Annotated in this window: 107 protein-coding genes and 1 other RNA gene (2 of these 108 cut by a window edge); 47 read left to right on the plus strand and 61 right to left on the minus strand. The window is 63.3% G+C overall.

Annotated features, from left to right (window positions below; translation table 11 throughout):
* Positions 1 to 130 carry the 3' end of a heme-degrading protein HmuQ gene (gene hmuQ, locus K5X80_RS06760; RefSeq protein ID WP_222560081.1) on the plus strand. 200 nt of this gene lie to the left of the window's left edge, so the window shows 130 of its 330 coding nt (coding positions 201–330); its start codon lies beyond the left edge, outside the window; it ends in the stop codon at positions 128 to 130.
* A gap of 10 nt (positions 131 to 140) precedes the next feature.
* On the opposite strand, the gene K5X80_RS06765 is transcribed toward hmuQ, so the two are convergent.
* Genes K5X80_RS06765 through K5X80_RS06780 form a run of 4 tightly spaced genes read right to left on the minus strand, consistent with a single transcriptional unit; the run spans position 141 to position 2768 of the window.
* Entirely contained in the window at positions 141 to 677 is a 537-nt protein-coding gene (locus tag K5X80_RS06765) for an NUDIX hydrolase (protein WP_222560082.1), read from the minus strand.
* Entirely contained in the window at positions 674 to 1363 is a 690-nt protein-coding gene (locus tag K5X80_RS06770) for a TPM domain-containing protein (protein ID WP_222560083.1), read from the minus strand. Before K5X80_RS06770 ends, K5X80_RS06765 begins: the two co-directional genes overlap by 4 nt.
* Positions 1364 to 1365: 2 nt before the next feature.
* Complete coding sequence (locus K5X80_RS06775) at positions 1366 to 2154, minus strand: TPM domain-containing protein (protein ID WP_222560084.1); 789 nt, start codon at positions 2152 to 2154, stop codon at positions 1366 to 1368.
* Positions 2155 to 2168: 14 nt separating this feature from the next.
* Positions 2169 to 2768, minus strand: a complete 600-nt coding sequence (locus K5X80_RS06780; protein WP_222560085.1) for a LemA family protein — start codon at positions 2766 to 2768, stop codon at positions 2169 to 2171.
* Between the two features lie 194 nt (positions 2769 to 2962).
* On the opposite strand from K5X80_RS06780, the gene mscL reads away from it, so the two are divergent.
* Together mscL and ssrA are read left to right on the plus strand one after the other, a co-directional pair.
* Positions 2963 to 3379 (plus strand): large conductance mechanosensitive channel protein MscL, encoded by a 417-nt coding sequence (gene mscL, locus K5X80_RS06785; protein ID WP_222560086.1) that lies wholly within the window; start codon positions 2963 to 2965, stop codon positions 3377 to 3379.
* Between the two features lie 44 nt (positions 3380 to 3423).
* Positions 3424 to 3769: a transfer-messenger RNA gene (gene ssrA / locus K5X80_RS06790) on the plus strand.
* Between the two features lie 61 nt (positions 3770 to 3830).
* On the opposite strand, the gene K5X80_RS06795 is transcribed toward ssrA, so the two are convergent.
* Positions 3831 to 4109 carry a hypothetical protein gene (locus K5X80_RS06795; RefSeq protein ID WP_283249241.1) on the minus strand — a complete coding sequence of 93 codons (279 nt, stop codon included), beginning with the start codon at positions 4107 to 4109 and terminating at the stop codon, positions 3831 to 3833.
* Between the two features lie 257 nt (positions 4110 to 4366).
* Between K5X80_RS06795 and K5X80_RS06800 the strand changes: the two genes are divergently transcribed.
* Positions 4367 to 5770, plus strand: coding sequence for an amidohydrolase (locus K5X80_RS06800; protein ID WP_261390665.1), 1404 nt, complete (start codon positions 4367 to 4369; stop codon positions 5768 to 5770).
* A 15-nt stretch (positions 5771 to 5785) separates the two neighbouring features.
* Here K5X80_RS06800 and rsmA read toward each other — a convergent pair whose 3' ends face one another.
* The 4 genes from rsmA to K5X80_RS06820 all read right to left on the minus strand — a co-directional run bounded on the left by rsmA (position 5786) and on the right by K5X80_RS06820 (position 11493).
* Positions 5786 to 6622 carry a 16S rRNA (adenine(1518)-N(6)/adenine(1519)-N(6))-dimethyltransferase RsmA gene (rsmA, locus tag K5X80_RS06805; protein WP_222560088.1) on the minus strand — a complete coding sequence of 279 codons (837 nt, stop codon included), beginning with the start codon at positions 6620 to 6622 and terminating at the stop codon, positions 5786 to 5788.
* A 46-nt stretch (positions 6623 to 6668) separates the two neighbouring features.
* Complete coding sequence (gene pdxA, locus K5X80_RS06810) at positions 6669 to 7679, minus strand: 4-hydroxythreonine-4-phosphate dehydrogenase PdxA (RefSeq protein ID WP_222560089.1); 1011 nt, start codon at positions 7677 to 7679, stop codon at positions 6669 to 6671.
* A gap of 7 nt (positions 7680 to 7686) precedes the next feature.
* Positions 7687 to 9066 (minus strand): peptidylprolyl isomerase, encoded by a 1380-nt coding sequence (locus K5X80_RS06815; RefSeq protein ID WP_222560090.1) that lies wholly within the window; start codon positions 9064 to 9066, stop codon positions 7687 to 7689.
* Between the two features lie 180 nt (positions 9067 to 9246).
* A complete protein-coding gene (locus tag K5X80_RS06820) occupies positions 9247 to 11493 on the minus strand; it encodes an LPS-assembly protein LptD (RefSeq protein ID WP_222560091.1) in 2247 nt (748 codons plus the stop codon).
* A 98-nt stretch (positions 11494 to 11591) separates the two neighbouring features.
* Between K5X80_RS06820 and K5X80_RS06825 the strand changes: the two genes are divergently transcribed.
* The 3 genes from K5X80_RS06825 to ndk all read left to right on the plus strand — a co-directional run bounded on the left by K5X80_RS06825 (position 11592) and on the right by ndk (position 14152).
* Positions 11592 to 13052 carry a leucyl aminopeptidase gene (locus K5X80_RS06825; RefSeq protein ID WP_222560092.1) on the plus strand — a complete coding sequence of 487 codons (1461 nt, stop codon included), beginning with the start codon at positions 11592 to 11594 and terminating at the stop codon, positions 13050 to 13052.
* A gap of 26 nt (positions 13053 to 13078) precedes the next feature.
* On the plus strand, positions 13079 to 13516 hold the full coding sequence (locus tag K5X80_RS06830; RefSeq protein WP_222560093.1) for a DNA polymerase III subunit chi: 438 nt from the start codon (positions 13079 to 13081) through the stop codon (positions 13514 to 13516).
* A gap of 213 nt (positions 13517 to 13729) precedes the next feature.
* Positions 13730 to 14152, plus strand: a complete 423-nt coding sequence (ndk, locus tag K5X80_RS06835) for a nucleoside-diphosphate kinase (RefSeq protein ID WP_222560094.1) — start codon at positions 13730 to 13732, stop codon at positions 14150 to 14152.
* Positions 14153 to 14236: 84 nt separating this feature from the next.
* Here ndk and cls read toward each other — a convergent pair whose 3' ends face one another.
* The 4 genes from cls to purM all read right to left on the minus strand — a co-directional run bounded on the left by cls (position 14237) and on the right by purM (position 19277).
* A complete protein-coding gene (gene cls, locus K5X80_RS06840) occupies positions 14237 to 15694 on the minus strand; it encodes a cardiolipin synthase (protein WP_222560095.1) in 1458 nt (485 codons plus the stop codon).
* Positions 15695 to 15777: 83 nt separating this feature from the next.
* A complete protein-coding gene (locus K5X80_RS06845) occupies positions 15778 to 16833 on the minus strand; it encodes a hypothetical protein (RefSeq protein WP_222560096.1) in 1056 nt (351 codons plus the stop codon).
* A 332-nt stretch (positions 16834 to 17165) separates the two neighbouring features.
* Positions 17166 to 18116, minus strand: a complete 951-nt coding sequence (purN, locus tag K5X80_RS06850; protein ID WP_222560097.1) for a phosphoribosylglycinamide formyltransferase — start codon at positions 18114 to 18116, stop codon at positions 17166 to 17168.
* A gap of 66 nt (positions 18117 to 18182) precedes the next feature.
* On the minus strand, positions 18183 to 19277 hold the full coding sequence (gene purM, locus K5X80_RS06855; protein WP_222560098.1) for a phosphoribosylformylglycinamidine cyclo-ligase: 1095 nt from the start codon (positions 19275 to 19277) through the stop codon (positions 18183 to 18185).
* 69 nt (positions 19278 to 19346) lie between these two features.
* Between purM and K5X80_RS06860 the strand changes: the two genes are divergently transcribed.
* From K5X80_RS06860 to K5X80_RS06880, 5 genes are all read left to right on the plus strand, one after another.
* Entirely contained in the window at positions 19347 to 20624 is a 1278-nt protein-coding gene (locus K5X80_RS06860; RefSeq protein ID WP_222560099.1) for a hypothetical protein, read from the plus strand.
* Between the two features lie 56 nt (positions 20625 to 20680).
* Positions 20681 to 21283 carry a P-loop NTPase family protein gene (locus K5X80_RS06865; RefSeq protein ID WP_222560100.1) on the plus strand — a complete coding sequence of 201 codons (603 nt, stop codon included), beginning with the start codon at positions 20681 to 20683 and terminating at the stop codon, positions 21281 to 21283.
* 69 nt (positions 21284 to 21352) lie between these two features.
* A complete protein-coding gene (epsC, locus tag K5X80_RS06870) occupies positions 21353 to 22063 on the plus strand; it encodes a serine O-acetyltransferase EpsC (RefSeq protein ID WP_222560101.1) in 711 nt (236 codons plus the stop codon).
* On the plus strand, positions 22060 to 22416 hold the full coding sequence (locus K5X80_RS06875; protein WP_222560102.1) for a DUF2794 domain-containing protein: 357 nt from the start codon (positions 22060 to 22062) through the stop codon (positions 22414 to 22416). Before epsC ends, K5X80_RS06875 begins: the two co-directional genes overlap by 4 nt.
* A gap of 163 nt (positions 22417 to 22579) precedes the next feature.
* Positions 22580 to 23629: a substrate-binding domain-containing protein gene (locus tag K5X80_RS06880; protein ID WP_222560103.1), complete on the plus strand. Its 1050-nt coding sequence runs from the start codon at positions 22580 to 22582 to the stop codon at positions 23627 to 23629.
* Between the two features lie 371 nt (positions 23630 to 24000).
* Here K5X80_RS06880 and K5X80_RS06885 read toward each other — a convergent pair whose 3' ends face one another.
* The 3 genes from K5X80_RS06885 to K5X80_RS06895 form a co-directional block, all read right to left on the minus strand.
* On the minus strand, positions 24001 to 25290 hold the full coding sequence (locus K5X80_RS06885; RefSeq protein ID WP_222560104.1) for a porin family protein: 1290 nt from the start codon (positions 25288 to 25290) through the stop codon (positions 24001 to 24003).
* A 271-nt stretch (positions 25291 to 25561) separates the two neighbouring features.
* Complete coding sequence (gene sugE / locus K5X80_RS06890; protein ID WP_222560105.1) at positions 25562 to 25882, minus strand: quaternary ammonium compound efflux SMR transporter SugE; 321 nt, start codon at positions 25880 to 25882, stop codon at positions 25562 to 25564.
* Between the two features lie 83 nt (positions 25883 to 25965).
* Positions 25966 to 26682 (minus strand): HAD-IA family hydrolase, encoded by a 717-nt coding sequence (locus K5X80_RS06895; protein ID WP_222560106.1) that lies wholly within the window; start codon positions 26680 to 26682, stop codon positions 25966 to 25968.
* A gap of 79 nt (positions 26683 to 26761) precedes the next feature.
* Between K5X80_RS06895 and glmU the strand changes: the two genes are divergently transcribed.
* The 5 genes from glmU to K5X80_RS06920 all read left to right on the plus strand — a co-directional run bounded on the left by glmU (position 26762) and on the right by K5X80_RS06920 (position 33187).
* A complete protein-coding gene (gene glmU / locus K5X80_RS06900) occupies positions 26762 to 28123 on the plus strand; it encodes a bifunctional UDP-N-acetylglucosamine diphosphorylase/glucosamine-1-phosphate N-acetyltransferase GlmU (protein ID WP_222560107.1) in 1362 nt (453 codons plus the stop codon).
* Positions 28124 to 28269: 146 nt separating this feature from the next.
* A complete protein-coding gene (locus K5X80_RS06905; RefSeq protein WP_222560108.1) occupies positions 28270 to 28515 on the plus strand; it encodes a ribbon-helix-helix domain-containing protein in 246 nt (81 codons plus the stop codon).
* A gap of 13 nt (positions 28516 to 28528) precedes the next feature.
* Entirely contained in the window at positions 28529 to 28894 is a 366-nt protein-coding gene (locus K5X80_RS06910) for a type II toxin-antitoxin system VapC family toxin (RefSeq protein ID WP_222560109.1), read from the plus strand.
* A gap of 12 nt (positions 28895 to 28906) precedes the next feature.
* Entirely contained in the window at positions 28907 to 30730 is a 1824-nt protein-coding gene (glmS, locus tag K5X80_RS06915) for a glutamine--fructose-6-phosphate transaminase (isomerizing) (RefSeq protein WP_222560110.1), read from the plus strand.
* 87 nt (positions 30731 to 30817) lie between these two features.
* Positions 30818 to 33187, plus strand: a complete 2370-nt coding sequence (locus K5X80_RS06920) for a putative bifunctional diguanylate cyclase/phosphodiesterase (RefSeq protein WP_222560111.1) — start codon at positions 30818 to 30820, stop codon at positions 33185 to 33187.
* A 299-nt stretch (positions 33188 to 33486) separates the two neighbouring features.
* Here K5X80_RS06920 and purQ read toward each other — a convergent pair whose 3' ends face one another.
* The 3 genes from purQ to purC form a co-directional block, all read right to left on the minus strand.
* Positions 33487 to 34110, minus strand: a complete 624-nt coding sequence (purQ, locus tag K5X80_RS06925) for a phosphoribosylformylglycinamidine synthase subunit PurQ (RefSeq protein WP_222560398.1) — start codon at positions 34108 to 34110, stop codon at positions 33487 to 33489.
* Between the two features lie 53 nt (positions 34111 to 34163).
* On the minus strand, positions 34164 to 34400 hold the full coding sequence (gene purS / locus K5X80_RS06930) for a phosphoribosylformylglycinamidine synthase subunit PurS (protein WP_222560112.1): 237 nt from the start codon (positions 34398 to 34400) through the stop codon (positions 34164 to 34166).
* An 88-nt stretch (positions 34401 to 34488) separates the two neighbouring features.
* The gene (gene purC, locus K5X80_RS06935; protein WP_222560113.1) at positions 34489 to 35271 is read right to left on the minus strand and encodes a phosphoribosylaminoimidazolesuccinocarboxamide synthase; all 783 of its coding nucleotides are present in this window, start codon (positions 35269 to 35271) and stop codon (positions 34489 to 34491) included.
* 245 nt (positions 35272 to 35516) lie between these two features.
* Between purC and K5X80_RS06940 the strand changes: the two genes are divergently transcribed.
* The 3 genes from K5X80_RS06940 to K5X80_RS06950 are packed head-to-tail and all read left to right on the plus strand — an operon-like array spanning position 35517 to position 38523.
* Entirely contained in the window at positions 35517 to 36644 is a 1128-nt protein-coding gene (locus tag K5X80_RS06940) for an 8-amino-7-oxononanoate synthase (protein ID WP_222560114.1), read from the plus strand.
* A complete protein-coding gene (gene bioD / locus K5X80_RS06945) occupies positions 36641 to 37261 on the plus strand; it encodes a dethiobiotin synthase (protein ID WP_222560115.1) in 621 nt (206 codons plus the stop codon). Before K5X80_RS06940 ends, bioD begins: the two co-directional genes overlap by 4 nt.
* Positions 37258 to 38523, plus strand: a complete 1266-nt coding sequence (locus K5X80_RS06950; RefSeq protein WP_222560116.1) for an adenosylmethionine--8-amino-7-oxononanoate transaminase — start codon at positions 37258 to 37260, stop codon at positions 38521 to 38523. Before bioD ends, K5X80_RS06950 begins: the two co-directional genes overlap by 4 nt.
* Here the strand turns inward: K5X80_RS06950 and K5X80_RS06955 are convergent.
* The 7 genes from K5X80_RS06955 to K5X80_RS06985 form a co-directional block, all read right to left on the minus strand.
* A complete protein-coding gene (locus K5X80_RS06955; RefSeq protein WP_222560117.1) occupies positions 38513 to 39982 on the minus strand; it encodes a Ppx/GppA phosphatase family protein in 1470 nt (489 codons plus the stop codon). The genes K5X80_RS06950 and K5X80_RS06955 overlap by 11 nt on opposite strands.
* A gap of 46 nt (positions 39983 to 40028) precedes the next feature.
* Complete coding sequence (locus K5X80_RS06960; protein WP_222560118.1) at positions 40029 to 42221, minus strand: RNA degradosome polyphosphate kinase; 2193 nt, start codon at positions 42219 to 42221, stop codon at positions 40029 to 40031.
* Positions 42222 to 42311: 90 nt separating this feature from the next.
* Positions 42312 to 43058 carry a glutamine amidotransferase gene (locus K5X80_RS06965; RefSeq protein ID WP_222560119.1) on the minus strand — a complete coding sequence of 249 codons (747 nt, stop codon included), beginning with the start codon at positions 43056 to 43058 and terminating at the stop codon, positions 42312 to 42314.
* A 116-nt stretch (positions 43059 to 43174) separates the two neighbouring features.
* Positions 43175 to 44098 (minus strand): cysteine synthase A, encoded by a 924-nt coding sequence (gene cysK, locus K5X80_RS06970; RefSeq protein ID WP_222560120.1) that lies wholly within the window; start codon positions 44096 to 44098, stop codon positions 43175 to 43177.
* Positions 44095 to 44751, minus strand: a complete 657-nt coding sequence (locus tag K5X80_RS06975) for an RBBP9/YdeN family alpha/beta hydrolase (RefSeq protein WP_222560121.1) — start codon at positions 44749 to 44751, stop codon at positions 44095 to 44097. The genes cysK and K5X80_RS06975 overlap by 4 nt, the downstream gene beginning before the upstream one ends.
* 255 nt (positions 44752 to 45006) lie before the next feature.
* Entirely contained in the window at positions 45007 to 45810 is an 804-nt protein-coding gene (locus K5X80_RS06980; protein ID WP_222560122.1) for a lipid II flippase Amj family protein, read from the minus strand.
* Positions 45811 to 45890: 80 nt separating this feature from the next.
* Complete coding sequence (locus K5X80_RS06985; RefSeq protein ID WP_261390692.1) at positions 45891 to 47552, minus strand: ArnT family glycosyltransferase; 1662 nt, start codon at positions 47550 to 47552, stop codon at positions 45891 to 45893.
* A gap of 25 nt (positions 47553 to 47577) precedes the next feature.
* On the opposite strand from K5X80_RS06985, the gene rfbF reads away from it, so the two are divergent.
* Positions 47578 to 48354: a glucose-1-phosphate cytidylyltransferase gene (rfbF, locus tag K5X80_RS06990; RefSeq protein ID WP_502778649.1), complete on the plus strand. Its 777-nt coding sequence runs from the start codon at positions 47578 to 47580 to the stop codon at positions 48352 to 48354.
* Positions 48345 to 49430 carry a CDP-glucose 4,6-dehydratase gene (gene rfbG, locus K5X80_RS06995; protein ID WP_222560124.1) on the plus strand — a complete coding sequence of 362 codons (1086 nt, stop codon included), beginning with the start codon at positions 48345 to 48347 and terminating at the stop codon, positions 49428 to 49430. Before rfbF ends, rfbG begins: the two co-directional genes overlap by 10 nt.
* Here rfbG and K5X80_RS07000 read toward each other — a convergent pair.
* The 9 genes from K5X80_RS07000 to K5X80_RS07040 are packed head-to-tail and all read right to left on the minus strand — an operon-like array spanning position 49414 to position 59573.
* Positions 49414 to 49818, minus strand: a complete 405-nt coding sequence (locus tag K5X80_RS07000) for a GtrA family protein (protein WP_222560125.1) — start codon at positions 49816 to 49818, stop codon at positions 49414 to 49416. The genes rfbG and K5X80_RS07000 overlap by 17 nt on opposite strands.
* Entirely contained in the window at positions 49815 to 51638 is a 1824-nt protein-coding gene (locus tag K5X80_RS07005; RefSeq protein WP_222560126.1) for a thiamine pyrophosphate-binding protein, read from the minus strand. Before K5X80_RS07005 ends, K5X80_RS07000 begins: the two co-directional genes overlap by 4 nt.
* Positions 51639 to 51643: 5 nt before the next feature.
* Positions 51644 to 52660, minus strand: coding sequence for an NAD-dependent epimerase/dehydratase family protein (locus K5X80_RS07010; RefSeq protein WP_222560127.1), 1017 nt, complete (start codon positions 52658 to 52660; stop codon positions 51644 to 51646).
* A complete protein-coding gene (locus K5X80_RS07015; RefSeq protein WP_222560128.1) occupies positions 52657 to 53958 on the minus strand; it encodes a hypothetical protein in 1302 nt (433 codons plus the stop codon). Before K5X80_RS07015 ends, K5X80_RS07010 begins: the two co-directional genes overlap by 4 nt.
* Complete coding sequence (locus tag K5X80_RS07020) at positions 53955 to 54923, minus strand: glycosyltransferase family 2 protein (RefSeq protein ID WP_222560129.1); 969 nt, start codon at positions 54921 to 54923, stop codon at positions 53955 to 53957. Before K5X80_RS07020 ends, K5X80_RS07015 begins: the two co-directional genes overlap by 4 nt.
* Complete coding sequence (locus tag K5X80_RS07025; protein ID WP_222560130.1) at positions 54920 to 56050, minus strand: hypothetical protein; 1131 nt, start codon at positions 56048 to 56050, stop codon at positions 54920 to 54922. Before K5X80_RS07025 ends, K5X80_RS07020 begins: the two co-directional genes overlap by 4 nt.
* Complete coding sequence (locus K5X80_RS07030; protein ID WP_222560131.1) at positions 56047 to 57933, minus strand: SLBB domain-containing protein; 1887 nt, start codon at positions 57931 to 57933, stop codon at positions 56047 to 56049. The genes K5X80_RS07025 and K5X80_RS07030 overlap by 4 nt, the downstream gene beginning before the upstream one ends.
* Positions 57930 to 58727 (minus strand): inositol monophosphatase family protein, encoded by a 798-nt coding sequence (locus tag K5X80_RS07035; RefSeq protein ID WP_222560132.1) that lies wholly within the window; start codon positions 58725 to 58727, stop codon positions 57930 to 57932. Before K5X80_RS07035 ends, K5X80_RS07030 begins: the two co-directional genes overlap by 4 nt.
* Before the next feature lie 33 nt (positions 58728 to 58760).
* Positions 58761 to 59573 carry an aldolase/citrate lyase family protein gene (locus tag K5X80_RS07040; RefSeq protein WP_261390668.1) on the minus strand — a complete coding sequence of 271 codons (813 nt, stop codon included), beginning with the start codon at positions 59571 to 59573 and terminating at the stop codon, positions 58761 to 58763.
* A gap of 260 nt (positions 59574 to 59833) precedes the next feature.
* Between K5X80_RS07040 and K5X80_RS07045 the strand changes: the two genes are divergently transcribed.
* The 5 genes from K5X80_RS07045 to K5X80_RS07065 all read left to right on the plus strand — a co-directional run bounded on the left by K5X80_RS07045 (position 59834) and on the right by K5X80_RS07065 (position 65187).
* Positions 59834 to 60427: a M23 family metallopeptidase gene (locus K5X80_RS07045; protein WP_222560133.1), complete on the plus strand. Its 594-nt coding sequence runs from the start codon at positions 59834 to 59836 to the stop codon at positions 60425 to 60427.
* 110 nt (positions 60428 to 60537) lie between these two features.
* Positions 60538 to 61053, plus strand: a complete 516-nt coding sequence (locus K5X80_RS07050) for an RNA polymerase sigma factor (RefSeq protein WP_283249286.1) — start codon at positions 60538 to 60540, stop codon at positions 61051 to 61053.
* 27 nt (positions 61054 to 61080) lie between these two features.
* Positions 61081 to 62079, plus strand: a complete 999-nt coding sequence (locus K5X80_RS07055) for a FecR family protein (RefSeq protein WP_222560135.1) — start codon at positions 61081 to 61083, stop codon at positions 62077 to 62079.
* Positions 62063 to 64552, plus strand: coding sequence for a TonB-dependent receptor (locus K5X80_RS07060; protein ID WP_222560136.1), 2490 nt, complete (start codon positions 62063 to 62065; stop codon positions 64550 to 64552). The genes K5X80_RS07055 and K5X80_RS07060 overlap by 17 nt, the downstream gene beginning before the upstream one ends.
* A gap of 86 nt (positions 64553 to 64638) precedes the next feature.
* On the plus strand, positions 64639 to 65187 hold the full coding sequence (locus K5X80_RS07065) for an NADPH-dependent FMN reductase (protein WP_222560137.1): 549 nt from the start codon (positions 64639 to 64641) through the stop codon (positions 65185 to 65187).
* Positions 65188 to 65209: 22 nt separating this feature from the next.
* On the opposite strand, the gene K5X80_RS07070 is transcribed toward K5X80_RS07065, so the two are convergent.
* The 5 genes from K5X80_RS07070 to K5X80_RS07090 form a co-directional block, all read right to left on the minus strand.
* Positions 65210 to 65893, minus strand: coding sequence for a TetR/AcrR family transcriptional regulator (locus K5X80_RS07070; RefSeq protein WP_222560138.1), 684 nt, complete (start codon positions 65891 to 65893; stop codon positions 65210 to 65212).
* Between the two features lie 180 nt (positions 65894 to 66073).
* Positions 66074 to 66589, minus strand: a complete 516-nt coding sequence (locus K5X80_RS07075; RefSeq protein WP_222560139.1) for a hypothetical protein — start codon at positions 66587 to 66589, stop codon at positions 66074 to 66076.
* Between the two features lie 85 nt (positions 66590 to 66674).
* Positions 66675 to 68015, minus strand: a complete 1341-nt coding sequence (locus K5X80_RS07080; RefSeq protein WP_222560140.1) for a sensor histidine kinase — start codon at positions 68013 to 68015, stop codon at positions 66675 to 66677.
* On the minus strand, positions 68012 to 68668 hold the full coding sequence (locus K5X80_RS07085; RefSeq protein ID WP_222560141.1) for a response regulator transcription factor: 657 nt from the start codon (positions 68666 to 68668) through the stop codon (positions 68012 to 68014). Before K5X80_RS07085 ends, K5X80_RS07080 begins: the two co-directional genes overlap by 4 nt.
* A 3-nt stretch (positions 68669 to 68671) precedes the next feature.
* Entirely contained in the window at positions 68672 to 69154 is a 483-nt protein-coding gene (locus K5X80_RS07090) for a PepSY domain-containing protein (RefSeq protein ID WP_261390693.1), read from the minus strand.
* Positions 69155 to 69188: 34 nt separating this feature from the next.
* On the opposite strand from K5X80_RS07090, the gene K5X80_RS07095 reads away from it, so the two are divergent.
* Positions 69189 to 69554, plus strand: coding sequence for a hypothetical protein (locus K5X80_RS07095; RefSeq protein WP_222560143.1), 366 nt, complete (start codon positions 69189 to 69191; stop codon positions 69552 to 69554).
* A gap of 39 nt (positions 69555 to 69593) precedes the next feature.
* On the opposite strand, the gene K5X80_RS07100 is transcribed toward K5X80_RS07095, so the two are convergent.
* Positions 69594 to 69830 (minus strand): putative hemolysin, encoded by a 237-nt coding sequence (locus K5X80_RS07100; RefSeq protein WP_222560144.1) that lies wholly within the window; start codon positions 69828 to 69830, stop codon positions 69594 to 69596.
* Between the two features lie 88 nt (positions 69831 to 69918).
* Complete coding sequence (locus tag K5X80_RS07105) at positions 69919 to 70770, minus strand: LysR family transcriptional regulator (RefSeq protein ID WP_222560145.1); 852 nt, start codon at positions 70768 to 70770, stop codon at positions 69919 to 69921.
* A 174-nt stretch (positions 70771 to 70944) separates the two neighbouring features.
* Between K5X80_RS07105 and K5X80_RS07110 the strand changes: the two genes are divergently transcribed.
* Genes K5X80_RS07110 through K5X80_RS07120 form a run of 3 tightly spaced genes read left to right on the plus strand, consistent with a single transcriptional unit; the run spans position 70945 to position 73328 of the window.
* The gene (locus K5X80_RS07110) at positions 70945 to 71610 is read left to right on the plus strand and encodes an ankyrin repeat domain-containing protein (RefSeq protein ID WP_222560146.1); all 666 of its coding nucleotides are present in this window, start codon (positions 70945 to 70947) and stop codon (positions 71608 to 71610) included.
* A 16-nt stretch (positions 71611 to 71626) separates the two neighbouring features.
* Complete coding sequence (locus K5X80_RS07115) at positions 71627 to 72100, plus strand: nucleoside deaminase (protein ID WP_222560147.1); 474 nt, start codon at positions 71627 to 71629, stop codon at positions 72098 to 72100.
* Positions 72101 to 72104: 4 nt separating this feature from the next.
* Positions 72105 to 73328 (plus strand): cyanate transporter, encoded by a 1224-nt coding sequence (locus K5X80_RS07120; RefSeq protein ID WP_222560148.1) that lies wholly within the window; start codon positions 72105 to 72107, stop codon positions 73326 to 73328.
* On the opposite strand, the gene K5X80_RS07125 is transcribed toward K5X80_RS07120, so the two are convergent.
* The 7 genes from K5X80_RS07125 to K5X80_RS07155 all read right to left on the minus strand — a co-directional run bounded on the left by K5X80_RS07125 (position 73325) and on the right by K5X80_RS07155 (position 81120).
* Positions 73325 to 75625 carry a TonB-dependent receptor gene (locus tag K5X80_RS07125; protein ID WP_222560149.1) on the minus strand — a complete coding sequence of 767 codons (2301 nt, stop codon included), beginning with the start codon at positions 75623 to 75625 and terminating at the stop codon, positions 73325 to 73327. The two genes, K5X80_RS07120 and K5X80_RS07125, sit on opposite strands and share 4 nt — an antisense overlap.
* Before the next feature lie 15 nt (positions 75626 to 75640).
* Complete coding sequence (locus K5X80_RS07130) at positions 75641 to 76108, minus strand: nuclear transport factor 2 family protein (protein ID WP_222560150.1); 468 nt, start codon at positions 76106 to 76108, stop codon at positions 75641 to 75643.
* Complete coding sequence (locus K5X80_RS07135) at positions 76105 to 76548, minus strand: nuclear transport factor 2 family protein (RefSeq protein ID WP_222560151.1); 444 nt, start codon at positions 76546 to 76548, stop codon at positions 76105 to 76107. The genes K5X80_RS07130 and K5X80_RS07135 overlap by 4 nt, the downstream gene beginning before the upstream one ends.
* Positions 76549 to 76574: 26 nt before the next feature.
* Positions 76575 to 77558 carry an aldo/keto reductase gene (locus K5X80_RS07140; protein ID WP_222560152.1) on the minus strand — a complete coding sequence of 328 codons (984 nt, stop codon included), beginning with the start codon at positions 77556 to 77558 and terminating at the stop codon, positions 76575 to 76577.
* Positions 77559 to 77722: 164 nt separating this feature from the next.
* Complete coding sequence (locus K5X80_RS07145; protein WP_222560153.1) at positions 77723 to 78784, minus strand: AraC family transcriptional regulator; 1062 nt, start codon at positions 78782 to 78784, stop codon at positions 77723 to 77725.
* Positions 78785 to 78793: 9 nt separating this feature from the next.
* Positions 78794 to 80410: a carboxylesterase/lipase family protein gene (locus tag K5X80_RS07150; protein ID WP_222560154.1), complete on the minus strand. Its 1617-nt coding sequence runs from the start codon at positions 80408 to 80410 to the stop codon at positions 78794 to 78796.
* A gap of 38 nt (positions 80411 to 80448) precedes the next feature.
* Entirely contained in the window at positions 80449 to 81120 is a 672-nt protein-coding gene (locus K5X80_RS07155) for a TetR/AcrR family transcriptional regulator (protein ID WP_222560155.1), read from the minus strand.
* A 143-nt stretch (positions 81121 to 81263) separates the two neighbouring features.
* Here K5X80_RS07155 and K5X80_RS07160 point away from each other — a divergent pair, with 143 nt between their 5' ends.
* Both K5X80_RS07160 and K5X80_RS07165 read left to right on the plus strand, forming a co-directional pair.
* On the plus strand, positions 81264 to 82271 hold the full coding sequence (locus tag K5X80_RS07160; protein WP_222560156.1) for a phytanoyl-CoA dioxygenase family protein: 1008 nt from the start codon (positions 81264 to 81266) through the stop codon (positions 82269 to 82271).
* A gap of 342 nt (positions 82272 to 82613) precedes the next feature.
* Entirely contained in the window at positions 82614 to 84326 is a 1713-nt protein-coding gene (locus tag K5X80_RS07165; protein ID WP_222560157.1) for a class I adenylate-forming enzyme family protein, read from the plus strand.
* A 368-nt stretch (positions 84327 to 84694) separates the two neighbouring features.
* Here the strand turns inward: K5X80_RS07165 and K5X80_RS07170 are convergent, their stop codons facing one another.
* From K5X80_RS07170 to K5X80_RS07180, 3 genes are all read right to left on the minus strand, one after another.
* Entirely contained in the window at positions 84695 to 85468 is a 774-nt protein-coding gene (locus K5X80_RS07170; protein ID WP_222560158.1) for an SDR family NAD(P)-dependent oxidoreductase, read from the minus strand.
* A gap of 437 nt (positions 85469 to 85905) precedes the next feature.
* Entirely contained in the window at positions 85906 to 86547 is a 642-nt protein-coding gene (locus tag K5X80_RS07175) for a hydrolase (RefSeq protein WP_222560159.1), read from the minus strand.
* A gap of 141 nt (positions 86548 to 86688) precedes the next feature.
* Complete coding sequence (locus K5X80_RS07180; protein WP_222560160.1) at positions 86689 to 87558, minus strand: pirin family protein; 870 nt, start codon at positions 87556 to 87558, stop codon at positions 86689 to 86691.
* Positions 87559 to 87674: 116 nt separating this feature from the next.
* Here K5X80_RS07180 and K5X80_RS07185 point away from each other — a divergent pair, with 116 nt between their 5' ends.
* Positions 87675 to 88592: a LysR substrate-binding domain-containing protein gene (locus K5X80_RS07185; RefSeq protein ID WP_222560161.1), complete on the plus strand. Its 918-nt coding sequence runs from the start codon at positions 87675 to 87677 to the stop codon at positions 88590 to 88592.
* 981 nt (positions 88593 to 89573) lie between these two features.
* On the opposite strand, the gene K5X80_RS07190 is transcribed toward K5X80_RS07185, so the two are convergent.
* Positions 89574 to 90347 (minus strand): SDR family oxidoreductase, encoded by a 774-nt coding sequence (locus K5X80_RS07190; protein ID WP_222560162.1) that lies wholly within the window; start codon positions 90345 to 90347, stop codon positions 89574 to 89576.
* Positions 90348 to 90486: 139 nt separating this feature from the next.
* Between K5X80_RS07190 and K5X80_RS07195 the strand changes: the two genes are divergently transcribed.
* A complete protein-coding gene (locus K5X80_RS07195) occupies positions 90487 to 91386 on the plus strand; it encodes a LysR family transcriptional regulator (protein ID WP_222560163.1) in 900 nt (299 codons plus the stop codon).
* Between the two features lie 193 nt (positions 91387 to 91579).
* Here K5X80_RS07195 and K5X80_RS07200 read toward each other — a convergent pair whose 3' ends face one another.
* The gene (locus K5X80_RS07200) at positions 91580 to 92455 is read right to left on the minus strand and encodes a LysR family transcriptional regulator (protein WP_222560164.1); all 876 of its coding nucleotides are present in this window, start codon (positions 92453 to 92455) and stop codon (positions 91580 to 91582) included.
* Positions 92456 to 92588: 133 nt separating this feature from the next.
* Here K5X80_RS07200 and K5X80_RS07205 point away from each other — a divergent pair, with 133 nt between their 5' ends.
* Together K5X80_RS07205 and K5X80_RS07210 are read left to right on the plus strand one after the other, a co-directional pair.
* Entirely contained in the window at positions 92589 to 93671 is a 1083-nt protein-coding gene (locus K5X80_RS07205) for an aromatic ring-hydroxylating dioxygenase subunit alpha (protein WP_222560165.1), read from the plus strand.
* Positions 93668 to 94393: a glutathione S-transferase family protein gene (locus K5X80_RS07210; protein ID WP_222560166.1), complete on the plus strand. Its 726-nt coding sequence runs from the start codon at positions 93668 to 93670 to the stop codon at positions 94391 to 94393. The genes K5X80_RS07205 and K5X80_RS07210 overlap by 4 nt, the downstream gene beginning before the upstream one ends.
* Before the next feature lie 541 nt (positions 94394 to 94934).
* Here K5X80_RS07210 and K5X80_RS07215 read toward each other — a convergent pair.
* Entirely contained in the window at positions 94935 to 95606 is a 672-nt protein-coding gene (locus K5X80_RS07215; RefSeq protein ID WP_222560167.1) for a methyltransferase domain-containing protein, read from the minus strand.
* 35 nt (positions 95607 to 95641) lie between these two features.
* Complete coding sequence (locus tag K5X80_RS07220; protein ID WP_222560168.1) at positions 95642 to 96055, minus strand: cupredoxin domain-containing protein; 414 nt, start codon at positions 96053 to 96055, stop codon at positions 95642 to 95644.
* A gap of 39 nt (positions 96056 to 96094) precedes the next feature.
* On the opposite strand from K5X80_RS07220, the gene K5X80_RS07225 reads away from it, so the two are divergent.
* Genes K5X80_RS07225 through K5X80_RS07245 form a run of 5 tightly spaced genes read left to right on the plus strand, consistent with a single transcriptional unit; the run spans position 96095 to position 100273 of the window.
* A complete protein-coding gene (locus tag K5X80_RS07225; RefSeq protein WP_222560169.1) occupies positions 96095 to 96661 on the plus strand; it encodes a DUF2147 domain-containing protein in 567 nt (188 codons plus the stop codon).
* Entirely contained in the window at positions 96651 to 96881 is a 231-nt protein-coding gene (locus K5X80_RS07230) for an acyl carrier protein (RefSeq protein ID WP_222560170.1), read from the plus strand. The genes K5X80_RS07225 and K5X80_RS07230 overlap by 11 nt, the downstream gene beginning before the upstream one ends.
* Complete coding sequence (locus tag K5X80_RS07235; protein WP_222560171.1) at positions 96878 to 98086, plus strand: beta-ketoacyl-[acyl-carrier-protein] synthase family protein; 1209 nt, start codon at positions 96878 to 96880, stop codon at positions 98084 to 98086. Before K5X80_RS07230 ends, K5X80_RS07235 begins: the two co-directional genes overlap by 4 nt.
* Positions 98083 to 99171 (plus strand): type III polyketide synthase, encoded by a 1089-nt coding sequence (locus K5X80_RS07240; protein ID WP_222560172.1) that lies wholly within the window; start codon positions 98083 to 98085, stop codon positions 99169 to 99171. Before K5X80_RS07235 ends, K5X80_RS07240 begins: the two co-directional genes overlap by 4 nt.
* 1 nt (position 99172) lies before the next feature.
* Positions 99173 to 100273, plus strand: coding sequence for an NAD(P)/FAD-dependent oxidoreductase (locus K5X80_RS07245; protein ID WP_222560173.1), 1101 nt, complete (start codon positions 99173 to 99175; stop codon positions 100271 to 100273).
* A gap of 151 nt (positions 100274 to 100424) precedes the next feature.
* Here the strand turns inward: K5X80_RS07245 and K5X80_RS07250 are convergent, their stop codons facing one another.
* Genes K5X80_RS07250 through K5X80_RS07260 form a run of 3 tightly spaced genes read right to left on the minus strand, consistent with a single transcriptional unit; the run spans position 100425 to position 104742 of the window.
* Positions 100425 to 101723: a hypothetical protein gene (locus K5X80_RS07250; RefSeq protein ID WP_222560174.1), complete on the minus strand. Its 1299-nt coding sequence runs from the start codon at positions 101721 to 101723 to the stop codon at positions 100425 to 100427.
* 23 nt (positions 101724 to 101746) lie between these two features.
* Complete coding sequence (locus K5X80_RS07255) at positions 101747 to 102523, minus strand: SDR family NAD(P)-dependent oxidoreductase (protein ID WP_222560175.1); 777 nt, start codon at positions 102521 to 102523, stop codon at positions 101747 to 101749.
* A 47-nt stretch (positions 102524 to 102570) separates the two neighbouring features.
* Complete coding sequence (locus K5X80_RS07260; RefSeq protein ID WP_222560176.1) at positions 102571 to 104742, minus strand: TonB-dependent receptor; 2172 nt, start codon at positions 104740 to 104742, stop codon at positions 102571 to 102573.
* 145 nt (positions 104743 to 104887) lie between these two features.
* On the opposite strand from K5X80_RS07260, the gene K5X80_RS07265 reads away from it, so the two are divergent.
* Complete coding sequence (locus K5X80_RS07265; RefSeq protein WP_222560177.1) at positions 104888 to 105949, plus strand: helix-turn-helix transcriptional regulator; 1062 nt, start codon at positions 104888 to 104890, stop codon at positions 105947 to 105949.
* Positions 105950 to 106300: 351 nt separating this feature from the next.
* Here the strand turns inward: K5X80_RS07265 and K5X80_RS07270 are convergent, their stop codons facing one another.
* Positions 106301 to 108403, minus strand: a complete 2103-nt coding sequence (locus K5X80_RS07270; RefSeq protein ID WP_222560178.1) for a TonB-dependent siderophore receptor — start codon at positions 108401 to 108403, stop codon at positions 106301 to 106303.
* 180 nt (positions 108404 to 108583) lie between these two features.
* On the opposite strand from K5X80_RS07270, the gene K5X80_RS07275 reads away from it, so the two are divergent.
* Positions 108584 to 108838, plus strand: coding sequence for a hypothetical protein (locus tag K5X80_RS07275; protein WP_222560179.1), 255 nt, complete (start codon positions 108584 to 108586; stop codon positions 108836 to 108838).
* The gene (locus K5X80_RS07280; protein WP_222560180.1) at positions 108835 to 110427 is read left to right on the plus strand and encodes a PepSY-associated TM helix domain-containing protein; all 1593 of its coding nucleotides are present in this window, start codon (positions 108835 to 108837) and stop codon (positions 110425 to 110427) included. Before K5X80_RS07275 ends, K5X80_RS07280 begins: the two co-directional genes overlap by 4 nt.
* 537 nt (positions 110428 to 110964) lie before the next feature.
* Here the strand turns inward: K5X80_RS07280 and K5X80_RS07285 are convergent.
* Positions 110965 to 111885, minus strand: coding sequence for a helix-turn-helix domain-containing protein (locus K5X80_RS07285; RefSeq protein ID WP_222560181.1), 921 nt, complete (start codon positions 111883 to 111885; stop codon positions 110965 to 110967).
* A gap of 282 nt (positions 111886 to 112167) precedes the next feature.
* Between K5X80_RS07285 and K5X80_RS07290 the strand changes: the two genes are divergently transcribed.
* Both K5X80_RS07290 and K5X80_RS07295 read left to right on the plus strand, forming a co-directional pair.
* Complete coding sequence (locus tag K5X80_RS07290) at positions 112168 to 112932, plus strand: SDR family NAD(P)-dependent oxidoreductase (RefSeq protein WP_222560182.1); 765 nt, start codon at positions 112168 to 112170, stop codon at positions 112930 to 112932.
* Positions 112933 to 112977: 45 nt separating this feature from the next.
* On the plus strand, positions 112978 to 113552 hold the 5' portion of the coding sequence (locus K5X80_RS07295) for an LLM class flavin-dependent oxidoreductase (protein WP_222560183.1). The gene runs 607 nt beyond the window's last position; only the first 575 of its 1182 coding nucleotides appear in the window; it begins with the start codon at positions 112978 to 112980; the stop codon falls past the right edge of the window.

Consider the following 113552-nt stretch of genomic DNA (forward strand, 5'->3'; position numbering starts at 1 on the left):
GACGCAGTCCGAGGCGTTTCGCAAGGCGCATCGCAACGCCGGCGACAACAAGCCGCTCTATCTCGGCCATCCGCGCTTCGAAGGGTTCGAAGTGGTGCACACGGTTGGCGGCGCGCCTGACGAGGGGTGAGAAACCGCTGCTAATCTAACAGATGCGGCCCCAGCAGCAGGAGCAGGCGCACATCGATGGCCTTGCCCGCCTGCCGCTGCGTGGCGAGGAAAGCGGGCAGGGCATCCAGCGCGACCCGGTGGGTGACGATGTTTTCGCCTTCCACGCCGCCGCCTGGCCCGACTTTCACCAGCCCCCGCGCACGGACCAGTTGGAAGCTTTCGCTGACCATGCCGGGGGAGGAGTAGAACTCGCCGCAATCTTCCAGCATGGCGGCGCGGTAGCCGGTTTCTTCCTCCAATTCGCGCCCGGCGGCGGCCAGGGCATCTTCGCCCGGCGCGCTGTCATCATCGCCGACCAGCCCGGCGGGCAGTTCGATGCAGGGGCGGCCCAGCGGCACGCGATACTGTTCGACGAGGATGACGTGGCCATGCTCCACCGCGAGGATTACTGCCGCGCGGATACCGCGCGAGCGGGAGACGAATTCCCACCGGCCCTTGGTTTTGGCGGTGATGAAGCGGCCTTGCCAGACCACGCGTTCGGGGGTGTCGGCATCGGAGTCGGTCATAATTCGATCAGCCGGTCCGGCAGTTCGTTCGCATCGTCAGCCGCGCGGGGCAGATGCACGGCCAGCACCGCACCCACCTGTTCGACAGCGGCGCACATCCCCTCGGCCACGCGGCCTTCGCGCAGATGCGCCAGCATCGCCGCCATGGCATGGCCCCAGACTTCGGGATCGACGCGGCTGGCAATGGCTTCATCGGCAACGATTTCGGCCCGATGTTCGCGCATGGAAAGATAGATGAGAATGCCGGTGCGCCCCTGCGTGCGACGTTCCGCGCCGATCCGGAATGCGGTGACGGCACGGGCATGGACGCGCGCGGCCTTGATCCACCGGGGGACAAGCAGGAATTTCAACGGCGTCCACAGCAGCAGCAGCCATGTGCCCGCGAATTTGAGTGCGGCGACGAAAGCGGCGATGGCGAAAGCGTGGGCCAGAGTCCATTCGGCATTCCAGTGGCCGCTGATCCAGGCCAGCTTCGCGAGGTAGAAGTCGGGCCAGAGCGAAATCACGATCAGCGCGGTAACCGCGACAATCGCCGCCCAGGCCAGCGCGACATCGTTGTAGCTGTCCGACCGTTCGGCCAGAATGGTGACGATTTCACCGGCGCTTTCGGCTTCCGCGGCCGCGACCGCATCGCTCACCCGTTGGCGGTCTGTGGCATCGAGCCAGTTGGGGGGTGGGCCTGCCATATTCACCAACTCCCGCTTGCGCCGCCGCCGCCGAAGCTGCCGCCGCCGCCTGAAAATCCGCCCCCACCGAAGCCGCCACCGCCAAAACCGCCGCTGCGGCCACCGCCGAACCCGCCGCCGGGGAACAGGATCACCGGCGCCCCGCCACGATAGGCGCGGCCGCCGCGCACCCCGCGTATGGCGGGAAGGATGAAGAACAGGAAGATAATGGCGATCCAGATCAGCATGCCGACCGGAAAGCCGCCCTCTTCCGCTTCCTGCTGCTGCTGGTCCGCCTTGGCGGCCAGGGCGCGGGCTTCGTCTTCGGGCAAAGTGATCTGCTGCACGATCGCATCCGTGCCCGCGACGATGCCGCCCGGCAGATCCCCCGCCTTGAAGCGCGGCAGAATGGCGTTGTTGATGATGAGGAACGACATGCCATCGGTCAGGATAGGTTCCAGCCCGTAGCCGACTTCGATCCGCACTTTGCGTTCGTTGGGGGCGACGATCAGCATCGCTCCATCGTTGCGTTCCTTGCTGCCGATCCCCCATTGGCGGCCAAGCTGATAGCCATAGTCGGAAATCTCGTAACCCTGGAGGCTGGACAGCGTCACTACGACAAGCTGGCGCTGCGATTGCTTTTCCAACGCTTCCAGCTTCGTGGTGAGCTGCGCCTCCACTTCGGGCGGGAGGATCCCGGCGTCATCGACGACCCGCCCGGTCAACGCCGGGAAAGTCTGCGCCGTTGCTGGCCCCGTGACGAGGAAGGCCAGCAGCAGCGCGAACCATAGACGCCGGAACGGCGCGATCATGGCATGGTGTCCGATCAGATCTTGCCTTCAAGGCTGGGGGCGACATCCGCACCCGGCGTGGCCGCCTTGTAGGTGGCCATCGGCTTGGCGCCGTAGATCAGCTTCGCCCCGATGATGTTCGGGAATGTGCGGATCGTGGTGTTGTATTGCTGCACCGCCTGATTGTAGTCGCGGATCGTGATCCGGATGCGGTTTTCCTGCCCTTCAAGCTGGCTTTGCAGCATCTGGTAGTTGGCGATGCTTTTCAGTTCGGGATACCGTTCGAAATTGGCCAGCAGGCGGCCAAATCCGGCCAGCGACTGCGAAAGCTGTTCCTGCGCGGCGGAAAACTGCGCCATCTTGGCCGGATCGGTCAGATCGTCGGCGGAAAGCTGGATGCTGGTGGCTTTGGCGCGGGCTTCCACCACACCAGTCAGAATGGCCTTTTCCTGCTCGGCCGCGCCTTTGGCCACGGCGGCGAGATTGGGGACGAGATTGGCGCGTTCCTGGAACGCGGCCTCCACGTCGGCCCAGCGCGCCTTGGCGTTTTCTTCCGCGGTCGGGATAGTGTTGACGCCGCACGCCGAAAGGGCGAGCGCGACAAAGGCGACGAGAATATTGCGCAACTGCGGCATTGGCGGAGACCCTCCAGGACTAGGCGGCACCGGCTGGTGCACGCATGGAAAATAGCGTGCGCACGGCGCTGTGCAAGACCGGCCACCGGCGAGGTGCTGGCATCTTGTGGGGTTTCGGCTTTAGTGGCAGGATTCCACGGTTGCATCTTGGTGCGGGGCCCGGTTCCGGCCCAAGGCAGGAAGAGGGATTCGATATGCTCAAGGAATTCAAGGCGTTCATTGCCAGAGGGAACGTCCTCGATCTCGCCGTGGCGGTGATTATCGGCGGTGCGTTCGGCGCGATCGTCAAATCGTTGACCGACGATATCATCATGCCGATTATCGGCGCGATTTTCGGCGGGCTCGATTTTTCGAACTATTTCGTCCTGTTGAGCACGCCCGAAGGCTACACCGGTTCGCTGACCGATTTCGCCGAACTGCAGAAAGCGGGCGCCGCGATGATCGGTTATGGCGCGTTCCTGAGCACGGCGATCAATTTCCTGATCCTCGCGTTCATCATTTTCATGCTGGTGCGTACGGCCAACAAGCTCATCAACCGCAAGGACGAACCCGCCGCGCCGACCGAGGTGGAACTGCTGACGGAAATCCGCGACGCTTTGAAGAAACCCTGATTTTTCGCGAAATCGATAGCAAGGGAGGGGCGGCCTGCGGGCTGCCCCTTTTCTTTTGGCACCGGCAACCCTATATCCGCTTTGCCGGTTTCGGCCGGCTATGGCGATAAATTGCGGCGTGCAATAGGCACAGCGGACCCGGGGGCAGTACCCGGCGGCTCCACCACCTCCTCCAGATCATGGGGGATATGAAGGGGCCGAACCAGGATCGACGTGTGTTGAAAGACGTTGTTTTCGCCCGGGCTGAGTAACCCGTTAAAGGCTCAAAACTCACAAGTGCCAACGATAACGAAGCACTTGCTCTCGCTGCGTAATTCTAGGGCCTAACGGCCTGACTTTACAAAGCCAAGAGCACGGTTCGGACCGAACCGGGTAACAGAATCGGAAACCGGGGGCCCGGGGGTGCCTAGCAACAGAAACCCCCACCTTATCCCCTCGTCAGCTATTGTTGTCAGTTGTTTGCCGGATTTCCCGCCGGATCATCGGCCGTAGCGCGCGCTGCCTTGGCCGCCTTTTCGGCCTGTTCGTAGCGCAGGCAATCGAGGATCTTCGCCCCGGCCAGGAACACTGCGCCGGTGCAGGCCAGGAACAGCAGCTTTCCGCCCCAGCCGGGGAAGGTGTCGAGATAGACCTTGCCCCGTTCGCAGGCACCGAGCGCGAGTGCATAGATAATCAAGAACGCTTCCCAGCGCGTCTTAATCACAAACAGCCTGCGGATCTTGCGAAACATGTTTTCCCTTCGGTCAGGTATGCTGCGAAGCAATCTTCGTGCCAATCATGCGTTGCAGCCGTTGCGCGATGGTGCTGCCAGCCGCAGTGTAAGATGCCCCGACAGTTTCCGGTGCTGGCGGTTACCACGGCCGTGCGCGGCCTTCGGCAGAGGGCCAAGCCCCGCCCCCGGGCGTGGATTGGCTGTAAGTCGGCAATGGCGCCTGGCCGTGTCCGCTGATAGTAACGCGGCATATGACAGCAAAAAGGGGGTGAACGATGCGTTTGAAATGGACTCTTGCCTTGCTGGGGATGGGCTTGCCGTTAACCGCATATGCCCAGATGCAGATGCCGCAAGCGCAGCCCGCTGCTCCCACTGTCGCCCAGCCCCTGAAGCTGCCGCAGGCATTACCCGCTGCGCAGGTCAAGGATTTGAAAACCCAGATCGATGGCGTTCTCCTCAAGCAGTCGAACAGCCTCGTCACGCTCTATAAGGATTTGCACGCCCATCCCGAACTCGCTTTCCAGGAGAAAGCGACCGCGGCGAAGCTGGCCAAACTGATGCGCGCTGCCGGTTTCACTGTGACCGAAGGGGTCGGCAAGACCGGCGTCGTGGCCGTGTTGAAGAACGGGGAAGGGCCGATGATCCTCGTGCGGGCCGATATGGATGCCCTGCCGATGGAGGAGCGCACCGGCCTTCCTTATGCGAGCAAGGTGATCGCGGACTATATGGGCAACGAAACGCCCGTCGCGCATTCGTGCGGGCACGATGTTCACATGGCGGCGTGGATTGGCGCCGCGCGCACGCTCGCAGCGATGAAGGACAAATGGCAGGGGACGCTGGTCTTCGTCGGCCAGCCTGCGGAAGAGAACGTCTCGGGCGCGCGGGCGATGCTGGATGATGGTTTCATCGCCCGTTTCGGCAAGCCCGATTATGGCTTCGCGCTGCACGTGACCCCGGCGCCGACCGGCATGATCCTTTACCGCAACGGTGTCACCAGCACGAATTCCGACAGTCTCGATCTGACATTCCATGGCCGGGGCGGGCATGGTTCGACCCCTTCGGCGACGATCGATCCGGTGCTGATGGCCGCGCGCTTCACGGTGGACGTGCAAAGCGTGATCAGCCGGGAAAAGGATGCCGATGCGTTCGGGGTGGTCACCATCGGCGCGATCCAGGCGGGGGAAGCGGGCAATGTGATCCCCGATGAAGCGCTGCTGCGCGGCACGATCCGCACTCAGAACGATCAGGTGCGGACCAGGATTCTCGACGGCATTACCCGCACGGCCAAGGCGGTGGCGATGATGGCCGGCGCGCGCGAACCTTCGCTCACGATCCGGCCGGGCGGCAAGACGGTGGTGAACGATGCCACGCTCACCGCGCGCACGGTGGACGTGTTCAAAGCGGCGTTCGGGCTCAACGTACAGCCGATGCCCCAGCCGATGCCGGGCAGCGAGGACTATTCCGAATTCGTGCTGGCGGGCATCCCGTCGGTCTATTTCTTCATTGGCGGATACGAGAAATCGCGTTTCGAAGCGGGGATCAAGGCGGGCAACCTGCCGACGAACCATTCGCCCGAATTCGCGCCCGATCCCGAACCGACGATCAGCACCGGGGCATCGGCGCTGGCTCTGGCGGTGCTGAACGTCGCCCGGCCTGCGCCTGAAGTGTCCGCGCCCTGACCGGCCCGGCTGCTGTCAGCCGTTGGAGAGCACGCGGGCGATAGCCACGAATTCGGCGACTGACAGCGTTTCGGCGCGGCGGACGGGATCGATCCCCAGCGCATCCAACGCATCCACCGCGCCGGGCAGCGCCTTGAGGCTTTGCCGCAGCATCTTGCGCCGCTGGCCGAAAGCGGCCTCGGTCACGCGCTCCAGCATCCGGGCCGAAACGCCGCCGGGCATTTCGGCGGGAGTTACGTGGACAATCGCGCTCATCACTTTGGGCGGCGGCGTGAAAGCGCTGCGGTGCACTTTCATCGCCAGTTTCGCGGCAGAGCGCCACTGCGCCAGCACCGCCAGACGGCCATAGGCGGAATCGCCCGCCGCCGCCGTGATCCGCTGCGCCACTTCCAGTTGGAACATCAGCGTCAGGCTGGCCCAGCGCGGTGGCCATTCCTGCCCGGAAAGCCAGCCGGTGAACAGCGCCGTGCCGACATTGTACGGCAGGTTGGCCACCACGACATAGGGTTCTTCGAACAGAGTGGCCGGATCGATGGCCAGCGCATCACCCTGGATCACGCGCAACTGGCCGGGGAATGCCTCGTCCAGTTCGGCCAGCGCGGGCAGGCAGCGTGGGTCCATCTCGATGGCTGTCACCCGTGCCCCGGCACGCAGCAGCGCGCGGGTCAACCCGCCGGGGCCGGGGCCGACTTCCAGCACCGGCTTGCCCTGTAACGGACCGGGAATGGCGGCGATCCGATCGAGCAACTGTTCGTCGAGGAGGAAATTCTGCCCCAGCGCCTTGGACGCGGAAAGCCCATGGCGGGCGATCACTTCACGGATGGGGGGGAGGGTGGGCGTTATGCGGTCCATATCGTTGTCGCTGTGCCAGCATCGCCCGCGCAGGGGAAGGGCGCGTTCAATCCGCCGGATGCAGCCGCCGCCGCGCAGCCGCCGCGCCGGCCATGCGGATTGCCGCGATCATCGCGCCAGGATCGGCCTGCCCGGTCCCCGCAATCCCGAACGCGGTGCCGTGATCGGGCGAAGTGCGCACGACCGGCAGGCCCAGCGTCATATTCACCCCATTGTCGAAATCGAGCGCCTTGAGCGGGATCAGCGCCTGATCGTGATACATGCACAGCGCCACATCGAAACTGTCGCGGGCGTGGGGGGCGAACAGCGAATCCGCCGGATGGGGGCCCGTGGCGTCGATCCCTTCCGCTTGCAGAGCGGCGATGGCCGGGGCGATGATCCGCTGTTCCTCGTCCCCCATGCGGCCTTCTTCGCCTGCGTGGGGATTGAGCGCGCAGATGGCCAGGCGCGGGCTGGCGATGCCGAAATCGCGGCGCAGCCCGGCGGCGGTGATGCGCGCGCGGTTGCAGATCAGCTCTTGCGATATCAGACCGGGCACGCTGGCCAGGGAACAATGGACGGTGACCGGCACAGTGCGCAGTTGCGGGCCCGCCAACATCATAACCGCGTCCTGCGGGGCGATGCCGCAGGCTTCGGCGACGAATTCGGTCTGCCCAGGATGGCGGAAGCCGATATCGGCCAGCCGCGCCTTGGCGATCGGCCCGGTGACGATGCCTGCCGCTTGCCCCTTGACCGCCAGCCGCGTGCCCAGAGTAAGCGAACTGAGCGCCAGATGCGCGCCGATGGTATCGGGCGCGCCGGGGCGATAGGGCGCTTCATCCTGGCCGAGCACGGGCAGGGCATGAGGGAAGACGGCGGCGGCTTCCGCAGGGTCGGTGATCGGTTGCACGCTGAGGGCGAGCCCCCGCTGGCGCGCTGCGGCGGCCAGCAGGTTCGCCCCACCCACCGCGAAGAACGGGCGCAGTGCATCGGTTTCGCGCCGGACCCAGGCGGCACAGATCAGTTCTGGCCCCACGCCGGCGGGATCGCCGAGCGAAACCGCGAGCGCCGGATGCATCATCGAATCAATCGTATTCGATCACGGCGTCGCGGCGCAGGTCGCGCAGGTATCGCTGCGCGCGCTTGTTGACGCGTTCATCTTCCATCTGCGACATCAGCGTGTCGAAGCTGGGGCCATCGTTGACCTGCGCTTCATCGCGGCCGCACAGCATCAGGACGCTGACGCCTTCCTTGGCCGAGCCGAAAGGCGGGGTCGTCTGCCCGATCTGCAGCGACATCATCACCTGCTGGAGCGGTGCGGGCAGATCGCGGATGCGGATATTGTCGTTGGCCACGACATGCGCGCCCATCGCCTGGGCCGCTGCGTCGACATCGCCGCAGCCCTTCATCTGCTTGACGTTCTGGGCGAAAGCGGCGGCTTTCTGCTGGGCCTGCGCATCGGTGGTGCCCGGCGCGAGCGGCAGCGAAATCTGCTTGAGGCTGAGCAGCGCATCGCGCGCATCGGCCATCAGCACCTGGCGCTTGTCGATCAGGTAGAGGATCGAGAAACCGCCGGGCACGTCGATCGGCCCGACGAGCTGGCCGCGTTCCATGTCCCGTGCGACAGTCGAGAGTTCCGCGGGCAGTTGCGCCAGCCGGACCCAGCCGAGATCGCCGCCCACCGCCGCGGTCGACGCTTCGGAAAACTGGCGCGCATAGGCCACGAAACTGGCGCCTTGGCCGAGCTGCTGGACGATTTTCTTGGCGTTTTCCAGCACGGCGGCGCGGTTCTGCGCATTGGCCGAGAGATAGATTTCACCGATGCGGTATTCGCTGGTGCCGCGCTGGGCCTGCATCCGTTGCAGCAGTTCCTTCACTTCCTCTTCCGAGACGTTGACGAAGGGCTGCACGTTGCGGCGCAGCAGGCGCTGCCAGGCGAGTTCGCCCTGAATCTGCCGCTTGAGCGAGGCGGGCGAGGAACCGATCTTGACCAGATAGGCGTCCATCGCCTGTGTGTTCTGGCCGAAGTTCTGCGCCGCGACCCGCGCATAGGTCTGGTCGATTTCCGCCTGGTCGACTTCGATCTTGAGCGCTTTGGCTTCCTGGATCTGCAAGGTTTCGTCGATCAGATTGCGCAGGACCTGCAACCGCAGGCGTTCCTTTTCTTCCGCGCCGATTGTCTGGTTGTTGGCCGAAAGGATCAGGGCAAGCCGCTGATCGATATCGGTGCCGGTGATGATTTCACCGTTGACACGCACGGCGGCGCGGCGGTTGTTGGGATCGTTCTTCCCGAAAATCTGCACATTCTGCGGAATGTTGAGCCCGCTGGCGGGCGCAGCCGCATCGGCGGCCGTGGCCGCATTGTCCGCGTCCTGCGCGCTGAGCGGGGAAACGCCCGAGAGGAGGAAAGCGAACGCGGTGCAGAAGGCAACGCGCCGGGAAGGAGTCTTATGCAGGGTCGTCATTACCACTCGTGCAATCCTGTTACCGGCGCCGGATGACGCCATCCCAAATCATCGGGCCCGATCATGGACCAAACCGTGGGGCCAATGCCGCCGGGCGGCTTAACCGAAGCTGAGCCCCGCCGATAGCGTTTTTGCAGGGTCGTGCCAACGCCGTCTGCGCGACAGGCCCCGCGATTGCGATCAGCGGAAGCCAATATTGCGCAGAGCGAAGAAAATCTGGAACCGGTTGTCGGCCTTCGCATCGCCGCTGGTGGCGTAATCGTGGCGCCAGGTGGCGCCGAATTCGAGGCAATCGTCCTGATAAGCGAAGCCGAGCCGGGTGCGCAGCGGTTCGAACCCGTCGGAAAGGGCAAGCGGGTCTTCCGTCCGGTCGGTCAGGTTGATGACGCCTGAACCGAAGATCGACCAGTAGTTGGCGAATGCGACGCGGCCCGAAAAACGCAGTTCCTCGCGATCTTGGAGATCTTCCACTTCGTCGATGTTGCGGTTGAGGCGCAGATAGGCGGCTTCGGCATATGTCTTGCGCGTGCCGACCGTCGCCGCGATTTCGTTGCGGCGCACGGCGAAGCTGTTCTTGTCCAGCCGGAAGCGGTGCGTCAGGCTGACGAGATCGCGGAAGCGGATTTCGGTGCGGCCGACGAAATCGGAGAAATGCCCGCTCAGCCCCGTGCCGTTGGGCAGGATGTCGTTGTTTTCGGAAAAGCTGTAGGACTGGCCGAACGTGGTCTTGATCCGCCAGCCGGGCCTGTCCAGTTGCCAGTCGAACCCATAGGTGATCCGCGTGCTGTCCTCCACCCGGTCGTATCCGGGGAAGCGGTTGAGCGCGAACAGGTTGCTGTCTTCCAGATCGATGGCCCGGGCGTCTTCGTTGGGCACATCGAGATTGTTGATCCTGGGCGAGGCGACAATCTGCACACGCGGGGTGAAGACCTGCGTCCCGCCGAAAGCCGCGCCGATAAACGGCCATTTGACATCAATCGCCCCCAACGCGACGCCGCGCGTGCGCCAGCCCGGTTGCCCGCGATAGATCGCGGTGCTGGTCAGATCGTTGCCGCTGGAATGATAGAGATCGCCCCGGGCCAGCGCGGTGAAGCTGATGACCTGGCCCATCCGCGTGATCAGGCTGCGATCCCACCGGGCCAGCGCGAACGCGCGCTGCGTATCCTGCCCGGAACTGCGGCTGATGGCGAGGCTGTTGACCTGGAATTCCACCCGGCCGCCCAGCAGCGGATCGGCCAGCCGGCGGCGATATTCGAGAATCGGCAGAGCGAGAGGCACCAGCCCCTGATCGCCGTTGGAGGCCAGCGTCTGCGTGGCCCAGCCGGAGAGCGAGAAATAGGTGTTGTCGCCCACCCGTTCGAGATCGACCGTCGATCGCAGGCGATCGTCGCGGCTGATATCGTAGCGGCGCAGGAAAGTGCGGTCGCTGGCGATGCGGCCGGAATAGGTCAGGCTCCAGTTCGGGTCGAACTGGAAACGGCCGTTGGTTTCCAGATAGCCGCGCCAGTCGGTCACTTCGCCGGTGCCCGACAGGGGGATGCGCTCGCTGCGGGTGATGTAGCCGGTGGCCTGCACCGCGCCTTTGTCGAACAGCCCGCGATAGCGCACGCGGGCCATCGGCGGCGCTTCGGTGAAGACGTAGGCGGTCAGTTCCAGATCGTGATTGGCCGCCAGACGGGCGTAGTAAGTGGCCGAAAGTTCGATCCCGTTGTTGCCGGAAATCGTGATTCCCGGAATCATCAGGCCGGAACGGGCGCTGCCGTCCGCATTGATCACCAGCCCCGGCATCGGGATCAGCGCGAGGCCGAGCACTTCGAGCTTGGCGCCGTAGAAGCGAATGCGGTTCTGGCTCTGATCGTAGATCACCCGGTCGGCGACGACGCGCCAGCTCGGCTTGCGGTCGCAGCCTTCGGGCGTGGTGACGGCGCAGCCGCTGTAGGCCGCGTCTCTCAGCGTGACTTTGCCCTGATCGTCGCGTTCTCCCTGCCGCGCGGCCAGCCGCCCGCCTTCGGAAAAGGCCAGCAGCATGTTCTGCATGGCGCCGGCTTTCAACTCGTCCGTCAGCTCCATGCTGTCGGTGTAGAGCTTGTTGCCGTCGGTGTCGGTTAGCAGGATATTGCCGTGGGCGGTGATCTGCCCGCTCTTGCGGTTCCAGCTCACGTTCTGGGCGTTGAGCGTCTGCCCTTCGCTGCGCAGGATCACATCGCCGCTGGCGGTGACGATATCGGACTCCGAATCATACGCCACCTGATTGGCTTCGAACGCGACATCGCGGACGGCCCGCGGATCGTGCGCCGGTGCTTCGTCTTGCGCGAAAGCGGGCCAGGGCGCGGCCAGCGCCAGCAGAAATGCGGGAATTGTAACCGAACGGGAATGACGCAAGCGGCGGGCAGGGGCTTGCAACAAGGGCGCGGCATCGGGGTGCATGGCTTGCCTATCGCATTGCCCGCCCTTAACTGCAACGGGAGTATCATCATTGGGACGACGGCCCAGCCCGGATCGCCCCATTCATCGCCGGAGCATCCATGAAGATCCAGTTCGCCAGCCAGCCCGACACCGCCATCCGTCTGCAGGCGTGCCTTGTCGACAAGGACAAGCTGCCCGCCGATCTCGAACCGGTGGTGCGCGCGGGTGCGGCGGCGGCGCGGTTCACGGGCAAGGCGGGGCAGGTGTTCGAAGCGTTTGTCGAACGCGATGGCGCGGTCGTGCGGCTGGCGCTGGCCGGGGCAGGCGATCCCGCCGACGCCGACCGGCTGGGCGCGCTGGAACGGGCCGGGGCCGCGCTGGCGGCGAAGTACCGGGCTTCGGGCGAGATGGCGCTGCAACTCGATCTGTCCGGCGCGGTGGCCACGCCCGAACAGTCGGCGGCGGTGCTGCTGGGGCTGCGCCTGCGCGGCTGGCGTCATGATGCCTATCGCACCACTCTGCCCGACGATCAGAAGGCGACGCTGGATAGCGCCGTGGTTTCCGGCGCGCCCGAAGGCACGGCGGCGCTGTGGGAAGTGGAAGCGAGCATCGCGGAAGGGGTCGAATTCACCAAGCGGCTGGTGACCGAACCGGCCAATGTCATCTATCCGGAAAGCTTCGTTGCCGCCTGCCGCGAACGCTTCGCGGGGACCGGCGTGGAAATCACCGTGCTGGACGAAGCGGCGATGCGCGAACTCGGGATGGGCGCGCTGCTCGGCGTGGCGCAGGGTTCCGCCCGTCCGCCCCGGCTGCTGGCGATCCGCTGGAACGGCGGCGCGCCCGATCAGAAGCCGCTGGCTTTCGTCGGCAAGGGGGTGACGTTCGACACCGGCGGCATTTCGATCAAGCCCGCCGCGGGCATGGAAGACATGAAATGGGACATGGGCGGGGCCGCCGCCGTGGCCGGGACCATGCTGGCGCTGGCGCTGCGCAAGGCCAGGGCCAATGTCGTGGGGGTCTGCGGGCTGGTGGAGAATATGCCCGATGGCAATGCACAGCGCCCCGGCGATGTCGTCACCACCATGGCGGGCAAGACGGTGGAAGTCATCAACACCGATGCCGAAGGGCGGCTGGTGCTGTGTGACGCGCTGACCTGGACGCAGCGGACATACAGCCCGGCCAGGATCGTCGATCTCGCCACGCTGACGGGGGCGATCATCATTTCGCTCGGCCACGAATACGCGGGCATGTTCAGCAACGACGACGATCTCGCCGGGCAGCTGGACGCGGCGGGCAAGGCGACGGGCGACAAGCTGTGGCGTTTCCCGATCGGCCCGGTGTACGACAAGATGATCGACAGCCCGATCGCCGACATGAAGAATGTCGGGCCGCGCTTCGGCGGCTCGATCACCGCCGCGCAGTTCCTCCATCGCTTTATCGAGAACGACACGCCGTGGGCGCATCTCGATATCGCCGGCACGGTGTGGACCGACAAGCCGGGGGCGACATGGGAACGCGGGGCGACCGGGTTCGGCGTGCGCCTGCTCGACCGTTTCGTCCGCGACACCTGCGAAGGCTGAGGGGCGGCTGAAAGACAGGGCGGGGGATGCGCGTCGACTTCTATCAATTGAGCCGCGATCCGGTGGAGTTCGTCGTCCCGCTGATTGCGCGGGCGACGCGCGCCGCGGGGGAACGGCTGTTGGTCGTCTCGGCTGACGATGCCGCGCTTGGCCGCATCGGTGAAGCGCTGTGGGAACGGCTGCCCGAGGCGTTCCTCGCGCATGGCCGGGCGGGGGAAGCGCACGAAGCGCGCCAGCCGATCCTGCTGTCCGCCGCACCGGAAGCGGGCAACGGCGCGCGGTTCATCGCTCTGGCCGACGGGCAATGGCGCGAGGAAGCGATGCATTTCGCCCGCGCGTTCCTACTGTTCGGCGAGGCGGAACTGGACGGGGCGCGGGCCTGCTGGCGGATGCTGGGCGGGCAGGGCGATGTGGAACGGCGGTTCTGGAAGCAGGACGGCGGCAGATGGCGCGAAGGCCCCTAGAGTGATTTCGAAGCAGGTGGAATCACCTGCTGGCTCGGAAATCACGGCAAACAAAAGACACTCTGGAGCCGCCCGCCTTCAGTGCTGATGGCCTGCGCTCCGCCGCTTGCCCTCCTGCCTTGCGATACGGGCCATTCCGGGCTAGGTGCCGCGCACTTTTTCGGGGCGCCGCAGGCGGTCCGCAGTTTTGCCCAAGCTTTTAAGGAACGCACGATGGCGGTGACCCGCACCTTTTCGATTATCAAGCCCGACGCCACCCGCCGCAATCTGACCGGCGCCGTCACCAAGATGCTGGAAGAAGCGGGCCTGCGCGTCGTCGCCTCCAAGCGCATCCGGATGACGCAGGAACAGGCCGAAGGCTTCTACGGCGTGCACAAGGAACGCCCGTTCTTCGCCGATCTGGTCAGCTTTATGACCAGCGGCCCGGTGGTGGTGCAGGTGCTCGAAGGCGAAGACGCGGTGAAGCGCAACCGCGACGTGATGGGCGCGACCAATCCGGCCGACGCCGCCGAAGGCACGATCCGCAAGGCGCTGGCGGAATCGATCGAAGCCAATTCGGTCCACGGTTCGGACAGCGACGAGAACGCCGCGATCGAAATCGCGTTCTTCTTCAAGCCGGAAGAAATCGTCGGCTGATCGGGGCTTTCCCGTTCGCGAGGCATTCTTCGCAAGACAGGGGCCGCCGGGCGATCCGGCGGCCCTTTTCGTATGCGCTGGCGGTCAGAGCAGCGGGCTCATCATGGCCAGCAGATTGCGCCACAGGCGCAGCGGGATCGTGACGTTGTTGATGTCCGTGGCGGTGATCGGCGTGCTTTGCGCGATATAGCTGTCCTGCCGCGCGCGGACCTGCGCGGCGAGAGCGGGATCGTGGAACAGGATGTTGTTTTCGAAATTCAGTTCGAAACTGCGCCGGTCGAGATTGGCCGAACCGACCAGCCCCACGGCCTTGTCCACCACCATCGTCTTGGCATGGAGCAGGCCCGGCCGGTATTCGTAGATCCGCACCCCGGCGGCGATCAGATCGGCATAATAGCTGCGGCTGGCCCCGCTGACGAAGCGGCTGTCGTTGTGCCGGGGCAGGATCATCACCGTGTCCACCCCGCGCCGCCCGGCGGCGAGCAGAGCGAAGATCAACTGTTCGTTGGGCACGAAATAGGGCGTGGTGATGACCAGTTCGCGCCGCGCCGCATGGATCAGCGCGACGAAGCAGGCGGTCATCGCCGGATAGGCCAGATTGGGCCCGGTGCCGATGACCTGTGCCGCAACGCCTGCTGAGACGGGGGCGGGCGAGGCAGAGGCTTCGTCGCCGTCCTCTTGCAGCAGGGCGGAGATATCGTCGCCGTTTTCGGCATGCCAGTCGGACGCGAAAATGAATTGCCAATGGCGGGCGACCGGGCCTTCCCAGCGGGTCATGAGGTCGACCCACGGGGCGAAGCGTGGTTTCACCCGGAATTCGGGATCGGCCAGATTCTGGCTGCCGCACCAGGCGATGCGGTTGTCGACGATCAACTGCTTGCGGTGGTTGCGCAGGTCCACCCGCCCGCGAATGAGCGTCCAGATCAGCCCGCCCACAGGCAGGGCGACACGGGCATCGACACCGGCATCGCGCAGTTCCTGCCAGTGGCGCGAACGGATGAACCCGCGCGATCCCAGCGCATCGGCCAGCACCCGCACCACGACCCCGCGCCGGGCCGCGCGGATCAGCGCGTCCTTGATCCGCACCCCGTTGCCATCGGCCAGCCAGATGTAGAAGCCGAGGTGCACCGTGGACTGCGCGGCATCGATATCGGCGGCCATTTCGCGGATCGCGCTCATGCTGTCGGCGCTGAGATGGGGGCGGTTGCCCTCGGTCGGCGGCAATCCGTTGACCGAACGGGCCAGCGCGAACGGCGCGGCATAAGGCCCGGCGTCGAGCGCGGCGGTCAACGCCCGGCTTTCCTCAGGGTGGGGCAGGTGCTGTTCGATATCGGCAAAACGCGCCCGGCGGGAGGCGCTGATCCGCGGTTCGCCCAGCAGCAGATAGGCGACGATGCCGCCAATCGGAATGACGATGACCGCAATCGCCCAGGCGATCCGCGAGGCAGGCTCACGCTGCGGCCGCAGCATCACCCGCAGCAGCACGATCCCCTCCAGCAGGAGGAGAAACAGTGTCGAGACGTAACCGATATCCCTGTCCATCCCCGCAATTCACCCTGATCGCGGCGAAATTGCCAGCGCCAAAACACGCATAGGGCGTGCGAGCGGTGCGGGGCGCCCAGTCCCTAGCGCCGTTCCCGGGCATGGAAGGCAGGATGATCGGCCACGGCAAAGCCGCGCGTGGGCCCGGCGATGATCCGGGCCAAGGCCGAAGTTGACACGGTTGACACGGTACAGGGGGTGAATGCGGGGACGCCTGAAGGCACGGTTGCGGTGCTCCCTTCGCTATCCCCGATAGCCCCTTCTGCGCCATTCCCCTCGCCTCTTTCGTCATTCCCGCGCAGGCGGGAATCCAGTTCTGCCGTCGCCTCTGGATCCCCGCCTGCGCGGGGATGACGAAGAGCAAGCAAGGCGGAGTGACCCATGGCCTTGACCGCCGCTTCTTCGGGCGTGGCCAATCCATCCACCAGGGCATAGGCTTCGGCACACCAGGCATCCCACTGCGCCGCGGCGTCCGCCCCCGCCGTCTCGCGCACGGCGAAATAGGCCGCGTCCTCCCGCTGCCAGAGCGGCACGGCGCTCTCATCGGCATCTGCTCCGTCCGCGTCATCCTCGGGTGCGCTGCCGTCCCACGCCTCGTCCTCATCCTCATCGCCGTGGAACAGCCGCTGCTCGGCCTCTGCCACCGCCCGCGCAATCGCCTGCTCGCGCGGCAACGGCAGAGCATCCTCGCCCGCCAGCCCCTCGGGGCACGGCGCCCCGGCCAGCACGGCCAGCAGATCGTCGAACCGCCCGGCATCGCGCTGCGCCGCGCGGTTCTCTGCCATCCGGTCGAGCCGGGCGAGATGCGCCAGCAGCAGTCGGGTGTCGTACCTGCGCCGCGTGCCCACCTGTTCGCCGCGATAATAGACCGGTTCTTCCACCCCATCGATGGCGCGGGCGGCCAGCACCTGTTCGCCATGATCGTGCGCCAGCACCAGCGCCGCCGCCCATCCGCGCGCGAACAGCGGATCGCGCCGCCGCAGGCGATAGGCCGCTTCGGCCGAGAGCCCGACATGGGCGCAGGCGGCGCGGACATGGCCTTTCAGCGCAAGGTGTTCGAGAAACCGGGTCCGGGCGGCGGGCGTCCATCCGCGGGGCGAGACACCGGGGACCATGGGCGTGTTCGAAAGATCCGACATGATTCGCTGCTCCTCAACAGAACAAAAGGCGAATCGCATCTACTATGCACGGAGCTGCCTGTAGGACAGCGGTTTCTTGGGGAGGGAGGGGTGCCACCCCTCCACTCCTTCCCACCATCACCCGCTCAGCCTGAGCTTGTCGAAGGCCGCGCGATACGGTCGCCCTATAAGCTGATGTTGGCGCGCGACCTTCGACAAGCTCAGGTCGAACGGGGGTTGGAGAGTTCGACAGGCTCAGCCTGAGTGGGGTAGAAAGGTTTGGCGGGCTCAGGTCGGGCGGAAGGGGCGGGGCAGATCGTTCCGATTACGCACTCGATCCCGCCTGACGGGTCTCAGAACGCGTCCGCGGCGTCCATCAGGGTGGTGAGTTTCCTGGGGGCGACGGCGCGCCAGCTGCGGGCGAGCCAGTCGGCGATCGCGTCCCAATCGGTATCGCCGCAATCGAGGCGGATCGCGATCCAGCCGTCGCCGAAATAGGCGGGGCGGTAGTAGCGGTCCGGGTCCTGATCGATCAGCATCGCCTGTTCGTCCACGCCGCTGATCTTGACCAGCAGCGCCACTTTGCCGTCGCCATGGTGGTTGGCGGAAACGTAGGCGAATTTCTTGCCGCCCGCGATGCCGAAGCAGGCCATCCCGTGCGAAAGCACTTCGTCCGCTTCGGGCAGGGCCATGGCGCGGGTGCGGACCTGTTCGGTCAGCCACTGCGGATCGCGCGCGCGGGACACCAGCGCGGCAAGGCAGCGGGAATAGAGCTGGTGTTCGGCGATCAGCACGCGCGCGGCGAGAGTGTCGGCGGTGTCGCCCGGCAGAATCGCGACCGGCGTCTGGCCGAGGATCGGCCCTTCGTCGAGATCGACCGTGACGAGATGCACGGTGCAGCCGCCGTGGCTGTCGCCCGCTTCCAGCGCGCGGTCATGCGTATGCAGGCCGGTGTACTTGGGCAGCAGCGACGGGTGGATATTGACCATCCGATCCGCCCATCCGGCGACGAAGCCGGGGGTGAGAATGCGCATGTAGCCCGCCAGCGCGACATATTCCGCCCCGCTGGCGCGGATCGCCGCGTCCATCGCCGCATCGTGCGCGGCGCGGTCCATGCCCTTGTGCGAAAGGGCGAAGGTGGGCACGCCTTCGGCTTCGGCCAGCCTGAGCCCGCCCGCCGCCGGATCGTTGCTGGCCACCAGCACGATCTCGTAAGGCGCGCCGGGCTGGCGGCTGGCATAGAGCAGTGCGGCCATATTGGTGCCGCTGCCGGAAATCAGGACGGCGACTTTGGCGGGGGTCATGGCCGTTTCAATCTCCTGTAGCAGGCATGCCGGGCGAGAGGTGCTGCAACGCGAGCGCGGCGAGGGTTACCCCTCGTGCGTCGCGCTCCAATCGCTCTTGGCGCTCCACGTCCCGGCGTTGCCGCGCACGGTGCAGCCCCGCGTACCGGCAATGATTTCACCGATACGGTACACGGTTTCGCCCGAATTCACCAATTCGGCGGTAACCTCCGCAACCTGTTCGGGGCGCACCGCCAGCACCATGCCGATGCCGCAGTTGAACGTGCGGGCCATTTCCTCCGGCTCGATATGGCCCTGTGCCTGCAGGAACGCCATCAGCCGGGGCTGGTCCCAGCGGTCCACGTCGATCACCGCATGGGCGCCTTCGGGCAGCACGCGGGGCACGTTTTCGAGCAGGCCGCCGCCGGTGATATGGGCGAGCGCGTCGATCCTGCCGCTGCGGATCACGGGCAGCAGGCTTTTCACATAGATGCGCGTCGGTTCGATCAACGCGTCGATCAGCAGCACGTCCTGGTCGAACAGAGCCGGGCGGTCGAGCTTCCAGCCCTTGTCCGCGGCAAGGCGGCGGACCAGCGAATAGCCGTTGGAATGGACGCCCGAACTGGCGAGGCCGAGCAGGACATGGCCGGGCGCGACCTTGTCGCCGGTCAACTGCTGGCCGCGTTCCACCGCGCCGACGCAGAATCCGGCGAGATCGTAATCGCCCGCTGCGTACATGCCCGGCATTTCGGCGGTTTCGCCGCCGATCAGCGCGCAGCCCGCGATCCGGCAGCCTTCCGCGATCCCGGCGATGACCCGTTCGGCCACGCCGTTGTCGAGCTTGCCGGTGGCGAAATAGTCGAGGAAGAACAGCGGTTCGGCGCCTTGCACGATCAGATCGTTGACGCACATGGCGACCAGATCGATGCCGATCGCGTCGTGCCGGTCATGGTCGATCGCCAGTTTGACCTTGGTGCCCACGCCGTCGTTCGCGGCCACCAGCAGCGGATCGGTATACCCGGCCGCTTTCGGATCGAAGAAGCCGCCGAAGCCGCCCAGTTCGGCATCGGCGCCGGGGCGGGCGGTGGCCTTGACCAGCGGGCCGATGGCTTTGACCAGCGCGTTTCCGGCCGCAATCGAAACGCCTGCTTTGGCGTAGCTATAGGATGTCTCGTCGCTCATGTGGCGCGCCTAACGCTTTCCGGCTTGGAAATCCAAGCTTGTTTGGGCAAAAGGCATCCAGTTTTCCCCATGGCCCATTCTCTCACCGCCCCTCTTGCCGCCCCAAGCCGCCGCCCGGTCCTCTGGATCGGCCTTGCCGTGCTGGCGATTCTCCTCGTTTTTCTGGGGCGCGCGGCGCTTCAGGCGCAGGTCGAAGGGGATCGCGGCATCGCCCCGGTGATGAGCAGCGGCGACATTTCCATCGGCGGAATCGCAGTCGACACGCGCGGCAAAACGGCGATGGAAGCGCGCGAGAACGGCTGGAAAATGGCGCAAAAGCTCGCCTGGGAAAAGCTGAACGGGCCGGCCATGCCCGATTCGCAGATCGATTCGATGGTCTCCGCCGTCGTGGTCGAGAAAGAGCAGATCGGCCCCCATCGCTATATCGCCACGCTCGGCGTGGTGTTCGACCGCACCCGCGCGGGCCAGTTCCTCGGCGGCGGCGGGCCGCTGTCGCGCTCCGCGCCGATGCTGCTGATCCCGGTGCTCGATTCGGGCGGGGCGCAGACGGTGTTCGAAGTGCGCAATCCGTGGCAGAAGGCCTGGGCCGAATTCCAGACCGGGGCCAGCGCGATCGATTATGTCCGCCCTTCGGGCGCGGGGAGCGATTCGCTGCTGCTGACCAACGGCCAGGTCAGCCGCCGCAGCCGCCTGTGGTGGACCAATGTGCTCGACCAGTTTTCCGCCGCCAACGTGCTGATGGCGGTGGCGCGGCTCGAACGCAAATGGCCCGGCGGCCCGGTGACGGGCCATTTCACCGCCCGCCTCGGGCCGGACAGCCGCTATCTCGACAGTTTCACGCTGACCGCGAAAGACGAAGCCGGGGTGCCGGGCATGCTCCAGCAGGCGCTCGGCCGGTTTGACGCGATCTATACCCAGGCCCTGCAAAGCGGGCTGTTGCAGCCCGATCCGACGCTGCGGGCGCAGAATATCCAGCTCGATCCGGTGCTCGCTGCGCTGATCGACGCGGGCCGCCGCGCGCAGGCCGCCAGCTTGATGCCCGAAGACGCGGTGTCGGTGGCCGTGCCGCTGACCGACACGCCCCCCCCGGCCGCCGCGACGCAGCGCCCCACGGCGACCTTCACCGTCCAGTTCACGTCGCCCGACGCCAATTCGGTCGATGCGGCGCTGGGTTCGGTGCGCGGGGCCGCGGGTGTCCAGGGCGCATCGACATCGAGCATCGCCATCGGCGGCGTTTCGGTGATGCGCGTGACATATGGCGGCAGCCTGGCCGAACTGGCCGCGGCCCTGCGCGCGCGGGGCTGGCAGGTGACCGAAGGCCAGAACGCGCTGAGCATTCGCCGCTGACCGTTCGCGGCGAAGGCGGCAGGAGCAATGGCGACACGGGGCATGGGCCGGGCAGCATGAAGCAGATCGCATTGCCTTTGCGGGCCGGACCCGGCGCCGATGCGCAGCGGATCGTGATCGGATCGGCCAACGCCGCGATTGCCGAAGCGCTGGGCACGCCCGAAAACTGGCCGTTCCGCACCGCCGTGCTCACCGGCCCGCCCCGTTCGGGCAAATCGCTGCTGGCCCGCTGGTTCGCCGGGCAGGGGCTGGGCGAAGCGCTTGACGATGTGGAGCGGATGGACGAGACCGACCTGTTCCACCGCTGGAACCGGGCACAGGAACAGGGGACGCCGCTGCTGCTGGTCGCCAATGGGGCGAACTGGACCATCGGCCTGCCCGATCTGCGTTCGCGCATCGGCGCGGCGCTGCATCTCGCCGTCGGTGCGCCGGATGATGAGATGGTGGCCGCGCTGATCGCGGCCCATGCCGAACAATGCGGCCTTGTGCTGGGCGAGGACGCTCTTATCTACCTCACGCCGCGGGTGGAACGCAGCTTTGCAGGCATCGAGCGACTGGTCGCCACGATCGACCGGATCAGTCTCGAACGCAAGCAACCGGCGACGCAGGCGGTCTGGCGCGATGCGCTGGCGGCAGTGGGCGCGGCCCCGTCGCTCTAGGGCTTCGGCCCTCGGAGAAGGCGGCCTTGCTTGCCTTGGTAATGTTTTGGTGCGAGAATCGGGGTTCTGATGGTCCATAACCTGTTCGAATATCTGGACTCGATCCGCGCGCGCGATCCGGCGCCCCGTTCGCGCTGGGAAGTGCTGCTCTATCCGGGGGTTCTCGCGCTCGGGCTGCACCGCGTGTCGCACTGGCTCTATGGCGGCGGGCTCTATTTCGCGGCCCGTCTGGTCAATCACACCTCGCGCTGGATGACCGGGATCGACATCCACCCCGGTGCGGTGATCGGCCGCCACCTGTTTATCGATCACGGCTTCGTGACCATCGGCGAAACCGCCGAAATCGGCGATAACGTGACGATCTATCCCTGCGTCACGCTGGGCGGCACCAACCCGACCAACGGCGTCGCGGGCAAGCGCCATCCCACTTTGCGCAACGATGTGATCGTCGGTTCGGGGGCGCAGATCCTCGGCCCGATCGTGGTCGGCGAACGCGCCCGCATCGGCGCCAACGCCGTGGTGACGGACGATGTCCCCGAAGGCGCCACCATGGTCGGCTTCAAGGCGCGGTCCACGTTGGTCCCGGTGGAAGAATGGCTGCGCGAATTCGTGCCTTACGGCACCCCGTGCAAGGAACCGTGCGAACCCGGCCCCAACCGGGTGGAGGAACTGGAACAGCAGTTGGCCGATCTCAAGGCGGAACTGGAACTGCTGCGCACGATGGTCGACCGCGCGGAAACCGAAGTCGGTGAGCTTCGCCATGGTGAGGCTGGCGGTTGACGGGCCCCGGTCACAAGGCGGCGGTCGTGGCCTTTCCGGGCCGCCCGCCTTCCCAGATCGGTTTCGACAGGCGCGAACTCAATCGCATTCTCGATCTTTACGGTCGTATGGTCGCCGCCGGGCAATGGCGCGATTATGCCATGGATTTCGAACGCGAAGTGGCTGCGTTCTCCGCTTTTCGCCGCACGTCCGAACGGCCGGAAATCCGCATCGAGAAACGCCCAGCGCTGCACACGCGGCAGGGCATGTGGGCGCTGTTCGGTGAAGCCGGGCAAGTGCTGAAGCGCGGGCACGAACTGCCCGGCATCCTCGCCCCACTGGAGCGGCGCCTGCTCAAAATCGTCGAGGAGTGACGGTCAGGGACGGCCCCCGCATTGCCCATAAGTCGCCCGCCGAGCGAAGAACCGCCATTGTGACGGCGCCTGTCACACCATGGTCACTGCACTGTCATGCACCGTGCCTAGCGCGGCTCGTCGCCTCCGAAGGGGAGGCGAATCGAACGCATTGGGTGCGACTATGAAAATTGCCTTGAAGACCCTTTTGATCGCGGCAACCGCCGCTTCCGTGGCGGCGGGGGCCGCCACCGCGCATGCGCAGACCCGCCAGAATATCCGCGTGGTCGGCTCCTCGACGGTCTATCCGTTCACCAAGGCCGTTGCCGAACGCTTCGCCGCGGCGAACCGGGGCGCCTCGACGCCGATCGTGGAATCGACCGGCACCGGCGGCGGCGCCAAGCTGTTCTGTGCCGGGCTGGGCGCCCAGCACCCGGACATTCTCAACGCCTCGCGCCGGATCAAGCTGTCCGAATTCAGGACCTGCGCCGCCAACGGGGTGACCCAGATCACCGAAATCCAGGTCGGGCTCGACGGGATCACGCTGGCCGAGGCCAAGGGCGGCCTGCTGCGGAACGTCAATCTCAAGGATATCTACGAAGCGATTGCCGCCAATCCTTACGGCAGGCCGAACCGCGCAAAGACCTGGAAGGACGTGAACCCCAGCCTGCCCGCTGTTCCGATCCAGGTCTATGGCCCGCCGTCAACCAGCGGCACGCGCTCGTCCATCGAAGACCTGTTCATGGAACCGGCCTGCGCCGCCAATCCCGCGATGCAGGCGCTCAAGAAGACGAACGAAGCGGAATTCAACCGCACCTGCAAGACGATCCGCAGCGACGGCGCCTATATCGACGCGGGTGAAAACGACAATCTGATCGTGCGCAAGCTGGCGGCCAATCCGAACGCTGTCGGCCTGTTCGGCTACAGCTATCTGGAAGAGAACCTCGGCAAGCTGAAAGGCGTGGCGGTGGATGGGGTGCAGCCCAGCTATCAGACGATCAGTTCGTTCCGCTATCCGGGCGCGCGGGCGCTGTACATCTATGTCAAGAATGCCCACGTGAAAGCCATTCCGGGGATGCGCCAGTTCGTTGCCGAATACGTCAAGGAAACGACGTTCGGCCCCGCCGGATACCTCAAGACGCATGGGCTGGTGTCATCGCCCGCCGCCGCGCGCCAGCGCGCCACGCGGGCCGGCGCCGCGCTGACACCGATGACCGCCGCAGGCCTCAAGTAAGCCATCGCAGCGGCAAGGGCGGTGCGCCATGGCGGCGCACCGCCCTTTTTCGTGTTCCGAACGCGCTGCCCGGTGCAGCGCGTTTTGCGTTTGGGGGAAGGCGGGTGTCTCGCTTGCCCTGCGCTAAACTTCAGGCACACTTCTCCCACCCCGTTCGGCCTGAGCCTGTCGAAGGCCGCGCGCCAAGCCCCAGCCCGCGGGGCAACCCTTAGTGGCCGAGATGTGACAGGCTCCGATCGGGCGGATCGGTATTTGCGGACGTGCCCTCTCAAAAAAGAAAACCGCCCGCCGGCCCCCCAACGGGCCCGGCGGGCGGTGTGCAAGGTGTGCTGGCGGCCGCGGGAGGGTAAGGCTGAGCCGCCAGCGCAGGCTCAGAAGCGGAATTGACCGTAAAGGCCGAATTCGTCCTGCTTGCCATTGGCGTAAACCGCGCTGTCGGTGAAATCGCCACCGCTGAAGCCGTTGTCGCCGTTGTAGTGCTTGTAGATCAGCGCAAGGTCGACGATTTTCGCCGGGCTGTACTGCACGCCGACATTGAACATATTGGCCTTGCGCGAAGGCGCGGTGTCCTTGTTCGGCTTGAGCCAGTCGTAGCGGCCGAACAGGCTCCACTTGTCCACCGGCGAGACCGAGGCGAACACCGAATAGCCCTCGGCCTTGTCTTCGGGCGAAGTGGTCTTCACTTTCCAGTTCTTCGCGGTGAAGTATTCGCCGCCCACGGTCACCGGAATGCCGCCCAGCTTGTCCTTGTATGCCAGCAGGGCGTTGAAACGCTTGGCGGTGCGGTACGAACCGGTCGTGGTGTCGGTGTCGTTGCCGAGCTTGCCGGTGTAACCGCCGACGGCCGCGTTGAAGCCCTTGTAAGCCAGCGACAGGCGGCCTTCGAGATCGACCGTGTTGGTGAACTTGGGATCGCGGTAGCCGCCGCCGTCAACCGCGGAAACCTGATAGCTGACCACGCCGCCCGCCAGATCGCCGCCGACATGCACGCCCCAGTCGGCCGACGTGCCATAGCCGAACAGATCGGTGACGGTCTTTTCGATGTGGCGATAGCCGTAGAGGCCTTCGACATAGGGAATCCATGGCATGTCGGTCGCGCCGAGCGAGACGTTCAGCGCCTTGTCGAGCTTGGCCTTGAGGAACGCCTTCTTGACATAGAAGCCCTTGCCGACGTTCTTGCCCGACGTGTTGGCGACGTTGTCGATGTCCATCGTCACATTGCCGGAGAACGTGTCGTCGAACTTGTGATCGATGCCGACATAGAAGCGCTTGATCTGGAAACCGCCCTGATCCTGCACTTTGGCGCCGTCATACTTGTTGGAAATGTTGCTGACGTTGAAATACATGCGGCCGCTGATCTTGGTGTCGGCGGCCCATTTCATCGCATCGGCCAGCTTGGAGGGCTTTTCCGCTGCGGCCAGCGCCTGATCCGCCTTGGCGGCGGTGGCTTGCGCTGCGGCCTGCGCCTGTGCCTGGGTGGCGGCCTGCTGATCGACCTGCGATTTCAGCGCATCGAGTTGCGCCTGCATTTCGGTCAGCTTCTGCAAGGCGGCCTGCAACTGCTGCTGGGTGGCGGTATCGCCGGAAGCGGCCATGACCGCCTGCGGGGTGGAAAGCGCGACTGCCACTGCGGCAAGCGCGATAGAAGAACGAAAACGCATTGTGACGGGGCTCCCTGTTTGTCGCCTGGACTTGTCGAGGAGCGCCCTATGCATCCCATGTTACAGTAATGTGATGCGGCGGCCGGGATTCTGGCCGACAGCGGAGATCGCGATGATCCCACTGAAAACGGATGGATAATTTTGCCACACCGGCCGTGCCAACTGTTCGCTTATCGGTGGGAGACGGGCGTTTTCAGGTTACCCCGGATTCGCCGTGTCCTGAAAACGGGCCGCGAATCCGGAAGGGCGGGTCGCGCCTTCGTGCGAAAGGTCAGGCGGGGGTGGCCAGTTTCATCAGCACCAGCCCGCCGAGAATCAGCGCCGCCGCAAGCAGGCGCAGCGCGTTGGCCGGTTCGTTCAGGAACACGATGCCGACAATGAACGCGCCCACCGCGCCAATGCCGGTCCACACCGTGTAGGCGGTGCCCAGCGGCAGATGGCGCATTGCCCAGGCGAGCAGGCCGAAGCTGGCGGTCATCGTCACCAGCGTGATCAGCGTCGGCCACAGGCGGGTGAAGCCCGCCGATTGTTTCATCGAAAAGGCCCAGACCACTTCGAGCAGGCCAGCGACAATGAGAGCAAACCACGCCACGACAACCTCCTGTTACAAGCTGCCGGGCCGTCCCGGACCTGAACCCGCGAAGGGGGAGGACGTGGCCTCGCTTGCCGGGGCCTCTAGACCGGGCATTCGCCGGAGGCAACCGGGCGCGGCGCCATGGCGCGCAGCGCGGGCAGCAGTTCGTCGAAATGGCCGATCACATGGTCCGCGCCCAGTTCGTGAGGCGGTTTGTCGTTAAGGCCAAACGCCACGCCGACGCAGGGAATGCCCGCGGCATGGGCGGCGGCCACATCGATTGTGGTATCGCCGACAAACGCCGCCGTCCCCCCGCCGCAGCGGGCGATCATTTCGCGAATCGGATCGGCGGCGGGCTTGCTGCGGCCGGGGCCCATGGTGTCGCCGCCGATCACGGTGGCGAAGCGTTCGGTCAGGCCGATCTGGTCGAGCAGCGAACGGGCGAACTTTTCGAACTTGTTGGTCACCACGGCGATCCGGCAGCCTTGTGCGGCGAGTGCATCGAGCATGGCGATACAACCGGGGTAGGGCCGTGTATGGACCGCGAGATTCGCTTCGTAAAAAGTCAGCAATTCCTTGTACACGGGCTTGAAACTTTCTTCGTCCATCCCGCCTTCGACAATCAGCGCGCGTTCGAGCATGCGCCGCACCCCGCGCCCGACGAGAGGGCGAATGCCTTCGAGCGGGATCGGGTCGCGCCCGGCGAACACCAGCGCATGATTGAGCGCGATGCACAGATCATGGGAGGAATCGACCAGCGTGCCGTCAAGATCGAAGCCGACGATGGCGAAGGGGAAATCGGAAGCTGCCATGTTCATGGCCCAGGCACCTGCCTGTCCGCTGTGGAAACTGCAAGCCTTTGCTGGCATGGCGTGCGCCACATGATAGGATCGAACCATGAGTGATATTGCCGCCATCATCCTTGCCGCGGGCAAGGGAACCCGCATGAAAAGCGACACCCACAAAGTGCTGCATCCGGTCGCCGGACGGCCGATGCTGCTGCATCTGATGGATGCGGTGGACGCGCTGGAACCGGCGGCCAAAGTCGTGGTGGTGGGCGACAAGGCCGACCAGCTCGAAAAGGCGCTGGGCGGCAGCGCCACTCTGGTGCGGCAGGAACCGCAGCTTGGCACCGGCCATGCGGTGCAGCAGGCGGAACAGGCGCTGGCCGGGTTTTCCGGCGATGTGCTGATTCTCTATGGCGATGTGCCGTTCGTGCCCACGTCCACGATGCGGGCGATGATCGACCGTCTCAACGGCGCCGATGCCCCGGCGGTGGTGGTGCTGACATTCCAGCCGGATGACACGCAGGCTTATGGCCGGGTGATCTGCGCGGATGAAGGCGCGGGCGACCGGATCGTGAAAATGGTCGAGCACAAGGACGCGAGCGAGGCCGAACGCGCGGTGCGCCGGTGCAATTCGGGCCTGATGGCGGTGAAAGCGAAAGACCTGTTCGCGCTGCTCGCCCGGGTGACGAACGACAACGCGGCGGGCGAATACTACCTGCCCGATATCGTCAATCTGGCGAATGATGACGGGCGCCATTCGGCGGTGGTCGATACCGATCCGTTCGATGTGTCGGGCATCAACAGCCGGGCGGAACTGGCCGCGATGGAACAGACCTGGCAGCAGCGCCGGCGCGCGGCGGCGATGGCCGATGGCGCCAGCCTGATCGCGCCCGAAACGGTGTGGTTCAGTTGGGATACCGAACTGGGCCGCGATGTCACGGTGGAACAGAACGTGGTGTTCGCCCCCGGGGTGAAAGTGGCGGACAACGTCCGCATCCGGGCCTTTTCGCATCTTGAGGGGGCAACGCTGGCCAGCGGCGCGGAAGTCGGCCCCTATGCCCGCCTGCGCCCCGGCGCGGTGCTGGAAGAAGGGGCGAAGATCGGCAATTTCGTCGAAATGAAGAAGGCCGTGCTGGGCAAGGGCGCCAAGGCCAACCACCTGACCTATCTCGGTGATGCCGAAGTGGGCGCGGGCGCCAATATCGGCGCGGGCACGATCACCTGCAATTACGACGGCTATTTCAAACATCAGACGGTGATCGGCGAACGGGCCTTCATTGGGTCCAACAGCGCGCTGGTCGCGCCGGTGAAAATCGGCGCCGATGCCATCGTCGCGGCGGGCAGCACCGTCACCCGCGATGTCGACGATGGCGAACTGCGGCTGGTGCGCGCGGAACAGTTGATGAAACCCGGCTGGGCGGACCGTTTCCACGATGCGATGAAAAAGAAGAAGCAGGCGGAGAAAGGCTGAGCGCGCGGTTGACGCGATATCATGATATGATATCTATATATCATGCTTTGCGTTCTTCCCCTTCTGCCCGCTGATGTGCGCCCATTGCGTGGCCGGATCGTAGCCCGGCGGCATGGGTTGTGGCGGACGTATCCGGGGGCGATGCGATGAGAATCCTGACTGATATTCCCGATGAAGATATCGAGAAGCTGGACGCGCTGGCATTGAAGACCAAGCGTTCGCGCGCGGCGGCGATCCGCGATGCGGTGAAGCTTTATCTTGTGCACAATGCCGACAACAAGAGCTGGATTGCCCGGGGGGCAGGCTATTGGAAAGGCCGGGCGGACATGGCTGATGCGGTGGAGTATCAGCGGATGATCCGCGAAGACCGCACGCCGTACGAAGATCTTTGAAGATCCCTGCTTCGTGGCCGATCCTTTCTTCGACACCAATATCCTGATCGACTGGCTATGGGGCCGCCCGCAGGCCATGGCTGAATTGTCGCGCTATCCGCGGCACCGCGTCAGCCGCATCGTGTGGACTGAGATACTGGCGGGCGAAACGCTGGAAAAGCGCGATATCGTTCAGGGAATCCTGTCGCCATTCGACGTTACCGAGATCGACGCCCGCATCGCCCTTGCCGCCGCCGATATTCGCCAGCGCACGAAAATGAAGCTGATGGATGCCTATATCCTCGCCACCGCGCAGGTGAACGGTGCGATCCTGGTTACACGCAATACTAAGGATTTCCCGGCAGAAATGCCCGGAATCCGTGTCCCTTACACGCTTTAGGAACCCAAGCATATGTGCGGAATTATCGGCATTGTCGGCAAGCAAGAGGTGGCGGATCGCCTGGTCGACGGGCTGCGGCGGATGGAATATCGCGGTTACGATTCGGCCGGGGTCTGTACGCTGTTCGACGGGCAGCTCGTCCGCCGCCGGGCCGAAGGCAAGCTGATCAATCTGGTTCGCGAACTGGCGGGCCATCCCGCGCCGGGCGCGGTCGGGATCGCGCACACCCGCTGGGCCACGCACGGCGCACCGACCACCAACAACGCCCACCCCCACGCCACGGAGGAAGTGGCGCTGGTCCACAATGGGATCATCGAGAATTTCCGCCCCCTGCGTGAAGAACTGATCGCGCGCGGGCGCAGGTTCGAAAGCGAGACGGACACCGAAGTGGTGGCGCATCTCGTCTCCGAACAGGTGGAAGCGGGCAAGACCCCGCAGGAAGCGGTGCAGGCGGTGCTGCCGCGCCTGCGCGGGGCGTTCGCGCTGGCTATCGCTTTCCGCCGTCATCCCGACATGCTGATCGGCGCGCGGCTCGGCTCGCCGCTGGTGGTCGGCTATGGCGAAGGGGAAACCTATCTCGGCTCCGACGCGCTGGCGCTGGCCCCGCTGACGCAGAAGATCGCCTATCTCGAAGAAGGCGACTGGGTGGTGCTGACGCGTGAAGGGGCGCAGGTGTTCGATGCCGAAAACCGCCCCGTCACGCGGGAAATCACCACGTCGGGCGCATCGGCGGCGGCGATCGAGAAAGGCAATTACCGCCATTTCATGCAGAAGGAGATTTTCGAGCAGCCGGTGGTGGTGGCGCAGACGCTGCGTTCCTACATCCGCCAGCTCGAACGCAAGGTGGTGCTGCCGCAGATCGATTTCGACCTGTCGAATATCAACCGCGTGACCATCGTCGCCTGCGGCACGTCCTACTACGCCGGGATGGTGGCGAAATACTGGTTCGAACAGTTCGCCCGCGTGCCGGTGGACATCGATGTGGCGAGCGAGTTCCGCTATCGCGAGCCGGTGCTGGAAAAGGGCGGGCTGGCGCTGTTTATTTCGCAATCGGGCGAAACCGCCGACACATTGGCGGCGCTGCGCCATTGCAAGGCCGAAGGGCAGACCATTGCCGTGGTGGTGAACGTGCCGACCAGTTCGATGGCGCGCGAGGCGGACCTGCTGTTGCCCACGCACGCCGGGCCTGAAATCGGTGTCGCCTCGACCAAGGCGTTCACCTGCCAGTTGGCCGTGCTGGCCGCGCTGGCCGCGCATCTGGCGGTCTGCCGCGGGCGAATGGACCGGGCAGAGGAAACGGCGGTGGTCGATCACCTGCTCCAGGCGCCCGCTGCGATCAATGCCGCGCTGGCGTTCGACGATACGATCGCGGGCATGGCGCATCTTATCGCGCCGGCGCGCGATGTGCTCTATCTCGGGCGCGGGCCGGATTATCCGCTGGCGCTCGAAGGTGCGCTCAAGCTCAAGGAAATCAGCTATATCCACGCCGAAGGCTATGCCTCGGGCGAAATGAAGCATGGCCCCATCGCGCTGATCGATGAATCGGTGCCGGTGATCGTGCTCGCACCGTCCGGCCCGCTGTTCGAAAAGACCGTCTCGAACATGCAGGAAGTGCGCGCGCGGGGCGGCAAGATCGTGCTGATCTCCGATGCCGAAGGGATCGCCGAAGCGGGCGAAGGCTGCATGGCCACGATCGAGATGCCGCGCGTGCATCCGCTGATCGCGCCGCTGGTCTATGCCGTGCCGGTGCAACTACTGGCCTATCATGTCGCCGTGGCCAAAGGCACCGATGTCGATCAGCCGCGCAATCTGGCGAAATCGGTCACTGTCGAATAAGGCTTCCGGCGCGTAGGGCGTCCGGCCCCGGCTTTTCCGGCCGCGAGTTTACGCGGTGGCAACATTTGCGCGGTAAAGCCGTTTCCCGTGGGAAACGATCTATCCGAGCGCCAGCCTTTACCGGCTGACCTGCCTGCCGAACTGTCGTTGGCGGCGCTGCTTGGACTGCGCGATACCCCCGGTGGCGCATGGGCGCGTCTGCGCGGCTTGCAATATTCCTATCTCGCCCGCATCGCGCGCAGGCGGCTGGTGGTGCATGGCATTGCCGGGGCCGCGATCCTGTTCATGTTCTCCGGGGTTGTTCCGGCGTGGATGATCGCGTCCTGGGCCGCCGCGCTGATCGCGATGCTCTGCTGGACCTTGCACAGCGACCGGCAACTGGGCGATACGGACCGCCGCCCGATCACCCGGGGTGAAATCTGGCGGCACACTCTGCTCTCGGCGGCCGTGGCCACGCTCTGGAGCGTGCCGATCCTGGTGTTCACCGGTTACGGCGCGCCGGGCGACATATTCGCCGTCTGGGGCGTGCAGGCCATGTTGCTGGCCGCCGCGGCGCTATGGCTCGCGCCTGTGCCGCTGGGGGCCGGGGCGGTCATTCTGATACTGGGTTTCTCGGCCATCGCCGCGCTGGGCGCGGGGCGCCACTTCGAAATGATGGGCATCGCCACGTCGTTCATGGTGATGACGCTGGCCGGGGCGGTGAAAGGCGCGCGCAACTATCTGACCGCGCGCATCGCCGAAGCGGGTGTGGCCGAAAAGAACGAAGTCGTCTCGCTCCTGCTCCGGGAATTCGAGGAAACGGGCGCGAACTGGTTGTGGAAGATCGACGCATCGCGGCGGGTACGCGGGGTCAGTGTGGGCTTTGCCGATGCCCTTGCCGGGGCATCGCACGAGATGGAGGGCAAGCCCTTCCTTCAACTCATTGCCGGGATGACCTGGGAAACGGGGGAATTCGAGCCCGGTGTGCGCGATCTGGCCGACCGGCTGCAAGGACGCGAAAGCTTTTCCAACCTGATCGTGCCGGTGGAGATCGGCAACCGGCGCAAGTGGTGGGAGCTTTCGGGCACGCCCCGGTTCGACCACGCCGGGCGCTTCATCGGCTTTCGCGGGGTCGGCTCCGACGTGACCGAGGAGCGCGAATCCTCCGAAAAGATCGCCTATCTCGCGCGCTTCGATACGCTGACCAATCTGCCCAACCGCATGATGCTGACCGAGGCGCTCGACGCGGCGATCCAGCACGCGGAAAAGTGGAGCACACGCTGCGCTTTCCTGATGATCGATCTCGACCGTTTCAAGCAGATCAACGACACGCTGGGCCATCAGGTCGGCGATCGGCTGCTGACGCAGGTCGCCGGGCGGCTCAAGAGCCTGATGAACGCCAGCGAACTGTGCGGCCGTCTGGGCGGTGATGAATTCGCCATCGTCATCCGCGACGCCTGCGACATGCGGCGGGTGCGCGAAGTGGCGGAGGCGGTGATCCGCCTGCTGTCGCCGCCTTACGAAGTCGACAGTCATCTGCTGTATATCGGCGCCAGTGTCGGCTCCGCCGTGGGCCTGCGCGATGGGCGGACGGTGGAAGCGTTGATGCATAACGCCGATCTGGCGCTCTATCGCGCCAAGGCGGGCGGGGGCGGGCGGCATGTGTCTTTCGAACCGTCGCTGCGCCATGATGCGGAACGGCGGCGCAAGATGGAACAGGCCCTGCGCCACGCGCTGGAACGCGACGAATTCCACCTGCACTATCAGCCGATGGTGGATGCGCACGGCGAACAGTTGATCGGCTTCGAGGCCCTGCTGCGCTGGAACAGCCCGGAATGCGGCGCGGTGGCGCCCGCCAAGTTCATCCCCGTGGCGGAAGACACCCGCCTGATCGTGCCGATCGGTGAATGGGTCCTACGCGAGGCCTGCCGCGAGGCGATGCATTGGCCCGGCCATGTGAAAATCGCCGTGAACGTGTCGGGCGAGCAGTTGCTGGCGCCCGATTTCATGGGCACGGTGGTGCGGGCGCTCACCGATTGCGGCTTGCCCCCGCAGCGGCTGGAGATCGACGTGACCGAAAGCGTTTTCGTGCGCGACGATGCGATGGCGCGAGCGGTGCTGGACGATGTGCTGGCGCTGGGCTGCGGCGTGGCGCTGGACGATTTCGGCACTGGCTCCTCCTCGCTCGACCATCTGCGCAGGCTGCGATTCTCGACCATCAAGATCGACCGCAATTTCGCCAAAGGCGCGGTGGCAGGCGATCCGCAAAGCCTGGCGATCATCCGCGCGGTGGTGGCCATGGCTGGCAGCCTCGGCATCGCGACCACGGTCGAAGGGGTGGAGAACGTCACGGAAGCCCGGCTGATCCGCGCACTGGGCTGCGATGCGATACAGGGGGACTATTGCAGCAAGCCGATGGCGGCGACCGACGCGCGCAATCTCTTCGCGGTGCGACCGGCCCCCGGTCTGCGCGCCTGACCCGAATTGGCGATTAGCCCACTGGAACCAGTAACCTCGTCATTCTGGCAAAGGCGGGCATGACGATGGGGAGAGGACCACGCCAAAAGTTCGACATGACGCGGCGGCATAAGGGGCGCGATTATAGCGTCTTCCCATATCCCACCCGTTCGGCCTGAGCCTGTCGAAGGCCACGCGCCGAAAGTGTGTCCTAAAGCATAGGGCCGTTTCCGCAGCGGCTCAGTTGCAATCACCATAAGAAAAGGGCCGCGTCCCGGCAGGACGGCGGCCCTTTTTCCGTTCCGGTGCGCGAAAGCGCGTCAGGCGTGCACGAGGCTGCGGATCGCGCTTTCAAACAACGCGCGGCCATCGGCGCTGCCGTGGGCGGGTTCGATAGCGCGCTCGGGGTGGGGCATCATGCCCAGCACGTTGCCCGCTTCGTTGAGCACGCCCGCGATGGCACGGGCCGAACCGTTGATTTCCTCGGCATAGCGGAAAGCGACGCGGCCTTCGCCTTCCAGCCGGTCGAGCGTGGCGGCATCGGCGAAATAGTTGCCATCGTGGTGGGCGACCGGGACCCGGATCGTCTGCCCCGCATCATAAGCGGCGGTGAACAGCGATTGGTTGTTCACCACTGTCAGCGGCACGGTGCGGCAGATGAAATTCTGGCTGGCGTTGCGCATCAGCGCGCCCGGCAGCAGCCCGGCTTCGGTCAGCACCTGGAACCCGTTGCACACGCCCAGCACCGGCACGCCGCGCCCCGCGGCGGCGATCACCGCCTGCATAATCGGGCTGCGCGCGGCCATCGCGCCGGACCGCAGATAATCGCCATAGGAAAAGCCGCCGGGCAGAGCGATGAAATCGAGCCCTTCGGGCAGTTCGGCATCGCCGTGCCACACGCGCAGGGCGGGGGTGCCGGAAACCTGTTCCAGCGCAACCGCCATGTCCCGGTCGCAGTTGGAGCCGGGAAAGGTGATGACGGCGGAACGGAACCCGCTCACGCGGCGACCTTTTCGATGCGGTAGTTTTCGATGACCATGTTGGCCAGCAGCTTCCGGCACATTTCGTCCAGCGCTTCATCGCTGACGTTCTGATCGACATCGAGTTCGATCAGCCGCCCGGCGCGGACATCGTTGACGCCGGAAAAGCCCAGCCCTTCCAGCGCGTGATGGATCGCCCGGCCCTGTGGGTCGAGCACGCCGTTCTTCAGGCTGACATGGACGCGGATTTTCATGGGTAGCGGCCTTCTTCGCGAATGGGACACGGGAATCGCAGCGAGCCTATGCCCCCGGCAGCGCCGCAGGGCAAGGACTCGCGCGCCCTTACTTCTTGCCGCGCAGCTTGCGATGCACGCTGAGGTCGTGCACTTCGCTCGGCCCGTCGCTTTCCAGCAGGCCGAGGCGGCGCGCGACTTCCTGATAGGCTTCTTCCTCGCCCCCCAGATCGCGGCGGAAACGATCCTTGTCGAGCTTTTCGCCGGTGGTCATGTCCCACAGGCGGCAGCCATCGGGGCTGATTTCGTCAGCCAGGATCACGCGGGCATAATCGCCATCCCAGATGCGGCCGAATTCCAGCTTGAAATCGATCAGGCTGATATTGATCGCCGCGAACATGCCGACGAGGAAATCGTTGATGCGGATCGCCATCGAGGAAATGTCCTGCATTTCCTCGTTCGATGCCCAGCCGAAGCAGGCGATATGCTCTTCCGCGATCATCGGATCGCCCAGCGCATCGTCCTTGTAATAGTATTCGATCAGCGTGTGGGGCAGCGGTTCGCCTTCTTCGATGCCCAGCCGCTTGCAGATCGAACCGGCCGCGACATTGCGCACGACCACTTCGATCGGCACGATTTCCACCTGCCGCACCAGCTGTTCGCGCATGTTCAGGCGGCGGATGAAGTGAGTCGGGATGCCGATGTGGTTCAGGCGGGTGAACACATACTCGCTGATGCGGTTGTTGATCACGCCCTTGCCGTTGATCGTACCCTTTTTCTGGGCGTTGAACGCGGTCGCATCATCCTTGAAATACTGGATGATTGTGCCCGGTTCGGGGCCTTCGTAGAGAATCTTGGCCTTGCCTTCGTAGATCTGGCGGCGACGCGACATGGGCCTGCCCTTTTCTGGTGGTAGAAGTAGATCGCCCCGGCTGACGAAGCGGTTTGGCTTCGGCTGGCCGGGGCGTTTGCTGCCCCATAGTACGAAAGCCTGTGGAAAGCAATTGCGCAGACCCGCGGATTTGCTGGCCTTCGCAGGCGGTTATCTGGGGTGCCCGGCGGGAAAGACAGGGGCGGGGCCACGCATTGCGAGTCGCCCGGTTGAATGATCGGCCCGCATCGGGCAAAGGCCGCTGCATGTCCGGTCCCTACGCAGACCATCAGGCCGATCTTGCGGTTCTCGCGGGCAAGGCCCGTCTCCGCTCCCTGCGCCCGCGTGAAGGCGTGGATTTCGCGTCGAACGACTATCTCGCTCTCGCGGGCGATCCGCGCATGAAGCAGGCTTTCGCCGCCGCGCTTGATCGCGGGGTGCCGGTCGGTTCGGGCGGATCGCGCCTCCTGCGCGGCAACCATGCGGAACATGAAGCGCTGGAGGAAGAGGCGGCGCGGTTCTTCGGCTGCGAAAGCGCGCTCTATCTCGCCAACGGCTTCGGCGCCAATTCGGCGCTGGTCGCCACACTGCCGCGCAAGGGCGATGTGGTGATCTATGACCAGTTGATCCACGCCAGCCTGCACGAAGGGCTGCGGCTGACCCGGGCCGACCGGGCCATGGCGCCGCACAACGATCCGCAAGGCTTTGCCGATGCGATTGCCCGCTGGCGGGCCAAGGGGGGCACCGGGCGGCCGTGGATCGCGGTGGAAAGCCTCTATTCGATGGACGGCGATATCGCTCCGCTCGACGCGCTGATCGCGCTGGCGGACGAACATGACGGGGTGCTGCTGGTCGACGAAGCGCATGCGACGGGCGTGTTCGGCGATGGGGGCAGAGGCGTTGCCGCCGCGTTGCAGGGGCGGGGCAATCTCATCACCATGCACACCTGCGGCAAGGCGCTGGGCAGCGAAGGGGCGCTGGTCTGCGGGCCGAAAGTGGTGACGGACTATCTCATCAACTGCGCGCGCGGCTTCATCTTCTCCACCGCGCCCAGCCCGCTGATGGCCGCCGCCACGCGGGAGGCGCTGCGGATCAGCGCGCAGGAACCGGCACGGCGGGAACAGCTTATGGCTCTGATCGGCCATGCCGCCGGGGCGCTTGCCCCGCTGGGCGTGACGCCGACCGGCAGCCAGATCGTGCCGATCATACTGGGCGGCGATGCCCGGACGATGGAAGTGGCGGCCGCGATGCAGGCCGCCGGGTTCGACATTCGCGGCATTCGCCCGCCCACGGTGCCTTCGGGCACATCGCGCCTGCGCTTGTCGCTGACGCTGAATGCCAGCCCGGCCGATGTCGATGCGCTGGCCGCTGCTCTGACTGGGGCATTGGCATGACGGCCTTTGCGATCACCGGCACCGATACCGATGTGGGCAAGACGGTGTTCGCCGCCGGGCTCGCCGGGTATCTCGGCGCGTGGTACTGGAAGCCGGTGCAGGCGGGCACGGACGACGGCACCGACGCGCTGCGTGTGGCTGCGCTGTCGGGCTTGCCCCCCGAACGCATCCTGCCCGAAGCTTATCGCCTGGCCACACCCTGTTCCCCCCACCGCGCCGCGCGGATCGACGGGGTGACGATCGAGGATGCGGCGCTCGCTCTGCCCGTGCAGCGGCCTTTGGTGGTCGAAGGGGCGGGCGGGGCGCTCGTCCCCCTGCGCGACGATCTGACCGTGGCCGACCAGATTGCCCGCTGGGGCCTGCCCGCGATTGTCGTCGCGCGCACCACATTGGGCACGATCAGCCATACGCTGATGACGGTGGAAGTGCTGCGCGCGCGGGGCATAACCGTGCACGGCGTGGCTTTCGTCGGCGATGCGAACGAGGATAGCGAAGCGACGATTGGCCGCATCGGGCGGGTCCGCCGCCTCGGCCGCCTGCCGTTCCTCGATCCGCTGAATGCGGACACTCTGGCCGCGGCGTTTGCGGATGCCTTTACCGAAGGGTTGGCGCTGTGAGCGATTCCCCCGTCTGGCACGCTTTCACCCAGCACGGCCTCAATGAGCCGATCGGGCTCGTCACCCACGGCGAAGGGGCGGCGCTCCACACGGCCGATGGCCGCCGGGTGATCGATGCGATTTCCAGCTGGTGGGTGACGACCCACGGCCACCGCAACCCGCGCGTGATGGCCGCGATCCGGGCGCAGACCGAAAAGCTCGATCAGCTGATTTTCGCCGGGTGGACGCATGAACCGGCGGAGGAAGTGGCGCGCGGGTTGACCGCGATCATGCCGCCGGATCTGACACGGGTGTTCTTTTCCGATTCCGGTTCCACCTGCGTTGAAGTCGCGCTGAAAATGGCGCTGGGTTACTGGGCGAACCGGGGCGAACCGCGCCACCGGCTGGTGGTGATGGAACATTCCTATCACGGCGACACCATCGGGGCGATGTCGGTGGGCGCGCGCGGCGTGTTCAACGCGGCCTATGCGCCGCTGTTGTTCGATGTCGGACGGGTGCCGTTCCCCAGCGACCCGCAGGCGACGCTGGATGCGCTGGAAGCGGAATGCCGGGCGGGCGCGGCGGCCTTCATCGTCGAGCCGCTGGTGCTCGGCGCGGGGGGCATGATGATGTACGGCCCGCTGGTGCTGGCGGAAATGCGCGCGATCTGCGCCCATCATGGCACGCTGTTCATCGCCGACGAAGTAATGACCGGCTGGGGCCGCACGGGCAGCTTGCTGGCGGGGGAGCAGGCCGGGATCGTGCCCGATCTGCTGTGCCTGTCGAAAGGGCTGACGGGCGGGGCGCTTCCGCTCGCCGTCACCATGGCGAGCGAGGCGATCTGGGATGCGCATTATTCGACCGACCGGGCGCTGACCTTTTTCCATTCCTCCAGCTACACCGCCAATCCCATCGCCTGCGCGGCGGCGGCGGAAAATCTCGCCATCTGGCGGGAAGAGCCGGTGCTGGAGCGGGTGGCGGACCTTGCCGCGCGGCAGGAACGGCACCTGGCCACGCTGGCCGGCCATCCCGCGATCCGCGATCTGCGCCGCTGCGGCACGATCACGGCGATGGAACTGGGAGGGGAGGACGCGGCCTATCTTTCCGGGCTTGGCCCCGCATTGCTCGGCTATTTCCGCGACCGGGACGTGTTGCTGCGCCCGCTCGGCAACACGGTTTACGTCATGCCGCCCTATTGCATCGGGGATGACGATCTCGCCACGGTCTATGCCACGATCCGTTCGGCGGCGGATGCGGTGGCGGCGGGCGATTTCAGCCGGTAGCCCGCCTGCCGGTATCGATCATGCGCCGGGCGGGCGCCAGCCCCAGCGCTTGCGCCAGCGCCTTGTGATCCTTTTCCACCTGCTGGGTGTAAAGCGCGGCGATCTCTTCCTGCAGCGACAGGACCAATTGACCGTTGTCCACGGTCAGCGCGCTTTGTTCCAGCGCCGCCTGCGTGCCGCCGCTGAACCGGCGGGCCAGACGTACCGCCAGGCCCCAGACGCGCCCTTCGCGCAGGCTAGCGGGCGGGGCGATCCGTTCGAGCGCGGGAAATTCGGCCTTGGCGGCGGTGTTGGCGCTGGCGGCGGCAGCGATCATCGCCCGCCCTTCGCCGTCGATGCCGATCCAGCGTTTGCGCAGCGCCCATTCCAGCGCCTCGTCCGCGCGCAGGTTGGGCTCGGTCCGGTTGGCGGCCAGCGACAGCATGGTTGCCGCGTGGCGCAGCCGTTCCTGCCCTTTGCCGGCCATGTGGACCGCTGCTGCGGTCCAGCGGGTGATCGTCTCCGCCTCGTCGGCGCGAATGCCCAGTTGCGTGGCAAATTCCGTTACCCCTGCAAGCAGGGGGTCTTGCGCCTGCTGCGCGGGGGCGAGTTGCTGATAAAGCAGCCCTTCGCGCAGGCCCCAGGCGGAAAACACGATGCGCGCCGGGCGCAGGATCGCGATCAGGGCCGCCAGCAGCGCCGCCGCATCGGGCAGCATGGCCAGGCGCGCGGTGGAAACCATCGGCACTTCGGTGGCGAGCTTGGCGCGTTCGATCACCTGACACAGCCTGAGCGCGTCGTCCGCCGCCATCGAAAACCCGTGCGGATCGTCATAAGGCCAATCGAGCGCATGCATCGCGTAATGGGCGAGCGCCCGATGCGATCCGCCGACGAGATAGAGCGGCAGATCGGCCCCGCCAGACCATTCGGTGGCTTCGAGCATTTTCTGCACGTGGCGGGAAAAGCGCACGCTGCCTTCCGCGCGCAATTGCGGCAGGCGCAGCGTGCCCAGCGGCAGGCTGGTGCCATGGTTGCGGATTTCGCCGTCGATATCGACCAATTCGAGACTGCCCCCGCCGAGATCGGCGACAGTGCCTTTCGCGCCGGGGAAGGAGGCGGTGACGCCGGTGGCGCTGGTGATCGCCTCTTCTTCGCCCGACAGCAGGCGCACATCGATGCCCAATGCGCGCACCGCGTCGAGGAAGGCCGGGCCGTTTTCCGCATCGCGCGATGCGGCGGTGGCCACCGCATCGATATGGGCCACGCCGCGCAGGCGCAGGATCGCGGCGTAGCGCGCCAGCGCATCCAGCGCCATGCGCATCGATTTGGGGCTGAGCTGCCCGTTTTCGGCCACGCCCTTGCCGAGCCGCGCCGTCACCTTTTCGTTGAGCAGCACGGCAGGCGCGCGCGGCGGCCCGCCGAAAATCACCAGGCGAACCGTGTTCGAACCGATATCGATGACCGCGCGTTCTTCGGTCATGACGGTGTGCCTGCCGGATCGGGGACCGTGTGGCTGACAGCGGCCATCAGGCCGCCCCGCGCCGCAGCGAGAGCTTGGGCACCTTGCGCCCTTTGGCCAGCGCGGCCCCGCGCCCGGAAAGGGAAGGATTGGTCATGAAATAGCGGTGCAGATTGAATGGCTCGTCGCCCTTGTCCATGCGTCGATAGGTGCCATCGGGCTCCAGCAGCCAGCTTTGCTCCGTGTCCAGCAAATTCGCCAGCATGACCTGATCGAGCACCTGATCGTGCACGGTGCTGTTGCGGATCGGGACCAGCAGTTCGACCCGGCGATCGAGATTGCGGCTCATCCCGTCGGCCGAGGAGATAAACACTTCGGCATGGGGATTGGGCAGCGCCGATCCGGCGGCGAAGGCCCAGATGCGGCTGTGTTCGAGGAACCGGCCGATGACCGATTTGACCGCGATATGCTCCGACATGCCGGGGATGCCCGGCCGCAGGCAGCAGATGCCGCGCACCACCAGATTGATTTCCACCCCGGCGTTGCTGGCGGCGTAAAGCCGCTCGATCAGCCCATCGTCGGTGAGCTGGTTCATCTTGGCCCAGATTGCGGCGGGTTTGCCCGCCTGGGCGTTCGCAATTTCGCGATCGATGCAACTGTAGAGCCTGTCGCGCAGATTGAGCGGTGAAATGGACAGCACTTCCATCTCGCGCGGTTCGACATAGCCGGTGATGAAATTGAACAGCCGCCCGGCATCGCGCGCCGCCTTGGGATCGGCGGTGAAGAAGCTGAGATCGGTGTAGATGCGCGCGGTGAACGGGTGATAATTGCCGGTGCCGAAGTGGCAGTAAGTCCGGTAGCTGTCCCCTTCGCGGCGCACGACCATCGATACCTTGGCGTGAGTCTTCCAATCGACGAAGCCGTAAATCACCTGCACGCCCGCCCGTTCGAGCTGGCTGGCCCAGAGGAGATTCTGTTCCTCGTCGAACCGGGCTTTCAGTTCGACCACGGCGGTGACGGACTTGCCCGCTTCGGCCGCCGCAATCAGCGCGGCGATGATCGCCGATTGCTTGCCCGCACGGTACAGCGTCTGTTTGATCGCCACCACATCGGGATCGGTTGCCGCTTGACGCAGGAAATCGATCACCACTTCGAAGCTTTCGTAAGGGTGGTGGACGATCAGATCCTTTTCACGGATCGCGGCGAAGCAATCGCCGTCATGTTCCTTGATCCGTTCGGGGAAACGCGGATTGTAAGGCTGGAACTTCAGGGCCGGCCGGTCTTCATCGACAATCGTCGACAGGCCGGACATACCGACCAGTCCACCGGTCTTGATGACCATCGCCTGTTCGAGCCCGAGTTGATCGAGCAGCAGTTCCTCGGCCGTCTGGTTCAGTTCGCCCTGCAATTGCAGCAGAATCACCTTGCCGCGCCGCCGCCGCTGGATCGCGCGGCGGAAATAGCGGACCAGATCTTCGGCATCTTCCTCGATTTCGATATCGCTGTCGCGCAGCACGCGGAACACGCCGTGCCCTTCGAAGCGGAAGCCGGGGAACAGGATATCGGTGTAGCGGCAGATCAGGTCTTCGATGCTGATATAGACTGCCGTTGGCCCCGGCAGGCGGATGAAGCGCGGCAGGGCGGTGGGGATCAGCACCATTTCCATCACCGGCGACTGATCGGCGAGCCGGGTGAGCGAAAACAGGATGCCCATCCCCTGATTGGCGATGAACGGGAAGGGGTGCGCGGGATCGATCGCCTGTGGCGTAATGATAGGCAGCACCGCTTCGTGGAAATGCTTTTCCAGCCATTCCAGTTGTTCGGCGGTGAAAGGATGCCGTTCGCCGCTTACCAGAATGTCTTCACGGGCCAGCAGGCGCTGCAATTCATCCCACACCGCCTGCTGGTCGGTCAGCAGTTCGATCACCGCCTTGCGCACGGCGGAAAGCTGTTGCGCCGGAGTGAGGCCGTCGATGGAGATTTCGCCGATCTGGCGTTCGACCTGCCCGGCCAGCCCGGCCACGCGGACCATGGTGAACTCGTCGAGATTGTTCCCCGAGATTGATAGAAAGCGCAGCCGTTCCAGCAGCGGATAATCGGTGTTGCGCGCTTCATCCAACACGCGCCGGTTGAAATTCAACCAGCTCAACTCGCGGTTGAAATAGCGCGCGCCGCCTTCGGGGACGGGCGGCAGCGCCGCCGCTTCCGGTTCGCCGCCGGTCGAATCGAATGTCTGTTGTTCCATGTCGGACCACTGCATCGTGCGATCCTATTACATTTCGATGACAGGCAAAGCCCGAATGGCCGAAGATCGCCGCGCCGTGATGCGCGGCCGACGCGCTGTCGGCGATCAGGTGGCCGCAGGCTGCGCCGCGATGGTGTAAGCCGTCGGGCCGACAAAGCCGGTCAGCCAATCGCGGATCATCGCGCGTCCGGCGTCCACCGCGCCGGGGCCGAAGTCGGCGTGCGCCCGGCGCAGGGCCTGTTCGTCTCCGCCTGCTTCCACCACCGCTTCGGGCCATTGGTCGACCCAGGCATCGAAACGCGGATCGAGCCCCATTTCGGCATGGAATTGCAGGCCGAGGATATTGCGCCCCCGGCGGAAGGCCTGATGCCGATAGAGGTGGCTCGACGCCAGCAGTTCGACATTGTCAGGCAGCGTGAACGTATCGCCATGCCAGTGGAGGATCGGCGTATCGGCCAGGTGATGCAGCGGGTTGGCGGACACATCGTGATGGATGTGCACCGGATGGAAGCCGACTTCCTTGACCGGCCCGGCATAGACTTCGCCGCCCAGCGCCGCAGCCATCATCTGCGCCCCGAAGCAGACGCCCAGTGTCGGCCGGTCGGCTTCCAGCCGCCGGGCCAGGCGGCGCAACTGGCAGGCGATCCAGGGATAGCGATCCTGTTCGTACACCCCCATCGGCCCGCCCATCATGATGAGCAGATCGGGCGTGCACAGATCGAGCGTGGCGAACTCGGGATCGGTCACGTCGATCCGGTCGACTTCGTAGCCGGCATCTTCGATAGGGGCGCGATAGCCGGCAATCCCTTCGTGGGGCACGTGGCGGATGATGAGGGCGCGTTTCGGGGTCATCGCTGGATCATGCGGATAAGTGTTGCGGCCTGAACCGGTGATTGACCGGCCCAATCTGTTTAAACTCTCGTTCGGGAATTGGAATTGGTCTCTGTCTGTTGGGGGATAAAGTCTGGCTATTCTTCCAGGGGCAGGAAATCGGGCACCGAAAGATAGCGTTCGCCCGTATCGTAATTGAAGCCGAGAATACGGGTATCGGGCGGTAGTTGCTGCCGCTGGTGCTCTATCGCGGCCAGCGTCGCGCCGGACGATATGCCCACCAGCAGCCCTTCCGTCGTGGCGGAGCGGCGGGCCCAGTCCTTGGCCTCGGCCGGATCGACACGGATCACGCCGTCCAGCAGTTCGGTGTGCAGATTGGCGGGAATGAACCCCGCGCCAATCCCCTGGATGGGATGCGGCGCGCCCTGGCCGCCGCTGATCACGGGGGACAGAGTGGGTTCCACCGCGAAGACCTTGAGATCGGGCCAGACTTTCTTCAGCGCCTGCGCCACCCCGCTCACGTGGCCGCCGGTGCCTACCCCGCTGATCAGCACGTCAATCGGGTGATCGGCGAAATCGCGGCGGATTTCCTCCGCCGTTGTCCGCGCATGGATGGCGGTGTTGGCCGGGTTTTCGAACTGTTGCGGCATCCATGCGCCGGGCGTGCGGGCCTGCAATTCCAGCGCATGCTCGATTGCGCCCTTCATGCCCGTTTCACGCGGGGTGAGCGCAAATTCCGCGCCATAGGCCAGCATCAGCCGCCGCCGCTCGACCGACATCGATTCCGGCATCACCAGAATCAGGCGATAGCCTTTCACGGCGGCAACCATGGCAAGACCGACGCCGGTGTTACCCGACGTCGGCTCGATGATCGTGCCGCCGGGCGCCAACTCGCCACTCGCCTCGGCAGCTTCGATCATAGCCAGTGCGATGCGATCCTTGATCGAACCGCCGGGGTTCGACCGTTCGGATTTCACCCACACATCCGCATCGGGAAACAGGCGGGACAGGCGGATATGCGGGGTGTTGCCGATCGCATCGAGTACGGAATTCGCTTTCACCGGCCGATTTCCAGACGCGTTTCGCGCGCGGCGAGATGATCGGCGTTGCGGCCGGGCACGAGCGCGGCCGGGCGCGGAGCGACGGCGGCGATCAGGCGATCGAGCAGATAGCGGCCATAGGGCCAGTTGCCGATGCCCGAATCCGCGTTGATATGCCCCAGCGGGCCGACATCGACCAGCCGGCTACCCCAGATGCGGGCCAGCTTCTTCGCCTGCCCGAACGGGATATAGGGATCGTTCTGGCTGGCCGCGAGAATCGAAGTGAACGGCAGGCGCTGGCGCACCACGGGGGCGAACCCGGCGATGCGCGCATCGATGGCAGGCCCTTCCACCTGCGGCGGGGCGACCAGGAGCGCGCCCAGCACCTTGCTGTCGGCGCCGGGCCGTTCCAGTGCGTTCCACCAGCCGACGGCGTGGCAGCCGAGGCTGTGCGCGGCGAGGATCACCGGGCGATTGCTCGCGTGAATGGCGGCATTCAGCTTGTTCACCCAGGTGTTGCGGTGCGGATTGTCCCACATGCCCAGTTCGACGCGCACGCAATCGGCGTGTTCGCGTTCCCACAACGTCTGCCAGTGGCGCGGGCCGCTGTCGTTCAGGCCCGGGATGATCAGGATCAGCGGGTCTTTGTTATCGTGTCGGTGGGATGTCGCCATCTTGTGCTCCTGCGGTTCGATGGTGTGCTGCGGGTTTCTATAATTCCTATATAACTGATAGGGTATTGGTCTGTCGATGAAGCGTTGCTATCGCGCGCCCAATTCCTGGTTTTCGCTTATCCGGTTGATTTCGCGGCAATTGATGCCCGACGCTGCGGCGACGGCGACGGCGACAGAGCTGGCCGGGCCCGGCGGCAGACTATCCGGCTTCGGGTTGGCGATATCGGCGGGGGATAGCGCGATTCGCGCCGCGGTTCAGACGATCCCCGCAACATAGACCACCAGCCAGGCGGCCGGCAGGAACAACAGTTGCGCCAGCAGGGTTCCGGCCACCCGGCTCAGGGAAAGCCAGACGATCGTGCGACGGAACATCGGCTCGCTGACCTGCCCGGAAATCACGTCATCGGTCATGACCGAAAGCTGCGGATCGATCAGGATAAACAGCAGGATGGTGGCAAATCCGTTGACCACCGCCGAAAGCTGGGACGCGGTGACGCGGTAATCGGGAAAGAGATAGCCGGCATAGAGCGAGGCGACCACCCCGACCGTCAACAGCGCCTGCGCCAGGACATTGAGCGCGATCACGCTGCGCGAAACCCCGCGCGGTTTGCGCAACTGGGCGATGTGGGCGACTTTCGGGGCGGTGCTGGTGCGGCGCAGATAGCCCAAACCCCCTTTGGCGAAAGCGTGCATCACCAGTTTGGGAATCGAACGGTGATCCTGAAAATCGTTGATTGCGCTGCAAAACCAGCGCTGCACCGTGGGAATCAGCAAAGTGCCGAGCACGGTGGCGGCCGTGGCCGAAAACAGGATCATGCGGAAATCGGCCAGCAGATGATCGCCCGCGCCGGTAGCCAGCGCGCTTTCGATTCGTTTGGCCAGAAACGGCCCGAGAAAGCTGTTCGACAGGCGCGACAGCAGCACCAGCACATTGAACAGTGCAAAGGATATGGCGATCTTGCGGGTGCGCACCCCGGCGATACGCGCGGCGTAAGCCAGCGCCCCGATCAGATTGATACCGAAAGTCAGCAGGCAGATAACCGCAAGTTGCACATCCATGGGCGCGCTCCAGAAACGGAGGCTCTCATAAGGCGATTGCGGTTAAATTCCTACTTATTTAATCGGAATATAACAGCTGTTCACCGTGCGGAGCGCGGGGCAAGGCGATAGACATATGTCACCGGGCCGCCGCTTTCCCCCGCGCGCGGTGCGAAATAGGCTTCCAGCGCGGCCCCTTCCAGCACCACGCGATAGCGCTGCAACGCTTCTGCAAAGGCAATGGGGGCGGCGCGATAGCGATCGTAATGCGTCACGATGGCATAATCCGCCCGGCAACTGGCGATCCTTTCCAGCGCGACATGGCCGAGATCGACAGTCGGGCTGGCGGCGCGCTTGTTCTCCACTTCGCCATATTCGATCTGTCCGCCCAGGGCTTCGCGCGCATCGATGCATCCCGCCGCGCCGAGCGGGAAGATCACCCGCCGTCCGTCGCGCAGAAGATCGATAGCGGCTTCTTCCACCAGCACCGAATGCCCGGCGGGCACATGCTGGCGTATCCAGAAAGTCGCTGCCTGCCGCGTATCGTGCGCGCGCTCCGCCGCGCGGGATTGGCCGGTCTGCAGCATCGGCACCGCCAGCAGCGCGCACATCAGCGGCAGGGCAGCCCAGGCCGCTTTGGCCGGGAGGCGCGCCCGCAACCTGTCATGCAGGGCGCAAAGCGCATAAGCCAGAGCCAGCGCCAGGAACGGCAGCAGCGGCACCACCCAGCGCACCCAGACGAGATGCTGCGCGCAGAGCACGGCAAGCAGGAGCAGGATCACCGGCAGCACGACAAGCGCCCAGCGCCTGTCCCGCCATGCGGCGCAGGCCAGCCCGGCACCGGCCAGCGCCAGCCCCGCCATGCCGAACGATCCCGCCAGCGGCCCAGTGATGTACCAAGCGAGATTGGACAGGAAGCCCCCGCCGGTCGCGCCGGGATGGATGGTGCGCGCTTCCCCCGCCAGATCGCGCAGCACCGCCGGATAATCGAGCAGGAGATAGGGCGAGGCGAGGAACAGCGTGGCGACAGCGGCTATGGCGAACAGGATCACCAGATCCCATTCGCGCTGCCCGGCGCGCAGACGGGCGAACCCTGTGCACAGCGGTGCAATGGCGATCAGCGCGGCGGGCCACTTGGTCGCGGCGGCAAGGCCGACCCACAGACCGGCCAGCACATAATCCCGCTCCCGCCCGTCGCGCAGGATGGCCAGCGCGGACAATGCGCCCAGCAGCATGAAAACCGAAGCCTGCATATCGGTGCGGATGATCTGCGAATATTCGATATGCACCGCGTTGATCGCCAGCATTGCCGCCGCGATCAGCCCGATCCGTTCACCGCCCAGCCGCTTGCCGATACGATAGGTGAGCACGATGCAGACCAGCGCACAGGCCATGACGAACAGCCGCGCGGGCAGGAACACGATGCCCGGATCGGCATAGACCGCCTCGGCAAACCCTTCGGCCCCGGCAAAGCGGCCGGTCAGCATGCCCAGCATCCCCACCGCGAGGCAGACGAGCGCGAGGCAATAGAGCGTGATCGTGCCGGGGTGGCCGAACCATCCGGGATTGAGAGTCCTGTTCCGCAGCATGTCGAATGCCGTCATCATGAACAGCGGCTCGTCCGGATCGTTCAGCGCGGGCAGGCCGAAAGCGATTCCGTGCAGCCGCAAGGCGGCCGCCAGCGCGAGAATGGCAAGGAGAAGGGCGGGCGCGATCCAGCGCGCCGGGCCTGCTTTACGGAGTTGGGGGAAGGGGTCCGTCATCGTCACGAACGCAAGACGTGGAGCGATGATGCGAACCGTAATTCTGGCCGGGGGGCTCGGCACCCGGCTCGGCGAGGAAACCGCCGTTCGTCCCAAGCCGATGGTGGAAATCGGCGGCATGCCGATCCTGTGGCATATCATGAAAATCTATTCGGCCGCCGGGCTCAACGATTTCGTGATCTGCCTCGGCTACAAGGGGTATCTGATCAAGGAATTCTTCGCGAACTACTTCCTCCACACCTCCGACGTGACGATCGACCTGCGCAACGGCAACGGGATGGAAGTCCATCAGGCGCGCAGCGAACCGTGGCGGATCACGCTGGTCGAAACCGGCCCTGAAACGATGACCGGCGGGCGGCTGGGCGCGATCCGGCCCTATCTCGAACCGGGGGAGCCGTTCTGCTTCACATATGGCGACGGGGTGGCCGATATCGATATCGCCGCGCTGGTGGACTTCCACAAGAGGCATGGGCAGCGTGCCACGATCACCGCCGTGGCCCCGCCGGGCCGCTTCGGCGCGCTGGAATTCGACCGGCAGCGCGTGATCGATTTTCGCGAAAAGCCTGCTGGCGACGGTGGGATGATTAACGGCGGGTTCTTCGTCGCCGATCCTTCGGTGCTCGATCTGGTGGAAGGACCGGACACCGTGTGGGAAAGCGGGCCGCTGGAACGGCTGGCGCGCGGGGGCGAACTCATGGGCTATCGCCACGATGGCTTCTGGCAGCCGATGGATACCCTGCGCGACAAGAACTATCTCGAAGACCTGTGGGCCATGGGCAAGGCGCCGTGGAAATGCTGGTGAGCGCGCCTTGGGCCGGGCGCCGCGTTCTCGTCACCGGGCACACCGGGTTCAAGGGGAGCTGGCTGGCACTATGGCTCCATACCATGGGGGCGAAAGTCACCGGCTATGCCTTGCCCGCGCCGACCGAGCCGAGCCTGTTCGCAGCCGCGCGGTTGGCGGAACTGATCGATCATCACGAAGGCGATGTGCGCGATTGCGGCGCTCTGTGCGCACTGGTGGAACGGGTGCGGCCGGACGTGATTTTCCATCTCGCCGCGCAGCCGCTGGTGCGCCTGTCCTATGCCGAGCCGGTGGAAACCTACGCCACCAATGTCATGGGCACGGTGCATGTGCTGGAAGCGGCGCGGCGGGCCGGGGGCGTGCGGGCGATCGTCTGCGTCACCAGCGACAAATGCTATGAGAACCGCGAATGGGTCTGGCCCTATCGCGAAAGCGATCCGATGGGCGGGCACGATCCCTACAGCAGCAGCAAAGGCTGCGCGGAAATCGTCGCGGCGGCGTGGCGCCGTTCGTATTTCATGGATGGCGGCCCTGCGCTGGCGACCGTGCGCGCGGGCAATGTGATCGGCGGCGGGGATTGGGCGCAGGACCGGCTGGTGCCCGATCTCGTCCGCGCGTTCGAGGCCGGCATTGCTCCGCTGATCCGCTCCCCCGATGCGGTGCGCCCGTGGCAGCATGTGCTGGAAGCGCTGGGCGGCTATCTACGGATTGCCGAACGCCTGCTGGATGGCGAGCGGACTTTCGCCGATGCATGGAATTTCGGCCCGGCGGACGAGGATGCGCGGCCCGTGTCATGGATCGTGGAACGGATGCGCGCGGCCTGGGGCGGCGATGCCGGGGCGGCCGTGCCGGATACGAGGCCGCGCCCGCATGAGGCGGGATTGCTGCGGCTCGACTGTTCCAGGGCGCGCGCGGCGCTCGGCTGGCGTCCGGCGCTGACGCTCGATCAGGCGCTCGGCTGGATCGTGGATTGGCACAAGGCTGTCGGCGCGGGCGAGGATGCGCGCGCGGTGACGCGGCGGCAGATCGCGGCCTATGCTGCGCTTTCCGGGGCAGGGATCACCCGCGCGGCCTGAATGTCACCCGGCTGTGCCAGAAATAGCTGCCGACGATCAGCGCCAGAGTGAACCCCGTCTGCGCCACGGCGGGCGGCACTTCGGCCCCTTCCACCAGCAGCGGCAGCGTGGCCCAGTTCACCGCATAGTTGAACAGGTAGAAGCTGGCGAAATGGGCGAATTCGCGCAGCACGTTGCCGCGCGTGCGGAACACGGCGAGCTTGTGCAGCGTGAACGCGAAGCACAGGCACACCGCTTGCGCCACGGCGAGCGCGACCATGTAATGCGTGCGCAGCCACGGCACGGCCCACAGCAGCAGCGGATAGAACGCCAGGCCCAGCGCGGTGTTGATCCCGCCCGCGACGAGGAAGCGCAGCGGGCGCTCGCTCTTGCGGGCCAGCGTTGTCATTCCTCCTCCAGCAAGGCGATGCGCATGTTGTCGCGCAGCACCTCGCGCGGGAGGAAGGGGGACAGGTCTTCCAGCGCGGGGGAGGTGATGCGGCCATCGGGATGCTGCTTCGCGCCCAGCTTGGGGGCGAAAGCCACGTGTTCGTCGACCATCAGTTCGCATAACACCGGGCCATCGTGGGCCAGCGTTTCCGCAATCGCGCCGGCCAGTTCGCCGTGCGATCCGGCGCGGCGATAGGCGAATCCGAACGCCGCCGCGATGCCGCTGAAATCGGGAAAAGTAACGTTGCTTTTTGGGCCGCCGCCGACTTCCACCCCGTTGAAGAAATTGCGGTGGGTCTGGAAGATCGAGACATAGCCGCTGTTGTTGATGAGGAAGACCTTGATCGGCATGCCGTAGCCCGCGATGGTCTGCATTTCCTGCAGGTTCATCATGATCGAACCGTCGCCCGCGATGGCGATCACGCGCCGCTGGCCTTTGCTGGCGACATGGGCGCCGATGGCGGCGGGCAGATCGTAGCCCATCGTCGCGCAGCCCGAATTGGTCCACAGCCGCTGCCCACGCCGGAGCCGCGCCGCCTGGAAGCTGACCACGCAGGCGCTGCCGTTGCCGGTGACGACGATATCATCCTCGTCCAGCGCGTCGAACAGGGCGTCCATCGCGGCATAGGGGTGGATCAGCGGGCCATGGTCCCGGTATTCGGGCAGCACGGCGGGGAAGCGGCGATTGCGTTCGCGCGACCAGTCCAGCCATTCGCGATGCGCGGCGCCGGGCCCCGGATAGGGTTGCGCCAGCAGTGCGGGGATCAGGTCCTTCAAATCCGCCACCACGGGCCAATCGGGCGTAACCGTGGGCTTGCGCAGTTCCAGCGGATCGATATCGACCCAGATCTTGAACGCTTCGCGGGCGAAGCTGGCCCAGTTGTAGCTGACCTGGCGGATGTTGAGGCGGCTGCCGAGGATCAGCAGCAGATCGGCGCTTTGCGTCACCATGTTGCCGCCGCGGTCGCCCACGGTGCCGGGCCGCCCGCAATAGAGCGGGTGATCGTTCCACAGCGCATCGTGCGCGTTCCATCCGGTGACGACGGGCACGCCGAGCTTGTCGATCAGCGCGAGGAATTGCGCATGCGCGCCCGATAGCCGCACCCCGCCTCCGGCGAACACCACCGGCCGTTCGGTGCGGGCGATCCGGGCCAGAATATCGCCTGCAACCATGCTGCAATCGGTATGCCGCCACGGTTCGTCCAGTTCCGCCGGATCGAAGCCGGGCAGCAGATCATCGGGATCGATCTTCGCGGCCTGCACGTCGAGCGGGATATCGAGCCAGACCGGGCCGGGCCGCCCGCTGCCGGCGAGGTACAGCGCCTTTTCGAGGTGGTAGCGGATCGTGCGGGGATCGGTCACCATCGCGGCATATTTGGTGATCGGGCGGACCAGTTCCTCGATATCCAATTCCTGATCGCCGAACTGGCGCAGCGGCAGGCCGGTGTGGCGCACGGTGGTTTCGGTCTTCACCTGCCCCGAAATTACCACCATGCCGATGGAATCGACCCATGCGCCATAGACGCCGGTGATCGCATTGGTGCCCCCGGGGCCGGATGTGACATTGACCACCGCCAGCCGGTTGGTGAGGCGATAATAAGCCTCCGCCGCCATGGCGAGCGCCTGTTCGTGATGCGTGAACGTGGTTGTGAGCGCGGGATGCGTGCCGAGCGAATGGTTGAGATGCATCGCCCCGCCGCCCGTCAGCATGAAGACATCGCGGATGCCGCGCTGCGCAAGAGTTGCGGCGATCCAGTCGGAAAGTTTTACAAGGCTCATGGCTGTTATCCGTGGGAGAAGCCGTGGGAAAAGGCGGTGCGCCGGATCGCTTCATCCAGCGCGACAGTGGGCCGCACGCCCAGTTCCCGCCGGATCAGCGCGGTGGAAGGGACATAGCGGCCGGGGTTCCAGCCGGGATCGGGGCGGCCGAGGATTTCCACCTCCGGCGCGCCGAGCACGCGGGCGGTCAGCCGGGCGAGATCGGCAATCGAAACCGCCTCCTCCGATCCGACATTGTAGGCGGCGCCCGCGCGGCCCGCGATCAGCGCGGTCCACATCCACACCGCGAGATCGGCGGCATAGAGGTAGGACCGCACGGCGGTGCCCGCGCTTTCCACCCGGATCGTGCGGCCGGCCATGGCATCGCGGATGAAGTTTCCGGCGGCGAAATGGATATCGAGCGACAGCAGCGGCCCCAGCAGCGCGAAAATTCGGGTGGTGACCACATCCAGCCCAAACTGCCTGCCGTAAATCGCGCAGAGCATTTCCGCCGCGCGCTTGCCTTCGCCATAGGCCGATTGCGGATCGCGCGGATCGGGCGCGCCGGGCCATGTTTCGGGCACATGGGGCACATCGGGTGGCTGTGCGCCGTAAACCGCGCCCGAACTCATGAACATGATCCGCCCCGCCTGCCAGCCGCGCGCGCAATCGAGCATCCGGCGGGTGCCATCGACAATCGTGGTGAACATGCAGAGCGGATCGTGTGCGTTCAATGCCGCGCTGGCATCGGCCGCGCCGTGAATCACATGCGTGAAGGGGCCCGGCGGCGGTGTGAAGCGGGCGATGTCGCCCGCGATCAGATGGAAACGCCGCGCCAGATGCGGCGCCTGTGCCGCGAACCGCGCGGGGTCGCGGCTGAGCAGCACGGCCTCCACCGCAATCGGCGCGCGGGCCAGCGCTTCCAGCATCCAGCGGCCAATGAAGCCGGTGCCCCCGGTCACGAACAGCCGCGCGCCATCGAGACGCGGCCATAGCGGGGCGAGCGCCGCGTCCATTGCGGCAAGGTCGGCAGGCGGGATCATGCGGCGCTCAACCCCACGTGCGGAGCGTGGTGGCGATGCGCGCGGATCGCACGGTCGAGCGTGTCGAGCGCCAGCATCCACACGATCAGCACGATAAGCCCGGGGCGCAGGAAATGGCCCACGGTCAGCCCGAAAGCGGGATTGACGGTGCGTTCGCTCAGCCAGCTGTTGGTGGTGAGTTGCAGCACTTGCGCCAGCGGCCAATCGCCGACCACGCACAGCAGATAGCCGCAGGTGAGCGCGATGATCGGCCCGGGCCGCCGCCACGGTTCGAGGAACAGCAGGAACAGCAGGAACACCTGGGTGTATCCGCCGGGCGATTGGGTGACGAGGTAGGCCCCCAGCATGATCGCCGCGATGCGCGACAGCGGCACCGCTTTCGGCTGCACCCAGCTTGCCGCCAGCGCGGCCAGCGCCATCGCCTGGGTGCAGCGGATCACGATGGGCACCAGCATCTCGATCGTTTCGACAAGGCGCGAAGGCACGAATCGCAGCAGCGGAATGCCCGCTTCGCGCAGTGCGAGGAACGGGGCGTAGCTGGTCGAATAATTGACTTCGTTCCACACCTGCGCGCCCTGGAACACCACCCAGTGCGCGGTGTTGGAAACCAGTTCCATCGGCGTGCCGCCGCCCACCCACGCCAACGTGGCAAGGTAGAGCGCGACAGTGGCGATCCCCGCCAGTTCGAGCATGCGCCAGTCGCGCTTCACCGCCAGCGCCAGCGCGGGCAGCACGAGATAGGGCTTGAAATTGATCGTCACCGCCATGCTCAGCCAGCGCCATGCTTTCGATTGCATCAGCGGGCCATAGGCAAGCATGAAGAACGGCAGCGCGACGAGGATCAGATTGCCCCGTTCGAGCGTGAACAGCAGCGGCAGTCCGAGCCCGAAAGCCAGCGCGCGCATCGGCGCGGTGTAGCGGTCCGCCCGGTGGAAACTGGCCCACGCGATCACGACGTTGAGCGCGTAGAATCCCATGATCGTCCCGCGCGCCAGCCAGTCGCAATCGCGGGCATAGAGCGGTGACTGGAGATAGCAGCCCGGCAGGCTGAACGTGTCCAGGAAAACGAAGGACAGCGGCGGGTATATGCTTCGCCACACATCGTAGATGCCCTGGCGATTGGCCCAGTAGGCGGTGTTGAACCAGTCCATGAACGTGTCGTTGGTGTCGAACACGAACGGTTGCGGGAGATAGCCGGTCAGCCGGAAGAACAGCCAGGTGGCGAACGCGCTGGCCAGCACCGCGAAAGCCAGCGTCATTTCCGGCAGGAGATGGAAGAAGCGCGCGGCGGGATTCATGGCTGGTACGGCGCGGCGTGGGGGGAGGGGGAGAAGTTGATCCGTTCCGCCTCGATCACCAGCGGCACATGGCGGCAGCGTTCGGAAAGGATACGCGTCTGTTCGCCGATCAGGCCGAGAAACAGCAGCATGACGGCGAACATGCCGGTCAGGATCGTCAGGCCCAGCAAGGGCCAGGCCGGTCCGCCGAGCAGCAGCGCGGCAAGCGTGCCACCGGCGAGCAGCAGCGCGGCAAGCCCGGTCCACGCGGCGAGGATCACCGGCAGCCGCAGCAGGTTCTTGCCCGAGGACGCGACCCCGGACAACGCGAAGGAAAACAGGCTGGCAAAGGTGTTCTTGCTGTCGCCCGCAGCCCGTTGGGGCCGGTCGAACGGGATCAGCGCGATGGGGTATCCGCTTTCCACCAGCATCCCGCGGAAGAACGGTTCAGGCTCGTTCCAGCGGGCAAGGGTGTCCACCACTTCCCGGCTGTAGAGGCCGAAACCGGTGACGCCGGGCAGCACCGGATAGTCGCCGAAGCGGTTGAGGAAGGCATAGCCGAGATCGCGCGTGATCGCGACGGGCAGGGCGGTCTTCTCGCTGCGCCGCTGCGCCAGCACGATCGGCGCGCCTTCGCGCCAGCGGCGGACGAATTCGCCGATCATCGCGGGCGGGTCCTGGAAATCGGCGCACATGCCGATCACGGCCGCGCCGCTCGCCTGATAGATGCCGTAAGTGGGCGAACGCATCTGCCCGAAATTGCGGGTGTTGAAAATCGCCCGGATACGCGGGTCGGCGGCGCAGACTTCGCGGATCAGCGCGCGGGTGCGGTCGGTCGATCCGTTGTCGATCAGGATGATCTCGTGCGAAGCGGCGCAGCGTTCGGCCTGTTCGGTGACAGCGGCGCAGATCGCGCGGACGTTGTCCTCCTCGTTATAACACGGGATGACGATGGAGAGTTCGGGCCGGGGGCTTATCGCGCTCATGCCGCATCGCCCTTGCGGGCGCCGCGCAGGCGCAGGTCTATCCCCGTGGCGGGTGCGTAGATTTCGGTGAACAGCGCGATCAGCGCCAGCAACCCCAGCAGAGCAACGGCGGGAATGTTATACTTGCGATCGGCATCGACATGCGCGGCCTCTATGGCCTGCACATCGGTGGCGGTTTCCCCGGCCACTGCTTCCACCGCGACTTCTTCCGAAGAACGGGTGTAAACCTCGTGTAGCGCCTGGGCGAAGCGATAATCGCGATAGAGCGCGAGATATTCGTTCGACAGGCCGGAAAGCCCCGCGACATTGAGCCCGGCGGCGCTGCGATCGGGCACGGCGGTGCGGGCGATCTGCGCACGCAGCGAAGCGACCTCGGCCTGCGCGGCTTGCAGTTGCGGGTTTTCCGGCCCCTGGAATTTTTCCAGCATTTGCAGTTCGACCTGCTTGGCCTGCAACTGCGCTTCCAACCGGGTGCGCAGCGACAGGGCGGAGCCCAATTCCACATCGGGTTCGGCCAGGCTGTTCTTGCGGCGGAAGGCATCGAGCGCGGTTTCGGCGGCAACCAGCCGCGCCGATGCCTGCTGGAAGCGGTTCATCACCACTTCCTGCTTGCGCTCGATGCGATCCTCGTCGAGCCGGACGATCCGTTCGCCGATGGCGTGGACGAACGCGGTGGTGAGCGCTTTGGCTTCCCCGGCATCGTGGGTGCGCACGGTGATTTCGAGAATGCCGCCGGTCAGCGAATGGACATCGACCTTGCGGGCCAGCGCGACGCGCGCCTTGCCGATGTTGGCATAGCCTTGCGGGCCGACCAGCTTGAGGCGGCGGATCACGTCGTCGGTCACTTCGGTGCTGCGGCCGATGGCGAGATAGAGATCGATCGGCTGGCGCGCCCCGCCCAGCAGCGCGGCAAAGCCCTGGAACTGGCCGCCGAGCGCGTTCATCGTCGATCCCAGCCCGATGGTGTTGCTGTCCTGCGGCACCATCTTGGCGCGCGCGACGTAGGGGCGGGGAAACGCGCAGAGGATCGCCAGCAGCAGCGCCAGCACGGCATAGCCGATACGGCGCCGGCGCGGCGTGTTCCAGGCGGCTTTCGCCTGCGTGATCAGGGCGCCGGCGCGGTTCATTCGATCAGCGCCTTGATCGAGGCCGCGCCGATCAGCCCGCCGAACAGCGACCCGGTGATATCGCGCAGGCGGGCCCAGAATTCGCCGCGATTGGCGTTGATCGGGACATAGATCAGATCGCCGGGCAGAGCCTTCTGCCCCAGCGCCCGCCCGCCTTTGGCCAGCACGGTGCCGTTGGCGCGCACGACGAAGATTTCCTTCTTGTCGCCCATGCGCTGTATCCCGCCTGCCGCTTCGACGAATTCGCGGATCGTGCGCCCGTCGCGATAGGCGAACGAGGCCGGGCTGGGCACCGCGCCGAACACGCCCACCGTCACCGGGCGCGGCGGCACATGGATCGTGTCGTTGTTTTCCAGAACCAGATCGCCGGGCAATTCGCGGGACGTGACCGGCAGATCGAATATCAGCCGCCCATCGGGCTTGCGTTCGCGCAACTGGGCGACGATCGCGCGGACAAGCGTGAGGTTTTCCGGGCGGACCATTTCCGCGCGGCGGACGGATGTGACCGGCTGCGCGGTCAGCAGCAGTTCGGCATCGCGCAAGGCGCGATCATAACTGTGCTGTTGCTGTTGCTTCACGCTTTCGCGGGTGATGACGCTGGCATAGGGGAAGGCCTCGGCCGTGAGGCCGCCGGCCCTGGCGACCACTTCGGACAGGGGTGTGCCGGGGCGGAAATAGTAGCGGCCCGGCCGGGCCACTTCGCCGCTGATCGTCACCAGCACCGATTGCCCCTGCTGCGGATGGGCGATGGCCATGTTGGTCAGCACCCGGATCACATCGCCCCGCCGAATCTTGCGCACCCGCGCGTCCCCGGCGCTGATTTCCTGCCAGCCGCCGTCGGTCTGGCCCAGCGAGTCGAGCAGCATCAGGCGGCTGGCGTCCGCCACCGTGCTGATGCCCCCGGCATAAAGGATGGCGTCGTTCAGCGTCTCGCCCGGGGCGGCTTCGAAAATCGCCTCGCGGTTGACGCTGCCGAGCACCGCCACCTGTTCGCCCGCCGGAGCGATATAGAGGACATCGCCGTTCTGCAGCGCGATATCGCCGCTGCGGTCGCCTTTCAGCAGCAGGTCGTAAAGGTCGAAGTCGGACACCAGTTTGCCGCCGCGGCGCACCTGGATCGAACGGAAACTGCCGCCGGTGGACGGGCCGCCCGCCGCCAGCACGGCATTGGTCAGCGTGGACAGGCTGCTGAGTGTGTAGGAACCGGGCGTGGTGGCGAATCCGGTGATATAGACGGTGATCCCATGCAGCCGGGCCACGGTCACGTCGAGCTGGAAATTGCGGTACTGCCGGGAGACTTCGCGCGCGATCACGCCGTGCAGATCGCCATAGCGCACACCGCCCACCATCACCGCGCCGATGCGCGGCACGAAAATGCGCCCCTCGCGGTCGACTTTCAGGCGCAGGTCGGACGATTGCACCGAACCCGACAGGCCGAGCAGGATCTCATCCCCCGGATTGATGCGATAGTCGGTGGGAATCGCGGTGGTCGCCGGTGCGGTGAAATCGCGTGCATCGGGCAGCAGCAGTTCGTAGCCGAAGCGGCGGATCGGCTTGCCTGCCACACGGGTGACGAAGCTTTCGTATTCGCTGAACGGCGGCGGCGGCTTGATCGCCACGGGCGCCGGGGTGGCGGGGGACGGTGCATCGTCGGCCGCCTCGGCCGGCGCGCCGGCAAGCACCGGCGGCTGGTAGATGTTCGACGGCGTATCGGGAATGGCCACCTGTGTCGCGGCGGCGGCGGGGCCGGCGGTCCGGCTGTCGCGGCTGTCGACACTGCCGGTGGCGGCGACCGGCGGGGCCAGTTGGGCAGCGGCGACAGCCGGCGCCAGAGCGAGCGCCAGAACGCTCCCCGAGAAGGCGAAACGGAGCAGGGGATTCATAAAACGGCGTTTTCCATGCGGGCAAGGCCCGTGGCGGGGGTGAGAAGCGCGGCGGCGGCAATATCCCACAGCGCCGGGCTGGCGGCGGCCAGCACGCCCACACCGGGGCTGCCAATGCGGAACGGGCTGCCGTCCCAATGGGTGGCGCGGCCACCCGCTTCCTCCAGGAACAACACGCCGGCGGCATGATCCCACGGGAGAATGCGCTGATAGAGAGCGATATCGTCTTCCCCCAGCACGAGGCGGGCATAACTTTCCGCCGCGCAGCGCGGGATAGGAACGACGGCGAGCGCGCGTGCTCCCTCAAGAACGCGCGCCCGCCGTCCGGCTGACAGGAATTGTGTGCCGAGCGTAGCCCGGGGAGGAAACAGCCCGGTTCCCGCTGCGCGAACCGGAAGCCTGTCACACGTTGCGCCTTGGCCGCGCCGCGCGTGGCACAGGCGGCCGGACAGGGGATCGAGAAGCCATCCTTCCTGCACCGTGCCATCCGCGACCAGCGCGACCATCATGCCGAACGGGCGGCGCCCCGCCGCGAAATTGGCTGTGCCGTCGAGCGGGTCGATCAGCCAAACCAATCCACGGTCCAGATCGTCGAGCAGTCGCGGATCCCTCGATGCCGCTTCTTCTCCGACGATCCGCGCGCCAAGGCCCAATCCGGCCAGGCGATCCTGCAGCCTGATTTCCGCTTCATGATCGACGCAGGTGACGATTTCGCCGGGACTCTTCTCGGCGATATCGTCCGCGCCAAGCATGCAGAAGCGGGGCCGCACCACATCCTCGGCGACCTCGCGCATGATTGCGGAAACCATATCCTGCAAAGCCATGGTTCAGGCGGACAAAGTCACGATCCGGGGGCGCATCGCGGCGTGGCAGCGATCCTGCATCATGCGGATGCGGGCCATGTCCTCACCGGCGATCGTGCCGTAGTAATCGCGCTTGTTCTCCAGCCAGGCCAGTTCGAAAGCCACCGCGTTGGCGATGCCTTCCTCGAACACTGGGGTATCGGCCAGCGCGCCGTCGAACACGATCTTGCGCGTTTCGAACCGGTCCAGCCGGGTCTGCCGCACTTCGCGCAGGACCGGCGCGGCTTCGAGCGCGACCGACCCGCCGACCACCAGATCGAAATCGGCGCGGGCGCAGGCTTGCGCCACTTGCAGCACCGCATCGGTGATCATGCGCTGGTTGATGGCGTTGCGCGGCAGCCCGCGCGACAGCGTGAAATCGACGCGGCCGAACACGATGCCATCAAGCTTGCCCTGCGCCAGCGGCAGCATCGCATCGAGATTGCGCAGCGTGGTTTCGGTTTCGAGATTGAACAGGAATTCGGTGCCTGCCGCATCCGCGCCATAGACCGTGTCCCTGGCTTCGATGAACTTGCGCAGGGCATAGGGCGTTTCCACCATCGGGCCGATGATATAGCCTGCCCCATAGAGACGTGAGGCATGCAGATCGGACACGGCTTCGCAGCCTCCGATCTTGAGCGCCAGCTTGAGATCGGCCCGGAAGACCAGTTCGGTCAGGCGGAGCAGTTCGTCGGGCCGTGTGCCCTCTGCCTCGAATTCGGCTTTCACGGCGACGACGCCGTAATGATCGCGCCCCTTCTTCAGCATGTCGAGCATGCGGCGTTCGGTCAAATTCATCCTCGGCCTCCTCCTGTGCGTAGAGCGGTTGACAGCAGGGAGACGGATCAGGGCGCGGATTTCCGCAAAAAACCGGGCGCAAAAGTTTTTGCGGAAATGCGTTGCGGGATCGGCCGGGCCGCTCCGTCATCGGGGCGATGTCCCTACGCCTTTCTTCATGGCTGTGTGTCGCAATGTGTCTTGCCCCGTCCATTGCGGCCGTCGCGCCTTGCGCCGCTCAGGAATTGCCTGGCGGCGCAAGCGCGGCCTTTCGCGGCAAGATGCAGGACTGGCCGGGCGACAGTGCGCCTGCGCTCCCCGCCATGAGGCGCGCGGAGCCTGCCGCAGGCGGTGCGGCTGGCGAAAGCGGGGCCGCCGCCTTGCCGCGCCTGTCGTCCCGCTTCGGCTATCGCGCTCATCCCATTCTTGGCCGCCGCGCCTTGCATGCGGGGATCGATATCCCCGCCGATCACGGCACACCGGTGCAAGCCTCCGAAACCGGCATGGTGACCTTCGCGGGGGTAAGAGGCGGCTATGGCAAGATGGTGGAGATCGATCACGGGCAGGGGCTGCGGACCCGTTATGCCCATCTGTCGCGGATCGCGGTGGGTGGCGGCACACCGATTGCGCGCGGACAGATCGTCGGCCTGATCGGATCGACTGGGCGTTCCACCGGCAACCATCTCCATTTCGAAGTGCGGGTGCATGGGCGGGCAGTCGATCCGCTCGGCTATATCGGCATCGGCGGCACGGGCCGCGCGGCAGGCGGTTCATCCTATGTTTTCGCCCAGGCCGCCGCGCCGGAAGCGCCACACCTGTCGGCCTATGCCCGCGCCCGGATGGAAGCAGGACAAGCGGGTGGAAGCGGGCTATGATCGGCCTGACGGTGTTCGCAGGCGCCGGTCCGGCCGGAAAGGGGCTGCTGCCCTCAAGCGGGCGCGGCGGTATGGCCGGTGGATGGATACGCTGATATTTGGCCGGAATGATGAATCAGGAGGAACAGGTTCAGGGCTTGCAGCTTGTGCTGCTGAACGAACGCGGGCGCCTGCTGCGGTTCCTCGCTGCGCGCGGGGCCGGAGACGAGGCCGAGGATGTGTTGCAGGACCTGTGGCAGCGCGTGGCCGCCACGCCCGCGCAGCCGATCGCGGAGCCGCTGTCCTATCTGTTCCGCGCGGCGGAAAACATGATGCGCGACAGGCGCCGTTCCAACGTCAGCCGCGAACGGCGCCAGCATGCCTGGCACGAAGCCGGGCCCACCGCGCAGGAACAGCCATCGGGCGAACGGGCGCTGATCGCCCGGCAGAACCTGCGCGAAGTGGACAGGGTGCTGGCCGCGCTGGGTCCGCGGGTGGACCGGGTGTTCCGCCGCTATCGCGTGGATGGTGTCGGGCAGGCGGCGATCGCGGGTGAACTGGGGATCAGCCTCAGTTCGGTGGAGAAGGATCTGCAGAAGGCCTATCGGGCGCTGGCGGAACTGAAGGAAAGACTGGATGCGGAATAGAGCCGGTGTCTGCGTCATGAAAGCGCTATGAGCAAACACGCACACGAGGACGGCATCGGGGCGCAGGCGCGCCGATGGGTGATGGCCACGCACGATCCGGCATTCGCCGGGTGGGAGCGCCTGTCCGAATGGCTGGAGCAGGACCCGGCGCATCTGCTGGCTTATAACGAAGCGCTCGATCTTGATGATTGGGCGGCTGAAACTCTGGCGGTGGGCGCGGCGCAGGCGGACGAAACGCCGGTGCACGAAATACCGGCGGAGAACGAGGCCGAAAACGTGGTCGAATTCGCACCGCGCCCGCGCAACCGGCGCTGGTTCCTCGGCGTGGGCATGGCGGCGGCGGTCGTCGCGGCGCTGGGCGGCTGGACAGTGCTCGAACAGCTCAACAACAGCACGATTTCCACGCAGCCGGGCGAGCGGCGCACGGTGCAGCTTGCCGATGGATCGAGCGTGATCCTCAACGGCGGCACCACGATCCATCTCGACAAGCGCACGCCGCGCGAAGTGGAACTGGCGGCGGGCGAAGCGCTGTTCACCGTCCGCCATGACGAAAGCGATCCTTTCGTGGTGATGGCGGGGGGCACGCGGTTGCTCGATGCGGGAACGGTATTCAACGTCCTGAGCGAGGACGGATCGATCGATGTCGCCGTGGCGCATGGCGCGGTGATCTATGAACCGGCGGCCGATGCGATCCGGCTGGATGCGGGCCAGGCGCTGCACCGTTCGGGAAAGAAGGCGCGGCCGGTGCTGCGCAAGGCCGATACCGCCACGGTCGGCAGTTGGCAGAACGGCACGTTGCAGTATGACGATGCCACGCTGGATGCGGTGGCGCGCGATCTGCAACGCAACACTGGGCTGGACGTGCGCGCCGATCCCTCTATCGAGACACTCCGTTTCACCGGAACGCTGAGCGTGGCGGGATCGCCGCAGGATGTGTTCGCCCGTGTCGGGCCGCTGCTTGGCGTGCGGTTCGCGCCGGATGGTTCCGCATGGAAGATGATGCCCGCCGATGGTTCGCGCCCTTAGCTGCCTGCCCGTGCTTGCCGCGCTGATCGCCACGCCTGCCTATGCGGGCGACACGGCGGCGCGCGTCCATGTCTCTTCGGGCCCGTTGCAGGCAGCGATCGGCGATCTTGCCCGCCAATCGGGCGCCAGCATCGGCTTTCGCGACCGGGGGCTGGCGGCGGTGCGGGTGCGCGCGGTCAATGGCACGATGTCGGTGGAGAAGGCTCTGGCGGTGATGCTGCGCGGCACCAGGCTGCGCGCCCGCAAAGTCGCCCCGGCCAGCTACCTGATCGAACCCGCGCCGCGCGCCGCGCAAGGCCCGCCCCGCCGGCCGCCGCCGCAGAACGCGGGACCACGGCCCGCGCCACCGCCGGTGGCCGTGCCGCCGCCACAGGAAATCGTGGTCACCGCCACCAAACGCGATATCCCGCTCGGTGCCTATCCGGGCGGGTTTCAGCGTATTGATGGGGAGGATATTTCGACCGCCGACGCCGCGCGCGGATCGGCCGCGATCGAAACCCGGCTGGCCAGCGTGGTGACGACGCATCTGGGGCCCGGCCGCAACAAGATATTCATTCGCGGGATTGCCGATTCCAGCTTCGTCGGCCCGACTCAGGCCACCGTTGGGCAATACTGGGGCAACAGCCGCATCACCTACAGCGCGCCCGATCCGAGCCTGCGCCTCTATGACGTGCACAGCGTCGAAGTGCTCGAAGGGCCGCAGGGCACGCTCTACGGCGCGGGCTCGCTGGGCGGGGTCGTCCGCGTGGTGCCGCATGCGCCCGATCTGGAACGGGTCGGCGGCGCGGCATTCGGCGGCGTGCAGGCGGTGCAGCATGGCCAGCCGGGGGTGGATGGCGGCGGAATCCTCAATCTGCCCTTGGTCGAAGGCCAGCTCGGCCTGCGCGCGCTGGCGTTCGGTGCGATCGAAGGCGGCTATATCGACGATACGCGGCGCGGGCTGAAGGATGTCAACGATGTCCGCACCATCGGCGGGCGGGTGGCGTTGCGCTGGGATCCGGGCAACGATTGGATAGTCGATCTCAGCGCCGTGGGCCAGCGGATCAAGGGCGCGGACAGCCAGTATGCCGAGCACGGCAGCGGGCTCAGCCGTGGCAGCGGTATCGCGCAGCCCTATCGCAACGATTTCTGGCTGGCCGATATGATCGTGAGCAAATCGTGGGGGCCGCTCGAACTGACCACCTCGGTGGGATACACGCGCCAGTACGTGTCCGAGCAGTTCGAAGGCGCGGAACTGGTGGAGCCGACAGATCCCGCCCAGGCCCCGACTGCCACGACGATTGCGGCGTACAATCAGAAAAACCACATCGAAATGCTCACTGCCGAAACCCGGTTGGCGCGAAAGGACCGGGACGGCAAGGGCTGGCTGATCGGCCTCAGCCTGTTGAGCAACGAAGCCCGCGTGCGCCGCACGATGGACGGCGCGGTGCACGATACGCCGCTGACCGGGGTGCGCAACAAAGTGCGCGAAGTAACGCTCTACGGCGAAGGAACCGTGGAACCGCTCCCGCGCCTGACGCTGACACTGGGCGGGCGGCTGACCCATTCGCGGCTGACGGGCGCTTCTTCCGACGTGCTGGAAACGGTGGCCGACAGTCTCTCTCCGGAAGCGCGCAAAGGGCGCAAGGAAACCCGCCTTCTGCCTTCGGCGGCGCTGGCTTACCGGCCGAGCGACAAGCTGACGCTGTTCGCGCGCTATCAGCAGGGGTTCCGCCCCGGCGGGATCGCGGTGCGGCGCGAATTCATTCAGCGCTACAAGGGTGATCGTGTCGCCACGTTCGAAGGCGGCGCGCGTTATCACGACGCGGATTTCGATATCGAGGCGACCGGTTCGTGGACCATGTGGCGGCATATCCAGGCCGATATGATCGACGGTTTCGGTTTCCCCACCACACTCAATGTCGGGAACGGGCGCGTGCTCTCGCTCGGGCTGTCCTCCCGCTGGCGTCCGGCGCGCGGGCTGGAAGTGGATGGCGCGATCTATTTCAACGACAGCAAAGTGTCCGATCCATCGGATCTGGCGCTGACTATCGGCGCGAACACGCTGCTGGCGGCGGGCTTCGCGGAGGGGGCGGACTTTGCCGACGCCAATGCCGCCGCGCGCCGTCTGGCGCAGAAGGACATGCGCCGCCTGCCCAATATCGCCGATCTCAGTGGGCGGCTGGGCGTGTCGTACAGCGCACCGCTGTCGGACACGGTGGACCTGCGGGCGCGCGGCTATCTGCGCTATGTCGGCAAGTCGACATTGGGTGTGGGGCCGATCCTCGGGCAATTGCAGGGCGATTACGTCGATACCGGGCTCGAAATCCGGATCGGGCAGCCAACGCGCGGCGTCACTCTGTCGCTGACCAATCTGTTCGATGGGCGCGGCAACCGCTTTGCGCTGGGCTCGCCCTTCCTGCTGCGCGAACGCAACCAGATCACCCCGTTGCAGCCGCGCACGATCCGGCTGGGGTTCGATATGAGCTTCTAAGGAAGGGGTGATTGGGGAACCGGTCTTGCCGGGCGCGGTTCTCTTGCCAGGTGCCGGATTTCCCGGCGTGACGAGAGGAGAGGCCGATGCCGGTGAATGTTGCAGTGCTGGTCGGCAGTTTGCGGGCCGGATCTTTCAATCGTTCGGTCGCCGATGCAATCGCGGAACTGGCCGCGCCGAAACTGGCGCTGAAGCGGATCGAAATCGGCGATCTGCCCTTTTACAACGAAGATCAGGAAAAGAATCCGCCCGAACAATGGCTGCGGTTCCGCGAGGAAATCCGCGCGGTGCAGGCGGTGCTGTTCGTGACGCCGGAATACAACCGCAGCGTGCCCGCCGCGCTGAAAAACGCCATCGATGTCGGATCGCGCCCCTATGGGCAAAGCGTATGGGACGGGAAGCCCGCCGGGGTGATCAGCGCCTCGCCGGGGCTGATCGGCGGCTTCGGCGCCAACCATCATCTGCGCCAGTCGCTGGTTTTCCTCAACATGCCGGTGTTGCAACAGCCGGAAATGTACCTTTCCAAAATCAACGGCGCGATCGACGATCACGGCAGGTTGACGGACGAGAACGTCCGTTCCTTCCTTGCCAAATTCGTCGATGCCTATGCCGACTGGATCGCGCGGACGGGCTGATCGCAGCGCTGCGTCCGGGCGGTCAGAGCGCGGCCCGCGCTTTCACCACGCCATCGATCAGCGCGCGAAAGCCCGCTTCCAGAATGGCATCGGGATCGACCGCGCCGACCCATGGGGAGGTTTCCGCAATCAGCGCCCGCTGTTCGGGCGTGAGATAGGCGAGGCTGTCGGCGAGATCGAGCTGGTCGCCGCTTCTGACATCTTCCATGTCGGCGGCGAGGTAAGTCCGCACCAGCCCCACGGTCCCGGCAAGGAACCATGACAGCGTTTCGACCAGGGCGCGCTTTTCGAACCCCATCTGGCGCAGCAGCATCAGCACCGGCATCTGCACCCGCAGCCATGGCCCGGAAAGCTTGTCATCCCAGCCCATCAGCATCAGCACGCCCTGATGGCGGCGATAGAGCGCGGCCACTTCCTTCTGCCAGAACAGCAACTGATTCACTGGCGGCTCGCCTTCCGGAAGATCGGGAAAATCGCGAAAAGCGGCGACGGACATGGCGGTGAGCAATGAGGTCCAGGTCGGAAAATAGCGGTAGAGCGCCGACGCGGTGACATTGAGTTGCCGCGCGATGGCGGCCAGCGAAAGCTCCGCCGAAGGGCGCGCATCGAGCATGGCGAGCGCGGTTTCGACAATCGCTTCGGAAGATAAAGTCGCCGGGCGGCCGCGTGGGCGTGGTTCCAATGCGGTCACTTTCAGTCCGGCCATATACTCTCCCCCTGTCGGCCCCGCCTGTTCCGGCGCGGCTCGTTTCGCCTGATCGCTGCATTCGCGATGCGACCATCACCCCCGGTAATAGGATATAGCATGCGGGAGAGAAACGATGAAAATCCTAATCCGCATCGCGGGGATTTTCAGCGCGCGGCGCACGGGCCGTGCGCGCTTGCGCTATCCGGCGGGCGAATAGGGGCGGTTGCAGTGGGCTACGAAAGCGGCGATGGCTTTGGCCCCAGCGCGGGTGCCGGCCATGTCGTAAATTTCGCCGGCAAGCGTCATGCGCAGCCAGCCGTTGGCCGCGAACGCCGTGATGAAAGGCGCATTTCCGGCGATTTCCTGCGATGTGAAACTGGGCATATCGTCGATCTCGGACGGCTCGAGCGTGCCTTTCACGCGCAGCGTCTGGTCGCCGGACGCCAGTGTGATTTCGCGCAGATCGTCCGATCCGGCGATCAGGCCCGCGAAAATGCGCCCGCCTCCTTCTTCGCACGAGAAGTTGAGCGGCTGGTCGTCCGTCTCCGGCACTTCATAGGCGAGAATTGCCGGGCGGCCACGTTCCTGTTCATCGATGCGCAGAGCCCAGTCGTAGCCTTCGGTGGGCTTCGGCGCCTGCGCTGCGGGTGCGGCTGCGGCGCCGGTGGCGGCGAGGGCGATGATGGAGCAGGCGGTGACGAAATAATGGTGCACGGTGGTTCCCCTGTTGGCCGTGTTGGATGCGCCATCGGTCTTTGATGATGCGGAAATGACTGGTGGATGAATGCCATGCCGGGCATCATGGCCAATACAGGCGAACGCAAAGCCCCCGTTCCGGCGCGTCTTCCAGCGTCAGCGCGCCGCCACTGGCGGTGACGAAATCCTGCGCGATGGCCAGGCCCAGCCCATGGCGCGCGCCGCGTTCGTCCAGCCGCACGCCGCGGCCAAGCACCGCCCCGCGCAAGGCTTCGGGAATGCCGGGGCCATCGTCCGCGATAGTGATCCAGCACCCCCGGTCATCGCGCCCGCCAGCAATGCGGACCGTGCTGCGGGCATGGCGCGCGGCATTTTCGATCAGCGCGCCGAGCGTTTCCAACACCGCTTCGGCGCTCATCGGGATGGTAAGATCGGCCGGCAGGCGATTGTCGAGTGAGAGGCGCGCGCCATCGGGCGTGCGTGCGACCACGGCCAGCACGCGGTCGGCCAGCGGGCGCACGGCGGTGCTCTGATGCTCGGGCAAAGGCCCGGTGCGGGCCAGTTCCCCTTCCACCGCGCCTGCCAGCAGCGACAGGCTGTGCGCCATCTCCCGCGCGGTCGCGGGGGCGAGATTATCGATCTGGAGGCGCAGCGCGGTGATCGGCGTTTTCAGCGCATGGGCGAGGTCGCGGGCGCGCTGGCGGGCTTTCTCCACATCTTCGGCGCGGCGGTCGGCAAACGTGTTGATCGCTTCCGTCAGCGGACGGATTTCCACCGGGTGCCCGTGCTGTTCCAGGCGGGCTTCGGGCCTGCGCGTCATCGCATGCACCTGTTTGCCCACCCGGCCCAACGGTTGCAGCCCCAGGCGCACCTGCAACCATGCCGCTGCGGCGAGAGCCAGCCAGAGCACCGCAAGAAAAATCGCCGATTCCTGACCGAATGCGGCGCGGGCCGTGGCAACGGGGCGGCGGTCGGCGGCGACTTCTACCAAGAGATCGGGGCCGCCCGGGTCGAGCCTGACATGCCGGGCGGCGACCCGCACATGCGCTTCGAAGGGGCCTTTCGCGTTGAACGCGTGCCAGCCGCGCCCGCCCATGCGGGGTGACAGGGGCAGGGCGCCATCCCATAACGAACGCGAACGCAGTTCCCCCGCCGGTGCGCCGATCCGCCAGTAGAGCCCACTGGCGGGCCGGGTAAAGCGGGGATCGGCCGGTTCTTCCCGCAGCAGCGGACGTCCGTCGGGGCCGAGTTCCAGCGCGGTGATCAGCGCGAGGCCGTGGCGTTCCAGTTCGGTTTGCAATTGCCGTTCGGCATGGCGTTCGAACAACAGGCCGAGCACCAGCCACGCCGCGATCAGCGCCAGCGCGATCGCCGTCCCGGCAAAGAACAGCAGCCGCAGGCTGAGCGAACGGTTGAAAGCGGCGGGCAGGCGAGGCGCTTTCATGCCGCTGTCAGGCTGTATCCGAAGCCCCGCCGGGTGGTGATGACATCGGCCCCGAGCTTGCGCCGCAAGCGCGCGACGAGCGCTTCGATGGCATTGGCTTCCATCGCTTCCACCCCGTGCAGCATCTCGGACAGTTCCGCCGCGCTCAACGGGCGGCCGCCGCTGTGCGCCAAGGCGTGCAGCAGGCGGTATTCGAGCGGGGACAGCGCAATGTCCACGCCATCGACATGGGCCTGCATCCGCCGGGTGTCGAGCGTGAGCGCGCCGAAGGTCAGCACCGCTTCGGCAAGCCCCGCGCTGCGCCGGATCAGCGCGCGCACGCGGGCCACCAGTTCGGCGGGCTCGAACGGCTTGGCGAGATAATCGTCCGCGCCCGCCTCGATCCCTTCGACCTTTTCCAGCCAGCCGCCGCGCGCGGACAGGATGATGATGGGGAAGGTGCGCCCTTCCGCGCGCCAGCGCCGCAGCACGCTCAACCCGTCGAGCCGGGGCAGGCCGAGATCGAGGATCACCGCATCGAAATCCTCATCGCCGCCCATCACCCAGGCGTCTTCGCCATCGCTGGCCCGGTCCACCACGAAGCCGGCCCGCGCCAATGCGTCGCTCACCCCGTGGGCAATCGCATCGTCATCTTCGACCAGCAGCAACCGCATCGCTCAGTCTTCTTCCACTTCCAGAATGGTGCCGCGCCGCGCGTCGATCTTCACTTCCATGGAGCGCCCCTCGGGCGTGAGGATCTTGACTTCATATTCGGGGATATCGTCGTCATCGTCCAGTTCGGCATCGATCACTTCGCCGGGCACCGCCTTTTGCGCGATCTGGAGGATGCGGGCGAGCGGCAGGCGCTCGGCATCGCGGGGCAGGGCGCGGGGCGCGGCGCCCGACGATCCGGCCACTGTGATCGGCGGTGCGGCGGGCGATGCGGACGTTGCATGGGCAGCGGCAGGCGGGGATAGGGCCTGCTGCTTGTCCGCCTGCTGGCGCGGCGCATCGCCGCACGCGCAGAGCGCGCAAAGCAACGCGAGAGGGGCAAGGCGGGCGGACAGGCGCATCGCCCCCCTTTGCCCCAGCGAACCTGACACCGCGCTGACATCTGCCGTGGCCCCGCTGTCAGCAAGCCCATGCCAAAGTCGCTGCATCACCACGGATGTGATGAAGCAGAAGGACCGAACCATGAAATTCAAACTACCGCTCGCCGCCCTTGCCATCGCTGGTGCCGCCGCCGGTATCGCAGGGGGCGCCGCCGTTGCCGTGGCCGCCCAATCGCCTGCGCCTGCCGCGGCCAAGGGCGTGGCCTATTGGGATGGCGTCCATTGGGATGATGACGACGATCACGGCATCCGCACGCGCACACCGCTGCCGCTGCCCAATGCCGCGGCGCTCAAGCGCGCGGGCATGGTGCGGGTGACCGAAGTGGAACGGGATGACGGCTATCTCGAAATCGAAGGCTACGATGCCAACGGTTACGAACTGGATATCCGCATGGATGCGCGGGGGCAGCGGGTCTTGTCCGTCCACCGCGATACGGATCGCGACTGATCCGGCCTTTCCGCCCGCGCCCTGGGGCGTGGGCGGGGTTCAGGCGCCAGCATCCTTGTGGTGCTGGCGGAACAGCTCCCATTCCTCGATCACGCGGCCATCGGGCAGGTGGCAATAGCCGGTCTGGCCGCCGGGGGCGTTGCGGATTTCCAAAGTGCCACCCTGTTCGGCGCAATAGACCGACGCCGGGTTCGCCATGCCGACCGGCTTCGGTTCGGGCGGGGCGGATGCGCACCCGGCAAGAGCCAGCATCAGCGCGGCGGGCACAATCTTCATTTTGCATCTCCTCTGCCAGCCGATCCGGGAACAGCGCGTTGTCCGCCTCTTGTACGGGGGGCTGGCGCTTGGGAACAATCCTGCCGGGTCATCTGGCGCGTGCGGACCTGATGGCGAGAACGCCCGCCATCCTTTCGACCAGTTCGGCGACGGGCCCGGCGGTTTCCCAGGCATAGATCGAAAGGGCCATCGGCTCTTCGCGCCCGAACGGGGCATATTGCCTTACGCGATAGCTCGCCGCCGCGCTTCGCGGGAGGAGGGACAGACCCAGCCCCGCCTCCACCGCGACCAGCACATTGTGCAGGCTGCTGCCGAGAAAAGCGACGTACCAGCGGAGCTGTTCCTGCTCGATCCGGGCGAACATCGTTTCGCGATAGAGGCCGCCCGGCGGAAAAGTGACCAGCGGCAGCGGATTGGGCCATGCGCCCGCCGCATGGGCGCTTTCGAACCAGGCCATCGGTTCGGGAAACGTCGCCCGGCAATCGGTGGCGGCAGCCGCTTCCTTGACGATCGCGATATCGAATTCGCCCGCGCGATAGCGTCTGGTCAGGTCGCGGCTGAGCCCGGCGGCGACATCCAGCCTGATCTCGCGATGGTGGCGGGCGAATTCGGCGAACACGGTGGCCATTTCCGCGCTGACGATATCTTCAGGCACGCCGATGCGGATGGCGCTGGTTCCGGCCGGATCGCCCAGCGCCGTTTCCGCTTCTGCCTGCAAGGCGAGGATGCGGCGGGCATAGCCCAGCAGCCGCTCGCCCGCGGCGGTCGGTTCCGCCGGGCGTGCCGCGCGGTCGACCAGCGCCGCGCCGACGGCTTCTTCCAGCCGGGCCAGTTGCTGGCTGATGGTCGATTGCGTCATGTTCAGCCGCCCGGCCGCCAGCGTGAAACTGCCCGCATCGACGATGGCGGTGAAAGCGCGCAGCAGGCGCGGATCGAGCATGGTTTCTGTCTCCTCCGTTCAATGCAGATCGGTGGCTATTCAGAATTGTAATGGGATGCATGGATACATTTAATTTTTCAATGAAGCCATCGGCATCTATATCGGGAACGAGGCCATGCGACCGCAGCAGCCATGCGGGCAGGCCCTTTCGCCAGCCATCGCGGGAACCGAAACATGCTTCGCCGTTCGATCCTTACAGGTGCGTTGTTGCTGGCGCTGTCCCTTTTCGTCGCGACAGGAGGTTCCTTGCCCGAAACCCCCTTGCATGCGGCAGCGCGCGAGAATGACCTTGCCGCGATCAAGCATCAACTGGCCCAAGGCGCCAATATCGAAGCGCGTGATGATACCGGCGCGACCGCGCTGCTCGTTGCCACGCATGCCAATCGGGTCGAAGCGGCCCGTGCGCTGATTGCGGCGGGGGCGGACGTCAACGCCAAGGACAAGATCGGGGATAGCCCCTATCTCTATGCCGGCGCGCGCGGGCATCTGGCCATTCTCAAGCAGACTCTCGCGTATGGCGCGGATCTCAGGAGCGTCAACCGCTATGGCGGCACCGCGCTGATCCCGGCGGCCGAACGCGGCCACGTCGAAACCGTGCGCACGCTGATAGAGGCCGGTGTCGCGGTCGATCACGTCAACCGGCTGGGTTGGACCGCGCTGCTGGAAGCCATCATTCTGGGCAGCGGGGGCGATGCGCACCAGCAGATCGTCGCAGCGCTCATTGCCGCAGGGGCGGATGTCAACCTGCCCGATAGCGATGGGGTTACCCCGCTCCGGCATGCGCGGGCGCGTGGTTACAAAGCGATCGAGGCGGCTCTCGTGGCTGCCGGGGCGCATTGATGAAAGAGCGGGACCAATGACTGACGCAAACCGTTTCCTTGACCAGGCGATTGCCCTTGCGCGTGCCAATATCGGCCAGGGCGGCCGCCCTTTCGGTGCCGTCGTGGTTCGGGATGGTGCGGTGATCGCCACCGGGGTCAACGAAATCCACGCCACCTGCGATCCCACCGCCCACGCCGAAATGACGGCGATCCGCGCCGCCAGCCGGACGCTGGCCTCGCCCGATCTCACGGGCTGCGCGGTCTTTGCCAGCGGCCACCCATGCCCGATGTGCATGGCGGCGATGCGGATGGCCGGTGTCGGCGCAGTGACTTACGCCTATTCCAACGAGCAAGGCGAACCGTTCGGCCTGTCGACGGCGGCGATTTACGCCGATCTCGCCCGGCCCTTCGCCGAACAGACGATGGCCATCCGCCATCTCCCTGTGGCGGGGCAGGATCATCCGCATCTCTACGCTGAATGGCAGGCCGCGCAGGACAAGCGGGCATAAGCGCATGACCGGCGAACAGCCTTCGCGGGCCGCCCGCGTGCTAATGCTGATGGCTGTTGCGCTGGTCGGCCTCAATCTCAGGCCGTTCATCACCGCCATCGGGCCGCTGGCCGCCGATATCGGCGCGCAGACCGGGCTCGATCTTAAAGGTATGGCGCTGCTGACGCTGGTGCCGATGGTGTTGATGGGCGTCTGCGCGTTTGCCGGGCCTTTCCTGCAGGCGCGGATCGGCGCGCGGCGGGCCGTTATCGCGGCGCTGGCTGTGCTGGTGCTGGGCTCTTTGTTGCGGCTGTTCGCCGCCACCGGCTGGCAGATGGTCGGAACGGCGGCCTTATTGGGGCTGGGAGCAGCCGTGGTGCAGGCGGTGTTTCCCGGCATCGTGAAGCGTCAGTTCCCCCGCCATGTCGGCGTGGTCATGGGGCTCTATTCGGCGATGCTGATGGGTGGCGGTGCGCTGGGCGCGCAGATGGCGCCGCTTGTCGCGCAGAAGGCGGGCGATTGGCATGCGGGGCTTGCCTGGCTGGCCATGCCCGCCGTCGCCGCGCTGTGCCTCGCCGCGCGCTATCTGCCGCGCGACACGGCGGCCGGGCAGGGGTGGGCGATTGCCACAGGCTTTCTCCGCCGCCCGCGTGTGTGGCTGCTGATGGCCTGCTTCGGTCTGGTGAACGGCGGGTATTCGACCGTGGTGGCGTGGCTGGCGCCGTTCTATCGCGAACAGGGATGGAGCGCTGCCGCCAGCGGCAGCCTGTTGGCCGCCATGGCCCTGTCGCAAGGGGCGGCTGCCCTGATCCTGCCGGTCCTTGCGGGCCGGGGCGAAGATCGCCGCCGCTGGCTGTGGCTGACGCTGGCGATGCAGGTGGCGGGGTTCGGTGCGCTGGCGCTATGGCCCGAAGCCGCGCCGATGCTGTGGGCGGTGCTGCTGGGCGCGGGGCTGGGCGGCTGTTTCGCGCTGTCGCTGATCGTGGCGCTCGACCACTTGCCCGATCCGGCGCAGGCGGGCGCGTTGTCCGCATTGATGCAAGGCGGCGGTTTCCTGATTGCGGCGCTGCCGCCATGGATCGTGGCCGTGCTGCATGACGTGACCGGCAGTTTTCTGGCCGGATGGGTGCTGCATCTGGCGTGCGTGGTCGTGGTCACGGCGCTCTATCGGCAAGTTTCGCCGGACAGTTATGCCATGGCGATGAGCGCGCCGCCTGACCGGGGCATCGCGCTCATCAGGAACACCTAGAATTCCACTTTCAGATCGAGGCCGTAAGTACGGGGCGTTTGAAAGCTGCCCATAACCCATGTGTCCAGCAACGGGAAAAGGAACTCCAGCTTATCGGAATCGGTCAGGTTCTTGCCCCAGACCGAAATCGCCGCCTTCCCGCCGCCAAGCGGGATTTGCGCCAGCGTTATGCGTGCCCCCAGTTGCCAGGTGGAAGGAATGACCAGCGCCCTGTCCAGCGCGAGATCGGCAGCGGCAAGGTTGGAGCATCCGGTAAGCGGGGATTGAGTCGACCCGATGGGGCACTGCATCCGGTAGTGGCGGCCGATGTACTGGCCGTCCAGACGGAGGCTGAGCGTCGATCCGTTGGCGAACGGTTGGAACTCGTAATTGGCCGCAAGATACGCCGTGTGGCGGGGCTGATAGGTTCGGACGTTGGTCGAAATCTTCACATCGGTGAAGCCGTAGTTGCCCGTCAGGGCAAGGCCGGAAAGGGGGATGATGGTGGTCTCGATCTCGAAGCCCCGGTCCCGCTCCGAACCGGCATTGAGCAGAATGTTGCCCCCTTGCGTGGGATCGAACCCGGCCACTTGCAGGCTCTTGCGCCTTGCCTGGAACACCGCGGCATTGATGCGAACATGCCGGTCGAAAAATTCGGTCTTGGCGCCGATTTCTATGGATTTGACCGTTTCAGGGCGAAACGGATTGCCGTTCAGGACGCCGCCGGACACGAAGCCGGTGGCATATTTTGCATACACGCTGCTGTTGGCAGAAAATGCGTATCTGAGGGAAGCATCGTAATCGATTCTGTCCTGCTTCACGGTGACTTTGCCGCGCGGAGAGCCATCGCCGCGCGGCGCGGCGATCAGATCGTTTTCCGTGCGGCTGTCCCATGAGTAGCGAAGGCCGCCTGCCACTTCCAGTTCAGGCGTCAGCTTGTATTCGGCATGGGCATAGGCCGCGAACGATGTGTTGCGGAGATTTTGCAGGGCGTTGGCGAGATAGGAATCAGGATTGATAAGCGGAATCTCCGCCCCCGGCGCGTGGGATTCGCCAAAGATCACGGGGCTGTTGCGTGACGCCTTCTCATGAAAGTAGAACAGCCCACCCACCCAGTTGAGCCGGTCCGATTGGCCCAGCAGCTGGAGTTCCTGAGACCATTGCTTCTGCCGCTTGAATTCACTTGCGGCCAATGCCTGGAATTCGTTCCCGTTGCCGGACGGGTCGAACAGGATATTGCCGTCAAGTTCGCTCGACGAACGCTGGGTGAAACCGCGCAGACCGGCGAGATACTTGAGCGTGACACCATCGGTGATAGCGTAGGTGGCCGTAAGACTGTGCCCCCATGTGCGCTGTGAGGCCGGACCCATGCCGTCGAGCGGTAACGTCTTGAGGCGCTTGATGCCGACGACATTGGTGCCCCCCAGCGCAGGCTGATTGTCGAAGCCGGTGATGGCGCTGAATACCGGACCGGCGTTGAGCAATTGCATCGCCACGAGGGAACCTTGCCAGTCGGTCCAATCGAATTTGTAATCCACGGTCAGATTGTCCAGCCCGTTGAAGCGAAGCGCGAAGAGGACCGATTCCGTATTGTTCGCGCCGAAAGTTTTGACGGCGGTCTTCGAACCGTGTGGCGGCGCATAGTGAAAAGTCCGGATCGGACCGCTGTTGCGCGCCCAGCCATCGTTTTCGTCATGAACATAGGTGAGGCGGGCAGAAAAGCCGTTCCATTCGGGCGTATTGAGCGTGAAGCGTCCTCGCCCGCGATTGTAATTGCCCAGCGTCGCTTCGGCGATAACGCCGAATTCGCCCGATGGCGCGGCGGTGCGAAACGAGACGGCGCCCCCGGTGGCGTTTCTGCCAAACAGCGTCCCTTGCGGGCCGCGCAGAATTTCGATCGTTTCGAGGTCCGCCATGTCGAAAGACGAATTGCTCGGCCGCCCCAGATAGATACCGTCCACGTAGAGCGCGACGCCGGAATCCAATCTGAAATCGGAAGAACCCGCTGAAATGCCTCTGATGTTGAACTGGGGCGCGGTCGGTTCGCCCGTCTGCTTCTGAATCAAGACGTTGGGGGCGGTCTTCCCGATATCCTGGAAGGAACGGATTTGCAGATCGGCGAGCATTTCCTGATTCATTGCGGTGATCGCGGATGGCACCTGCTGGATGCTTTCCGAGCGTTTGCGCGCTGTCACCACGATATCCTGCAGAGCGCCGACCTCTCCCGCGGCGATCGATGGTGCGGCATTCCGCGCATGCGCGTGTCCGCCGATGGTTAACGCGAAGATGGCGGATGAAATGAGCAAATATCCCTTCATGGAGCCTCTCCTTCTTTATTTGCGATTGCTGTCGGGGCGGCGGGCGGCCTTTATCGCCACGGCCGGATGCGTCTCGCCGAGGCGGTCGAGCCCTTCGGCGATTTGCCGGGTGTCCAGATATTCGCGAACGGAGACGATCTTGCCGCCGCGCACCTGGTAGATCATCACGTAGTCGTTGGCGTACGGCTCGCCGGTCCGGAATCTCCCGTCCGAACGCAGTTCCACCGCGACCTTGTCCCCGTCCGCGATCATGCTTCTGATCGAGAAACGCAGCGGGGCATCGAACCATGGGGCAGAAGCTTCCGCGATGGCGGCAACCTCTGCCTTGCGGAATGAACCGCTGCCTTGCCAGTTTCCGGCGACCCACCATTCCGCCTCATCGGCAATCAGTTCGTTCGCATCGTTTCCGCCGGCGACAAGGCGAGCGATATACTGCTCGACCACGGCGCGGCTTGCAGATGTCCTGTCATCCACACCGCTCATTTGCGGCTTCCGGAGGCAATGCGGTTCTCATCGAAAATGGCCCGCCAACTGGCAATCTGGCCGTTCCCGTTAAAGACCATCATGTTCGATGATCTGAGGGTGGCGCTGCCTTCACCTGCCTTTTCGACATCGACCACCCAGGTCATCAAGGCTTCGTTGGAGCAGATCAACAGATCATCCAGAGTCATGGAAAACGACCAGCCCTGGGCCAGGCAGTCGCTGAAGAACTGGGAAATCGCCTCTCTCCCACGAATTTCCGGAAGGCCGACCGGGTCCACGAAAACGATATTCTCATCGCATAACGACGCTCTCGCGCTCACATCGGCGGTGCGATAGGATTCGATCAGGTTTTCAATAGTCTGAGCGATGCGCTTGTGGGTGGCGCGGTCGTTCACGGACGCAAGCATGCCCAGCATGGCGCCATGCACTTCTGACGTCATTCTCGTAATCCTTTGAGTTTTCGGCTCTATTTTTTAATCTTTTCGGCAAATCCGCCGTAAATTATGGAGCTTCCGCGCGCGATGGCATTGTGCGGCACCGTTTGCGGGGGCTCGCTGATCGCCATCAGCGCACGCATGTCTTCCTCATCCAGTTCGACCCGATTCGAGCTCAGACAATCGGCAAGCTGGGATAGGGTGCGAGCGCCGATCACGGGGGTGACGCCGGGTTGGGCATTGAGCCAGGCCAGAGCGACCGCGGCGGAGCTGCAGCGATGCTTGTCCGCGATTGCGGTAACCTGCCCGGCGATCTCCGCCACATGGCCCCCGGCTTCCCGATAGGGAACAATGTCCAGCCGGCGTTGTTCTCCGGATGATTTGAGATACTTGCCCGTCAACGCCCCCATCGCCAGCGGCGACCAGGCAAGGACCGAGAGGCCCAGCGTTCGCGCCATCGGCAAGGTTTCGAGTTCCGCGCTGCGTTCGGCCAGGCTGTATTCCACCTGGACGGCCGCGAACGCTGTCCAGCCGCGCAGATCGGCCAGAGTGTTGCATTGGGCGATGATCCAGGTCGGAGCGTTGGAAATCCCCACATGGAGAACTTTGCCTTCGCGCACCGCATCGTCCAGCGCCCGCATCACCTCCTGCGGCGCCACGGTGAAATCCCAGGCATGAATCCACAGGATATCGACGTAGTCCGTCTGCAATCGCCGCAGGCTGCGTTCGAGCGAGCGCCGAAGCGATTTGCGGTGATTGCCCGCCATGTTCGGATCAGGGGCATTGGCGAAGTTCGTGTATTTGGTGCCGATCACCATCTCGTCGCGGTGGCCGTGGATCATGCTGGCGATGATTTCCTCTGATCGGCCATCGGCGTAGATTTCGTTTGCGGTATCGAGGAAATTGCCGCCGGCATCGCGATAGCGCGCGTAGATCTGGGCGGAAACTGCCTCGTCCGATCCCCAACCGGCGGCGCCGAACGTCATCGTGCCCAGGCAGAGGTCGGAAACACGCAATCCGCTGTTCCCTAGCAATCTGTATTGCATGGCTGACTGCCCCCTCCCTGATCGGCGCGTGTTCCTCGTCCTGCCGATGGTGTGATTACAGCGCAATTGCCGAAAGAAACGAGGTCATTTGTGTCCACAAACCGGTCATTAACGGTGCGCCGCCGGCCGGTGGGTTATCGGGGGCGTCTGTGGTTCCTGCGGAATTCCGCAGGGGATACCCCTGTCCAACGCAGGAAGCTGCGCCGGAAGTTCGCCACGTCGGTAAATGCAAGTCTGTCGGCAATCTGCGACAGCGTTTCCGGCGATTCCGCCAGCAATGCCTTGGCGACGTCGCAGCGGCATGCGTCCTTTATGCCCTGGAAGGAACGATTTTCCTCCGCCAGCCGTCTGCGCAATGTAGTCAGGCTGACGTTGAATGTCGCTGCAATATCGGGCAGGCGCGGTGCATCCCCGCCGTGAAGCGCGGAAAGGTAATAGGCTTGGACCCGCTCCGCCAAAAGCCAGCCGTCGTAGTCCGGCGGCATGAGATCGAAAGGAAAGAACTGGATCAGTTCCATCAGTTCCGAATAGCTGCGGATCACCCGGCTGTTGAGACATTCAGCGCTGAAAGAAAAGCCATTGTCCTTTTGCGAGGTATGCCACTGACCAGAAAGCAGGCTGCTGACCCAGACATTCGATACTGCCGCCGTGTGACGGACGGAGACATCCGCGATGTTGAGATCGTGCCCGATCAGCCAACTGAAAAGTTGCGCAAAGGAATGGAGCCCGGCGACGGTCACTAGGCAGTTGTGCAAGCTGTTCGGCTGATCGGACGCTGAATCCATATAGAACCAGCATCTGCCGTCATGAAGGGATGTGCCCACGGCCGTCCGCCCATGTGTGAACACTTCGAAAAAGCGGCTGGCCGTCGCGATCGCTTGTCCGAGAGTGGGGCACGCGATCAGCGCATAGCACATCATCTGGAAACCGTTTTCAGGAAGCGCCGGCGCGAAGTTGTTGCGTTCGCAAGCCTTGCGTTCCGCATTCAGAACCACGGCTTCGAAAAGGCGCGACAGTTCCTGTCGGTTCAACGCGGACAGCGGTCGGAAGGAAGGCCCTTGTTCCAGATTGATTCGGGCGGCATCGAGCATTTCGTCGAGCGAGAAATCCAGCCGCTCGATCAGTTCCATCAGTTCGCGCGCGACCAGTGACATATCGTACCGGCGGGCAGTTTTCGCGACATGCTTCGTGGCCATTCAGCCGCCTCAAAACGCCAGCGCGGCGAGCGCGTTCAGGATATCGCCGTGCGTGACGGGTTCGAGGCGGGTTCTTCCTGTATCGAAAGCGAGCTGTGCGGGCCGCGCCGGATCAAACCGGGGCCAGTCGGTCGGTCCGCCGGTTCGCGGTGTTCCGTCGCGGGCAAAGCTGGTCCAGTATTGCAGCATCCGGGCGGAGAGGTTTCTGTCCGCCTCGTCGGCAAGATCACCTTTGAAAGGGAAGCGGTCCAGCGTTCCGAAAACGTAGAATATCTCGGTGCCATGGGGCGCGCCGGGCACGGTTTTACGAGTCTGGGCGGGCCTTGCGTCAAACCGGTAGAGCCATACTGGCGCGGCTTGGAAGGCTTCCCTTGCGACTTTGAACGTCATCGCGCCGAGGAAGGCATCCGAACGCACCATGCCATCGGCCCTTGCCGCGTTTCCGTTGGCTGCTGCGGCGTAGTGCGCATGGATGGCGGAGCGCTTGTCCGCGGGCACATGCGCCAATATCTGCGCGGCGGTTTTGGGCATGATCGGAATGGTGGTGTAACCGCCATCCGCGAAGCTCCACACGTCGCCTTCGAGGCTGTTGCTGCCAACGATCATGGGGATATGCGCCTGCCGGCGGGCGGCAAAAATCTCCGCAAGCGTGGCAGGCAGGACCTGCCCATCCACCATCGGCCCGCTGGTTTGCATGATCGCCATGATTTCAGCCATTGTTGGCGCGGCGGGCGCCACGCGTTCCACGGGCAGGGCCCGGAGAGCTTTCAGGGATGCGGCATCATCGCCGTGAATTCCCAGGCTCTCCGCCCAGGTGCGGCCCATGCTCTCGGCGGAGGGGGCTGACGGTGTATCACGCGCGATGTCGCGCGCGTTCATCCTCACGGCGCCGGATTCGACGATGGCCTTATGGAAAAGACCCCGCGCCAAGGGCGAACCCATCAGCGCCAGAGTTGAAAAACCCCCCGCGGATTCGCCAAACAGCGTGATGTTGCCGGGATCGCCCCCGAACGCCGCGATGTTCCGCTGGACCCAGCGCAGCGCGGCGATCTGGTCCAGCAGTCCATAGTTTCCACGCGGCGCGCCGCTTTGCTCCTTGCTCAGGGCCGGATGAGCAAAGAAGCCGAGCCGCCCGAGCCTGTAATTGAGCGTCACCAGAATCACGCCATGCCGGGCAAGCGCGCTGCCATCGAATTGCCGTTCCGATCCTGCGCCCGCGATAAACCCGCCGCCATGAAGCCAGACCATGACCGGCAGCTTGCGCTTCGCGTCCGGTGCGCCATCAGGCGCCCAGATGTTGAGATAGAGGCAATCTTCGTCCGTCTTTTCCAACGGGGAAAGTTGCGTGGGCGTGACAAGCGTTTGTGGGCAGCTTGCGCCGAACTGAGTGGCTTGCCGCACGCCTGTCCATGATGCGGGGTCCTGCGGCGCGCGCCAGCGCAGTTCCTTGACGGGCGGTGCAGCGAACGGGATGCCTTTCCACGAAAGGATCGTGCCATCGGCGGTCCCGGCTATCCGGCCGGAAGCGGTTTCGACAATCGGGGCGGAGGGGGAAGCCAGACCCGGTGCCGGGATCGACAGGGCGAGGCTCGCCACGAGGGCGCATACCAGACGTTGTTTTTGCATTCCGCTTCCTCTCCCATATGCGATCGATGCCGGGTGGTTCAGTCGGCGCTCCCGGCGCTGTCCAGCAGCACTTGCAGCCCGCCGACTATATGGCGAAACCCGAAGTCCAGTATCTCGGAACCGGGCGTTTCGGCATGGTGGCGATGCACCCGGCGCAGCAATGCCCGCTGCGCCGGTTGGAACGGGTCGAGCGCGTCTTCGCTAAACCCGCGCACCTGTTTGGGGGCGGTGATGTAGCCCTGGATAAACCCCAGCGATGCGTGGCTGAACCATCGCAACATATAGGCCAGCCGTTCGTCATCCGGTTCCTGTTCTGACAGGACCTGCACCAGGGGAAGCCAGACCCGAAGCCAGCCGGGGGAGAGATGCTCATCCCAGGCGATCACCTCCAGAGCGATGGGGTGGCGCTGGAAATGCACGGTCAGGACCCGCAGCCATTCCAGAACGAATGCCTGCCACTCCCCCGATTGTTCGGGCAGTGCGATCTGGTTGAACGCCCGCTCCGCCACGGCATCGAGCAGCGCATCCCGGCTCGGAAAATAGCGATAGAGCGCCATCGGGGCCGCGCCCAGACGCTTGGCGAGTTTCGCTACCGTGAAGCCTGCCACCCCCGTTCCTTCCACCATGGCCAATGTTGTGGTGACGATCTGTTCGCGGGAAAGGCGGCTGGGGCGGCCAGGGCGGCGGGCAACGGGCGCGGCAGTGTTCATGCCATGATGATTAGTGCTGTCGGCTCTTTCAGACAAGGTTTGCGTATCTCTTACACAAACTCTTGACCAGTGATCGGGGAAAGGTATGTGTACGTCATACACAAACTCCGTCCGGATGCGGAGATTCAATTCGGGAAAGAGCGATGCCGACCATCACCAATCAGCATGAATCCGCCCGTTCACTGGCCCTCTGTGCCGATGTGGAAGCGGGCAAGCGGAACCTCGACGCGTTCGGATATACCGTTCACGAGAATTTCATCCCACCCGAACAGGTCGCAGCGTTGCGGGAGCGCGTGCTCGAACAGGCCGAAATGGAATTGGAGGCCGGGGTCGCAAGCATCTCCGCCAGCGGGCACGCGGGCAAGGATCGCCACTATGGCGGCCGGGATGAAACCGCGCTGCCCATTTCGCAACAGGTGGGTTTCTTGCCCAACAAGGGCGCGGAATTCCGCGCACTCATGCATCACCCGATTGCGCTGGCCTATGCGCGCCATGTGTTTCGGGGGGTTCCGTTCAACATTGTCTCGCAAAGCGCCCTGATGCTTCGCAACGGCGGGAAACGGCAGGTGTTGCACGCCGATCAGCAGGCTTGGCCGTTCGCGACCCCTGTTCCGGTCATGATAAACGTGACTGTGGCATTGTCCGATTATGAAGCGGATATGGGGGCAACCAATGTGGTGCCCGGCAGCCATCGCTTTCCTTCTCCCGATCTCGACATGCCGCATGAGGAGGCGGCCGCGAGCATCGGCAGCGCGCTCCTTCCCATGGTCTGCAAAGCGGGGGACGCATTGGTTTTCGAAAGCCGCACATGGCACTGTCAGGGGGATTCCGTTTCGGACAAACTCCGCCTCGGCATCGGCAGTGTCTATGGCATGCATATGGTGAAGCCGCAGGATTTCTATCCCGCAATCATCCATGATTCCGTTTACGATCACCTGTCCGAGGAGGACAAGGATATGCTCGGCTTCACAGTGCATTATGAATACGGGGGCAGGATCGGCCCGAGGAACGCGCACGATCTGAGAGCCAACACCAACTGCCGCCACCCCTATATTCCCGAGCTTCGGCGTGACGGATCGGGCGATGAAGCGGTGCTGTATGAAAACATGCGCGTCGCCAAAACGGACGTTCTCTCTCACCCCGTGGCTTGAGGCGCTGCGTGCGAGCGGGGGAATTCCAGCCTTTTGATTGGCCCGCGCCGCTCCGCGTTGTGCGGCGTAGAATCGGCAAACGGGCCCCGATTTCTAAAGGCTCGCTTCACTGTTTGAAAATGTTGGTTTTTGGATACATGTTCGTTTTGAAAGATATTTTGCCCTTCCTCAGGCGCGAATTTGCGACATTAGGGATGCCTCGACGCACGTTGAGGGGCGGGGTGAAGAAGAGTGTATAGGGCATCGGTGCCCATCAGGACTGTCTGGAATGGGCGGTGTCCGGTGGCGCTCCCATAGCTTGCGTTTTTCCCTGTCTCTCGCAGCTTGCTCAAGGATTAGCAGATGTCCCATACTCAGCCCGAAGCGCATTCCGGATTGCTCGCCATCGACCCATTGACCGCGCCCGGTGCCCCGTTCGAACTGGTCGAGGAGATGGTCGACGGGCGCATGTGCCGGGTGTTCCGGCACGGGCCGCGCGCGATTGGCGATGTCTATGCGGCAGCCATGGCGCACACCGATGCGCTGTGCCTTGCCGGGCCCACCGGCACGCTCACCTATAGCGAACTGTTCGGCAAGGCGGCGGCGCTCAAGGCGGCTCTGGCCGGGGAAGGGCTGGGCAAGGGCGACCGGATCGCCATCGCCATGCACAACCGGCCGGAATGGATCATCGCTTTCGTCGCGGTTTCGGCGCTCGGCGCCACGGCCGTTCTGGTCAACTATCGCGCTTCCGCCGGGGAACTGACGCTGGCGCTCGAAGACACGCAGGCTAAGGCTTTGATCGCGGAACCCGCCATTGCTGCGCAGGTCGAAGAAAGCTGGCGCGCGCAGCGGCCGGTTATTCTGACAGCGGATGAGGGGAGCGAAGCGCTGCCCGGCACGCTTGCGTTCGATGCCTTGCTGGCGCGCCATGCGGACGCCCCATTCGCGGCTGCGGCGATGGGCCCGGATGACGAAGCGGTGGTGATCTTCTCCACCGGCACCACGGGCGCGCCGAAAGGCATCCTGCTCAGCCAGCGCGCGCTGATGACCACGATCATGGGCATCGATTACAGCATGGCCAATGTCGCCATCCAGGCGGGTGCGCCGCTGGAAAGCCTGACGGTCAGACCAACGGCGCAGCCCAGCGTGATGCTGGTCTATCCGCTGTTCCATTCCTCCGGCCTCAACGCGGTGCTGCTGCCCAGCCTGCGGCGCGGAGGCAAGATCGTGATGACCGGCAAATGGCGCGTGGGCGAAGTGATCGATCTGCTGGAGCAGGAACGGCTGGCCGGGTTCTCCGGCTCGCCCGCGATGCTGTGGGATCTGCTCAAGGCGCCGCGCGAAGGCCGGGATTTGTCCAACCTGCGTTTCCTCTCGGTCGGCGGGCAGGGGATTACGCCGAAGCTGCTGACGGAACTCACCGCGGCTTTCCCCGGGGTGATGGTCAGCAACGGCTATGGCCAGACGGAAACCGGCTCGGTCAACGGCATCGCCGGGCAGAGCCTGCTGGATCGCCCGACATCTTCGGGCCGCCCGATTCCGATTGTCGACGTGCGCATCGTCGATGATGCGGGGGCCGATGTGGCGCCGGGCGAAGTGGGCGAAATCTGCATCGCCGGGGCGACGATCATGATCGGCTATTGCAACCGGCCCGAAGATACCGCGCGGACGAAGCAGGACGGCTGGATCGCGACCGGCGATCTCGGGCGGATCGACGCCGATGGATATCTCCATGTCGTCGACCGGAAGAAGAACATCGTCATTTCCGGCGGCGAAAATATCGGCTGCGCCGAAGTCGAAGCGGTGGCGCTGGCTCATCCGGCGGTCGATCAGGCGGCTGCTTTCGGTATTCCGGACGACCGGCTGGGTGAAGTGCTGCTGCTGGCGGTGGTGCTGCGCCCGGGGCAAGCGGCACACGCGGCGGCGATCATCGATTACTTCGCCGGGAAGATCGCCCGCTACAAGGTTCCGCGTGGCATCCTGTTCACAGACGCGCTCCCGCTCAATGCCCTGGACAAAGTCGACCGGCGGGCACTCGCCGCAATCGCGGCGAAGCGGCAGGCGGTAAGCGAATAGACAAACGCTCCCTGACGATCGGTGAGGGTGAAGGCCAACACCGATTTCAGCGGCGATGTGAGTGACAGCTCGTCCCTGTCAAACGCGATTATCACTACCCCCCGGCACCGACCGCTTCGGAGCAGGTGCCGCTGCTTTGAGCAGGCGTTTCGCCGCGATAGGCGGCGCCAGCCCCGCGCAAGCCGGGATCGAAGTCAGGGAAAGGAAGTGGTGCTCAGGGTGATTGCCATCTCTCAGGGAAGCTGCCTGAGCGGACATGCCAACTTCGCGAACATTTGAATGGTATTAAGCGCGAGGTCCGGGCTTCTTTTCCCCATTCCGCAAACGTCCGCCAGCCAATCTATCGCGCTTGCTTCGATGCATCGTCATCAGGAAAGATATTCTGCGCCCCCTTCAACGCCAAGAACCTTGCCTGTCACCCAGCGCGATGCATCGGATGCAAAGAATAGACACGCTGCGGCGATGTCCTCCGGTTGCCCGAAGGTGCCGAGCGGAATGAATTTGAGCATACTCTTGGCCACGTCCGGGGTGCTTTCGAAATAACCCGCCAGCGAATCCGTGAGGATAGGACCCGGCTCGATCACGTTAACACGCACGTGAGGAGCGTAATCCTGAGCAAGATTACGGGACATCTGGTTTAACGCAGCCTTCGCCGCGCCATACGCGCTGAAGTTCCTCTGCGCGAAGCGTGCTGCAGCGGAAGAAATATTGATTACCGATCCACCACCGCTTTCACGCATTGCGCCAGCGACCTTCTTCGTCAGCAGGAACGCCGGAGTAACGTTCCAGATCAGTGCTTCATTGAACTGTTCCGCGCTGGTCTGGTCGGGATCGTTCGGGCCCGTTCCGCCTGCGTTGTTCACGAGAATGTTAATCTTGCCGAATTCGGACAAGGTGCGGGCAACCAGGGCGTCGAGGGATGCCTCGTTACTGACATCGCAAACAACTGTGAGCGCACGCCGTCCTAGGTCGTGGATTTCACGCGCAACGACATCCAGGTCCTCCTGGCGGCGTGCGGCAAGAACGACATCGGCTCCCGCCTGCGCGAAAGCGATTGCACAGGCGCGACCAATGCCACGGCTCGCGCCGGTCACGATCGCAACTTTGTCCGTCAACGCAAACATGGCGGGAACATTGTTCATAAGTCAGTTCACCTGAGTACAAAAATGTCGGGATCATTAAACGAGGAGGCAAGCGCTTCCGATGCACAAATTTTAGATACTAGTCCAAATTTTTCAGGTCAACAGAGGATACCTTCGGATGTCCGCCATTGCATCGCGTATCCGTCAGGGTTTCAGGATGAATTGGATTGAGAAATGTCAGTATCCCCTTTCCCCACATAGCGGAAATTAGCCTGATCGAACCGACCGCCAATCATGCCGCGCTGCGGCGCGCGCGCGATCGTTCAGAGTTGTCATTGCATCCCCGGGGATTTTTCCAGCCGGAATGCTGAGTGGCAAAACCTCGTGGCCTGAGCCTTCCGCAGCAAAGAGCGGAAACTCTCGAACGGAGAGAGGTGCGCATCGAACTGTCGGCATCCCACCGTCGGGCGACGGTCGCGGCGGCGGGATATATCCAGTCATTCCGCCTTATCGGCGGCGAACTGGAGCCCGGCAGTGCCGCCGGTCTCGATAAACAAGTTCATGAAAGCGGGCACTGTCTCTGCACGCTTCCAGTCGCGCTGAAGCTCGCAGAACAATTGTGGCACAGAGATCATCTTGCCACCAGCTTGCTCGATTCGGCGCAACGCTGCCTCGTGCGCGGCGACCGACGTGCCGCCGACCGCATCGACGGGAACATAGACCTCATAGCCTTCGGCGAGTGCGTCGAGCGCCGGGAAGGTCAGGCACGCCTCGGTCCACAGCGCGGTCATGATTAGCTTCTTGCGGCCAGTCTTCTCCACCGCCTTTTTAAACTCAACATCTTCCCACGAGTTGATCGTCGTGCGGTCGTAGGTCGGATAGCCTTCGAGTGCCTTGCGCACCTGGGGCACGGGTGGCTTGTTGAGTCCGGTCTCGACGTTCACCGTCGAGTGGATCACCGGCAGCCCGTAAGCCACCGCCGCCTTCGCACAGCCGACGATGTTGTTGACCAGGAGCTGGCGGTCCATCGAGGCGATCGAGTTCACCTGGACAGCCTGATAGTCGATGATGATGAAGGCTGCGTTCTGCGGAGTGAGCAGATGATCGGCCTTGGGATCGCGGATCGGTTCACTGGACATGGATATATTCCTTCCTTCGTTTCAGACGCTCGCCGTGGCGCCGCGCGGGTGCAGGCCCGGCGGTGAGGGACGGAAGCGAGCAATGCCGTCCCAACTGCATGAAAGATGGACCCACCACATGACGGTGGCGGGGCCATCCACTCAGGCAGCAATCCTCGCGAACCGGCCGCTGTTATAGTCGTCAATGGCCTGGCGGATTTCTGCCTCGTCGTTCATTACGAACGGACCATGGCCGACGATCGGTTCGTCGATCGGCTCGCCAGTCAGAACCAGCAGCTTCGCATCGCCATCGGCATGGACGCTGACGCCGCTGCCTTCGCGGCCAAGTAGGATCATCTCGGCCTCGCCCGCGCCCTGCGCGCCGTTGACCGTGACATGGCCGGTCAGCACGACCACCATGGCGATGTCGCCTTCAGGCAGGTCGAGAGTGGCATCGGCGTCACGACTGAGCGCTACATCCCAGATGTTAATTGGTGTGAATGTCCGCGCCGGTCCCGTCACGCCGCCGAACTCGCCAGCGATTATCCGGGCCTTGCCAGCGCCTTCGGGCAGATCGACCGAAGGGATGTCGGCGGCGACGATGCCCTGGTAGCCGGCCGGAGCCATCTTGTCCTTGGCTGGCAGGTTGACCCAGAGCTGGATCATGCGGAACGGGCCGCCGGTCTTGGCAAAGGCCGGTGAACGATACTCCTCATGAATGATCCCGCCGGCTGCCGTCATCCACTGCACGTCGCCGGGCCTGATGACGCCACCATTACCGGAGGAATCCCGATGCTCGACCTCACCGTCATAGACGATGGTGACGGTCTCGAAGCCACGGTGTGGATGCTGGCCGACGCCGCGCCGATCCGTGGTCGGCTCGAAATAATGCGGCCCCGCATAGTCGAGCAGCAGGAATGGGCTAATGTGTGCGCCCAGAGAATTATAGGAAAAGAGCGAACGAACGGGGAAGCCGTCGCCAACCCAGTGGCCGCGATTGTTGCCGTAACGGCCTAGGATTTGCTTGACCATGTTTCGTCTCCGGCACGAGGCGCTCCTTGGCTTCCTCGCTGTTGCACCGAAAATAGACCTACGACGCTGCGGTCGGAAGATTGTGAATCCTGTCGCTGCGTCCTATAAATGGGACGATGCAAGACCTCAACGACTTCTATTACTTCGTCCAGACGGTCGATCATGGCGGCTTCGCGGCTGCCGGACGCGCGCTCGGCGTCCAGAAATCCAAGCTCAGCCGCCGCATCCTGTTGCTGGAAGAGCGCTTGGGCGTGCGTTTGCTCAACCGCTCTTCGCGTCACTTCTCCGTCACTGAGATCGGCCGCGAGTTCTATGATCGTTGTGTCGCCATGCTGGTCGAAGCCGAGGCCGCCGAACAGGTGATCGCGCAGATCCGTGCCGAACCGCGAGGCATCGTCCGGGTAAGCTGCCCGGTCGCGCTCGCCAACTTCCAGTTCGGCGCACTGATCGCCCGGTTCATGCTCGAAAACCCCGCCGTCGAAGTGCATCTGGAAAGCACGAATAGGCGCATCGACGTGATCGCTGAGGGCTTCGATATTGCGATCCGTGTTCGCTTCCCGCCGCTAGAGCCGACCGATCTCATCATGCGCCGCCTTGATGAGAGTACGCAGTGCCTAGTCGCCAGCCCGACGCTGGTTGCTGCAGCGTTATCATCACCAGGCGATCTTGCCGGGCTGCCAAGCCTCGATCTCGGTCCCCCGCATCGTGAGCATCATTGGCGGCTCAGTCATGACGATGGTCAGGAGGCGGTCATTCCACACCGGCCGCGTCTTGTTACCGATGACATGGCGGCATTGCGCGAAGCAGCGATGGCCGGTGTGGGTATCGTTCAGCTTCCGACGATGATGATCTGGGGAGACATAGAAGCCGGGCGGCTCATGCATGTTCTGCCGGCCTGGCAGCCTCGTGCCGGCATTGTCCATGCGGTGTTTCCCTCACGGCGAGGCTTGCTGCCGTCCATTCGTGCGCTGCTCGACTTTCTCGGCCGCGAATGCGCGAAGCAGCGCCAAGCGGTTGGGAACATACCATCATAGCGTTCTGCTTGACTTGGGAAGAGTTGAAAATGGGCCACCGGCACCTCAAAAGCGATGATTGACTAGTTCTCATCTTCGTCATCTCGGGTGCGCCATGCCTCTAGAAGCACGGGAATCTGGCATTTCGGGCTGAGACCATTTCCGAACGAACGAGAGAACTCTGGCTGTTATTGGGTCGTGAAGCGACAGTCTAGTTTTAGGCCGGCAACGACGAAAGCTGACATTCTGGTGATGCAATGGCCACGTCAGCGCCGCCAACTATCGGACATTCCACGCTTGTCGTTGGGGGGGCGAAACCTGCCGTTGATTAAGATCGCGTGCTATGATCGCGTTTTGCCGCCTGTGGTCGGCGCCGCGATGCTGCCGTTTCGTGATGGAAAGGGCCATCCAGCGCCGCGACCTACCTGTCGAGCTGCGATTGTATTGCCGGCTGGTAGGTGCGAGCACGCATCAACTCCTCCATGGCAGGAAAGCGCGCACGAAAAGTCGCTCACCGAGTCGGTTGTGGGCTTCGGGCGCAATTATCGCGGGGTCCTTATTGGCCGTTATGGTGACGAAACGGCAGGTCTATTTCACGACGCTAATGATTTCTTCGCGTGCCGGGGCGCACTTACGCCGGAAGATCAGCCAGAGCCCTTGCGAATCTCCGTAGGTGGAAAAGCAATAAGTGGTTTCCCCGAACACATCTGCGACAATTAATCCCGATCGCTGTATCGCCCACAATACGCATTCTGGACTTTGAGACCGGTTGCCCGCATCGTTGATCGCGTCGCTCCCTCGATTGCGGCCGCCAGCAGCGCCGAATGGAACGAGCAACATGCAAAGTTCCACTAATACGCCAACGAATACTCATGACATTCTCTTGAAAAATGCCATGAGCGCATTTGTCGATCATGGCCGGAGTGTCGGCTAAAAACTGCCTGTCAGGATACACCGATAAGTCGGATGGTCATCCGTCAAACGAACCACCGGCTGATACCATTACTTGGTCGTATAGCCGCCATTGACGAGGATGGTCTGTCCAGTCATCCACCAGCCTTCCGAAACCATGAAGCGGATATAGGGGACAATGTTCTCAATGTCAGTCAGGCCCGTCTTCGAGAACTTCGAGAGTGCTGCTGCGGTCTTGTGGTAGGCAACGGCATCCTCGCCCTCGGCCGGATAAAAGAAGGGTGTGTCCATCGGGCCGGGGCCGATCGCGGTCACCGAGATGCCGCGCTCGCCGAATTCCTTCGATGCCGCCCGGGTAAAATGCTCGACCGGCGCCTTGGTGCCGGCATAGCTCGAATAGAAGGGCGTGAACGCTCCCAGCAGCGAGGTAACAAGCGTGCAGATCTTGCCGTTGTCGTTGAGATGCTTGCCAGCTTCCTTGATGAAGAAGAAGGCGGACTTGGCGTTGATCGCGCTCATCTCGTCATATTCGGCTTCCGAGATTTCGGCCATCGGCTTCTTGAGCACCTTGCCGACTGTGTTGATGGCGATGTCGGGCTTGCCGATGGCGGCAACAGTGTCAGCGAAGAGCTTTTCCATTGCACCGGCTGTGGTGAGATCGGCCTGGAAGGCGACGACTTCTGCGCCCGCGACCTTGATGGCAGCGATCGTGGCGTCCGCATCCGCCTTCGTTGCCGCGCTGTTGTAGTGGATGGCGATCGCCTTCGCGCCATGTTCGGCGAGGTCGCGTGCGATCAGCCCGCCGAGATTCTTCGCACCACCGGCTATGATGACGGTTTTGCCCTTGATGCTGTGATTGGTCATGGGATGGCCTCCTTTGCCAATATGGCGACCACGTCAGCGGCCGCTTTCATGGCAAGAAAATACTGGCTAGCATTGAACGATAAAGGCGATCATTTTGACATCACCTGTCAGAAAATCTGCATAATGAAGGCCTTTTCGCTTGGATCGTATTGATCTGTTTCGTATTTTCTCCCGCGTCGTCGAGTGCGCGAGCTTCACCCGCGCCGCCGATACGCTCGGCGTCCCACGCTCGTCGGTGTCGGCAGCGGTGCAGGAACTGGAGGGGCGCGTCGGCGCGCGGCTGCTCCATCGCACCACACGTCGTGTCTCACCGACCCAAGACGGCACAGCTTTCTATGAGCGTTGCCAGCGGCTCATCGCCGAGGTGGAGGACACGGAAAACCTGTTTCGGCAGACAGCAGCTCAACCATCCGGCAGATTGAAGATCGACGTTCCCGGTCGGATTGGGCGGCTTATCATTGCGCCAGCGCTTCCTGAATTTCTCGACTGTTATCCTCAAATCGATGTCGATCTCGGTGTCACCGATCGCGCGGTGAATCTCGTGGAGGACAGTGTGGATTGTGTGTTGCGGGTCGGGCCTCTGAATGACTCTGGCCTGATAGCACGGCCGATCGGCAGGCTGGCGCTGGTCAATGTCGCAAGCCCCGCCTATCTGAAGCGTCATGGCATGCCTGAAAGTCCCAACGATCTTGGTGCCCACTGGGCTGTTAACTATGCCTCCCCTTCCAGTGGCCGGGTCGAGGAGTGGGAATGGATCGAGGATGGCAAACTACGCACTACGCCGCTGCGGGGCCGCGTCACGGTCAACAGCGCCGAAGCATACATCGCCTGCTGTCTTGCAGGACTCGGCTTGATCCAGATTCCTGCTTACGATGTCAGACGGCATCTGGAAGCGGGAGAGTTGGCCGAGGTGATGGTGAACTATCGGGCAGAGCCCATGCCCATGACCCTGCTTTACCCGCATCGTCAGCATCTCTCGCAGCGACTGCAGGTCTTTGCCGATTGGCTCGAAGCATTGCTCAAGAGTCATGTTCTATGATTTCCGAGACTGCCTACGCCTGTCTCGTCTATACTAGTCGTTCATTATCTACCTTGAGTTCATTGATAGCAGTCATGCATTCAGATCGATTCAGGTCACGAAAGTGAACCTGTAGACAGCAGACCGTGCGCATGACCATATGGATCTCGCACTCCCATTTATGGCCTCAGTTTATAAGCGTCAGCAATAAGCATTAGGTGTTCCCAACCCGAACGGGAAGGCGCTTGGCCATATCATTCATAAACTGCCGTGTTGCTTGGTCCATCGGCACATCATCGCGAACCACAAGATGTAACCCTACTCCGAGCTCTTCGTGCAGCGGTGTCACCCGGTTTAATCTGGGCTCTGAATCTGCAACGAAAGTCCACAGGAAGGCGGCGCCCAATCCTTGTTCCGCGGAGCCGCGCAAAGCCGACCAGTTATCTACATAAGCCGATACGCGAATGGTGCGGCAAAAAATATCGTCCCACTGCTTCATCGCTCTTACTCGGGACGAACTGGTGCAGCGTACCCAGTCATATTCCTGCGGGGCGAGAGCGCGCCCTTTATGATCGAGATAAGTGGTCGATGCATATCCTGCCTGTCGTAGGGTAGCGATGCGGATGCCGCGCAGGTGCCTTGGCAGCGGATCGACCAGACAAAGGCCCACTTCGCACTTGCGGGTGACAACATCGTCTTCCGGTTCATGGGATGTGCTGATGCGCAGCCGGATATGCGGATGCAGACGCGAAAAATCCGTTAGATCCTGCAAGAACTCAGAACCAAGCTCGGCTGCCACGGCAACACGAAGCTCGACTTGCTCTGCGTCCGCATTTGCCGAAAGTACCGCCTCAAGTTCTGTAACGAGGGCTTCGATCTTATCTGCAATGGTCAAGACCTGATGGCCGGCCGAAGTCGGATGATAGCCGTCCTCTCCTTGTTCAAATAACGGTATGCCCGCCTGATGCTCCAGTCGTTCAAGGCGGCGGCCGACAGTTGTGCGGTCCACACGCAGCCGTTTGGCCGCGGCGGTATAGTTGCCCGCACGAACAGTGGTGAGGAAGAAGCGTAGGTTATCCCATTCGATCATACGCGAATATTTGCACGGCGAGAGGCGCAAGTCGCGTGCAAATTTGCACCCTGTGATGTGCGGACTGCGATCTTGTCTTGAGGCAGTCTGAGACACAAAATTTGCCCGAGATCCACGCAATTCGGAGGGGGCAATGGCATCTACAGCAAACTATAAACTCGGCGAATTCGATTACCCACGTGGTTGGTTCATGATCGGCGATGCCGCACAAATGGGGCCTCAACCCGAAACGGTGCACTTCTTCGGCAAGGATATGGTCTTTTATCGCGGTGCAAGCGGTACGCCTTATCTAGTCGATGCCTATTGCCCGCACATGGGGGCTCATCTTGGTATCAACAGCACGTCCTATATCGTGCGGGACGGAGAGCACGTCGACGGGGAATCCATTCGTTGCCCTTTCCACGGATGGCGGTTCGGGGCTGACGGGCGATGCAACGCTATTCCCTACTCACCCGATTTCATTCCCAAGGCCGCTCGTCTCACGACCTATCCCGTCATCGAACGGGCTGGTATTATCTGGATGTGGCATGATCCAGAAGGGCAGGAGCCGGATCAGGATCTGCCTGCCTTCGCCGCATGGGATCTGGAGGATGACGGTTGGGTGCGCTGGGTGATCGACGATTTTGGCACCCTGGCCCTCCATCCGATCGAAATCGTCGATAATATGGCTGATTTTGGCCACATGGGCCCGATCCATGGCAGTCTGGACAATCAGTACTTTGACAACGTTTTTGATGGCCACAAAGTCATTCAACGCTTCGATGCCGGGCACCGTACACTGACAGCTGATACGGGCGAAACTCTGTCACTCGACACTTGGTACGAAGGTCCCGCCATTCTTCAGGCTGACATGCGCGGTACGTTTCCATCCCATATGTTGATCGCGCACACGCCTGTGGACGATGGCACGGTCCGAGTATGGCACGCGCTCATGGTGAAAATGCCGACAGCTGAAGCGGCACTAGCAGATCTGCAAGTGGCACGTGGATACCAGAAGGCTAGTCACGATGCGTTAGCTCAAGACGTCGAGATCTGGGCAAACAAGCAAGCCTGCTTCAATCCCATGCAAATCCCGGCTGACGGCCCTTATGGCAAGGTGCGGATATGGTATAGCCAGTTCTACAACCCGCGCAGCAAGACGACCGCGATTCAGCAGCGCGTGAACGGACAAATTGTCACATATGGGGAAAAGAGAGTGGTGGAGCGCGCGGCATGACGGGCGCCTCCACCGTCAAATTATATGGCATGGCCAGCCCCAACGTTCGCAAGATCACCATCATGCTTGCGGAGCTGAAACAGGCATACAGCTTTCATCACATCAATGTGTTTCGGGGTGAGCAGTTCACTCCGAAATTCCGCCAGCGCAATCCCAACGGCAAGGTTCCGGTGCTGGTGTACCAGACAGAGGAAAACGGGCCGGAAACCATCATCTTTGAATCTGCGGCAATCCTGATTCATTTGGCTGAACGGTTTGGCCGGTTTTTGCCGAACAGAGAGCCAATGCGATCAGCTGTGATGCAATGGCTGATGATACAGGCCTGCAACATTGGCCCATTGCTAGGCCAACTCAATCATTTCACCTTCGCTGCCCGGCAAGATAATGACTATGCTTTCGCCCGTTATCGCCGCGAAGCAGAGCGTCTCTATCGCCTGCTCGATGAACGGCTCGCACAGACTCGCTATCTTGGCGGGGACGAATACTCCATAGCCGATATCGCGACCTATCCGTGGAGCCTCTATCTGGAGCAGCATGGCTTTGCTCCAGATCAATTCGCGCACCTGGGGGCATGGCGGCAGCAGGTCGCAAGGCGTCCCGGGGTCATTCAGGGCATGCAGGCAGTTGCAGAAAGCGAGGCTATAGATACGTTCGCATTTGAAACCGCCTCCCCGCGTGATCGCGATCGATTTTTCGGGATGACGACCCCTTTTGGAAAATAAAGGCCAGCCTTCTCGATGCCGTCATCAGTTTGTTTTCTGTCACACGTGTTCGAACGGGCTCACGGCTTTTCCTCCAGCGCGGCGTTGATCATAGCGCGCCAGATACGAAAGCACAGATACAATCGACGTGATCAATATCCTCGGCGGTTCGAGTTCCACTTCTTTGCCGAGCCTTACGCTTTGACTTCTAGGTGGCAGGCTGCGTCGCAGGTTTAGGTCGTTAGTGGACCGATCGACGGATGGACGGAAATTGCCGAATGGTCGGCCTGCGGATCACAAAATTACACTTCACGCCTAGGGTAGATCAGGCCAAAGTGTAACGTCTGGCATAGGCGTTCGGACCGTCCGCTTTGTTGGCGTGTCTGATCAGGCAGGTTTTTGGTCGAAAACTTCAATAGCTGCCATGGCAATAGGTTCACCAGCCGTACGAATAAGCCCGCCGACAAAGGCGGCGTTCGCGCGCTCCAGGATAGCGCGCCATTTCGGCGCGGGCCGGCAAGTTTGAGTGCATGCCGCATGGGGTGCTGGCGCGTAATGCTCATCAAGGGGCCATATCCTGGAACAGACGTTCGATAGCGATGCGAAAGGGCGCACGCCGGATAATGCGCGCCGCCTCTGGATTGATCCCGGCATTGGCCAATACGGGAGGCCATTCTTCCGGTCGCATGGAACGCGCGATTGAGAGCTGCCCGTCCTCGCGCACAATGCGGTGTACTCCCATGACACGGGCCAGCAGAGGAAATCCGTAATAAGCGAAGGCATGGCGATGCAGGTCGCAGATCAGCCAACCGCTACGGGCGTTATTTTCCATATATTGCACGAAGCGCGTCAGTTGATCGTCTCTCATGTGATGGGCGACCTGGCTGCTCACGATGAAATCGAAGCGTTCGGGTTGGTCGGCGTAGTTGCCTGTGCGATAGTCCACGTTCAGGTTTGCCGGCGTCGCTGCACGGGCCAGTTCCTCGCTGGCTGGGTTGAGATCGACACCCACCAGTTTGGCGATGATATTCCGTCTCGCCGCCCATCTGGCTATTGTGCGCAGCAGGTCGCCATAGCCGAAACCGACATCCAGCAGGCTGAACGACCGGCCATTGCCAAGCGCCCGTATAAGGAAGGCGGTTGTGGAATGCGCAGTGAATGTCCAACGGTTGACCAGCGCCAAGTCGCGCAAGACATTGCCATAAGTAAGCGCATCGAGATCAGGCGCATCCATTTGTTCGTCTTGACGCGACCGGACTGACAGATTGGTCACTGCACCACGATCTCGCCCGTCATGCCAAAAGAGCTGTGCATGAAGTGGGTGCAGCGCAGCTTGTATGTTCCTGCATGCGGAGGGATGAAGCGCACATCGATGCTTTGCTTCGCACCGAGCGCGATTTTGCCACCCGAGATCTTCGCGCGATCTGAGTCCATGATCGTCGCCGCGGCAAAAAATTCCTTCGCTGCAAAATCGTGTCCGCCCGATGCCTGATTTGCCAGATGCAGATCATAAGCCTGCCCGTGCTTCAAGGTTATCGTGGATGGGGTGAAGCGAAAGTTGGAGAGCTGTACGTTGACCGTCTCGGCGCGGGACCAGTCGGGCAAGGCTGGCGGACTTTGCGAGGCCGCCTGTACGGGTGCAAGCATCAAAAAGCTCACAGAGATCATGTGGCGAACAATCATGTCCGACCTCCTGCAACCTCTTGGCCAGGAAAACCTTTCGTGGCCAAGGTCTGCAATATTATCTCATTGTTTGACCACGCATTAAAGCACTATTTGAGCGGCTCGCGGGGCTTGCCGGAAGCGGAGAAAAGGCGCAATCTTCATTGCATTTCGTGCGGGAGCGTCGCGATGAACGGTATATGCATGGCGTCTGCCTGCGCACTCGCGATTTCCTGCTTCCCGCAAGTGGTTGCAGCGCGCACGAGCGTCTATGGGCGGTGGCTCACCGATGACAGGGCCGGAGTGGTAGAAATCAATTCGTGTGGCAATGCGCTTTGTGGCAAATTGGTGGCCGTGCTCGACCCGAAGGCACCTGATCGCGACATCAACAATCCCGATCCCGCGCGTCGCAGCCGTCCGCTGGTGGGTGTTGCCATCCTGACGGGACTTGTGCGCGACACCGATGGTTGGAGTCATGGCCAAGCCTATGACCCGAAAGCAGGCCGCACCTACCGCGCTGCAATACGTCTGGTACGGGATGACAGGCTCGATGTGACCGGATGCATCCTCTTCATCTGCCGCACCCGGCACTGGACCCGGTTCAAGGAGAATGCGGATGACCTATGAAGATATTCTGGCCTTGGTGGCCGATGAGACAAGGCTTCCGGTCGAACGGCTCCAGCCGGATTCCACGCTCGCCACGCTCGATATTTCCTCAATAGATATGGTCAGCATGCTCTTCGAACTCGAAGATCGATATGGGATCGAACTTCAGCCCGAGGATCTCACGCGGGATATGACCTTGCGGCAACTGTTCGAGCGCATCGGCGTTGCCGTGCCGCAATGACCAACCGTGTGCTCATTACCGGCATGGGCTGTGTCAGCGGGCTTGGTTACGGCGTCGATGTGAACTGGCAATCGGTGCGCGATGGGCGCGGCGCGATCCGCGCGTGCGATCCTTCCGGCATAGCGGCATGGGTTGCTGAGGAGGAAAAGGCAGCACCTCTGCTGAAGAGCGTGGATCCGGGCCAGCTCCGTCGGCTTGGTCGGCTTGACAGGCTTTCCGAATTCGCGCTCGAAGCCGGGCTGGAAGCCGTTTCGGATGCTGGACTGATGCGGCATCCGTCATTGGCACAACGAACCGCGATTATGCTCGGATGCGGCAGCGGCGGTAACCTCACTATCGAAACCGCGTATGAGCGGCTTTTTGCGAGAGGCCAGCCGAAGGTCCATCCCCAGACAATACCCAGTTCGATGCTGGCGGCGCCCGCAGCGCATTTGTCCTTGCTGTTGGGGGTTCGCGGTCCTGCACTGACTTTGTCGGGCGCCTGCGCTTCATCGGCTCAGGCACTGGGCGAGGCCATGCATATGATCCGCGCCGGACGGGCAGATGTCGTTATCGCGGGCGGGGCGGAGGCGTGTCTCACGCGCGGCTGCCTTGCCGGGTGGCAGTCGCTGGGTGTGCTGGCCCCCGATACCTGCCGCCCTTTCTCGCGTGATCGCCAGGGAATGGTTCTTGGCGAAGGGGCCGCCGTGCTGGTACTGGAGAGCGAAAGCCATGCTCTGGCCCGCGGTGCGCGCGTCCACGGCGAATTGGCTGGCTATGGTATGTCGAGCGATGCCACCCACATGACGGCACCCGATGTCGAGGGAATTGCTGCCGCGATCCGTGCCGCGCACGAAGATGCCACCATTGCCTGCGATGCTCCGGCGCTCATATCGACGCACGGCACCGGCACAACGCTCAACGACATCGCCGAAACCGCCGCGATGCATCAAGTCTATGGTTCCGCACTGGCACGTCACCGGGTTATCGCGACAAAGTCCGCGCACGGGCATATGATCGGTGCGACCGGCGCAATGGAGTTTTTGCTCGGCTTGGTGGCTCTTTGCAGAGGCACCGCCCCGCCGGTGATCAACTATCTCGGCCCCGATCCCGAGTGTGATCTGCCTCTGGTACTCGAACCGCAAGTCTTCGAACCGGAAGTCCTGATCTCCAGCAGCTTCGCCTTTGGAGGGCTCAACGCAGTTCTCGTGGGACGGCGCGTATGACCTCCACCGTGGCCCACATCAACCGCATCGGAACCGCCAACCCGCCGTTTGAGGTGCATGACGCGTTCCTTCGTTTCGTATCTTCAGAACTGCCCGACAAACGAATGCTGTACCTGTTTGAACGCATGGCTGCACGTTCCGGGATCGAACGGCGCTATTCCTTCCTGGAGCCGATAACGCTGGAAGACGGCACGATCACGGATGCCGAAGGGTTTTATGGAAATGGCCCCTGGCCATCGACTGCGGCCCGGATGGCGCGCTACAAACGCGATGCCCCCCGCCTTGCGTTGAACGCCATTGCCGCGCTCGGCACGGATATCGACAAGACGAAAATCACCCACCTCATCGTCGCATCATGCACCGGCTTCATGGCTCCGGGGCTGGATCAGGTAATCGTGACCGAGGTAGGCCTCAATCCCGATGTGGAGCGTACCGTCGTCGGCTTCATGGGCTGCTACGCGGCGGTCAACTCGCTGCGACTGGCCCATCATATCATCCGCTCCGAGCCTGATGCGCGTGTGCTCGTGGTCACGCTCGAACTGTGCAGTATCCATTTCCAGCGCAACCATGATCTTCCCAGTCTCCTCGCTATGCTCCTGTTTGGAGACGGCGCGGCGGCGGCGCTGGTCACGGCGGAACCTCGCGGCATCGGCCTGCGCGACTTCCGGGCGATGACGATACCGGAAACCACCGACGCGATCACCTGGGCCATTCGCGATCAGGGTTTTGACATGCATCTTGGCGGTGAAGTGCCTGCGCGCATTTCCGCCGCGCTCGCCGAAGAGACTATGCGTAGCGACTGTCATGGCCTGCTACGCGGGCAATCGCCCGATGATTTCGCACTATGGGCGGTCCATGCAGGCGGGCGCACCGTGCTCGACGCGGTGCAACAAGGGTTAGGTCTTCCGCCTGACGCGCTTGCCACTTCGCGATCCGTCCTTCGCGACCGGGGCAATATGTCATCTGCGACGCTCATGTTCGTTCTTGCCAGCATGCTTGCAGGCCAGTCGCGGGGGCCGGGTCTGGCGCTGGCTTTTGGCCCTGGTATGGCGGCAGAAAGCTTCCGCTTCACCTTCGAGGGGTGACGTGGTCGACGCTCTCATTCTGGGTGGAGGCCTTGCCGGCAGCGCCGCCGCATGCCTGATCGCACGCGGCGGAAAAAAGGTGAGCCTGTTGGAACGCGAGACCGGCCCCCATCACAAGGTCTGCGGCGAATTCCTGTCGATTGAGGCGATAAACCATCTTCACCAGCTAGGTGTCGATCCCCTTGCGCTTGGCGCCGTACCGATTGGTCGGATCCGTCTCGTGCAAGGCCATTGCGAGATCGAAGCGGCACTGCCATTCACTGCATTAGGTCTCAGCCGTTACACGCTCGATGAAGCACTGATCAGAAAGGCTGAGATGAGCGGTGCGCACATCCAGCGCGGTGTGCGGGTGCTTGAACTCAACGGGCATATCGCACGCACGGCACAAGGGGAATACGAAGGCCGTCAGGTCCTGCTCGCAACCGGCAAGCTTCCGATCCGCGAACAGGGCGTGGCACTTCCCGGCCGCATCGAAGATGGCTTCATCGGTTTCAAAATGCATTACCGGCTAGCCCCGATTGCCGCAGAGCAACTGGCAGGCACCATTATGCTGGCGCTGTTTAATGGCGGCTATGCGGGGCTCCAGCTAGTTGGGCGGGGCCGCGCCAATCTCTGTCTTTTGCTGCGCCGCAAAACATTCTTGCGGCTTGGCGGCGAGTGGGGGGCGGTATGTGAATGGCTCGAGAGTAGCCCCATCGTGCAACGGATGCTGGCAAATGCCGAGCCGCTGTTCGAAAAACCGGTGGCAATCGCTAACCTGACCTACGGCCGACCGTCTCGCGATCACACCTCAGCGAAAGTGTTGAGCCTGGGTGACCGGTGGGCGATGACACCCTCGCTTACCGGCGATGGCATGGCGATAGCCCTGCGCAGCGCTTTTCTGGCCGCGCACTGCGTCCTTTCGGGACATGATGCCCCGATTTATCACAACCTCCTTGCTTCCCAGACCCATCGGCAGATTGCTCGGGCAATGACCATTCAGAATGGTCTGGAACTGCCGGTGCTGCGGTTCGCCGCATATTACCTCGCGCGCCTCCACCCCAAAATTCTCACCCGCGTCGTGGAAGCAACGCGCCTACCCTTTTGGCACAATACACTCTGATCGGAACCTCATGGGAGCAGCTTAATCATAGGTATGATGGCATTCGCCGACGAAGGCGACATTCAGACAGACTTTAAGCAGCTCCCAAACCCGTCATCCATTCAGATTGCCTGACCTGTGCACTTGCCCTCCCATCAAAGCGGGGGCTTGTTTACTTGCGTTGCAGATCGATATCGCGTTGCCGTCGGTGGAGTTGTTCCTGCCGCTCGGCCGGCGATATTCGAGGGACTCCGGTCGGGAGTGCTTGCGAAAGCCGTTCGACATCCACCAATTTCACGATTGGAGCCTCTGAAGCTGTCAACGGCCTTTCCAACCCCTGCCAGCGTATGAACATCAAGCCGGTTCGATGACCGACAGGGTCCAGCCAGTTTGCGACCCCCGGATCTCGCAAGGAGATAACGTACGTGTATGAGCCGTCAGGATTGGGCTTTGCCTGTTTGTCCGTAAGACTACTGGTATGCCGGGCATATTCGAAGGGCACATACAGGTTGCTACCCAATTGAAAGCCGAGATACCGGGCATTCCCCTTATTTAATGTGATCACCAGTGCTTGGTCTTCGGCGAGAGAGAAATGTCCCCCGGTGTTGTACTGGCCCTGGAGTCCACCACTACCCGTTGATCGGGGGGTGGGTAATGTGTTTACCGGAATGTTGAAGTTGTATTTGTAGGGTGTCTCGATCCACAGTCTGAGTGCTTTCGCGAGACCGGCCGCAGCCCTTTCAGCAAGGACTGTGTCATCGGCCTCCGGCAGAGGTTGCCCATCGACCCTTTCGACTTGCAGGGACATTGGCGCCGCGCCCCAATCATCCATGGTGTCGCGGATCATCAGCAGGCTCGACCCTTCTACCAGCTGGATGTAGTTCGCCCGGCCATTGGCAGGTTCGCTGCCGAGTTCGATCGTAAATGCCCCATCGGGGGTGCTTTTGAGCATCTCGGACGAAAGAGTCGCAAAATTGCGGCCCAGGCGGCCACCTTCGAATGGAGCGGTATCCTTCAATTCAAACGACACGTGAGCAGCCCCACCCAAACGCCCGGTTACGCGATAACGATAGGCTGGTGAGACTGGGATGAAGCGATAGATATTGTCGGGATTGACCAAGCCATACTGGGCTCCGGGGAACCCATTATAAAGCACATGAGGGCGCGACGGGTCCGAATTGGCCACTACCAGCGCAACGCAATATGCCAGATCGCGAACATATGGTTCGATCTCGGTACGGTCCTTGTCCGTAAGATATCCGTGATTGGCTTTGAGATAGGCGATTGATTGCCCAATCTCTCTCTGCACGACATCGCTCGCAACCAGGCGTCGAGCTTTTGCCTGGAGCCGATCTTGCTCGGCAGTCAACAATACGTGCGTATTCCGGCCTGGGGCTTCGGCCGCACTCACGAATGGCGAAAGAGTGCAGAGAAGAGCACCGGTCACGCTTGCAAACAGATAATTACGCATGATTGTCTCCGACGACCAGAATGTTAGATGCGTTGAGAAGAGATGTTTCCACCATCTACAACCAGCTGTGCAGCAGTGATGTAGCTCGCCTCGGCAGAAAGAAGAAAACGGACGACGCGGCCAATTTCGTGAGGTTGACCAAGCCGTTCGAGCAATATTCGTTTTTCGAAGGAGTTCGCGGGAAGTCTATCAACCGCCGGCTTGGTCATGGGAGTCATGATCAAACCAGGGGAGAGCGAATTGATCCGGATGCCGTCGCGGGCCAATCGGTCTGCCAGTGAACGAACCAGGGAAACCATCCCGCCTTTCGCGGCAGTATAAACGGGATTCATGTGGTTCCCGAGAGTGGCGTTGATTGAAGCAATGGCCACCACTGCGGAATCGGGCTGCGCCTTTAAATCCGGTAAGATTGCTTGCACCAGGAATGCCAAAGAGCGCAGATGGATTGCCATGCCCTCGTCCCAGGATTGTAGCGTAAGCCCATCGAGCGAAGCTGTATCGACAATGCCCGCCGCGTGGACCAGGCCACCTATATTGGGCAAGCTATTGCGTGTTTGCTCGACTCCCTCGATGATCCCATCCGCGCGCCGCAAATCGATTTCGATGGCAGTCGTGGGAACATTGTATCGGGAAGCGATGGATGTTGCGGCTTCTTGGGCGCGACCCCCGTCGATATCCCAGATTGCGACCGGGCGGCCGACCGCCGCGAGGCATTCCGCGGACGCCAGCCCAATACCAGAAGCACCACCCGTGATGATGACGCCCGTACTCGGGGTGTCGAGGCAGACATTCGGATTCACGATACTTACTCCGTTCACATTTGCTCTGCTTCGGAAACTATTGAAATTCAGAACTCAAAGGACAGTTCGACGCCGTATGTCCGAGGTTCGCCATAGATCGCAGCCGGAACAAACCCCTGATAATGGGCTATATAATACTTTTTGCCCGTGAGATTTTTGCCGAACGCCGAAAGCTTCCATTTACCAAAGCCGATGGGAATGTCGGACAGGCTTAGGCGTGCATTAAGCAATCCATAGTCGCCAATGATGTAGCGTGGATCGCCGGTGGCCGTGTATTTCTTGCTTTGATAATAATAGTCCACATAGAGCGAAGGCGTGCCTGCTCCAGTTTCAGGAAAGATATATTCCAGATTGCTGGAAATGGTGTGCTTTGGCGCTTCGACGTAGGTATAGCGGCTGGTGATGTCGTTGCCGGCCAGGTCGACGATCTTGCGATACTTTGCATCCAGATAGGCGTAGCTCAACCCCAAGGTCAAAGCGTGCACCGGACGCAAAGTAATATCGGCTTCGATCCCCTTGATACGCGCCTTGCCCGCATTGAAGACATCGGTCAGCCCAGGGTTGAGCGGATCGACCTGAACGTTGGTCTGAATATCCCTGTAGTCGAGTTGATAGGCCGCAAGATTCAAGCGCAGGCGCCGGTCAAACAGCTCCGACTTGAGGCCGATTTCGTAGGAATTTAGCGTTTCCGGGTCATATCCAGCATTGAAGCGATCGATCGTAGAGGCCCGAATGTTGTATCCCCCCGTTTTATAGCCACGGGCATACTTTGCGTAGATGTTGATATTTTTCGATGCTTCATAACCGATGACGAAGCTGGGGCTCACATTGGTGAAATTGCGATCTCCTTCGCCTCGTGGCCCCACCACGATCGGCCCATTGCTCGGCACCCGGTTCTGTTGCAGCGTCGCACGGCGTTCATCACGCGACCAGCGCAGACCTCCGGTCAAATAAAGACCTTCGAGCGCGGCAGGACGGAGTGTGGCCTGAGCATACAGCGCATAGGCATTGTTCTTGATCGTGATTGCCCGGTCTGTGCGGGGTTGGGTGAGAATGCTAGTCTGATCAAAGCTATGGGCACTTTCGCGAAAGTAATAGGCGCCCAGCACATATTCGAGCCGCCCATCCATCAAATTCCCTATAGCCTGGACTTCTTGGGTGAATTGTTTCTGATTCTGATCGAAGCGGCTCAATGTGACAGGGAAAGGCCCGAGGACTCCCGTAAAGCTGTTCTGGTTCGAGAAATTGTGCAGTTTGCGATAGCCGGTGATCGACTTCAGCGTCAGATCATCTCCAAGTTCCCAACTCAATGTGAGGTTGTGCCCTTGGGCCGTAACATCATTAGGGAGGAGATCGTTGACGAAAACCGAACCCGATTTGGGGCGATCCGCCACACTAGGATAAAATGGAACGTTCAGAACGAACGAAGGCGTATCGTTAATATCCGAACGGTCATACGCGTAGCGCACATCGAGCGTATCCGTCGGTTGCCAATGAACGGCGGCCCTGTAGGCGTCGCGCCGCTGATCTCCCCAGCGTTTCACTCCCGTTCCGGCATTTTTCACGAAGCCATTTTTTTGAGCATGAAGATAACCCAGCTCGATGGCGAGCTTATCGCCAATGGGCACATTGAGGCGTGTACGCGAACGGAACTGGTTGTAATTGCCCAGCGTGAAGGTTTGGGCACCGCCGAACTCACCTAGCTCCGGCGCCTTGGTGATATAGTTGATCGCGCCGCCGGTGGCATTTCGCCCGTAAAGCGAACCCTGCGGTCCGCGCAGCACTTCGATCCGCTCGATATTTGCCAGATCGCTTGCGAGCCCTTGGCTGCGCGCGACGTAGACACCATCAAGATAGACTGCGACAGACGGGTCGGCCGTGAGCTGATCGTCGTTATTGCCCACACCGCGAATGAAAACACGAGCGGTCACCGAACTGTTGGGGTGAGGTGTGACCTGAAGACTGGGCACAGCAGAGCGGAGATCAGTGATGTCATTGATACCCTTGTTCTCCAGGGCCCGGCTGGAAAGCGCGGCAATGGAGATCGGCGTATCCTGGAGGCTTTCCTCGCGTTTCTGCGCCGTAACAATGATTTCATCTACACCCTGATTCTGCTCCGCCGTCGCCGTAACCGCGGAGGACTGTGCGAGAGCATTGCTCGATATCGTGGATGCAAGCGTGACGAAGGCGCACGCCATCGCCGAGCGAAAGTAAGCCATCTTCCCTCTCCTGGAACCAAATGCCTTGGTGATGTCCGCCGATGTTCGATTTCGCGGCTCAATTTGTGCTGGCAATCTTGCGCTTGGAACGGCCTAACGTAAATGACAGAATAGACCAAAGATAACGACGAAATGGACCATCGATATGGCCAAGCATCTCAGTCAACCCGCCCGCCCGCTGCCTTCCGCAGAGGTGGCTCGCGCCTTGCTGCTCAAGGTTGCCGAAGCTGGAGAAGATGCGAGCGCTATACTGCGGAATGCAGGGTTGCCGGGCCTGTGTGCCCGCTGGCGTAGAATGAATGCACGCACCCGGCTGACGCAGGAGCAGTTCATCTCGATCTACCGGGAATGCGTCGTCATCCTGGACCGTTATGCGAGGATCGATACGGGGTTAAAGCCGCTTGAGCGCATAGAATATGAAATGCTTTGCCATTGTCTCATCACGTGCGACACACTGGCTGAGGTGATCGAGCGTGCGGCTTCTTTCTCCGCCATGATACAGCACCGGGCAGGTGAGATAGCGCTCGAGATATTGGGCGATCGAGCCGAGTTCAAAATGGGCTCATTCAGAGTAAAGCACGATGTCAGTGCTTTCCTTTCAGACATCACGGGGCTTTACGCTTACCATCGCCTGTTCGGCTGGCTGATCGGAGAGGACATTGAGCCGCTCACGATCGAGATGGTCTATCGGAAATTCATGGAGGATGATCCAGTTGCGCACTTGGTCCCCCACCAGATATTCTATGATTGTCCAGGAAATGCGCTGATCTTTCCAGCACGCTATCTGGGATATCGCGTCATTCGATCTCCATCGGAGCTACGGGAGCTTTTGAAGAACTTTCCGTTCGACCTGACCGCAATGCAATCGCGTCAAACCCAGATGTCGGAACGTGTCAGAGGTCTTTTCAGCGCGGCCCTTGCGCAACGCAAGACGCCCCCCACGACCGCAGAACTGGCCGACCAATTCAGCATCAGTCCGACCACACTAAAACGTCGTTTGGCGGATGAAGGGACTTCCATAAAGATGATCAAGGAGCGCTGCCGTCACGAGATCGCGCTGATGCTGCTTTCGGAGGAGCACCTTTCACTCAACGAGGTTGCTGCCCGGGTCGGATTGAGTGATACCACCGCATTTAGCCGCGCATTTCGGCAATGGCAGGGGCAATCTCCCACCGAATATCGTCGCTCAACGGGACGCGTGTTATAGGCCGGTCTCGATACGCCGATATAGCCGACATTCAGCAGTTCAGATTGGTCCGATACCGGCCTTTCATTCATCATGATGCCCGAGCGACTAAAGTAGCGCAAGGGGCAGGAGCGGATTAGCTCACGTCCGTTGCGCCAACCACGTTGGAGAGGTGTGTTGAATGGCTCGGCAATAGATTCCCGCGTTCCATGGCATGCGCACGAACTGTTTCAGGGACTGGATGCGCTCGTGTTGGAGCAATATGTCTCCAGCTACAAGATCGATCGTCGCGAAAAAGCCGGAAGGGCAAGCCCAAAAGAGCCTGATCATAACCTGCAGAGCAACCTGCATTGAGATCCTCATGTGCCTGAATCAGAAACGCAGACCCACGGTCCCCATTACGTTGCGCGGCGCAGCCATAAAACAATCGCCCCGTGCAAGGCAGGAAGCAAAATTTCTGTTGTTCAGTAAGTTGGTCGCATTGAGAGCGAAGCGCCATTTGTCCCAAGTGATTTCTGCAAGGGCATCGATGGTGGTGCGGGACGGGGTGATGACCGAATAGAGTTCACCGCTAGGAATGGCGGGATTGAGCCCGTAGGGATCGAGGGGACCAGTCGACTTGCTGTTGCTGTTATAAACCACGCCTGCACCAAGACGCAAACGTGCACGTTCCGTCAGATCAAAGCTCTTGGTCGACCAGATCGATGCGGTGTGGCGCGGCATATAGTCCAGGCTCGTGTCCACCTCCGAGCGGAGCTTGCTGTAACCATAGTTGAGCAGCAGTTCGAAATTTTCGGGCAGGGTATAGCTCGCCTCAAATTCGATGCCCTTGGTTTTCAACTTGCCGGACTGGCTCGTTGCGCCATTCGACAGATAGAGGACGCGGTTCTGCTCTTTGATCTTGAAGGCTGTGACCGTAACCAGCGCACGACGGGTCGGCTGCCACTTGAAGCCGACCTCGTACTGAGTGCCGCTCTGGGGCTTATAAGGATTGCCAAAGGTGCCGTCCCCGTTGTCGATGGATCCGGCAATCGGGAGAAAGCTCTCAGTATAGCTGAAGAAGGGCGAGAAACCTGCACCGATCTCGCCGATGATGCCGGCCCGAAACGTGGTGGCATTGTCAGTGTTTCCCGAGGAGTGCTTCACATGATCGCGGCGGCCGCCCACAACAACCGAGACGCGGTCGAAGAAGCGGATTTGATCCTGCACGTAGACGCCCAACTGTTTCTGACTTTCGGAGCTGAAGGGGCCGCTGGGGTCGTAAGTGAGCAGCGCATCGTAATCGATATCATAGATGTCGACGATTTCTGAACCACCAGCGTATCGCTTGCGAACCTTGTTCCAACTGTAGTCGATGCCGATGAGCATCGTGTGCTCAATGTGGTCGCCAGTATGGAACTTGAACTGCAGGTTGTTGTCGGTCGAGAAGACATTCATCCGTGCATCGCTGGCATCGGCAGAAAGGCCGATAGTCCGACCATCCGCACCGTAAACTGCGAAAGGATCGGTCGGGTTGGTGTAACTGTCTGCGTAATGGGTGAAATATTCAAGGTCGCTATCGATGTAGCGGGCCTTGAGGCTGAGCCAGACGTTGTCCGAGAAGTTGTGGGTGATCGAGGCACCGCCCTGAAGCGAGCGGCCGTTATAACGATCCCATCCTGCTTTCCCGACGAAGGTGTAGCGATCAAGCTTTCCATCGGGGTTGGACGGGTTCGGATGGAACGTGCCTACGATCGGCAAAAACTGCGAAGTCGATCCAGTATCGTCCTCTTGATAGAGGCCGGTCAGCACGATGTCGGTATCGGGTGTGGGCTGCCAGCGCAGCGATGGAGCGAACATCACGCGATCGTCGGGAACATGATCGACATAAGTGTCAGCTTTGCGGACGCGGCCAACTGCGCGAATGGCCAAAGTATCGCTAAGCGCAATATTGACGTCGCCCAGCGCTTCCTTGCGGTCATAGCTGCCATAGACGAGGGAAAGTTCCCCTCCTGTTCTGAACTCCGGGGTCTTGGAGACGAGATTGACCAAGCCGCCAATTGAGCCTTGGCCAAAGAGCACAGACGCAGGCCCGCGCACGATCTCCACGCGGGAGAAATTGTAGGGGTCCGCCGTGATGCTGGCATAATAGGAAAATATGTCGCGCATGCCATCGCGGAACTGGAGCGCATCGAGGCCGCGGACATTGAAGCCATCTACACGGGTATCGCGGCCATAGGGGTTGGCCAGGACGCCAGCGGCATACTTAACCGTATCGCTGATGCTGATCGCGCCTTGTGCGGTGAATTGGTCCGAGGTGATGATCGTGATTGGTTGGGGCAACTCGATAAGCGGCGTCTGGGTTTTTGTACCGGCGTTCGCGGCGGTTACGACGATTTCATCACGGGGTGCTTGTGCATCCGTGCTGTCATCGGCCCATGCCGGCTGAGTGACCAACACGCCGGCGAACCCGGCCATCACCATCATTTTGTTCATCACGCACCCTTGTTGAGTCTCCAGCAGGGCTGTGGTCTTATATAATTGCGATAGATTATCAATAGCAATTCCCTTGTTAATATTGCTTCGCTGTATTATTCGGTGCCAATGCATCGAAGGGCTACCACCACCTCGTCTCGTTCCTGGCGCTCATGGGCGCGGATTGTTCTTGCCGGGCCCGTGGCGATCATCGTGGCGCTCACGCTTTTGGCCGGGATGCCACTCTGGCTACCGGGCGGTGCGGCGGGCATTGATAATCTGGTGTTCCCACTTGTTTTCGCGCCACTCATCTGGGCCGCGCTGTTCTTCCATGCTTGTCTGGACCCCCGCGTCGGGCGCGTGGCGCTGGTGGCCGCCGTGCTGTTCCTTATGCACGGCGGCTTGGTTGTATCGCGTTTCATGGGCGAAGCGCAGGTGGTGGAGCAGATCCCATGATCCATCTCAAAAAAGATGAGACCAAGACAATGGTCGCGGTGCACGGCTGGTCCGGCATTCTCCTTGGCCTGTTGCTCTATGCGGTGGTCCTGACGGGTACGGCTGCCGTCTTTGCCCATGAAATTGGCGCTTGGTCAGCAGGCCATGTCGCGACCCGTTCCGCCTTCGACAAGCCGATCGATGCCAGCGTTCGCCAACTCTCCGCCATGACGCCTCCGCAGTTTCGCGAGGCGGTCAACCTGTTCGAGATTGGCGATCATGGCCTTGGGGTTTTCTTTCATCGCCATGAACTTGATGCGAAGGGGATGCCGGTCGAGCGCGGTATCTATTATCAACTCGACAATGCTGGGCGCATTGATCGCATCGCGCGTGGGACGACCGAGGAAGTCTTTGGTCCGCGTAACGATGATGCGCTTAGCAGTTTCCTGGTCGATACCCATGTCCATCTGCATGTCCCTGATCCCTGGGGGCTTCTGCTGACCGGGATATTGGGCCTCGCCATGCTGGTTGCGGCGATCTCTGGTCTGCTGATCCATCGGCACCTGTTCAAAGATATCTTCACCTTGCGTCGCCGAGCCAATCCAGTTCTGGTCGATCGGGACAAGCACAGTGTGGCCGGCACCTGGAGCCTGCCCTTCGCTTTCATTCTCGCCTTTACCGGCAGTTTTTTCTCTTTTTTCGGAACCATCGGGGTACCCGTGGTGGCGATGGCGGCGTTCAGCGGTGACGTTGAAGCACTAAGCGAAACGGTATTTGGCAATCGTGAGAAGCCCGATCCGCGGCCCCACATTATCGGTAATCTCGACCTTGTTACATCGGATGCTACACGCCGTATGGGGGAAATTCCTACCTTCATTGCAATCGAGAACTTCGGTCGCGCCGATGCGGAGATCACGACCTTTCACAATCCCAGAACCGGCGAGATCAAACCGGTTACTTTGCTCTACGATGGCGTAACTGCGGCCTTTAAACGGACGAAGCCGACCGTTGGCACACGCGAATCGGCGGGCGGGACGCTGGCCGGAATCATGGGACCGCTTCATTTTGGAAACTTCGCCGGGGTGTTGTCGAAGGCGATCTGGTTCGGCCTTGGCTTCGCCATGTGCTATGTGACGTTCACGGGAATGCGGCTATGGGTGGTTCGCCGAAAGGACGATGCACGCTCACTAGCATGGCTCGAACGTACCTTGACCGTCGTCGGCTTTGGTTTGCCATTCGGCCTCGTAATCTCCGCAGCAGCCTTCCTGATTACAATGCCGCTTGGTTCTGCCGTATACTGGACGACCGCCGCATTCCTGATTGCATCTATCACCGCGATTCTAGCCGGTATTTTTGCTCCTTCGAACGAGCTACTGACGCAGATGCTGAAGGGCGCAACGGGTGTGGTAATGTTCACTTTGCCGTTTCTTCGCCTTGCCGTCGCAGGCGGTCCGGATTGGTATCGAGCTCTTGCTGTCGGGCAACCGGCTATTGTCGCACTCGACATTGCTTTTGTTGTGGCCGGGCTCTGGCTGCTCCGTGGATGCTGGATAGCAACCCGGACTCCACGTCGATCCGGGTCCTTCACCAGTGCGGCGATAGAAGCATGACCACATTTTATCTTACCTTGGGCGCCCTTGCTGTTTCAGCGCTCGCAATCCTGGCTTTATGTATTGGCGATCCAAAACGCCGACGCGCCATGGGCCATAGGGACGGTGGCATGAGCTCCGGTCAGCGGTGGGGTCTTGTGGCGACCGCATGCCTACCAAGCTTCACATGCATGGTACTTGGCGATGCAGCCGCCTTTCTGATGTGGCTTGGTGGGTGTGTGTTGGTCGGCTGGGCTTTAGCAGTGGGGCTTCGCCCCAGCACCGTCAAAAAATAAGCCTCTGGGCAAAATTATTCGGGCAACGAACTTCTTCGCCGACAAAGCGGCCATTCGCCAACTCAAAACCGCTTCCTGAAAGCAGCCGTTGGTTCATCTTGTCGCGAAGGGCCTTGATGGGACCGCTTTTGAAAGGCAATCACGCTAGCTGGAGGTCCGGAAGGTTGGGGGAAACAGATATCCCACGTCATTTTCCAAATATCAACGAACTTACTAGAGGTTCGAAACCTTCTTGCTTCCCTTCCGTCAGACAGCTTCACCGCTATCCATCGAACTTTTCGAGTAGTGGTAGCTTAGAGATGAATACTGCGGGTTTGATCGCGGTTGATTGTGATGGGCTCACTCCAGCTAGACGACGGAACGCGACCGAAAAGCTGCTCGGGCTGGAGAAGCCCACGGCGTAGGCGATTTGTTTGATGCTCAACTCGTCCTGCGCTATCAGGTCTATCGCCTTCCGCATCCGCATGGTTTCGATATATTTGTGCGGTGTGAGCCCTGTGGTTCGCTTGAAAACTGCGTAGAAATATCCTTCGCTGTATCCTAGGGCATCGGCCAGTTGTTTAATCGACAGGCGCTGGTCGAGCGCGCGTTCAACAAGGCTGCGGATGTGTAGCAGGTCGTCTTTGCTCAACATGCCGCCGTGGCGTAAACTGTCGGCCTTGGGGATGCCGTGGAAATATCTGGCAAGTTCGACCAGAATGACCTCTGAAAGCGAACTGACGATAACGTCCGAAGCGAAGCTGGGCGCGCGGATCTCGTTATAAATTCGGCGCAATATGTCTCTGATGGTGCTGCTGGACAAATCCCGGCAGGCTTGCAGGTGCCGTTGAGTCCAGTCGCCGCCAATTCGGGTGACGCTATCGAAGTGATCGGGAGCAAAGCGACAGGCGATACCTGATGCCACCCCACGTCCTGCTATAGAGGTGCCCCAGGGAATCTGCGCTGGAACATAGGACAGGGCATCGCAAGGGGCATGGGTCGGCCCGGCGGACCCAACGTATCGCCAACTGGATTGCAGCGAGCCGACGTTGCTCATTTCAGCACCGATAGTGTGTTCATCGTTTATGCCGTTGTCTTGCACCACTTGCTGTATGGGTTTGCGGGCGTCCATGATGTCAATGGTAACATGCGGAAAAGCGTAGGTCGCCGACACCCATCTGACTTGTCGGATTACTGCCGCCATTCGCTGATCCTCCCTCGTATTCCTTTCTGCCGCCTTGTTGTCCGGGGCACATCGCAGATCGCGATAATCGTCGGCAGTTTAAAAGAAACGGCGCGCATGTTGAATAGCTAACGCTGTCGATCTGGGCCTCAGCGCAGGAATATGAGAAAATCGAAAGCAAAAGCAGCCCGATCTGAGAATCCCTAATGTCAATCTGCACGACGGACATGGTGATGCTGCCTATGCGTCTCCTCTCGCCAACGCTGGCTGTGCGTTGGGTGTGAAAGGACAGGGAGATTCAATATGGCGCAACAAGAGCGGGTCGCGCTGATCACGGGCGGAGTGGGGGACATCGGGCAGGCGATTGCCCGGCGCCTGCGCGTGCAGGGGTTGCGTATCGTACTACTTGATCTCGTGCCCCAAATGGATGGGCGTGCCGTCGCGGCCGCGCTAGGTGAAGGCATAACCTACCGCCAATGCGACGTCACCGACCGTGCGCAAGTCGAAGCGGCTTTTGCTGAAGAAGAGCAGATTTACGTCGCGATCGCCAATGCCGGGGTCGTGCTCGGCGATCAATTCCTCAGCGTAAGTGAGGAAAGCTGGCACACGACAATGGAGGTCAACCTCACCGGGACGTTCCATATCGCGCAAGTTGCGGCAAAGCGCATGGTCCAGCAAAGCCGCGACGTGAATGGTGTTCGCGGCAAGGTGCTCTTCACGGGATCGTGGACGCAAAATCGTCCTTGTCCGCGTTCAGCGATTTACGGGGCGAGCAAGGCCGGGGTTCAGATGCTGGCACAATGCATGGCGCAGGAACTCGCTGACGAAGGTGTCTTGGTCAACGTGGTTGCACCGGGTGCCGTCGATGGCGGGATCACCCGGCGAACCTATGCCCAGAACGCCGGGTTTCGTGAGCAAATGGCCGGCATGGTGCCGCTAAAGACATTGCAGCCGGTCGACAGTGTGGCCGGGGCCTTCGCTTATCTTTGCTCTTCCGATGCCGACCACATGACGGGTTCGACGATGGTCGTCGATGGCGGGCTGAGCCTGCTTAGCTGCCAGGTCTGATTGTTGGCCCGACTTTTGCGGGCGGCTAGTTTTCGGGAATTTTCCATGAGCCATTTTCGGCCGGACTGTATGAAGTTCGGTGCCTTTATCGCGCCCTATCACGGGATTGCGGACAATGTGACGCTGACGATCGAGCGTGACATGGAACTGGTTGAGCTGATGGAGCGGCTCGACTTTGATGAAGCCTGGATCGGCGAACATCATTCAGCAGGTTTCGAACCCATTGCGTCGCCCGAAGTCTTTATCGCCGCCGTTGCGGAGCGGACCCGGCGGATCAGGCTGGGCACCGGGGTCAGTTCGCTGACCTATCACCACCCGCTGATTTTGGCGGACCGAATCGTGCAGCTTGATCACCAGACACGGGGGCGAATTATGTTGGGGGCTGGTCCGGGACAACTGCCCTCCGACGCCGCCATGCTTGGTATCGATCCCGCACGTCAGCGTGACATGATGGGGGCGGCACTCGAAGCGATTGTTGATCTTCTCGATGGTAAGGTCGTCACGCGTGATGAGGGGTGGTTCACCTTGCGCGATGCTCGCTTGCAAGTGCTGCCCTATCAGCAGCCACGGATGGAAGTGGCGGTGGCCTGTGCGGTTACACCGAATGGCCCGGTTACCGC

It is taken from the genome of Caenibius sp. WL, assembly GCF_019803445.1.
Lineage (GTDB): Bacteria > Pseudomonadota > Alphaproteobacteria > Sphingomonadales > Sphingomonadaceae > Caenibius.

Coding starts and splice junctions, on each gene's coding strand:
- K5X80_RS06765 (WP_222560082.1), bottom strand. CDS start 677: ATGACCGACTCCGATGCCGACACCCCCGAACGCGTGGTCTGGCAAGGC.
- K5X80_RS06770 (WP_222560083.1), bottom strand. CDS start 1,363: ATGGCAGGCCCACCCCCCAACTGGCTCGATGCCACAGACCGCCAACGG.
- K5X80_RS06775 (WP_222560084.1), bottom strand. CDS start 2,154: ATGATCGCGCCGTTCCGGCGTCTATGGTTCGCGCTGCTGCTGGCCTTC.
- K5X80_RS06780 (WP_222560085.1), bottom strand. CDS start 2,768: ATGCCGCAGTTGCGCAATATTCTCGTCGCCTTTGTCGCGCTCGCCCTT.
- mscL (WP_222560086.1), top strand. CDS start 2,963: ATGCTCAAGGAATTCAAGGCGTTCATTGCCAGAGGGAACGTCCTCGAT.
- K5X80_RS06795 (WP_283249241.1), bottom strand. CDS start 4,109: ATGTTTCGCAAGATCCGCAGGCTGTTTGTGATTAAGACGCGCTGGGAA.
- K5X80_RS06800 (WP_261390665.1), top strand. CDS start 4,367: ATGCGTTTGAAATGGACTCTTGCCTTGCTGGGGATGGGCTTGCCGTTA.
- rsmA (WP_222560088.1), bottom strand. CDS start 6,622: ATGGACCGCATAACGCCCACCCTCCCCCCCATCCGTGAAGTGATCGCC.
- pdxA (WP_222560089.1), bottom strand. CDS start 7,679: ATGCATCCGGCGCTCGCGGTTTCGCTCGGCGATCCCGCCGGCGTGGGG.
- K5X80_RS06815 (WP_222560090.1), bottom strand. CDS start 9,066: ATGACGACCCTGCATAAGACTCCTTCCCGGCGCGTTGCCTTCTGCACC.
- K5X80_RS06820 (WP_222560091.1), bottom strand. CDS start 11,493: ATGCACCCCGATGCCGCGCCCTTGTTGCAAGCCCCTGCCCGCCGCTTG.
- K5X80_RS06825 (WP_222560092.1), top strand. CDS start 11,592: ATGAAGATCCAGTTCGCCAGCCAGCCCGACACCGCCATCCGTCTGCAG.
- K5X80_RS06830 (WP_222560093.1), top strand. CDS start 13,079: ATGCGCGTCGACTTCTATCAATTGAGCCGCGATCCGGTGGAGTTCGTC.
- ndk (WP_222560094.1), top strand. CDS start 13,730: ATGGCGGTGACCCGCACCTTTTCGATTATCAAGCCCGACGCCACCCGC.
- cls (WP_222560095.1), bottom strand. CDS start 15,694: ATGGACAGGGATATCGGTTACGTCTCGACACTGTTTCTCCTCCTGCTG.
- K5X80_RS06845 (WP_222560096.1), bottom strand. CDS start 16,833: ATGTCGGATCTTTCGAACACGCCCATGGTCCCCGGTGTCTCGCCCCGC.
- purN (WP_222560097.1), bottom strand. CDS start 18,116: ATGACCCCCGCCAAAGTCGCCGTCCTGATTTCCGGCAGCGGCACCAAT.
- purM (WP_222560098.1), bottom strand. CDS start 19,277: ATGAGCGACGAGACATCCTATAGCTACGCCAAAGCAGGCGTTTCGATT.
- K5X80_RS06860 (WP_222560099.1), top strand. CDS start 19,347: ATGGCCCATTCTCTCACCGCCCCTCTTGCCGCCCCAAGCCGCCGCCCG.
- K5X80_RS06865 (WP_222560100.1), top strand. CDS start 20,681: ATGAAGCAGATCGCATTGCCTTTGCGGGCCGGACCCGGCGCCGATGCG.
- epsC (WP_222560101.1), top strand. CDS start 21,353: ATGGTCCATAACCTGTTCGAATATCTGGACTCGATCCGCGCGCGCGAT.
- K5X80_RS06880 (WP_222560103.1), top strand. CDS start 22,580: ATGAAAATTGCCTTGAAGACCCTTTTGATCGCGGCAACCGCCGCTTCC.
- K5X80_RS06885 (WP_222560104.1), bottom strand. CDS start 25,290: ATGCGTTTTCGTTCTTCTATCGCGCTTGCCGCAGTGGCAGTCGCGCTT.
- K5X80_RS06895 (WP_222560106.1), bottom strand. CDS start 26,682: ATGAACATGGCAGCTTCCGATTTCCCCTTCGCCATCGTCGGCTTCGAT.
- glmU (WP_222560107.1), top strand. CDS start 26,762: ATGAGTGATATTGCCGCCATCATCCTTGCCGCGGGCAAGGGAACCCGC.
- K5X80_RS06905 (WP_222560108.1), top strand. CDS start 28,270: ATGAGAATCCTGACTGATATTCCCGATGAAGATATCGAGAAGCTGGAC.
- glmS (WP_222560110.1), top strand. CDS start 28,907: ATGTGCGGAATTATCGGCATTGTCGGCAAGCAAGAGGTGGCGGATCGC.
- purQ (WP_222560398.1), bottom strand. CDS start 34,110: ATGGCGGTTGCGCTGGAACAGGTTTCCGGCACCCCCGCCCTGCGCGTG.
- purS (WP_222560112.1), bottom strand. CDS start 34,400: ATGAAAATCCGCGTCCATGTCAGCCTGAAGAACGGCGTGCTCGACCCA.
- purC (WP_222560113.1), bottom strand. CDS start 35,271: ATGTCGCGTCGCCGCCAGATCTACGAAGGCAAGGCCAAGATTCTCTAC.
- K5X80_RS06940 (WP_222560114.1), top strand. CDS start 35,517: ATGTCCGGTCCCTACGCAGACCATCAGGCCGATCTTGCGGTTCTCGCG.
- bioD (WP_222560115.1), top strand. CDS start 36,641: ATGACGGCCTTTGCGATCACCGGCACCGATACCGATGTGGGCAAGACG.
- K5X80_RS06955 (WP_222560117.1), bottom strand. CDS start 39,982: ATGACCGAAGAACGCGCGGTCATCGATATCGGTTCGAACACGGTTCGC.
- K5X80_RS06960 (WP_222560118.1), bottom strand. CDS start 42,221: ATGCAGTGGTCCGACATGGAACAACAGACATTCGATTCGACCGGCGGC.
- K5X80_RS06965 (WP_222560119.1), bottom strand. CDS start 43,058: ATGACCCCGAAACGCGCCCTCATCATCCGCCACGTGCCCCACGAAGGG.
- K5X80_RS06975 (WP_222560121.1), bottom strand. CDS start 44,751: ATGGCGACATCCCACCGACACGATAACAAAGACCCGCTGATCCTGATC.
- K5X80_RS06980 (WP_222560122.1), bottom strand. CDS start 45,810: ATGGATGTGCAACTTGCGGTTATCTGCCTGCTGACTTTCGGTATCAAT.
- K5X80_RS06985 (WP_261390692.1), bottom strand. CDS start 47,552: ATGACGGACCCCTTCCCCCAACTCCGTAAAGCAGGCCCGGCGCGCTGG.
- rfbF (WP_502778649.1), top strand. CDS start 47,578: ATGATGCGAACCGTAATTCTGGCCGGGGGGCTCGGCACCCGGCTCGGC.
- rfbG (WP_222560124.1), top strand. CDS start 48,345: ATGCTGGTGAGCGCGCCTTGGGCCGGGCGCCGCGTTCTCGTCACCGGG.
- K5X80_RS07000 (WP_222560125.1), bottom strand. CDS start 49,818: ATGACAACGCTGGCCCGCAAGAGCGAGCGCCCGCTGCGCTTCCTCGTC.
- K5X80_RS07005 (WP_222560126.1), bottom strand. CDS start 51,638: ATGAGCCTTGTAAAACTTTCCGACTGGATCGCCGCAACTCTTGCGCAG.
- K5X80_RS07010 (WP_222560127.1), bottom strand. CDS start 52,660: ATGATCCCGCCTGCCGACCTTGCCGCAATGGACGCGGCGCTCGCCCCG.
- K5X80_RS07015 (WP_222560128.1), bottom strand. CDS start 53,958: ATGAATCCCGCCGCGCGCTTCTTCCATCTCCTGCCGGAAATGACGCTG.
- K5X80_RS07020 (WP_222560129.1), bottom strand. CDS start 54,923: ATGAGCGCGATAAGCCCCCGGCCCGAACTCTCCATCGTCATCCCGTGT.
- K5X80_RS07025 (WP_222560130.1), bottom strand. CDS start 56,050: ATGAACCGCGCCGGCGCCCTGATCACGCAGGCGAAAGCCGCCTGGAAC.
- K5X80_RS07030 (WP_222560131.1), bottom strand. CDS start 57,933: ATGAATCCCCTGCTCCGTTTCGCCTTCTCGGGGAGCGTTCTGGCGCTC.
- K5X80_RS07035 (WP_222560132.1), bottom strand. CDS start 58,727: ATGCGCGAGGTCGCCGAGGATGTGGTGCGGCCCCGCTTCTGCATGCTT.
- K5X80_RS07040 (WP_261390668.1), bottom strand. CDS start 59,573: ATGAATTTGACCGAACGCCGCATGCTCGACATGCTGAAGAAGGGGCGC.
- K5X80_RS07045 (WP_222560133.1), top strand. CDS start 59,834: ATGCAGGACTGGCCGGGCGACAGTGCGCCTGCGCTCCCCGCCATGAGG.
- K5X80_RS07050 (WP_283249286.1), top strand. CDS start 60,538: ATGAATCAGGAGGAACAGGTTCAGGGCTTGCAGCTTGTGCTGCTGAAC.
- K5X80_RS07055 (WP_222560135.1), top strand. CDS start 61,081: ATGAGCAAACACGCACACGAGGACGGCATCGGGGCGCAGGCGCGCCGA.
- K5X80_RS07060 (WP_222560136.1), top strand. CDS start 62,063: ATGGTTCGCGCCCTTAGCTGCCTGCCCGTGCTTGCCGCGCTGATCGCC.
- K5X80_RS07065 (WP_222560137.1), top strand. CDS start 64,639: ATGCCGGTGAATGTTGCAGTGCTGGTCGGCAGTTTGCGGGCCGGATCT.
- K5X80_RS07070 (WP_222560138.1), bottom strand. CDS start 65,893: ATGGCCGGACTGAAAGTGACCGCATTGGAACCACGCCCACGCGGCCGC.
- K5X80_RS07080 (WP_222560140.1), bottom strand. CDS start 68,015: ATGAAAGCGCCTCGCCTGCCCGCCGCTTTCAACCGTTCGCTCAGCCTG.
- K5X80_RS07085 (WP_222560141.1), bottom strand. CDS start 68,668: ATGCGGTTGCTGCTGGTCGAAGATGACGATGCGATTGCCCACGGGGTG.
- K5X80_RS07090 (WP_261390693.1), bottom strand. CDS start 69,154: ATGCAGCGACTTTGGCATGGGCTTGCTGACAGCGGGGCCACGGCAGAT.
- K5X80_RS07095 (WP_222560143.1), top strand. CDS start 69,189: ATGAAATTCAAACTACCGCTCGCCGCCCTTGCCATCGCTGGTGCCGCC.
- K5X80_RS07100 (WP_222560144.1), bottom strand. CDS start 69,830: ATGAAGATTGTGCCCGCCGCGCTGATGCTGGCTCTTGCCGGGTGCGCA.
- K5X80_RS07105 (WP_222560145.1), bottom strand. CDS start 70,770: ATGCTCGATCCGCGCCTGCTGCGCGCTTTCACCGCCATCGTCGATGCG.
- K5X80_RS07110 (WP_222560146.1), top strand. CDS start 70,945: ATGCTTCGCCGTTCGATCCTTACAGGTGCGTTGTTGCTGGCGCTGTCC.
- K5X80_RS07115 (WP_222560147.1), top strand. CDS start 71,627: ATGACTGACGCAAACCGTTTCCTTGACCAGGCGATTGCCCTTGCGCGT.
- K5X80_RS07120 (WP_222560148.1), top strand. CDS start 72,105: ATGACCGGCGAACAGCCTTCGCGGGCCGCCCGCGTGCTAATGCTGATG.
- K5X80_RS07125 (WP_222560149.1), bottom strand. CDS start 75,625: ATGAAGGGATATTTGCTCATTTCATCCGCCATCTTCGCGTTAACCATC.
- K5X80_RS07130 (WP_222560150.1), bottom strand. CDS start 76,108: ATGAGCGGTGTGGATGACAGGACATCTGCAAGCCGCGCCGTGGTCGAG.
- K5X80_RS07135 (WP_222560151.1), bottom strand. CDS start 76,548: ATGACGTCAGAAGTGCATGGCGCCATGCTGGGCATGCTTGCGTCCGTG.
- K5X80_RS07145 (WP_222560153.1), bottom strand. CDS start 78,784: ATGGCCACGAAGCATGTCGCGAAAACTGCCCGCCGGTACGATATGTCA.
- K5X80_RS07150 (WP_222560154.1), bottom strand. CDS start 80,410: ATGCAAAAACAACGTCTGGTATGCGCCCTCGTGGCGAGCCTCGCCCTG.
- K5X80_RS07155 (WP_222560155.1), bottom strand. CDS start 81,120: ATGAACACTGCCGCGCCCGTTGCCCGCCGCCCTGGCCGCCCCAGCCGC.
- K5X80_RS07160 (WP_222560156.1), top strand. CDS start 81,264: ATGCCGACCATCACCAATCAGCATGAATCCGCCCGTTCACTGGCCCTC.
- K5X80_RS07165 (WP_222560157.1), top strand. CDS start 82,614: ATGTCCCATACTCAGCCCGAAGCGCATTCCGGATTGCTCGCCATCGAC.
- K5X80_RS07170 (WP_222560158.1), bottom strand. CDS start 85,468: ATGAACAATGTTCCCGCCATGTTTGCGTTGACGGACAAAGTTGCGATC.
- K5X80_RS07175 (WP_222560159.1), bottom strand. CDS start 86,547: ATGTCCAGTGAACCGATCCGCGATCCCAAGGCCGATCATCTGCTCACT.
- K5X80_RS07180 (WP_222560160.1), bottom strand. CDS start 87,558: ATGGTCAAGCAAATCCTAGGCCGTTACGGCAACAATCGCGGCCACTGG.
- K5X80_RS07185 (WP_222560161.1), top strand. CDS start 87,675: ATGCAAGACCTCAACGACTTCTATTACTTCGTCCAGACGGTCGATCAT.
- K5X80_RS07190 (WP_222560162.1), bottom strand. CDS start 90,347: ATGACCAATCACAGCATCAAGGGCAAAACCGTCATCATAGCCGGTGGT.
- K5X80_RS07200 (WP_222560164.1), bottom strand. CDS start 92,455: ATGATCGAATGGGATAACCTACGCTTCTTCCTCACCACTGTTCGTGCG.
- K5X80_RS07205 (WP_222560165.1), top strand. CDS start 92,589: ATGGCATCTACAGCAAACTATAAACTCGGCGAATTCGATTACCCACGT.
- K5X80_RS07210 (WP_222560166.1), top strand. CDS start 93,668: ATGACGGGCGCCTCCACCGTCAAATTATATGGCATGGCCAGCCCCAAC.
- K5X80_RS07215 (WP_222560167.1), bottom strand. CDS start 95,606: ATGGATGCGCCTGATCTCGATGCGCTTACTTATGGCAATGTCTTGCGC.
- K5X80_RS07220 (WP_222560168.1), bottom strand. CDS start 96,055: ATGATTGTTCGCCACATGATCTCTGTGAGCTTTTTGATGCTTGCACCC.
- K5X80_RS07230 (WP_222560170.1), top strand. CDS start 96,651: ATGACCTATGAAGATATTCTGGCCTTGGTGGCCGATGAGACAAGGCTT.
- K5X80_RS07235 (WP_222560171.1), top strand. CDS start 96,878: ATGACCAACCGTGTGCTCATTACCGGCATGGGCTGTGTCAGCGGGCTT.
- K5X80_RS07240 (WP_222560172.1), top strand. CDS start 98,083: ATGACCTCCACCGTGGCCCACATCAACCGCATCGGAACCGCCAACCCG.
- K5X80_RS07250 (WP_222560174.1), bottom strand. CDS start 101,723: ATGCGTAATTATCTGTTTGCAAGCGTGACCGGTGCTCTTCTCTGCACT.
- K5X80_RS07260 (WP_222560176.1), bottom strand. CDS start 104,742: ATGGCTTACTTTCGCTCGGCGATGGCGTGCGCCTTCGTCACGCTTGCA.
- K5X80_RS07265 (WP_222560177.1), top strand. CDS start 104,888: ATGGCCAAGCATCTCAGTCAACCCGCCCGCCCGCTGCCTTCCGCAGAG.
- K5X80_RS07270 (WP_222560178.1), bottom strand. CDS start 108,403: ATGAACAAAATGATGGTGATGGCCGGGTTCGCCGGCGTGTTGGTCACT.
- K5X80_RS07280 (WP_222560180.1), top strand. CDS start 108,835: ATGATCCATCTCAAAAAAGATGAGACCAAGACAATGGTCGCGGTGCAC.
- K5X80_RS07285 (WP_222560181.1), bottom strand. CDS start 111,885: ATGGCGGCAGTAATCCGACAAGTCAGATGGGTGTCGGCGACCTACGCT.
- K5X80_RS07290 (WP_222560182.1), top strand. CDS start 112,168: ATGGCGCAACAAGAGCGGGTCGCGCTGATCACGGGCGGAGTGGGGGAC.